General features: G+C 69.7%; 181 protein-coding genes and 2 pseudogenes (1 of these 183 running past the window's edge). 44 read left to right on the top strand and 139 right to left on the bottom strand.

Annotation, left to right across the window (positions count from 1 at the left end; all coding sequences use genetic code 11):
* The 15 genes in view from ABT369_RS39475 to ABT369_RS39405 are tightly spaced (at most 11 nt apart) and all read right to left on the bottom strand, a layout consistent with a single transcriptional unit that may run on beyond the window.
* Positions 1-166, bottom strand: the 5' portion of a protein-coding gene (locus tag ABT369_RS39475) for a hypothetical protein (RefSeq protein ID WP_350620310.1). It extends 29 nt beyond the left edge of the window; the window shows 166 of its 195 coding nt (coding positions 1-166); it begins with the start codon at positions 164-166; the stop codon falls past the left edge of the window.
* Positions 163-357 (bottom strand): hypothetical protein, encoded by a 195-nt coding sequence (locus ABT369_RS39470; RefSeq protein WP_350620308.1) that lies wholly within the window; start codon positions 355-357, stop codon positions 163-165. The genes ABT369_RS39475 and ABT369_RS39470 overlap by 4 nt, the downstream gene beginning before the upstream one ends.
* Entirely contained in the window at positions 350-721 is a 372-nt protein-coding gene (locus ABT369_RS39465; protein ID WP_350620306.1) for a hypothetical protein, read from the bottom strand. Before ABT369_RS39465 ends, ABT369_RS39470 begins: the two co-directional genes overlap by 8 nt.
* Complete coding sequence (locus tag ABT369_RS39460) at positions 721-1026, bottom strand: hypothetical protein (protein WP_350620304.1); 306 nt, start codon at positions 1024-1026, stop codon at positions 721-723. Before ABT369_RS39460 ends, ABT369_RS39465 begins: the two co-directional genes overlap by 1 nt.
* A complete protein-coding gene (locus ABT369_RS39455; RefSeq protein WP_350620302.1) occupies positions 1023-1274 on the bottom strand; it encodes a hypothetical protein in 252 nt (83 codons plus the stop codon). The genes ABT369_RS39460 and ABT369_RS39455 overlap by 4 nt, the downstream gene beginning before the upstream one ends.
* The gene (locus ABT369_RS39450; protein WP_350620300.1) at positions 1271-1444 is read right to left on the bottom strand and encodes a hypothetical protein; all 174 of its coding nucleotides are present in this window, start codon (positions 1442-1444) and stop codon (positions 1271-1273) included. Before ABT369_RS39450 ends, ABT369_RS39455 begins: the two co-directional genes overlap by 4 nt.
* Positions 1441-1689: a hypothetical protein gene (locus ABT369_RS39445; protein WP_350620298.1), complete on the bottom strand. Its 249-nt coding sequence runs from the start codon at positions 1687-1689 to the stop codon at positions 1441-1443. The genes ABT369_RS39450 and ABT369_RS39445 overlap by 4 nt, the downstream gene beginning before the upstream one ends.
* On the bottom strand, positions 1686-1952 hold the full coding sequence (locus tag ABT369_RS39440) for a hypothetical protein (protein WP_350620296.1): 267 nt from the start codon (positions 1950-1952) through the stop codon (positions 1686-1688). Before ABT369_RS39440 ends, ABT369_RS39445 begins: the two co-directional genes overlap by 4 nt.
* On the bottom strand, positions 1949-2131 hold the full coding sequence (locus tag ABT369_RS39435) for a hypothetical protein (RefSeq protein ID WP_350620295.1): 183 nt from the start codon (positions 2129-2131) through the stop codon (positions 1949-1951). Before ABT369_RS39435 ends, ABT369_RS39440 begins: the two co-directional genes overlap by 4 nt.
* 11 nt (positions 2132-2142) lie before the next feature.
* Positions 2143-2355, bottom strand: a complete 213-nt coding sequence (locus ABT369_RS39430) for a hypothetical protein (protein ID WP_350620293.1) — start codon at positions 2353-2355, stop codon at positions 2143-2145.
* Positions 2355-2954 carry a hypothetical protein gene (locus tag ABT369_RS39425; protein WP_350620292.1) on the bottom strand — a complete coding sequence of 200 codons (600 nt, stop codon included), beginning with the start codon at positions 2952-2954 and terminating at the stop codon, positions 2355-2357. The genes ABT369_RS39430 and ABT369_RS39425 overlap by 1 nt, the downstream gene beginning before the upstream one ends.
* On the bottom strand, positions 2951-3325 hold the full coding sequence (locus ABT369_RS39420; protein WP_350620290.1) for a hypothetical protein: 375 nt from the start codon (positions 3323-3325) through the stop codon (positions 2951-2953). Before ABT369_RS39420 ends, ABT369_RS39425 begins: the two co-directional genes overlap by 4 nt.
* The gene (locus tag ABT369_RS39415; protein WP_350620288.1) at positions 3322-3624 is read right to left on the bottom strand and encodes a hypothetical protein; all 303 of its coding nucleotides are present in this window, start codon (positions 3622-3624) and stop codon (positions 3322-3324) included. The genes ABT369_RS39420 and ABT369_RS39415 overlap by 4 nt, the downstream gene beginning before the upstream one ends.
* Complete coding sequence (locus ABT369_RS39410) at positions 3624-3872, bottom strand: hypothetical protein (RefSeq protein WP_350620286.1); 249 nt, start codon at positions 3870-3872, stop codon at positions 3624-3626. Before ABT369_RS39410 ends, ABT369_RS39415 begins: the two co-directional genes overlap by 1 nt.
* A 2-nt stretch (positions 3873-3874) precedes the next feature.
* Complete coding sequence (locus ABT369_RS39405) at positions 3875-4222, bottom strand: hypothetical protein (protein WP_350620284.1); 348 nt, start codon at positions 4220-4222, stop codon at positions 3875-3877.
* 127 nt (positions 4223-4349) lie between these two features.
* On the opposite strand from ABT369_RS39405, the gene ABT369_RS39400 reads away from it, so the two are divergent.
* The 3 genes from ABT369_RS39400 to ABT369_RS39390 are packed head-to-tail and all read left to right on the top strand — an operon-like array spanning position 4350 to position 5574.
* The gene (locus ABT369_RS39400; RefSeq protein ID WP_350620282.1) at positions 4350-4541 is read left to right on the top strand and encodes a helix-turn-helix domain-containing protein; all 192 of its coding nucleotides are present in this window, start codon (positions 4350-4352) and stop codon (positions 4539-4541) included.
* A complete protein-coding gene (locus tag ABT369_RS39395) occupies positions 4538-5080 on the top strand; it encodes a hypothetical protein (protein ID WP_350620280.1) in 543 nt (180 codons plus the stop codon). The genes ABT369_RS39400 and ABT369_RS39395 overlap by 4 nt, the downstream gene beginning before the upstream one ends.
* Positions 5077-5574, top strand: a complete 498-nt coding sequence (locus tag ABT369_RS39390; RefSeq protein WP_350620278.1) for a GIY-YIG nuclease family protein — start codon at positions 5077-5079, stop codon at positions 5572-5574. Before ABT369_RS39395 ends, ABT369_RS39390 begins: the two co-directional genes overlap by 4 nt.
* Here ABT369_RS39390 and ABT369_RS39385 read toward each other — a convergent pair.
* From ABT369_RS39385 to ABT369_RS39190, 40 genes are all read right to left on the bottom strand, one after another.
* The gene (locus ABT369_RS39385) at positions 5530-5823 is read right to left on the bottom strand and encodes a hypothetical protein (RefSeq protein WP_350620277.1); all 294 of its coding nucleotides are present in this window, start codon (positions 5821-5823) and stop codon (positions 5530-5532) included. The two genes, ABT369_RS39390 and ABT369_RS39385, sit on opposite strands and share 45 nt — an antisense overlap.
* Entirely contained in the window at positions 5820-6089 is a 270-nt protein-coding gene (locus ABT369_RS39380) for a hypothetical protein (protein ID WP_350620275.1), read from the bottom strand. The genes ABT369_RS39385 and ABT369_RS39380 overlap by 4 nt, the downstream gene beginning before the upstream one ends.
* Entirely contained in the window at positions 6086-6529 is a 444-nt protein-coding gene (locus ABT369_RS39375; protein ID WP_350620273.1) for an HD domain-containing protein, read from the bottom strand. Before ABT369_RS39375 ends, ABT369_RS39380 begins: the two co-directional genes overlap by 4 nt.
* Entirely contained in the window at positions 6526-6996 is a 471-nt protein-coding gene (locus ABT369_RS39370) for a hypothetical protein (RefSeq protein WP_350620271.1), read from the bottom strand. The genes ABT369_RS39375 and ABT369_RS39370 overlap by 4 nt, the downstream gene beginning before the upstream one ends.
* Positions 6993-7268, bottom strand: a complete 276-nt coding sequence (locus tag ABT369_RS39365) for a hypothetical protein (RefSeq protein ID WP_350620269.1) — start codon at positions 7266-7268, stop codon at positions 6993-6995. The genes ABT369_RS39370 and ABT369_RS39365 overlap by 4 nt, the downstream gene beginning before the upstream one ends.
* Positions 7265-7489, bottom strand: a complete 225-nt coding sequence (locus ABT369_RS39360; protein WP_350620267.1) for a hypothetical protein — start codon at positions 7487-7489, stop codon at positions 7265-7267. Before ABT369_RS39360 ends, ABT369_RS39365 begins: the two co-directional genes overlap by 4 nt.
* Complete coding sequence (locus tag ABT369_RS39355; RefSeq protein WP_350620265.1) at positions 7486-7950, bottom strand: hypothetical protein; 465 nt, start codon at positions 7948-7950, stop codon at positions 7486-7488. The genes ABT369_RS39360 and ABT369_RS39355 overlap by 4 nt, the downstream gene beginning before the upstream one ends.
* A gap of 18 nt (positions 7951-7968) precedes the next feature.
* Positions 7969-8160: a hypothetical protein gene (locus ABT369_RS39350; protein WP_350620263.1), complete on the bottom strand. Its 192-nt coding sequence runs from the start codon at positions 8158-8160 to the stop codon at positions 7969-7971.
* The gene (locus ABT369_RS39345) at positions 8157-8480 is read right to left on the bottom strand and encodes a hypothetical protein (RefSeq protein WP_350620261.1); all 324 of its coding nucleotides are present in this window, start codon (positions 8478-8480) and stop codon (positions 8157-8159) included. The genes ABT369_RS39350 and ABT369_RS39345 overlap by 4 nt, the downstream gene beginning before the upstream one ends.
* Entirely contained in the window at positions 8477-8671 is a 195-nt protein-coding gene (locus ABT369_RS39340; protein ID WP_350620259.1) for a hypothetical protein, read from the bottom strand. Before ABT369_RS39340 ends, ABT369_RS39345 begins: the two co-directional genes overlap by 4 nt.
* A complete protein-coding gene (locus tag ABT369_RS39335; protein WP_350620257.1) occupies positions 8668-9003 on the bottom strand; it encodes a hypothetical protein in 336 nt (111 codons plus the stop codon). Before ABT369_RS39335 ends, ABT369_RS39340 begins: the two co-directional genes overlap by 4 nt.
* Positions 9000-9281, bottom strand: a complete 282-nt coding sequence (locus tag ABT369_RS39330) for a hypothetical protein (RefSeq protein ID WP_350620255.1) — start codon at positions 9279-9281, stop codon at positions 9000-9002. The genes ABT369_RS39335 and ABT369_RS39330 overlap by 4 nt, the downstream gene beginning before the upstream one ends.
* The gene (locus ABT369_RS39325; RefSeq protein WP_350620253.1) at positions 9278-9478 is read right to left on the bottom strand and encodes a hypothetical protein; all 201 of its coding nucleotides are present in this window, start codon (positions 9476-9478) and stop codon (positions 9278-9280) included. Before ABT369_RS39325 ends, ABT369_RS39330 begins: the two co-directional genes overlap by 4 nt.
* Positions 9475-9762, bottom strand: a complete 288-nt coding sequence (locus ABT369_RS39320; protein WP_350620251.1) for a hypothetical protein — start codon at positions 9760-9762, stop codon at positions 9475-9477. The genes ABT369_RS39325 and ABT369_RS39320 overlap by 4 nt, the downstream gene beginning before the upstream one ends.
* Entirely contained in the window at positions 9759-10067 is a 309-nt protein-coding gene (locus ABT369_RS39315; protein ID WP_350620249.1) for a hypothetical protein, read from the bottom strand. The genes ABT369_RS39320 and ABT369_RS39315 overlap by 4 nt, the downstream gene beginning before the upstream one ends.
* The gene (locus ABT369_RS39310) at positions 10064-10516 is read right to left on the bottom strand and encodes a hypothetical protein (protein ID WP_350620247.1); all 453 of its coding nucleotides are present in this window, start codon (positions 10514-10516) and stop codon (positions 10064-10066) included. Before ABT369_RS39310 ends, ABT369_RS39315 begins: the two co-directional genes overlap by 4 nt.
* 3 nt (positions 10517-10519) lie before the next feature.
* Positions 10520-10909 carry a hypothetical protein gene (locus ABT369_RS39305; protein WP_350620245.1) on the bottom strand — a complete coding sequence of 130 codons (390 nt, stop codon included), beginning with the start codon at positions 10907-10909 and terminating at the stop codon, positions 10520-10522.
* A complete protein-coding gene (locus ABT369_RS39300; RefSeq protein WP_350620243.1) occupies positions 10888-11142 on the bottom strand; it encodes a hypothetical protein in 255 nt (84 codons plus the stop codon). The genes ABT369_RS39305 and ABT369_RS39300 overlap by 22 nt, the downstream gene beginning before the upstream one ends.
* Complete coding sequence (locus ABT369_RS39295) at positions 11139-11552, bottom strand: hypothetical protein (protein ID WP_350620241.1); 414 nt, start codon at positions 11550-11552, stop codon at positions 11139-11141. The genes ABT369_RS39300 and ABT369_RS39295 overlap by 4 nt, the downstream gene beginning before the upstream one ends.
* The gene (locus ABT369_RS39290; RefSeq protein ID WP_350620239.1) at positions 11549-11809 is read right to left on the bottom strand and encodes a hypothetical protein; all 261 of its coding nucleotides are present in this window, start codon (positions 11807-11809) and stop codon (positions 11549-11551) included. Before ABT369_RS39290 ends, ABT369_RS39295 begins: the two co-directional genes overlap by 4 nt.
* Positions 11809-12051, bottom strand: a complete 243-nt coding sequence (locus ABT369_RS39285; protein ID WP_350620237.1) for a hypothetical protein — start codon at positions 12049-12051, stop codon at positions 11809-11811. The genes ABT369_RS39290 and ABT369_RS39285 overlap by 1 nt, the downstream gene beginning before the upstream one ends.
* Entirely contained in the window at positions 12048-12470 is a 423-nt protein-coding gene (locus tag ABT369_RS39280) for an SAV_6107 family HEPN domain-containing protein (RefSeq protein ID WP_350620235.1), read from the bottom strand. The genes ABT369_RS39285 and ABT369_RS39280 overlap by 4 nt, the downstream gene beginning before the upstream one ends.
* Positions 12467-12979 carry a hypothetical protein gene (locus ABT369_RS39275; RefSeq protein ID WP_350620233.1) on the bottom strand — a complete coding sequence of 171 codons (513 nt, stop codon included), beginning with the start codon at positions 12977-12979 and terminating at the stop codon, positions 12467-12469. Before ABT369_RS39275 ends, ABT369_RS39280 begins: the two co-directional genes overlap by 4 nt.
* Positions 12976-13770: an RNA ligase family protein gene (locus ABT369_RS39270; protein ID WP_350620231.1), complete on the bottom strand. Its 795-nt coding sequence runs from the start codon at positions 13768-13770 to the stop codon at positions 12976-12978. The genes ABT369_RS39275 and ABT369_RS39270 overlap by 4 nt, the downstream gene beginning before the upstream one ends.
* On the bottom strand, positions 13767-14327 hold the full coding sequence (locus tag ABT369_RS39265) for a hypothetical protein (protein ID WP_350620229.1): 561 nt from the start codon (positions 14325-14327) through the stop codon (positions 13767-13769). The genes ABT369_RS39270 and ABT369_RS39265 overlap by 4 nt, the downstream gene beginning before the upstream one ends.
* Positions 14324-14809, bottom strand: a complete 486-nt coding sequence (locus tag ABT369_RS39260; RefSeq protein WP_350620227.1) for an AAA family ATPase — start codon at positions 14807-14809, stop codon at positions 14324-14326. The genes ABT369_RS39265 and ABT369_RS39260 overlap by 4 nt, the downstream gene beginning before the upstream one ends.
* Positions 14806-15156, bottom strand: coding sequence for a hypothetical protein (locus ABT369_RS39255; RefSeq protein WP_350620225.1), 351 nt, complete (start codon positions 15154-15156; stop codon positions 14806-14808). The genes ABT369_RS39260 and ABT369_RS39255 overlap by 4 nt, the downstream gene beginning before the upstream one ends.
* Positions 15153-15383: a hypothetical protein gene (locus ABT369_RS39250; RefSeq protein WP_350620223.1), complete on the bottom strand. Its 231-nt coding sequence runs from the start codon at positions 15381-15383 to the stop codon at positions 15153-15155. Before ABT369_RS39250 ends, ABT369_RS39255 begins: the two co-directional genes overlap by 4 nt.
* Positions 15380-15616 (bottom strand): hypothetical protein, encoded by a 237-nt coding sequence (locus ABT369_RS39245; protein WP_350620221.1) that lies wholly within the window; start codon positions 15614-15616, stop codon positions 15380-15382. Before ABT369_RS39245 ends, ABT369_RS39250 begins: the two co-directional genes overlap by 4 nt.
* A gap of 67 nt (positions 15617-15683) precedes the next feature.
* Positions 15684-16025 (bottom strand): hypothetical protein, encoded by a 342-nt coding sequence (locus ABT369_RS39240; RefSeq protein WP_350620219.1) that lies wholly within the window; start codon positions 16023-16025, stop codon positions 15684-15686.
* Positions 16026-16074: 49 nt separating this feature from the next.
* The gene (locus ABT369_RS39235) at positions 16075-16698 is read right to left on the bottom strand and encodes a hypothetical protein (RefSeq protein WP_350620217.1); all 624 of its coding nucleotides are present in this window, start codon (positions 16696-16698) and stop codon (positions 16075-16077) included.
* Entirely contained in the window at positions 16695-17093 is a 399-nt protein-coding gene (locus tag ABT369_RS39230; RefSeq protein WP_350620215.1) for a hypothetical protein, read from the bottom strand. The genes ABT369_RS39235 and ABT369_RS39230 overlap by 4 nt, the downstream gene beginning before the upstream one ends.
* Positions 17094-17119: 26 nt before the next feature.
* Positions 17120-17653, bottom strand: coding sequence for a hypothetical protein (locus ABT369_RS39225; protein ID WP_350620213.1), 534 nt, complete (start codon positions 17651-17653; stop codon positions 17120-17122).
* Between the two features lie 197 nt (positions 17654-17850).
* Complete coding sequence (locus tag ABT369_RS39220; protein ID WP_350620211.1) at positions 17851-19260, bottom strand: DUF5906 domain-containing protein; 1410 nt, start codon at positions 19258-19260, stop codon at positions 17851-17853.
* Between the two features lie 107 nt (positions 19261-19367).
* Positions 19368-19577 (bottom strand): hypothetical protein, encoded by a 210-nt coding sequence (locus ABT369_RS39215; protein WP_350620209.1) that lies wholly within the window; start codon positions 19575-19577, stop codon positions 19368-19370.
* Complete coding sequence (locus tag ABT369_RS39210) at positions 19574-19798, bottom strand: hypothetical protein (RefSeq protein ID WP_350620208.1); 225 nt, start codon at positions 19796-19798, stop codon at positions 19574-19576. Before ABT369_RS39210 ends, ABT369_RS39215 begins: the two co-directional genes overlap by 4 nt.
* Positions 19795-20580 (bottom strand): methyltransferase, encoded by a 786-nt coding sequence (locus tag ABT369_RS39205; RefSeq protein ID WP_350620206.1) that lies wholly within the window; start codon positions 20578-20580, stop codon positions 19795-19797. Before ABT369_RS39205 ends, ABT369_RS39210 begins: the two co-directional genes overlap by 4 nt.
* Positions 20577-20753, bottom strand: a complete 177-nt coding sequence (locus tag ABT369_RS39200; RefSeq protein WP_350620204.1) for a hypothetical protein — start codon at positions 20751-20753, stop codon at positions 20577-20579. Before ABT369_RS39200 ends, ABT369_RS39205 begins: the two co-directional genes overlap by 4 nt.
* 73 nt (positions 20754-20826) lie before the next feature.
* Positions 20827-21306 carry a GIY-YIG nuclease family protein gene (locus ABT369_RS39195; RefSeq protein WP_350620202.1) on the bottom strand — a complete coding sequence of 160 codons (480 nt, stop codon included), beginning with the start codon at positions 21304-21306 and terminating at the stop codon, positions 20827-20829.
* Positions 21307-21309: 3 nt separating this feature from the next.
* Positions 21310-21597, bottom strand: coding sequence for a hypothetical protein (locus tag ABT369_RS39190; protein ID WP_350620200.1), 288 nt, complete (start codon positions 21595-21597; stop codon positions 21310-21312).
* Positions 21598-21676: 79 nt separating this feature from the next.
* On the opposite strand from ABT369_RS39190, the gene ABT369_RS39185 reads away from it, so the two are divergent.
* From ABT369_RS39185 to ABT369_RS39145, 9 genes are all read left to right on the top strand, one after another.
* Positions 21677-22444: a helix-turn-helix domain-containing protein gene (locus ABT369_RS39185; protein ID WP_350620198.1), complete on the top strand. Its 768-nt coding sequence runs from the start codon at positions 21677-21679 to the stop codon at positions 22442-22444.
* 89 nt (positions 22445-22533) lie between these two features.
* On the top strand, positions 22534-22980 hold the full coding sequence (locus ABT369_RS39180) for a hypothetical protein (RefSeq protein ID WP_350620196.1): 447 nt from the start codon (positions 22534-22536) through the stop codon (positions 22978-22980).
* An 861-nt stretch (positions 22981-23841) separates the two neighbouring features.
* A complete protein-coding gene (locus ABT369_RS39175; protein ID WP_350620194.1) occupies positions 23842-25461 on the top strand; it encodes a TROVE domain-containing protein in 1620 nt (539 codons plus the stop codon).
* Between the two features lie 162 nt (positions 25462-25623).
* Positions 25624-25818 (top strand): hypothetical protein, encoded by a 195-nt coding sequence (locus ABT369_RS39170; RefSeq protein ID WP_350620192.1) that lies wholly within the window; start codon positions 25624-25626, stop codon positions 25816-25818.
* Between the two features lie 224 nt (positions 25819-26042).
* On the top strand, positions 26043-26528 hold the full coding sequence (locus tag ABT369_RS39165; RefSeq protein ID WP_350620190.1) for a type II toxin-antitoxin system Phd/YefM family antitoxin: 486 nt from the start codon (positions 26043-26045) through the stop codon (positions 26526-26528).
* Between the two features lie 5 nt (positions 26529-26533).
* Positions 26534-26917 carry a hypothetical protein gene (locus tag ABT369_RS39160; RefSeq protein WP_350620188.1) on the top strand — a complete coding sequence of 128 codons (384 nt, stop codon included), beginning with the start codon at positions 26534-26536 and terminating at the stop codon, positions 26915-26917.
* 75 nt (positions 26918-26992) lie between these two features.
* Positions 26993-27172, top strand: coding sequence for a hypothetical protein (locus ABT369_RS39155; RefSeq protein WP_350620186.1), 180 nt, complete (start codon positions 26993-26995; stop codon positions 27170-27172).
* 63 nt (positions 27173-27235) lie between these two features.
* On the top strand, positions 27236-27589 hold the full coding sequence (locus ABT369_RS39150; protein WP_350620185.1) for a PIN domain-containing protein: 354 nt from the start codon (positions 27236-27238) through the stop codon (positions 27587-27589).
* 54 nt (positions 27590-27643) lie between these two features.
* A complete protein-coding gene (locus tag ABT369_RS39145) occupies positions 27644-28636 on the top strand; it encodes an ATP-dependent DNA ligase (protein WP_350620183.1) in 993 nt (330 codons plus the stop codon).
* A gap of 322 nt (positions 28637-28958) precedes the next feature.
* Here the strand turns inward: ABT369_RS39145 and ABT369_RS39140 are convergent, their stop codons facing one another.
* The 4 genes from ABT369_RS39140 to ABT369_RS39125 form a co-directional block, all read right to left on the bottom strand.
* A complete protein-coding gene (locus tag ABT369_RS39140) occupies positions 28959-29342 on the bottom strand; it encodes a hypothetical protein (protein WP_350620181.1) in 384 nt (127 codons plus the stop codon).
* Positions 29339-29515 (bottom strand): hypothetical protein, encoded by a 177-nt coding sequence (locus tag ABT369_RS39135; RefSeq protein WP_350620179.1) that lies wholly within the window; start codon positions 29513-29515, stop codon positions 29339-29341. The genes ABT369_RS39140 and ABT369_RS39135 overlap by 4 nt, the downstream gene beginning before the upstream one ends.
* A gap of 40 nt (positions 29516-29555) precedes the next feature.
* On the bottom strand, positions 29556-29783 hold the full coding sequence (locus ABT369_RS39130) for a hypothetical protein (protein ID WP_350620177.1): 228 nt from the start codon (positions 29781-29783) through the stop codon (positions 29556-29558).
* A gap of 66 nt (positions 29784-29849) precedes the next feature.
* The gene (locus tag ABT369_RS39125; RefSeq protein ID WP_350620175.1) at positions 29850-30035 is read right to left on the bottom strand and encodes a hypothetical protein; all 186 of its coding nucleotides are present in this window, start codon (positions 30033-30035) and stop codon (positions 29850-29852) included.
* On the opposite strand from ABT369_RS39125, the gene ABT369_RS39120 reads away from it, so the two are divergent.
* Both ABT369_RS39120 and ABT369_RS39115 read left to right on the top strand, forming a co-directional pair.
* Positions 30036-32141, top strand: coding sequence for a DEAD/DEAH box helicase family protein (locus tag ABT369_RS39120; RefSeq protein ID WP_350620173.1), 2106 nt, complete (start codon positions 30036-30038; stop codon positions 32139-32141).
* On the top strand, positions 32138-32716 hold the full coding sequence (locus ABT369_RS39115) for a hypothetical protein (RefSeq protein WP_350620171.1): 579 nt from the start codon (positions 32138-32140) through the stop codon (positions 32714-32716). Before ABT369_RS39120 ends, ABT369_RS39115 begins: the two co-directional genes overlap by 4 nt.
* 51 nt (positions 32717-32767) lie before the next feature.
* Here the strand turns inward: ABT369_RS39115 and ABT369_RS39110 are convergent, their stop codons facing one another.
* Complete coding sequence (locus ABT369_RS39110; protein ID WP_350620169.1) at positions 32768-32935, bottom strand: hypothetical protein; 168 nt, start codon at positions 32933-32935, stop codon at positions 32768-32770.
* Between the two features lie 215 nt (positions 32936-33150).
* Here ABT369_RS39110 and ABT369_RS39105 point away from each other — a divergent pair, with 215 nt between their 5' ends.
* Positions 33151-34446, top strand: a complete 1296-nt coding sequence (locus ABT369_RS39105; RefSeq protein WP_350620167.1) for a GNAT family N-acetyltransferase — start codon at positions 33151-33153, stop codon at positions 34444-34446.
* A gap of 87 nt (positions 34447-34533) precedes the next feature.
* Here the strand turns inward: ABT369_RS39105 and ABT369_RS39100 are convergent, their stop codons facing one another.
* Genes ABT369_RS39100 through ABT369_RS39090 form a run of 3 tightly spaced genes read right to left on the bottom strand, consistent with a single transcriptional unit; the run spans position 34534 to position 36153 of the window.
* Positions 34534-35379 (bottom strand): helix-turn-helix domain-containing protein, encoded by an 846-nt coding sequence (locus ABT369_RS39100; RefSeq protein WP_350620165.1) that lies wholly within the window; start codon positions 35377-35379, stop codon positions 34534-34536.
* A gap of 13 nt (positions 35380-35392) precedes the next feature.
* Entirely contained in the window at positions 35393-35947 is a 555-nt protein-coding gene (locus ABT369_RS39095; RefSeq protein ID WP_350620163.1) for a DUF6879 family protein, read from the bottom strand.
* Positions 35948-35949: 2 nt separating this feature from the next.
* Complete coding sequence (locus tag ABT369_RS39090) at positions 35950-36153, bottom strand: lipid A biosynthesis lauroyl acyltransferase (protein WP_350620161.1); 204 nt, start codon at positions 36151-36153, stop codon at positions 35950-35952.
* Between the two features lie 259 nt (positions 36154-36412).
* On the opposite strand from ABT369_RS39090, the gene ABT369_RS39085 reads away from it, so the two are divergent.
* From ABT369_RS39085 to ABT369_RS39035, 11 genes are all read left to right on the top strand, one after another.
* Positions 36413-36727, top strand: coding sequence for a hypothetical protein (locus ABT369_RS39085; RefSeq protein ID WP_350620159.1), 315 nt, complete (start codon positions 36413-36415; stop codon positions 36725-36727).
* Positions 36724-37128, top strand: coding sequence for a hypothetical protein (locus ABT369_RS39080; RefSeq protein ID WP_350620157.1), 405 nt, complete (start codon positions 36724-36726; stop codon positions 37126-37128). The genes ABT369_RS39085 and ABT369_RS39080 overlap by 4 nt, the downstream gene beginning before the upstream one ends.
* A complete protein-coding gene (locus ABT369_RS39075) occupies positions 37125-37349 on the top strand; it encodes a hypothetical protein (RefSeq protein WP_350620155.1) in 225 nt (74 codons plus the stop codon). The genes ABT369_RS39080 and ABT369_RS39075 overlap by 4 nt, the downstream gene beginning before the upstream one ends.
* 121 nt (positions 37350-37470) lie before the next feature.
* On the top strand, positions 37471-38112 hold the full coding sequence (locus tag ABT369_RS39070; RefSeq protein WP_350620153.1) for a GIY-YIG nuclease family protein: 642 nt from the start codon (positions 37471-37473) through the stop codon (positions 38110-38112).
* Positions 38093-39532 (top strand): hypothetical protein, encoded by a 1440-nt coding sequence (locus tag ABT369_RS39065; protein WP_350620151.1) that lies wholly within the window; start codon positions 38093-38095, stop codon positions 39530-39532. The genes ABT369_RS39070 and ABT369_RS39065 overlap by 20 nt, the downstream gene beginning before the upstream one ends.
* The gene (locus ABT369_RS39060; protein ID WP_350620149.1) at positions 39532-39780 is read left to right on the top strand and encodes a hypothetical protein; all 249 of its coding nucleotides are present in this window, start codon (positions 39532-39534) and stop codon (positions 39778-39780) included. The genes ABT369_RS39065 and ABT369_RS39060 overlap by 1 nt, the downstream gene beginning before the upstream one ends.
* Positions 39777-40040, top strand: coding sequence for a hypothetical protein (locus ABT369_RS39055; RefSeq protein WP_350620147.1), 264 nt, complete (start codon positions 39777-39779; stop codon positions 40038-40040). Before ABT369_RS39060 ends, ABT369_RS39055 begins: the two co-directional genes overlap by 4 nt.
* Positions 40041-40165: 125 nt before the next feature.
* On the top strand, positions 40166-40483 hold the full coding sequence (locus ABT369_RS39050; protein ID WP_350620145.1) for a hypothetical protein: 318 nt from the start codon (positions 40166-40168) through the stop codon (positions 40481-40483).
* A 10-nt stretch (positions 40484-40493) separates the two neighbouring features.
* The gene (locus ABT369_RS39045) at positions 40494-40892 is read left to right on the top strand and encodes a hypothetical protein (RefSeq protein WP_350620143.1); all 399 of its coding nucleotides are present in this window, start codon (positions 40494-40496) and stop codon (positions 40890-40892) included.
* A gap of 6 nt (positions 40893-40898) precedes the next feature.
* Positions 40899-42212, top strand: coding sequence for a hypothetical protein (locus tag ABT369_RS39040; protein WP_350620141.1), 1314 nt, complete (start codon positions 40899-40901; stop codon positions 42210-42212).
* A gap of 104 nt (positions 42213-42316) precedes the next feature.
* The gene (locus ABT369_RS39035; RefSeq protein WP_350620138.1) at positions 42317-44680 is read left to right on the top strand and encodes an FtsK/SpoIIIE domain-containing protein; all 2364 of its coding nucleotides are present in this window, start codon (positions 42317-42319) and stop codon (positions 44678-44680) included.
* Between the two features lies 1 nt (position 44681).
* On the opposite strand, the gene ABT369_RS39030 is transcribed toward ABT369_RS39035, so the two are convergent.
* Positions 44682-44888, bottom strand: coding sequence for a hypothetical protein (locus tag ABT369_RS39030; protein WP_350620136.1), 207 nt, complete (start codon positions 44886-44888; stop codon positions 44682-44684).
* Positions 44889-44961: 73 nt separating this feature from the next.
* Here ABT369_RS39030 and ABT369_RS39025 point away from each other — a divergent pair, with 73 nt between their 5' ends.
* The 14 genes from ABT369_RS39025 (at position 44962) to ABT369_RS38960 (ending at position 49078) form a co-directional block, all read left to right on the top strand.
* A complete protein-coding gene (locus tag ABT369_RS39025; protein ID WP_350620134.1) occupies positions 44962-45228 on the top strand; it encodes a hypothetical protein in 267 nt (88 codons plus the stop codon).
* A gap of 72 nt (positions 45229-45300) precedes the next feature.
* A complete protein-coding gene (locus ABT369_RS39020) occupies positions 45301-45483 on the top strand; it encodes a hypothetical protein (protein ID WP_350620132.1) in 183 nt (60 codons plus the stop codon).
* An 83-nt stretch (positions 45484-45566) separates the two neighbouring features.
* Positions 45567-45974: a hypothetical protein gene (locus ABT369_RS39015; RefSeq protein WP_350620130.1), complete on the top strand. Its 408-nt coding sequence runs from the start codon at positions 45567-45569 to the stop codon at positions 45972-45974.
* Positions 45971-46165 carry a hypothetical protein gene (locus ABT369_RS39010; protein WP_350620128.1) on the top strand — a complete coding sequence of 65 codons (195 nt, stop codon included), beginning with the start codon at positions 45971-45973 and terminating at the stop codon, positions 46163-46165. The genes ABT369_RS39015 and ABT369_RS39010 overlap by 4 nt, the downstream gene beginning before the upstream one ends.
* Complete coding sequence (locus ABT369_RS39005) at positions 46162-46386, top strand: hypothetical protein (RefSeq protein WP_350620126.1); 225 nt, start codon at positions 46162-46164, stop codon at positions 46384-46386. The genes ABT369_RS39010 and ABT369_RS39005 overlap by 4 nt, the downstream gene beginning before the upstream one ends.
* Positions 46383-46562, top strand: a complete 180-nt coding sequence (locus ABT369_RS39000; protein ID WP_350620124.1) for a hypothetical protein — start codon at positions 46383-46385, stop codon at positions 46560-46562. The genes ABT369_RS39005 and ABT369_RS39000 overlap by 4 nt, the downstream gene beginning before the upstream one ends.
* Entirely contained in the window at positions 46559-46747 is a 189-nt protein-coding gene (locus ABT369_RS38995; protein ID WP_350620122.1) for a hypothetical protein, read from the top strand. Before ABT369_RS39000 ends, ABT369_RS38995 begins: the two co-directional genes overlap by 4 nt.
* Positions 46744-47037 (top strand): hypothetical protein, encoded by a 294-nt coding sequence (locus ABT369_RS38990; protein ID WP_350620120.1) that lies wholly within the window; start codon positions 46744-46746, stop codon positions 47035-47037. Before ABT369_RS38995 ends, ABT369_RS38990 begins: the two co-directional genes overlap by 4 nt.
* The gene (locus ABT369_RS38985; RefSeq protein ID WP_350620118.1) at positions 47034-47219 is read left to right on the top strand and encodes a hypothetical protein; all 186 of its coding nucleotides are present in this window, start codon (positions 47034-47036) and stop codon (positions 47217-47219) included. Before ABT369_RS38990 ends, ABT369_RS38985 begins: the two co-directional genes overlap by 4 nt.
* Entirely contained in the window at positions 47216-47473 is a 258-nt protein-coding gene (locus tag ABT369_RS38980) for a hypothetical protein (protein ID WP_350620116.1), read from the top strand. The genes ABT369_RS38985 and ABT369_RS38980 overlap by 4 nt, the downstream gene beginning before the upstream one ends.
* Positions 47470-47673, top strand: coding sequence for a hypothetical protein (locus ABT369_RS38975; protein WP_350620114.1), 204 nt, complete (start codon positions 47470-47472; stop codon positions 47671-47673). Before ABT369_RS38980 ends, ABT369_RS38975 begins: the two co-directional genes overlap by 4 nt.
* Positions 47670-47912, top strand: a complete 243-nt coding sequence (locus tag ABT369_RS38970; RefSeq protein ID WP_350620112.1) for a hypothetical protein — start codon at positions 47670-47672, stop codon at positions 47910-47912. The genes ABT369_RS38975 and ABT369_RS38970 overlap by 4 nt, the downstream gene beginning before the upstream one ends.
* Positions 47909-48631, top strand: a complete 723-nt coding sequence (locus ABT369_RS38965) for a GIY-YIG nuclease family protein (RefSeq protein WP_350620110.1) — start codon at positions 47909-47911, stop codon at positions 48629-48631. The genes ABT369_RS38970 and ABT369_RS38965 overlap by 4 nt, the downstream gene beginning before the upstream one ends.
* A gap of 24 nt (positions 48632-48655) precedes the next feature.
* A complete protein-coding gene (locus ABT369_RS38960) occupies positions 48656-49078 on the top strand; it encodes a hypothetical protein (protein WP_350620108.1) in 423 nt (140 codons plus the stop codon).
* A gap of 90 nt (positions 49079-49168) precedes the next feature.
* On the opposite strand, the gene ABT369_RS38955 is transcribed toward ABT369_RS38960, so the two are convergent.
* Positions 49169-49291 (bottom strand): hypothetical protein, encoded by a 123-nt coding sequence (locus tag ABT369_RS38955; RefSeq protein WP_350620106.1) that lies wholly within the window; start codon positions 49289-49291, stop codon positions 49169-49171.
* Entirely contained in the window at positions 49288-49530 is a 243-nt protein-coding gene (locus tag ABT369_RS38950; RefSeq protein WP_350620104.1) for a holin, read from the bottom strand. The genes ABT369_RS38955 and ABT369_RS38950 overlap by 4 nt, the downstream gene beginning before the upstream one ends.
* Positions 49531-49640: 110 nt before the next feature.
* Here ABT369_RS38950 and ABT369_RS38945 point away from each other — a divergent pair, with 110 nt between their 5' ends.
* Positions 49641-49931, top strand: a complete 291-nt coding sequence (locus tag ABT369_RS38945) for a hypothetical protein (RefSeq protein WP_350620102.1) — start codon at positions 49641-49643, stop codon at positions 49929-49931.
* Positions 49932-49945: 14 nt separating this feature from the next.
* Here ABT369_RS38945 and ABT369_RS38940 read toward each other — a convergent pair whose 3' ends face one another.
* From ABT369_RS38940 to ABT369_RS38920, 5 genes are all read right to left on the bottom strand, one after another.
* Positions 49946-50200 carry a hypothetical protein gene (locus ABT369_RS38940; RefSeq protein WP_350620100.1) on the bottom strand — a complete coding sequence of 85 codons (255 nt, stop codon included), beginning with the start codon at positions 50198-50200 and terminating at the stop codon, positions 49946-49948.
* Between the two features lie 4 nt (positions 50201-50204).
* On the bottom strand, positions 50205-50549 hold the full coding sequence (locus tag ABT369_RS38935) for a hypothetical protein (RefSeq protein WP_350620098.1): 345 nt from the start codon (positions 50547-50549) through the stop codon (positions 50205-50207).
* Between the two features lie 91 nt (positions 50550-50640).
* Positions 50641-50883: a hypothetical protein gene (locus ABT369_RS38930; RefSeq protein WP_350620096.1), complete on the bottom strand. Its 243-nt coding sequence runs from the start codon at positions 50881-50883 to the stop codon at positions 50641-50643.
* A gap of 40 nt (positions 50884-50923) precedes the next feature.
* Positions 50924-51697 carry a peptidoglycan-binding domain-containing protein gene (locus tag ABT369_RS38925; protein ID WP_350620094.1) on the bottom strand — a complete coding sequence of 258 codons (774 nt, stop codon included), beginning with the start codon at positions 51695-51697 and terminating at the stop codon, positions 50924-50926.
* Between the two features lie 42 nt (positions 51698-51739).
* The gene (locus ABT369_RS38920) at positions 51740-52846 is read right to left on the bottom strand and encodes a hypothetical protein (protein ID WP_350620092.1); all 1107 of its coding nucleotides are present in this window, start codon (positions 52844-52846) and stop codon (positions 51740-51742) included.
* Positions 52847-52907: 61 nt separating this feature from the next.
* Here ABT369_RS38920 and ABT369_RS38915 point away from each other — a divergent pair, with 61 nt between their 5' ends.
* Positions 52908-53078, top strand: coding sequence for a hypothetical protein (locus tag ABT369_RS38915; protein ID WP_350620090.1), 171 nt, complete (start codon positions 52908-52910; stop codon positions 53076-53078).
* On the opposite strand, the gene ABT369_RS38910 is transcribed toward ABT369_RS38915, so the two are convergent.
* From ABT369_RS38910 to ABT369_RS38900, 3 genes are read right to left on the bottom strand one after another with little or no spacing between them, the layout of a single operon-like run.
* Positions 53079-53735, bottom strand: a complete 657-nt coding sequence (locus ABT369_RS38910) for a hypothetical protein (RefSeq protein ID WP_350620088.1) — start codon at positions 53733-53735, stop codon at positions 53079-53081.
* Positions 53732-54817 (bottom strand): hypothetical protein, encoded by a 1086-nt coding sequence (locus ABT369_RS38905; protein WP_350620086.1) that lies wholly within the window; start codon positions 54815-54817, stop codon positions 53732-53734. Before ABT369_RS38905 ends, ABT369_RS38910 begins: the two co-directional genes overlap by 4 nt.
* Positions 54808-55656 carry a hypothetical protein gene (locus ABT369_RS38900; protein ID WP_350620085.1) on the bottom strand — a complete coding sequence of 283 codons (849 nt, stop codon included), beginning with the start codon at positions 55654-55656 and terminating at the stop codon, positions 54808-54810. Before ABT369_RS38900 ends, ABT369_RS38905 begins: the two co-directional genes overlap by 10 nt.
* Positions 55657-56121: 465 nt before the next feature.
* Between ABT369_RS38900 and ABT369_RS38895 the strand changes: the two genes are divergently transcribed.
* The gene (locus ABT369_RS38895) at positions 56122-56367 is read left to right on the top strand and encodes a hypothetical protein (protein ID WP_350620083.1); all 246 of its coding nucleotides are present in this window, start codon (positions 56122-56124) and stop codon (positions 56365-56367) included.
* A 12-nt stretch (positions 56368-56379) separates the two neighbouring features.
* Here ABT369_RS38895 and ABT369_RS38890 read toward each other — a convergent pair whose 3' ends face one another.
* The 11 genes from ABT369_RS38890 to ABT369_RS38840 all read right to left on the bottom strand — a co-directional run bounded on the left by ABT369_RS38890 (position 56380) and on the right by ABT369_RS38840 (position 66472).
* Positions 56380-60783 (bottom strand): hypothetical protein, encoded by a 4404-nt coding sequence (locus tag ABT369_RS38890; protein ID WP_350620081.1) that lies wholly within the window; start codon positions 60781-60783, stop codon positions 56380-56382.
* A gap of 18 nt (positions 60784-60801) precedes the next feature.
* Positions 60802-61188, bottom strand: coding sequence for a hypothetical protein (locus ABT369_RS38885; protein WP_350620079.1), 387 nt, complete (start codon positions 61186-61188; stop codon positions 60802-60804).
* 59 nt (positions 61189-61247) lie between these two features.
* A complete protein-coding gene (locus tag ABT369_RS38880) occupies positions 61248-61604 on the bottom strand; it encodes a hypothetical protein (RefSeq protein WP_350620077.1) in 357 nt (118 codons plus the stop codon).
* A gap of 10 nt (positions 61605-61614) precedes the next feature.
* Positions 61615-62193 (bottom strand): phage tail tube protein, encoded by a 579-nt coding sequence (locus tag ABT369_RS38875; protein ID WP_350620075.1) that lies wholly within the window; start codon positions 62191-62193, stop codon positions 61615-61617.
* A gap of 93 nt (positions 62194-62286) precedes the next feature.
* Complete coding sequence (locus tag ABT369_RS38870; protein ID WP_350620073.1) at positions 62287-62652, bottom strand: hypothetical protein; 366 nt, start codon at positions 62650-62652, stop codon at positions 62287-62289.
* Positions 62653-62686: 34 nt separating this feature from the next.
* Entirely contained in the window at positions 62687-63082 is a 396-nt protein-coding gene (locus ABT369_RS38865; RefSeq protein WP_350620071.1) for a phage tail termination protein, read from the bottom strand.
* A 25-nt stretch (positions 63083-63107) separates the two neighbouring features.
* Positions 63108-63374, bottom strand: coding sequence for a hypothetical protein (locus tag ABT369_RS38860; RefSeq protein ID WP_350620069.1), 267 nt, complete (start codon positions 63372-63374; stop codon positions 63108-63110).
* Positions 63375-63391: 17 nt separating this feature from the next.
* Entirely contained in the window at positions 63392-63766 is a 375-nt protein-coding gene (locus ABT369_RS38855) for a hypothetical protein (RefSeq protein WP_350620067.1), read from the bottom strand.
* A 4-nt stretch (positions 63767-63770) separates the two neighbouring features.
* Entirely contained in the window at positions 63771-64118 is a 348-nt protein-coding gene (locus tag ABT369_RS38850; protein WP_350620065.1) for a hypothetical protein, read from the bottom strand.
* A gap of 27 nt (positions 64119-64145) precedes the next feature.
* The gene (locus ABT369_RS38845; RefSeq protein WP_350620063.1) at positions 64146-64919 is read right to left on the bottom strand and encodes a hypothetical protein; all 774 of its coding nucleotides are present in this window, start codon (positions 64917-64919) and stop codon (positions 64146-64148) included.
* Complete coding sequence (locus ABT369_RS38840) at positions 64916-66472, bottom strand: hypothetical protein (RefSeq protein WP_350620061.1); 1557 nt, start codon at positions 66470-66472, stop codon at positions 64916-64918. Before ABT369_RS38840 ends, ABT369_RS38845 begins: the two co-directional genes overlap by 4 nt.
* On the opposite strand from ABT369_RS38840, the gene ABT369_RS38835 reads away from it, so the two are divergent.
* Positions 66456-66788, top strand: coding sequence for a hypothetical protein (locus ABT369_RS38835; RefSeq protein WP_350620059.1), 333 nt, complete (start codon positions 66456-66458; stop codon positions 66786-66788). The two genes, ABT369_RS38840 and ABT369_RS38835, sit on opposite strands and share 17 nt — an antisense overlap.
* On the opposite strand, the gene ABT369_RS38830 is transcribed toward ABT369_RS38835, so the two are convergent.
* The 54 genes and pseudogenes from ABT369_RS38830 to ABT369_RS38570 form a co-directional block, all read right to left on the bottom strand.
* Positions 66772-67104, bottom strand: coding sequence for a hypothetical protein (locus ABT369_RS38830; protein ID WP_350620057.1), 333 nt, complete (start codon positions 67102-67104; stop codon positions 66772-66774). The genes ABT369_RS38835 and ABT369_RS38830 overlap by 17 nt on opposite strands.
* 17 nt (positions 67105-67121) lie before the next feature.
* Positions 67122-67760, bottom strand: coding sequence for a hypothetical protein (locus tag ABT369_RS38825; protein ID WP_350620055.1), 639 nt, complete (start codon positions 67758-67760; stop codon positions 67122-67124).
* 30 nt (positions 67761-67790) lie between these two features.
* The gene (locus ABT369_RS38820) at positions 67791-68867 is read right to left on the bottom strand and encodes a collagen-like domain-containing protein (RefSeq protein ID WP_350620053.1); all 1077 of its coding nucleotides are present in this window, start codon (positions 68865-68867) and stop codon (positions 67791-67793) included.
* A 33-nt stretch (positions 68868-68900) separates the two neighbouring features.
* On the bottom strand, positions 68901-69371 hold the full coding sequence (locus ABT369_RS38815; RefSeq protein WP_350620051.1) for a hypothetical protein: 471 nt from the start codon (positions 69369-69371) through the stop codon (positions 68901-68903).
* Positions 69371-70306: a phage major capsid protein gene (locus tag ABT369_RS38810; RefSeq protein WP_350620049.1), complete on the bottom strand. Its 936-nt coding sequence runs from the start codon at positions 70304-70306 to the stop codon at positions 69371-69373. The genes ABT369_RS38815 and ABT369_RS38810 overlap by 1 nt, the downstream gene beginning before the upstream one ends.
* Positions 70307-70438: 132 nt before the next feature.
* The gene (locus ABT369_RS38805; protein ID WP_350620047.1) at positions 70439-70798 is read right to left on the bottom strand and encodes a hypothetical protein; all 360 of its coding nucleotides are present in this window, start codon (positions 70796-70798) and stop codon (positions 70439-70441) included.
* Between the two features lie 2 nt (positions 70799-70800).
* Positions 70801-72252 (bottom strand): head maturation protease, ClpP-related, encoded by a 1452-nt coding sequence (locus tag ABT369_RS38800; RefSeq protein ID WP_350620045.1) that lies wholly within the window; start codon positions 72250-72252, stop codon positions 70801-70803.
* On the bottom strand, positions 72249-73556 hold the full coding sequence (locus ABT369_RS38795; protein ID WP_350620043.1) for a phage portal protein family protein: 1308 nt from the start codon (positions 73554-73556) through the stop codon (positions 72249-72251). Before ABT369_RS38795 ends, ABT369_RS38800 begins: the two co-directional genes overlap by 4 nt.
* Before the next feature lie 61 nt (positions 73557-73617).
* The gene (locus ABT369_RS38790; protein ID WP_350620041.1) at positions 73618-75612 is read right to left on the bottom strand and encodes a hypothetical protein; all 1995 of its coding nucleotides are present in this window, start codon (positions 75610-75612) and stop codon (positions 73618-73620) included.
* A 67-nt stretch (positions 75613-75679) separates the two neighbouring features.
* Positions 75680-76000: a hypothetical protein gene (locus tag ABT369_RS38785; RefSeq protein ID WP_350620039.1), complete on the bottom strand. Its 321-nt coding sequence runs from the start codon at positions 75998-76000 to the stop codon at positions 75680-75682.
* Between the two features lie 326 nt (positions 76001-76326).
* Positions 76327-77352 (bottom strand): hypothetical protein, encoded by a 1026-nt coding sequence (locus ABT369_RS38780; RefSeq protein WP_350620037.1) that lies wholly within the window; start codon positions 77350-77352, stop codon positions 76327-76329.
* A gap of 117 nt (positions 77353-77469) precedes the next feature.
* On the bottom strand, positions 77470-78087 hold the full coding sequence (locus ABT369_RS38775; protein ID WP_350620035.1) for a hypothetical protein: 618 nt from the start codon (positions 78085-78087) through the stop codon (positions 77470-77472).
* Entirely contained in the window at positions 78074-78496 is a 423-nt protein-coding gene (locus ABT369_RS38770) for a hypothetical protein (RefSeq protein WP_350620033.1), read from the bottom strand. Before ABT369_RS38770 ends, ABT369_RS38775 begins: the two co-directional genes overlap by 14 nt.
* Entirely contained in the window at positions 78493-78663 is a 171-nt protein-coding gene (locus ABT369_RS38765; RefSeq protein WP_350620031.1) for a hypothetical protein, read from the bottom strand. The genes ABT369_RS38770 and ABT369_RS38765 overlap by 4 nt, the downstream gene beginning before the upstream one ends.
* 109 nt (positions 78664-78772) lie before the next feature.
* Positions 78773-79048 carry a hypothetical protein gene (locus ABT369_RS38760; protein WP_350620029.1) on the bottom strand — a complete coding sequence of 92 codons (276 nt, stop codon included), beginning with the start codon at positions 79046-79048 and terminating at the stop codon, positions 78773-78775.
* Complete coding sequence (locus ABT369_RS38755) at positions 79045-79278, bottom strand: hypothetical protein (RefSeq protein WP_350620027.1); 234 nt, start codon at positions 79276-79278, stop codon at positions 79045-79047. The genes ABT369_RS38760 and ABT369_RS38755 overlap by 4 nt, the downstream gene beginning before the upstream one ends.
* Positions 79275-79457 carry a hypothetical protein gene (locus ABT369_RS38750; RefSeq protein WP_350620025.1) on the bottom strand — a complete coding sequence of 61 codons (183 nt, stop codon included), beginning with the start codon at positions 79455-79457 and terminating at the stop codon, positions 79275-79277. Before ABT369_RS38750 ends, ABT369_RS38755 begins: the two co-directional genes overlap by 4 nt.
* Positions 79454-79639: a hypothetical protein gene (locus tag ABT369_RS38745; RefSeq protein WP_350620024.1), complete on the bottom strand. Its 186-nt coding sequence runs from the start codon at positions 79637-79639 to the stop codon at positions 79454-79456. The genes ABT369_RS38750 and ABT369_RS38745 overlap by 4 nt, the downstream gene beginning before the upstream one ends.
* Positions 79632-79925: a hypothetical protein gene (locus ABT369_RS38740; RefSeq protein WP_350620022.1), complete on the bottom strand. Its 294-nt coding sequence runs from the start codon at positions 79923-79925 to the stop codon at positions 79632-79634. Before ABT369_RS38740 ends, ABT369_RS38745 begins: the two co-directional genes overlap by 8 nt.
* A complete protein-coding gene (gene fxsA / locus ABT369_RS38735) occupies positions 79922-80113 on the bottom strand; it encodes an FxSxx-COOH cyclophane-containing RiPP peptide (protein ID WP_350620020.1) in 192 nt (63 codons plus the stop codon). The genes ABT369_RS38740 and fxsA overlap by 4 nt, the downstream gene beginning before the upstream one ends.
* A 2-nt stretch (positions 80114-80115) precedes the next feature.
* On the bottom strand, positions 80116-80334 hold the full coding sequence (locus ABT369_RS38730; RefSeq protein WP_350620018.1) for a hypothetical protein: 219 nt from the start codon (positions 80332-80334) through the stop codon (positions 80116-80118).
* A gap of 10 nt (positions 80335-80344) precedes the next feature.
* Complete coding sequence (locus ABT369_RS38725; protein ID WP_350620016.1) at positions 80345-80629, bottom strand: hypothetical protein; 285 nt, start codon at positions 80627-80629, stop codon at positions 80345-80347.
* A complete protein-coding gene (locus tag ABT369_RS38720) occupies positions 80616-81050 on the bottom strand; it encodes a helix-turn-helix domain-containing protein (RefSeq protein ID WP_350620014.1) in 435 nt (144 codons plus the stop codon). Before ABT369_RS38720 ends, ABT369_RS38725 begins: the two co-directional genes overlap by 14 nt.
* A complete protein-coding gene (locus tag ABT369_RS38715) occupies positions 81047-81298 on the bottom strand; it encodes a hypothetical protein (RefSeq protein ID WP_350620012.1) in 252 nt (83 codons plus the stop codon). The genes ABT369_RS38720 and ABT369_RS38715 overlap by 4 nt, the downstream gene beginning before the upstream one ends.
* Positions 81288-81530, bottom strand: coding sequence for a hypothetical protein (locus tag ABT369_RS38710; RefSeq protein WP_350620010.1), 243 nt, complete (start codon positions 81528-81530; stop codon positions 81288-81290). The genes ABT369_RS38715 and ABT369_RS38710 overlap by 11 nt, the downstream gene beginning before the upstream one ends.
* On the bottom strand, positions 81527-82408 hold the full coding sequence (locus ABT369_RS38705) for a hypothetical protein (protein ID WP_350620008.1): 882 nt from the start codon (positions 82406-82408) through the stop codon (positions 81527-81529). Before ABT369_RS38705 ends, ABT369_RS38710 begins: the two co-directional genes overlap by 4 nt.
* Positions 82401-82694 carry a hypothetical protein gene (locus ABT369_RS38700; protein WP_350620006.1) on the bottom strand — a complete coding sequence of 98 codons (294 nt, stop codon included), beginning with the start codon at positions 82692-82694 and terminating at the stop codon, positions 82401-82403. Before ABT369_RS38700 ends, ABT369_RS38705 begins: the two co-directional genes overlap by 8 nt.
* Entirely contained in the window at positions 82687-82971 is a 285-nt protein-coding gene (locus ABT369_RS38695) for a hypothetical protein (RefSeq protein ID WP_350620004.1), read from the bottom strand. Before ABT369_RS38695 ends, ABT369_RS38700 begins: the two co-directional genes overlap by 8 nt.
* Positions 82952-83413 (bottom strand): hypothetical protein, encoded by a 462-nt coding sequence (locus ABT369_RS38690; protein WP_350620002.1) that lies wholly within the window; start codon positions 83411-83413, stop codon positions 82952-82954. The genes ABT369_RS38695 and ABT369_RS38690 overlap by 20 nt, the downstream gene beginning before the upstream one ends.
* Positions 83403-83597: a hypothetical protein gene (locus ABT369_RS38685; RefSeq protein WP_350620000.1), complete on the bottom strand. Its 195-nt coding sequence runs from the start codon at positions 83595-83597 to the stop codon at positions 83403-83405. The genes ABT369_RS38690 and ABT369_RS38685 overlap by 11 nt, the downstream gene beginning before the upstream one ends.
* Positions 83594-84055, bottom strand: coding sequence for a hypothetical protein (locus ABT369_RS38680; RefSeq protein WP_350619998.1), 462 nt, complete (start codon positions 84053-84055; stop codon positions 83594-83596). The genes ABT369_RS38685 and ABT369_RS38680 overlap by 4 nt, the downstream gene beginning before the upstream one ends.
* Positions 84052-84252, bottom strand: coding sequence for a hypothetical protein (locus ABT369_RS38675; RefSeq protein ID WP_350619996.1), 201 nt, complete (start codon positions 84250-84252; stop codon positions 84052-84054). The genes ABT369_RS38680 and ABT369_RS38675 overlap by 4 nt, the downstream gene beginning before the upstream one ends.
* Complete coding sequence (locus ABT369_RS38670) at positions 84245-84484, bottom strand: hypothetical protein (RefSeq protein ID WP_350619994.1); 240 nt, start codon at positions 84482-84484, stop codon at positions 84245-84247. The genes ABT369_RS38675 and ABT369_RS38670 overlap by 8 nt, the downstream gene beginning before the upstream one ends.
* Positions 84481-84837 (bottom strand): hypothetical protein, encoded by a 357-nt coding sequence (locus ABT369_RS38665; protein ID WP_350619992.1) that lies wholly within the window; start codon positions 84835-84837, stop codon positions 84481-84483. Before ABT369_RS38665 ends, ABT369_RS38670 begins: the two co-directional genes overlap by 4 nt.
* The gene (locus ABT369_RS38660; protein ID WP_350619990.1) at positions 84830-85138 is read right to left on the bottom strand and encodes a hypothetical protein; all 309 of its coding nucleotides are present in this window, start codon (positions 85136-85138) and stop codon (positions 84830-84832) included. Before ABT369_RS38660 ends, ABT369_RS38665 begins: the two co-directional genes overlap by 8 nt.
* Positions 85135-85407, bottom strand: a complete 273-nt coding sequence (locus tag ABT369_RS38655; RefSeq protein WP_350619988.1) for a hypothetical protein — start codon at positions 85405-85407, stop codon at positions 85135-85137. Before ABT369_RS38655 ends, ABT369_RS38660 begins: the two co-directional genes overlap by 4 nt.
* A 161-nt stretch (positions 85408-85568) precedes the next feature.
* On the bottom strand, positions 85569-86045 hold the full coding sequence (locus ABT369_RS38650; protein WP_350619986.1) for a hypothetical protein: 477 nt from the start codon (positions 86043-86045) through the stop codon (positions 85569-85571).
* 226 nt (positions 86046-86271) lie between these two features.
* A complete protein-coding gene (locus ABT369_RS38645; RefSeq protein ID WP_350619983.1) occupies positions 86272-86460 on the bottom strand; it encodes a hypothetical protein in 189 nt (62 codons plus the stop codon).
* Complete coding sequence (locus ABT369_RS38640; protein ID WP_350619980.1) at positions 86453-86767, bottom strand: hypothetical protein; 315 nt, start codon at positions 86765-86767, stop codon at positions 86453-86455. Before ABT369_RS38640 ends, ABT369_RS38645 begins: the two co-directional genes overlap by 8 nt.
* Positions 86764-87162, bottom strand: coding sequence for a hypothetical protein (locus ABT369_RS38635; protein WP_350619977.1), 399 nt, complete (start codon positions 87160-87162; stop codon positions 86764-86766). The genes ABT369_RS38640 and ABT369_RS38635 overlap by 4 nt, the downstream gene beginning before the upstream one ends.
* Positions 87159-87494, bottom strand: coding sequence for a hypothetical protein (locus tag ABT369_RS38630; protein ID WP_350619975.1), 336 nt, complete (start codon positions 87492-87494; stop codon positions 87159-87161). The genes ABT369_RS38635 and ABT369_RS38630 overlap by 4 nt, the downstream gene beginning before the upstream one ends.
* An 18-nt stretch (positions 87495-87512) precedes the next feature.
* Entirely contained in the window at positions 87513-87764 is a 252-nt protein-coding gene (locus ABT369_RS38625; RefSeq protein WP_350619973.1) for a hypothetical protein, read from the bottom strand.
* A complete protein-coding gene (locus ABT369_RS38620; RefSeq protein WP_502891876.1) occupies positions 87761-88732 on the bottom strand; it encodes a replicative DNA helicase in 972 nt (323 codons plus the stop codon). The genes ABT369_RS38625 and ABT369_RS38620 overlap by 4 nt, the downstream gene beginning before the upstream one ends.
* 99 nt (positions 88733-88831) lie before the next feature.
* A pseudogene (locus ABT369_RS58050) lies at positions 88832-89158 on the bottom strand (DnaB-like helicase N-terminal domain-containing protein); the annotation flags it as partial.
* The gene (locus ABT369_RS38615; protein WP_350619967.1) at positions 89151-90311 is read right to left on the bottom strand and encodes a hypothetical protein; all 1161 of its coding nucleotides are present in this window, start codon (positions 90309-90311) and stop codon (positions 89151-89153) included. The gene ABT369_RS38615 and the pseudogene ABT369_RS58050, both read right to left, overlap by 8 nt.
* Positions 90308-90931 (bottom strand): hypothetical protein, encoded by a 624-nt coding sequence (locus ABT369_RS38610; RefSeq protein WP_350619965.1) that lies wholly within the window; start codon positions 90929-90931, stop codon positions 90308-90310. Before ABT369_RS38610 ends, ABT369_RS38615 begins: the two co-directional genes overlap by 4 nt.
* The gene (locus ABT369_RS38605; protein WP_350619962.1) at positions 90931-91278 is read right to left on the bottom strand and encodes a hypothetical protein; all 348 of its coding nucleotides are present in this window, start codon (positions 91276-91278) and stop codon (positions 90931-90933) included. Before ABT369_RS38605 ends, ABT369_RS38610 begins: the two co-directional genes overlap by 1 nt.
* Complete coding sequence (locus tag ABT369_RS38600) at positions 91275-92156, bottom strand: deazapurine DNA modification protein DpdA family protein (RefSeq protein WP_350619959.1); 882 nt, start codon at positions 92154-92156, stop codon at positions 91275-91277. Before ABT369_RS38600 ends, ABT369_RS38605 begins: the two co-directional genes overlap by 4 nt.
* On the bottom strand, positions 92153-92293 hold the full coding sequence (locus ABT369_RS38595) for a hypothetical protein (protein ID WP_350619956.1): 141 nt from the start codon (positions 92291-92293) through the stop codon (positions 92153-92155). The genes ABT369_RS38600 and ABT369_RS38595 overlap by 4 nt, the downstream gene beginning before the upstream one ends.
* Positions 92290-92973: a hypothetical protein gene (locus ABT369_RS38590; protein WP_350619953.1), complete on the bottom strand. Its 684-nt coding sequence runs from the start codon at positions 92971-92973 to the stop codon at positions 92290-92292. Before ABT369_RS38590 ends, ABT369_RS38595 begins: the two co-directional genes overlap by 4 nt.
* Positions 92974-93118: 145 nt before the next feature.
* On the bottom strand, positions 93119-93352 hold the full coding sequence (locus tag ABT369_RS38585; protein ID WP_350619951.1) for a hypothetical protein: 234 nt from the start codon (positions 93350-93352) through the stop codon (positions 93119-93121).
* A 540-nt stretch (positions 93353-93892) separates the two neighbouring features.
* A complete protein-coding gene (locus ABT369_RS38580) occupies positions 93893-94114 on the bottom strand; it encodes a RyR domain-containing protein (protein WP_350619948.1) in 222 nt (73 codons plus the stop codon).
* Positions 94111-94338 (bottom strand): hypothetical protein, encoded by a 228-nt coding sequence (locus ABT369_RS38575; protein ID WP_350619945.1) that lies wholly within the window; start codon positions 94336-94338, stop codon positions 94111-94113. Before ABT369_RS38575 ends, ABT369_RS38580 begins: the two co-directional genes overlap by 4 nt.
* Positions 94338-94535 (bottom strand): annotated as a pseudogene (locus ABT369_RS38570) (dCTP deaminase); the annotation flags it as partial. The gene ABT369_RS38575 and the pseudogene ABT369_RS38570, both read right to left, overlap by 1 nt.

Raw genomic sequence — 94535 nt, 5'->3', positions numbered from 1 at the left:
GCATGGTCAGCCACCACCACGTCTGCTCCTGCCGGTGGTAGCCGCCGTCCGACGGGTACCAGCCGGTCGGGGTGCGGCGCCAGTGGGACTGGTAGGCGTCCACCACGTCGGTCGCGTCGTCTGGCTCCTCGTCGCCGGGCAGCCACACGCGCGGCTCCGCGCTCACGCCGCCTCCTCGTTGATCTGCGCGGCCAACGCCAACAGCAGCTCCCGCGAGTCTTCGTCGAGTCTCGCGACGACGGCGCGGCGCATCGCCTCGGCCTGCCCGGGGCGGACCTTGCACAAGCTGACGAACCCGCCCGCGGTACTGGCCAGCTCGTTGGTCATCTGCTGCTCGATCCACGACAGATCAGCCACGCCGCACCTCGGTCTCGTCCTCAAACGGCTCCAGCAGGTCCCACACCTCGGCGTCACGGCCGGCGCACGCCAGCCGGGCGGCCCGGTAGAGGTCGCGGCGGTGCAGGATGCCGCGCTGCTCGTAGATCTGGATGTCGTCGTCCCAGTGCCCGTCACCCCACTGCGGGTAGGCGGACGAGCCGAGCCGGTCCGCACGTCGGAGGCGGGCCAGCGGTCGTTCCTGCTCGACGTGGCGAGCGCGGTCGGCGGCCAACCAGCGGGTCATGTAGCGGCGGCAGCCGTACGTGACGGGCGTCTCGGTGACCGTCGACCAGACGACGTACTCGTCCCGGTGCCGGGCTGGCTTGATCACGAGCTGCGGCATCAGACAGGCACCCGCTCAAAGTTGCTGATCTCCGGGTGTTCGCGGCCGAACAGGCGGGCAACATGGATGATCCCCTCGCCGCAGCCGGACGGAACCGTGTTGCCGTCGGCGTCGACCTGGCGGCGGATCACCCGTGCCTGCCATCCCGAGACAGTGTTGCCAAGGGAGGTGATCCGCACGATCTGCTGGTGGCCTTCGGGCAGCCAGGTCACGGCCCGGTCGATCCAGTCCTCGCCGACGTACGGCGGCGGGTCGAACCCGGCCGCGACCAGGGCGACGGCGATCTTCTCGGCGTCGGTCTTCACGGCGCCTCCACGTCCACGGCCGCCATCAGCGCGATCTGCGTGTGCCGCTGCCGGGCCCAGTCGAGCAGGCCGGCGAACGTGGCGGGCGGCTCCTCCCAGCTGTTGCCGCCGATCCGGTACCAGCGGCGCTCGTTGAAGCCGTCCGCTGCCGCGTCCTCGTCGCTGCGGATGTAGGCGGCCAGGTCACACGGGTTACTCAACGCCATGTGGCCGAGGACGACGACACGTCCGTTGTCAGGCTCGATCACCGTGCACCTGCCGCGTTCAGCCCGGCCGCCATCGCCTCGGCCTGCGCAAGGCGGCGCTCCATCGCGTCGGCGTCCTCGTCGAGGACTTCCGCACAGGTCGGGCAGGTGGATCGGAGCGAAGCCTGGCGGAGGCGTCGGACTTCCTTCGGGCTGTCGACCTGCTCGGTCATCGGGTCTCCTTCGTCTCGGGGCCATGTTCGGCGAGCCACGCCCGCCCCGAGGTCGTCAACGTCCAGTAGTCGTCGCGGAGCCGGGTCGGCGGGTAGTAGACGGTCGCGTAACTCGCGTCGACGAGCTTCCGCAGGGCGGGGTCGTCGGGGTATGCGGAGTCGTCCGGGCCCAGCGTCCACTCGCGGGTTGCAACCCGGCGGGCGCAGGCCAGGAGTTCGGGGGTCGGCTCCAGCGGCGCACTCACAGGTCGCTCTCCTTCGCCGCTTCGGCCCAACACTCTGCGGCGCGGGCATCCCACTGGGCGGCGTCCGCCCGGCAGCGTTCCGCCGTCCCGAACGACAGCGCGCGGGCCAGCAGTGAACCGTCGATGTTGTCCGCCTCGGCCCGCATCGCGGCGGCGATGTTCTCGGCCACGACGGCGCGGCTGGCGGCGTTCGGAGCGCGGTCAAACTTCGCGACCAGGTCCACGTGCCGTTCGTGGGCGCGGCGGACGTCGGCGAGGCTCACCGCTCGCCGTCCAGGATCGCCCGGGCGCGGTCGCCGAACTCTTCGATCAGCGCATCACGGCGGCGCAGCGCCTCCGTCCGCAGATTGACGACCGTGTCCGAGAACTCCTCGGCGTCACCGGCGCCGTCAGTGTTGGCCTCCAGGATCAGGGCCTCGATCAGGCTCGTGAACGTCATCATGGGGGTCTCCTTCAGCGGTTGGGGTCGTCGATGCGGGCATTGAGCAGGGTCCAGTCGACGTCGAGCGCGCGGAGGACTGCCTCGCCAACCGCGTACTTGATCTCCCGGTATCGGTCTTCGACGCTGAGCACGTCCCAGTCCTCGCGGGGCAGCTCCACCTCGCCGGACGAGTGGTTGAGGCTGCTCAGGTCGACCGTCCAGCGAACCTTGATGTCGTCGGACATCAGGAGTTCTCCTTCGGGGTCGCGTTGTCGATGAGGTCGGCCAGCCAGAGCGGCATGCCGACGACCCGGTCGGGGCTGAAGTGGCTGCCGAAGTTGTCGCCGTGCCGCATCGCGTAGATGACGATCTCGGCCCGCCACGCTTCGGCAGGGCCGAACCGGGTGAAGGTCAGAGTGATCGAGTACGGGCTATATGCACCGCCGTGGACCTTCGATCCGCGGGCGGGCGCGACGGTGATCGGAGGTGCCCCGGTCAGGTCGACGGACTTGCGGATCGTCTCGGTGAACGACCGGCGCTCATCGCCCCACGTCACGGTCATCGCGTCCGGCGTGCACAGGTTCGGCTCGGCGCCTGTCTCACGGTCGGCGACCACCTGGCGGTAGGCGGCGACATGCGCCTCGGCGTTGAATCGGCGGTCGTAGGGGCTCCGCCCACGCGACGCCTGGCTGCGGTCGTGCTCGCCAGCGTCGTCGGGCAGACCGGCAACCCGGTTGACCGCGGCGTAGAAGTCGGCCGGGTCGGCGTGCAGGCGGATGTGGTTCCACTCGCGTTCGGCGTTCTCGGCGGCGGTCAGGGACGTGCCGGGGACATAGGGGGTCACGCCTTGGCCCCGCAATCGCAGGGCCGGGGCGGGTACGCGTCGGGGGAGTGCCCCTGCGACCGCCACGTCCTCAGGAACGCCATCGAGTAGAGGGTGTCGCCGGTGCAGTCCTCGGTGTGGCCGGCGGCGAGGTGCCGCCGGCTGGCCTCGTTGAACGCGGCGGACGCCTTGCAGTGGTCGGCTTCCCAGTTGCCCTTGAACCGCTGGACGAGCGCCGACCCGTGAATCGCTGAGGCGGCCTCGGCGGTGAACTCGTCGTCGGACAGGCCGGGCAGCTTCTCGAGCCAGGCGGTCAGTTCGGGCTTGGCATGGTCGGCGGCGCTGACGAACTCTCGCTCGGCAACCGGTCCGAAGCGGGTGGCGGGGTTCACTGGGCCACCATCGCCTTGAACGCGGCGGCCGAGTCGGCCCAGGCGCCGAGCAGCGCCTGGCCGCCCTTGATACCGCTACCCCGGACCGCAACGGGGGCCCGCCCGCTGTCGATCAGCGGCCATTCGATCCGGCCGACGATCGGCGCATCGAGGTCGCTCTGAGCGCCGGCGCACAGGTAGGTGGTGGTGATAGCGAGGATGCGGGCGGTCGCCAGGAAGTGACCGCCGGGCGTGTCGTCGTCGACGCAGGCGTGGACGTCGGTCTCGGAGGCCTTGCGAATGTCGGCGAGGGTCGCCATCAGTCCTCCACCGCGGGTGGCAGTGCCTGGACGGCGGCGAGCTTCGCCTCCACCTCGGCGGTCGACAGGCCCTCCGCCGTGAATAGCCCGTCCTCGCCGTCGTATTCGACGTCGAACCGGAACGGGTAGACAGCGTGAGCCGGGGAGACGGTGGCCCCGCGGCCGTTCGGGAACCGGTACTGCCACCACAGGGACGACGTCCCAGCGAGGCAGTGGTCGGCGATGTAGTCGTTCACGGTCTCGGGCATGGTCAGTTCTCCTCGTCGGGGTTGCACCACGCGCACGTCGGCAGGGTGATCTCTTTCGCCCACACACCGTCGGCCAGGCGGTACAGGCACGAGCAGGGCATCGAGTAGCCGGTCTCGTCGGCGACGTAGTCCCAGCCGGGGGTGCGCTCGGTGGGGCAGCGCAGGATGACGGTGTCGTGGGGGTCGAGGTCGTCGACGTTGTCGTACCGGTCGAATCCCGCCCACGTGATCTGGATGCGGTCGCGGTGGTCGACCTGCGACACGAAACGGACCGTGCCACGGGCGGGAACCAGGCGGTCGCCGGGGCGGATGTCGCTGGCGGCGACGGGGATGTCGAGGAAGGTGGGCACGACTCAATTCTCCCCTCGCAGTAGACGATTGTCTACTGAATCTTGCAGGTGGAGACCCGAATAGCCCGTTCGTGTCTGCCGTGTACCCATGTAGACGACCGTCTACCGTGATCCGTACGATGGCGGTATGACCGAACCGCCCGAGGACAAGCACATCCCCGACCTCGTCTCCCTGCGCGAGGCCGCCGCCATCCTCGGCATCGGCCGCGCCATGACCCATCGGCTCGTCAAAGCGGGCCAACTCCGGGGCAAGCGGGTCGACAGCGTCTGGGTCTTCCGCAAGGTCGTCGTCGAGAAACTAAGGGACCAGCGGGCATGAACATTCGGAACGTCAGTCCCCGCGGGCGGATCACCTACTTCAACCGCGACCAGCCACACGCGGTGTACCGGATCTCGGATGGACTCCGCCGCGTGATCTACATAGGTTCCAGCTACAGTCCCGACGCCAGGATCGCCACCCAGTGCAGCGACCGAGGCTGGCACATCGGCGACCTCACCTGGACCGTCGAGTGGCACCCCGACTGGAGGACGGCCAACCGCGTGGAGCACGCCGCGATCTGGCGCGTGGACCCCGACTTCAACTTCGTCGGCACGGCACTCTCGGCAATCGTCAACCGGGCCAGGTTTGGTCCCGGCGGGCCCGCCGCCGCCGAAGGCTTGATCGCGCAGGCCCGGCGGCTCAGGAAGGCGAGAATCGCGGCGGAGAAGTCACGAGACTCGACAGGCGCCGCTGCCGCCCTCGCCGAGTTCCGTGAGCTCGCCGCGCACCTCGGCGTCCCAAGCAACCGCGTCCAGCAGATCGCCGAAGGTCGGTCGGCGGGCGGGCAAGGTGGCGGCAAGACCGAGGCAGCCGAGTGAACCGCCGCACCGGCCTATACCGCCTCCGCAAGTCCGACGGAACCCTCCTCTACATCGGCATCGGTTACGACCCCGCCGTTCGCATCACCAGTCACCGCCGAAAGTCCTGGGGTGGCGACATCGACATCACAAAGACGACGATCGAGTGGTTCGAGAATCGCGAGTCCGCAGAGACGGCCGAACTGGCGGCGATCCGGGACGAGCAGCCGATCCACAACATCGTCACCGGCGACGAGAACGGCTGCGCTCGGTTCCTGCCGCACTCCGGCAGAAGCTGGGGCCGTCCCGCATGGCGGGGGAGCCCGGCGCAGATGGCCGCGCTGGCAAATGCCCGCCGCCTCAGCCGGGAACTAGCGGCCATTAACACCGCGAGGTGGGATCTGATCGCTCACGGTCGCGCGCTCGGAATCCCCGACACCACGCTCTGCGAGGAGTCGGGGGAGTCGCGATCAACCCTGAACCGGCGCCTCGGCACCCGCAGCGGCAGCGCGTAGCTCGGCCAGCGCCTCGTTCGTGACCCAGATCGCCTCGACCCGCGCCGGCGTCTCATCCTCGCGGTAGCAGGACACCCGCCACCGGCGCGGCTCCACGTACAGCTTCCCGCCGAAGCCGAGCACCCCCTGGAAGCGGTACTCCTCGCAGCCGTGCGTCACGTGGTAGACGAACGCGTCCCGGTCGTCCTCCCGGGCTCCGGCATGTTCGACCAGCACGTTGTAGACGGCGTTCGCCTGGTCCTCGGTCACGCCCGCCACCCGAACCCGTCGAACCGCTCGTCCATCCACGGATACGTCGTCGGCCGCTCGTGCGCCTCCGCGAACCCGCGCAAGGCACGGCCCGTCATCTTCGACCAGTCCTCCCACAGATACCCGCGCGGCAACCCGGACACGTCCTCGTTGCCCTTGCCGCCGCTGTCGTCCGGGTTCGACAGCAGCAGCCACGCCTCGGCGATGAGGTCGACAACCCTCTCGTCGCTGACGTACCTGGTCAGAGCGTTCAGGTCGACGGTCATGCCACCTCCCCAGCCAGCAGCACCTCGCGCGCCCGCGCGTACTTCCGCCGCAGCCGCTCCGCCGTCGCCGAGTCGAGCAGTGCCAGCCGCTCCTCGTCGCTGTTTGTGGCGTTGTCGGCGAGCTTCACCAACCGGCCCAGCGGGTCTGCAGCGGCTCGGGCGATCAGGTCCATGTAGTCCTCGCCGTCCCGCCATGTCACCGCATCCACGGCCCGCACCACCTCGTCGGGGAAGCCCATTGCCCGCAGCTGGTCGAGGGTCACGTCGGTGTCCTCGACAATGTCGTGGAGGTAGCCGGCCATCACCGCCTCGTCGCCGTGCTCCTCCAAGCGGCGGGCAACCTCGGCGACGTGCTCGAAGTACGGCGCGCCGGCCTTGTCGACCTGACCCTCGTGCGCGGCGTAGGCCAGCTCGCGGGCGTCGTTCACGGTGCGGGTCATGAGCGCTCCTCTCGCATTTGTGCGTTCATCTCGTCGGTCCATCGCCACGCCGGCAGCCATCCGTACAGCGGACCCAGGTCACCCTCGACCACATCGGCGGCATGCCGGAGGGTGGACGCCTCCGTCTCCAGCACGTCGCGGTCCTTCTGATTCGGGCACCGCGCCAGGTACTCCAGCCGGCCGGCTGCGGCTTTCCGCAGCAACTCCGCCGCCTTGGCGATCTCCGTGCTGTGCCGTGGAGCGGCCGGGATCTCGATCGGCACCCGCAGCGCATCGCCCGCCTCCGGATACCACGTCGCCGTCGACTGGCCGTTCTCGTCGTACACGTTCAGGCCCAGCGGTGTCGCCACCCACTCCATGTCCACGCCGAGCTCGGCAACACGGCCGACCACCGTCATCGACTCTCCGGACGCCACCAGGTGGTGGTAGACATCCCGCCACGTCGCCGTGAACAGCTTCGGCGTCATGCCAGCACCTCCACCTGCCGGACCAGCAGCACCGGCTCGGCTGCTCGCTCCAGGTCGACGACGGCAACGAACGCCACCCGCGCCCCGACCGACAGCTTGCCGGCGGACCGGTACGGCACAGGCCACACCTCGAACCTGTCCTCGCCCGACGGGCTCTCGACCACGCCGGACGCCCACGGCAGGCCCTGGTGACTGACATGCTCGTCGAGGGCGACGATCCGGCCACGGCAGGCGACCGTCTCCCGGTGCGGCAGGGCGGCGAGGGCGGTCACGGCCCCTCCGGCGGGTCGTCGTCGCTCAGCTCGAGCCCGTGCGCCTCGATGTACTCCGACACCTCGTGCTCGACGGCCCGGAACGCCTCGTGCGCCGCCCAAAACCGCTCCACCAGCTTGCGGGGCAGCAGCATCCACCCGCCGTCGAGGTCCTCCGTGATCGCCGTCGACAGCGTCTCCGTGAACTCGGAGACGCACACCGGCATCAGGTTGGCGCTCACGACCCACCTCCGATCATCAGCGCAGGGTTGTCGTGCTCATCGGCGTCGACACGGCATCGCCCGCACATGCCCGGCACGTCTGGATCGGGGGTGAAACCGTGCGGTTTGATCACCTTGCAGTCGTCGCACCACGCGTTGCCCTGAACGTCGATGTGGAAGTCGAACTCGCGCGCCTCGAACGCCGCGTCCTCGAACCGGGCGTAGTGCATGACGTTGAACGAGTCCGAGTCGGTCGTACGACCGCACTCGTTGCAGGCGGCGGTGAAACACGGCGTGTCGACCTGCGCCGACGTCAACGCGCCGGGCGGATACATGTCCGGCCAGGTCTCGGCCCGGTCGCTGGCCTCGGCCGCAGCGTCCGCCTCGGTGGTGAAGTGCGGGGCACCGTCGTTGCCGCCGTCGAACACGCTGCCGTCGGGCCAACGCAACTCCCAGCAGCGATGAGGCAGGGTGGTGATCATGGCTCTCCTTCGGGTTGGTCAGGCGCCCGGCTCGGTCTGCAGCCGGGCCGGCGGTTCGTTCAGTGCCTGTCCGACGGCGGCCTTCAGGCGCTCCTCGGCGGCGACCAGATCGGCGGAGCGGCGCACACCATGCCCGACGGACAGTTCGCCGCGCAGTAGCGCCTCGGCCTGACGGCGGGTCAGCCTCACCGTCACCTCGACGCCGCTCACCGACCCTCACCGCCCTCGACCGGCCGGGGCGCGGCCACAATCGTCATGTCGGCGGCGGGTGGCACCCAGAACTGCTCCACTGGCTGCGGGCCGGTGTAGCGGACGCACGCGCAGTCGACCCACACGTCTTTGAAGTTGACCTTCTCAAGGTCCTGCGCCTCGCAGCACCCCTGCTGCGGATCGTGGGTGCCGTAGTGGTGCCCGCACATGCACACCGGCTTCGGCTGCCTCGGGGCGGCCTTCAGGCGGGCATGCCGGCCGAGAAGCCAGCCCGCGGACAGCAGACCGACCGCCACACCGGCGGAAATCGGGTCGATCACCGGCCCTCCTCCTTCCCGAGCGGCGGCACACGGTGCACTGCCCGCTCGTCGCCCGGCTGCACGTACGTGATCCCGTCTGCGGCCAGCGCCAGCTCGCCGCGCAGGTACCGCCGGAAGTCCTCCACGATCTGCCGGTCACCGTCAGGCAACTGGTCGAGCGGCACACCGAAACCGCACCGACGCGGGTTCACCGGGCCACCCTCGGCGACGCCAGCGCCTCGGCGTCAGCAGCCCGCAGGACCGCCTTCTCCCGCTCGGACAAGTTCGCCCACGTCGGGTCCTCCAACCCGTGCACGGCCATATGCCGGCGGAGGATCGCCCGATGGCGGCGGGAGTCGGCCGCCTCCTCGGCGCACCACTTGGCGCGGATCTGCGCATCGGCCTGCAGGCGGGTGAACTCGGCCCTGATCGCATCCCCGGCCGCCTCCCAACGGTCCTGCGCCGACCGGGTCTGCTCCGTGTGCAACGCGATCGAAGCGTCCTCGAACCGGGACAGAAGCCGGTCCAGGTCCTCGCCGGTCACCGGGCCGCCTCCGTCACCAGATGGAAGACGTGGGCGAACCCGTCGGCGTCCCATACAAACCAGCCGCCGGACTGCTTCACGATCCAGTCGCCGTGCACGCCGCTGTCGTTCCCGACGACGAGCACGGAAAAGATGCCGGTCGCCGGCGAGCCGTCCATGTGGACGTCGCCGCCGCACCAGTCGGCGACCTCGGCCCAGTTCGTGTCCGACTCGTGCAGCTGGACCGCCTCGACGACGTACGACGGGTCGGTCTTCATGACGTAGCGGGACGGGGTCATCCGGCCACCGCCTCAACGAGGGCGTGCAGCGCCCCGGACCGCGCCATCCGCCGGGCGGCGGTGACACCGCCACGGACCTGGACGGTTCGCCCGGTGGGCCGGTGGATGACGGTGACGAGGTAGCCGCAGATGCTGTCGTAGCGGTACGTCCACTGGCCGTCGCGGCTGTTGCTGGTGATCGTGCTGGCTGCGGTCATCGCGCCGCCTCCAGGTCCGCGACCCGGTTGATGTCGAACCCGGCCACCGCCGCGTGCAGCCGCCGCAGCCGCTCCACGTCGCCGGCCGTCCAGCCGAACCGGGCCGCGAGGAGCGCCAGCGCGTCGCCCTGGTCGACGTCGCCGCCCGTCGGATCGTCGTCCCAGCCGACGAGGACGCCGTACAGCCACGCAAAATCCCCGGCGGTCGACCAGTCCTGCGACGACAGGGCCATCGTCGTACGAGCCGACTCCAGCGCCGACACGAGATCCGTCAGATCGCTCACGCGGCACCACACTTCGGGCACAGGTCAGCCTCGTCGCTGATCCGCCAGCCGCAGTCGGCGGCCAGGTAGGCGCGGGCCGTCGCCAACCGCTCGTCGCGGGACGCGCCGATCACGTCACCCCGCCAGTCGACGCCGCAGCCGTCACAAAACACGACGCACGAGACCACATGGCCGGCGTCGAGCGCCTCCCGCACGTGCGCGGCGATCCCGGGCTCGGGCGACCGCTCGCCGGCGGCCAGCGCGTTCAGGCGGGCACGGACCTGGTCGCCGATCGGGCGGATGATCAGATCGCGGGGTGCCGTCATCGGACACCGCCCTGCGCCGCCACAACCGCGGCCGTCGCCTCGGTGACCCGAAGTCGCATCGCCTCGGACACGCCGGCCAGCTGCGTCGCCGTGAAGTGGTCCATCCCCGCCTCCGGTGCGAGAACCGCCACGATCGGTGGCGGGTTCTCGTGCGCGTCGCAGCGCGCCTCCGCGACCGCCTCAGCCCGGGTGTAGCGGCCCGCCTGCCACACGTCGGACGTGTAGCCGGAGCGGTTCGGCCCCCACCACGAGTTCCAGCGGTTCGACCACAGCAGGTGGGGCAGCCCGTCCAGCACGTCCACGTCGGGGTGGACCCGCCACGACGTGGCGCCGTGCTCGTCGCCGTCGCGGTGGAGATCGTCGTCGTGCGGCGGCAGGTTGCAGGTGTGCTCGCGCAGCGCGGACGTCATCGTCGCGCCGCAGATCGGGTTATGGGTGGTCGTGGTCATGGGTCAGCTCCTCGTCTCGTCAGGGGTTTGGTTGCCGGCCTGAAACCTCGTCCGGGCCTCCTTCGTGATCGCACGCAGCTCGTGCCTGTGGTCGGAGTGGAAACCGAACGCGGCGATCCGCTGCAGCGTGTCGAACGCCCACTCGGCCGGGCCGAGCTCGTCCAGCTCGGCGCGGTCGTCGGGGCCGGAGGGCGGCTCCTCGACCGGCACCAGCCGGTACACGTCGAACCGGTCCGGCCAGCGCTGCGCCTCGGCCCTGCGGCGCCGCTCCTGGACCCGCCGCTCAGCGACGGCGCGGTCCGTGTACACGACCGTGCCGAGGGTGTAGGGGATGCCGGACTCGTCGGTGTGGACGACCACGAACAGGTCGGTCATCGCGGCGTCCAGTCGCACGACAGCGCCACCGGGGCGCCCGCCGCCGCCTGCGGGTTGAACCAGGTGATGCAGGTGACCGTGCGGCCATTGACCTGCACCTCGGTCACCGTCCAGCCGTCCGGCAGCGTGTTTCCCGCACCGTGGCACGGGCTGGTGTTGGTGCCGCAGCCGTTGTCGGCCGGGGCCGCAGTACCGCACGCGGCCAGCACGAGCACCGCCAGCGCGGTGACGATCGCGATCCGTTTCATCATCGGGCCGCTTCCTCAACCAGGTCGATCGAGAACCACTCGCCGCCGTCCTCCCAGCGGTGCGTGAACCGGTACTCGCCCGGCGCCAGCCGCAAATCGCGGGCCTCGTCACGCCACGAGTCATACATCGGCAGGACGCAGCCAGGAACCTCCGTCGACCAGCCGTAGTTGCCGACGTAGCGGTGGATGACGCCGTGAACGACCGGCTCCTCATCACCGTCTTCCTCAGCTTTCTCCAGCGCCTCCGGGTCGCACTGCGACTCCAGGCACTCCTGCCACGCCCGGCACCAGTCGGTAACCTCCTCGCAGACGATCTCGTAGCGGTGACCGGAGTTGTCGGCTCGCGGGTGGTCCGGCTCGTGTGTGACGACCAGGGTGTGGGCGGGCGCGTACGTAGCCTCATCGGGGGTCACTTCGCCTCCTCGGGGTTCAGGCCGAGCTCGGCCGCGGCCAGCAGCAGCGGCGTGCACGGCGACTGCTTCCGACACGTCCGGCAGTACAGAAACGACGGGCGGTCCCGGTTGTCCTGGCCACGGACGTAGTGCTGCTCCGGCTCATGCGGGGCCAGCACGGCGCGCAGGGCGGCGCCGAGGTTCGCGGCGGCCGTCGTGTCACCGTGCTCCGCGTTGTCGTGGGCAGTCTCAATGACCCGCTCGAAAAGGGAGGCCATCAGGTGCCGTCCACCATGTGCTGCCGCCGGACGGCGAAGTCCGTGCACGCGGCCACGTACGCATCTGCGCTCTCGTAGCGGCCGGTCAGGTACTCCATCCGCTCCACGCCGGGCAGTGCGGCGGTCTCGACGATCTGCTCGTCGGTCAGTTCGCCGGCCAGCAGGTAGGCGGAGGCCATGCACTGGGCGTCGGGCTCGCCGTATTCGGCGGCGAGGGTGGCCAGCAGGTTGGGCTTGGTCACCGCGCACCGCCCAGCATTACCTCGACGACCGCCACGAACTGGCCCGCCGTCCGCACCATGCCGTCCGCCTCGGCCACGGTCACCGTGCGCGGGATGCCCGCCTCAGCCGCGGCCCGCTTGGTGGCGGTCGACGCGAAGTGCTGCGCCCACTCGGCCAGCTCCGGCGCGACCAGCGGCAACTGCTCCCACACCGGCGGAAGCTTGGCGTGCATGCTCGGCCGGCTCGCTCGCACCCGGACGGCCATGACCGCCGCAGCAGCACGCAACGCCGCCAGGTGCGCGGTCGCGAACCGCATCCCCGGCGTGTGAATGGTCGCCGCCTCGTCCAGGGTGGTGCGGGCCGACGTCAGCAGCTCAAGCGGCGTACGGTGCGGCAGGGCGTGCGCGGGAACCGGCAGCGTGACGCGGTCGGCGGTCATCGGTCCGCCTCCGCCCAAGGGTTGGCCGGTTCCGCGTCCAGCCACGGCCCAATCCACGCCGACCCGTCCGCAAACCGGCGGTGCGCCCGGTGATGCACTGTGAAACCGACGATGTTGTACAGGCCGACCCGGGTCGGGCCGAGCGCCTCCGCCGCCTCACGCGACGACAACTGCTGCGCGTCCGCGGCGATCCCGCCTCCGGCGGCCAGCCAACGCACCTCCCACTCGGTGCGCACCTCGGCCGGTTCGCCGTGCTCGTTGTGGACGCAGCAGTCGTGGAACATGGGCGCCGGCGGCTCGTTGAAGTCGATGGCGACACCGAGCCGCTCCCCGGCATGCCGGGCCATCTCGCCCAGCCCGTTCGCCAGATTCACGCACGTCTGTCGGTCGAAGTCCGGCAGATCCTGGTCGAACGCGCGAGTCCAGTCGGCGGCCTTCGACAGGCCACGGACGAAGCCGATCGACTCCGCGTCACGCGCGACAGCCTCGACAGACTTCGGGGTAGTCATCGGGCGCCGCCGCGACGCTTCAGGGTCCGCTCGTAGTCCTGGTAGCGGGCCTTCGCAATCACCTTCCGGTCCGGGGTGCGGAACACGATCCCCTCCGGCCGGCCACCGGCCTTGTCGTCGAGCCACACACGGGTCTCCGGCAGCACGTCCACGAGCATCGAATGCATGTCACCGACCGACCGGGGGAGGGCGTCGGCGTAGAACTCGTCGAGAAGCCGCGGCGCCACCGGCAGGCCCGCCTCGACGGCGAACTTCGCCAGCTCGTCCTCGCCGACGAACGACTGCCCGCCGCCGTCACGCCACGACGCGATCTGCTGCGACTGCCATTCGAGCTGCGCCGGCCACTGCGGGAACGTCGCCACGTCGAACAGCCGCCAGCCGAACGCGGCCGGGTCCGACGTGTACTGCTTCGCCTGGCCGCCGATCTTCCCGCCGTACAGCTCCAGGTAGGCGACGATGATCAGGTTGAAGTTCTCGACCGCGGTCATCGTCTTCGCGACCGGCTTCAACTGCTCCACGATCCCGAGGGCCGGGTTGCCGATGAGGTCGCCCTGCGCGTACAGCAGCTCCTCGCGGGAGCCGAGCAGGAACGTGCCGTCGGGCAGCAGGATGATCCGGGAGTTGGTGCCGTCGACCTTCTCCGTCGCGATCACAGTGCCGTCGCCGAAGTCGGTCGGCGCCTCCAGCAGGCCGCCGTTCTTCGGGTCCAGGGCGTGGTACGTCGGGATCGACGGGTACTTCGTCAGCGAGTTCAGGGCGCGCAGGTCGCGCTCGGTGATCAGGGCAGTCATCGGGTCTCCTTCGAGGTGTCGGGTTCGGTGAGCGGGTTCGCGGCCAGCAGGCGGGCGCCGATCTCCGGACTGGGAGTGGTCATTGGGCGATCAGCGTCACCGTCAGGGTCGGGGCACACGCAGTCGTCGGTCCCGGCCAGCAGGCACTCGTACGCGCCGTCGGCGCAGACGATCGGGCCGGACACGTCGGCGTCCAGATGGTCAGACCCGCACCCGGCGCACACGACAACGTCATCGCCGGAGACGGTCACCTTCAGGCAGTCCGTGCACACCCACACCGGAACACCCCGATGGGTGCGGTGCATGACGTGCCGGATCGGCTCGCCTGCCTGGTCGTAGTCGGTGTAGACCGTCCCGCCCGGGGCAAGCTCGTCGAAGGCGAGCCGGTCCGCCTTCAACCGGGCGATCGCGCCAAGGACATGCCCGGCGAACTCGGTACCCAACGCCTCCTGCACCGCGTCCTGAAACGCCATCAGGTCCTCGGCCATCGACTGCCAGTCCGCACACTGGAACAGGCCACGACGGACCGGAATGCCCACGTACATGTCGGAGGTCACCGGGACACCTCGTCCCCGGGCAGCGGCAGCGGCTGCGGGAAGTGCGCCGCCACATGCCGCTCGAACATGCCCCGGACCGCATCCTCCGGAATCCGGGCGCGACCCTCCCGCAGGCTGTTCCGCTGCAGGCACACCGCGAGCGGCACGTCCGCGAGGTCCCACACCTCGAACACAGCGTTCGCGTCGTCGGCCAGCCGGCGCAGATCCTCGACCGCCTTCACGGACAGGTTCGTCTCATCGCAGACGACGTCCACACCGGCGCTGAGCAGCGCCAGGATCGCGGCGTTCCGGGCGGCGACCACGATGCGCTCGGTTCCGCGATGCGCTTCCGAAGTGGGGAGGTAGACGCCGTCATGCAGCTGGGCGCGGAGGTCGTCGCGATTGATCCGCGCACGGCCCTGGACGTCCTGAGCAACCCAGGCACGGGCCTTCGTCGTCTTCCCGGAACCAGGGAGGCCGCGGGTGGCGATGAGCGTGGTCATCGGGCGCCCCCGATCACGTCGACGTGGTACTGGGCCAGCTGCGAGAACCGCCCCCGCGTGTCGGGCCGGTCCCACAGGGCGATCAGCTCCACGTCCGGTAGGCGCCACGACACCGACCACGACGAGTTCGGCTTCTCGGTGATCACCAAAACGATCCCGGTGCCGTTCGCGTACGCCGCCGACCACTGGTCGCCGCGGTGCCGGATCCGGGTACCCGGCCGCAGATCTCCGTGCGCCTCCACAGTCCGGTAGCCGCGCTCGTGCAGGGCCGCCAGCATGCCGGCCGCGGTCGCCGCATCCTCCGGCGACAGGACGGCGACCGCCGCGAACTCGTCGACGGCGCTCATGAGCACAGCTCCGCCTCGGACGCCGTCAGCACCTGCGCGAGGGTCGCCGCCGTCGTCTCGTTCCACACCTCGATGTGCGGGTGCGGGCAGCAGTCGAACACCCAGTCCGTTATCTGCCGGCCCGTGTCACCGCAGTGCGGACCAGACGGGTCGTCCTGCCGGTCACACACCGGCGCCACGCCGGTCAGGCTCTCGCTGTCCGTGATGATCGTGCGCCAGGCGGTCATCGGACACCGCTCGTCATGCCGCAGGCGTTGCAGGACTGCACCCCGGCGACCGCCGCGACGGCCTGCGAACCGCAGTGCGGGCATCGCGGGTTCTCCGGCATGTAGGCGCGGTCGTCAACGTGGAACTCGTCGGGACAGAGTCGGACCACCTCGCCGCCGCCGGACGAGGCCGGGTGCATCGACGGCTGCGGCAACTCGCAGGTGGGGCAGCGGGACGGACGGTTGTCGGACATGGGGGTCTCCTTCGGGTCGGGGGCTACAGGGCGTTCGTGGGCCGCGGCGGGCGCGGCGACGTGCGGGTCACCAGAAGAAGGCGTTCCGGCCGCCCGGCCACAGCACGACCTGGGCGATGCCGTACGGCTCCGGGTCGTCGAGGCCGAGAACCTCACCCCACGACGCCGAACCCTGCGGCTTGCCGTCCTGGTCGGGCCGGCCGACGTGGAACCAGCTGCCGGTGTCCTGGCCGGGCTCGCGGTCCTCGCGGCGCCACACCCGCTCGAAGTCCGGGCGGCCGTTATAGCCGCGGTAGAGGGCGAGGACGAGTGCGCCGTTGCCGGGTTCGCGGGCCGGGTCGACGTCGTCGCCCTTGCTGTAGCCGTCGTCGATGTCAGAGTCGTGGACGGTGATCGGGGTTGTGGTCATCGCGGGAGTCCTCTCGGTTCGTCGAAGTGGGAGCGGGGGAGCGTCGTCATCAGGAACCAGCCCGGTCGTAGACGGTGACGACGTCGTGGATGCCGAACCACTGCACCGGCACCCGATGCGCGACCTCGCGCCACCCCTTCGCCAGCAGCTCATGCAGTCGGTCGTCGCCGCAGCAGCCGCCGTCGCCCTCACCGACGTAGATGACCCGGTCGCCGCGGTAGGCGGCGAGGATGTCCGCACCGTCCGGCGTGTTGTACGGCGGCCACGCCAGGAACAGGGTCCGGTCGGCGTGCAGCGCGGCGGCCTCAATGCCCGGCATCGCGGCGACCGAACCGAAGCAGGGCCGGTCCTGGTGATAGTGGTTCGTGCCCGGCTCCGCGTCCGACGAGACGACGTCGACCCCGTGCTGGGCGAGGACCCAGCCCCAGTAGGCGGTGCCGGCCATCGGGTCAACGAGCCGCCCGCCGGAGTGTTCGGCAACGAACGCGGCCGTGTCCGGGTCGGTGATCGTCCACGAGTAGCGGGACACCATGTCGTGCCGCTGCGGTACCTCCGCCAGCCACTGCTTGATGTCCGGGCGGCCGAGCGGACTCCCAACCTCCGGCGTGCCCCACAGGGAGCCGGTCGGGTCGATGTGATCCTTGACCGCATCCCAGTACGGATTGTCGATCACCCGGCACCACCCGCGGTCAGCTCCAGCCGCTGCCGGCCCTCACAGTCCAGGCCGTACGACACGATCGACGGCAGGTCCGCGGCGACCCGCCACTCGACACCGTCCTGGCAGCCCCAGCCGGTGTAGTCCGCCCACGCCATGCACGCCGCCCACGTGCCGTCGGTCAGTTCGACGACGCACGCGAAGTTCCGGGAGCCGCCACCCTCCGGGCTGGACGCCTGCCAGCCGTGGATGCGTGCGATCCGGTCCGCGGTGATGTCCGGGGCGGGTCCGCCGAGCGGCGCCCAATGCGCGCCCGTGTAGGAGCTGCCGTAGTCGTCGGGGCCGGGCTTCAGGACCGCGGACCAGTCGTAGGCGGACCAGTCGTCATTCGTGGGCAAGTCGGCGATGAGCATCGGGGGAGTCCTCTCGGGAGTCGGGGTCAGGCGGGCAGAGCGTCGAGGCGGCACGAGTCGCACATACCGAACTGGAAGATCAGCGAGCCGAGCTGCACCACAGACGGGTAGATCGGATCGTCGGCGTCGACACCCGCGCACTCATGCCCGCACCCGTCGCAGGTCCGGTCCTGGACCGAGTTCCGGACCGGGGGCAGCAGGTGCGTGCACCGGCCGCACACGATCACGCCCGGCCGCCACGCCGCCGCCAGGACAGGCTGCGGGGAGCCGATGGCGGGCGAGTGCCGGCACGTGTCGGCGGTCCCGGAGCAGTGCCCGATCCACGCCTCGATGACGCCGAGACGCAGCCAGCCCGGGACAGCGTCGGGGCCGCCCTCGATGCGGGTGCTGTTCAGGTGATCGCCGATCGCGGATGCGAGCTCGCGGGTGTGCCGGTTCGCGGCGCCGTGCTGGTCGGCGGCATCGACCGGCAGGAGCTTGTGGACGTGCTCGGCGAGCTTCGGGAAGTCCGGGTGGAGGAACAGCTGCTCCATGGCCAGGGTGATGCGGGTGTCGAGCACATCGGCTCCTTCCAGGTTCGGGGTGTGTCAGGTCAAAGAGCGGCGAGGATGCCGCGGGGGAGAGGCTGGTCGGTGAGCTGCGGGGACCGTGGTGGGTGTGGTGGGTTTGACCCCGTTTTCGGGTTAGCACTTACATGCGTGGTGAAAGCCGACCCCGAAACGGGCCTGAACCCACCACACCCACCACACTTGACCGGTCAAGCTGCCCGGAGTGCACCGAACATCCCGGTTTCGTACTTCTCGTTGAGGGTCACGCCGACGTACCAGGTGCCCTTGCGGTCCGTCTCCTTCGGATAGCCGAGCCGCGGCAGTTCGCGGCCGAACTTCGTCTGCGTCATCGGCGACAGGACGTTGGCCGTCTTCGCCCACGCGAGATAACCCGCGAACAGGTCATTCGCCGCGCTCTTCGCCGCAGGGGCAGCGATCAGCGCCGCCTTGGCAAAGTCCGCGAGTGGCGACGCCTCGGCGGTGCCAAGCCGGGTCTGCTTGTCGATGACATCCGGCATGACCGGCTTGGCGACACCCGTCCACTGGTTGAGGATCGCGTTCAGAAACCCCGACGCCTCAGCCTTCAACGCCTCCTTGAAGTCCTCGCGTCCGCCGCCGGCAACAGACCCCTGGATCGAGAAGTTCCACGCGATCTCCACGTACCGGCGGGTCATGGCGTCGTCGGCGGGCCAGCCGGGCCGCTTGTTCGCCGCCATCTCGAACAGCCATTTCGCGGGAAACGTGACGCTGTCCTTGCCCATGGCGCGACCGTCGAGGTTCCCACCGCCGGTGATCTTCTTGAGGATGCCGAGGTCATACTGGGCTCCCTCGTCGGGCTCCTCACAGAACAGCAACCGGCAGCCGCGGAGCTTCGCCAACTCGGAGCGGTACACCTCCCTGGCGGCGCCGCGGGACTTGAGGATCACCTCGATCGGCAGTTCGGCCGCGTACTCGCCGCCGGCAGCGGCGACGCAGCCCCACATGGTGCCCTTGCCGTTGCCGCCGCCCTCGCCGATGTTCGCGATGAAGTTCTCAGCACCCATCCCGGACAAGCCGCGGCACCACATCTGCAACTGGTATCGGCGGACGTCCTCGTCGGGCTGGTAGAGCTTGAACGCTGCCGCGATGTTCGGTGCAGTGGCGTTCGGGTCATAGGCGCAGGCGGTACGGGTGTTGAGGTCGTCGGGCGTGGTAGTTCTGACCTTCTTCGTGCCGTCGGGGTGAAGCTCGATCGTGATGCCGTTGGCGCACGGCAGGGTCCACGGCTGGCCGAGCGCGACCGCGGGAAGTGCGTCGAACTCGGTGTAGTGGGTGCGGATGCCGGCCGCACCACGCAGGATCTTGATCGCGTGATTCTGTGTGGCTCCAGCGGAGAATCCGGCGAGTTCTCGGCAGTCGTCGCGGCTCAGCGGTCGCTTGGCGACGATGTCTGCGGTGTAGAGCCGGATGACCTCGACGACGGCCCGGAGCACCTCGGGCTCCGCGTCGGTAGCCCATTTGGCGCCGTTGTGGGCGAGCCAGCCGAGCTCGGGGCACCAGCGGAACCGGCCGCGCAGTGCAGGTTCGGCGAGGTCGGCGAGCTTGACAGCGCCGAACGTCTCAATATCGGGCGTCGTCACTTGGTCCCCCGTCGGCCGGCCGCCCGCAGGGTGTTGCCGCTGCGGGCGGCCGGCGTAGTGCGGTGCATGTGGTGGACCCCTTTCCGGGTCGGCGGATGAGGGGTCCGTCAGGTGGTGGCGGCGCAGGCCGGGCAGTGGTCGGGCGCCGATCGGGCGCCCTTGCCGACGAACGGGCGAACCTTCCAGCCCATCTCGCGCGCCTCGCGACGCGCGCCGTTCTCGGACCGCTGCGCGAACCGGCCGGTCGGCTCGAAGTAGGCGCCGCAGCCGTCGCAGTCCAGGGCGTAGATCGGCGACTGGACGCAGCGGGCGGTCACGCGGCACCGTCCTTCGCGCCGCACACGTTCACGCAGGTGCATCCGTCCCACACCGGGTTGTGCGCGGTGTCGGCGTCCATCCCCGTCGCCTTGCGGTCGTGTTCCTTGCCGCGCTGGCACGTCGCCATGTGCCCGGACCAGACCAGGACGCCGCCGACGATCACCTCCCGCAGCACGAAGCAGCGCATGCCGCAGAACTTGCAGTAGGCGCCGGCCATCACGCGTTCACCGGCCGATCGAGCCAGAGGACCATCGTGTGGACGCCCGTCCCCTGCGACGCGAACGCGCCCACCGGGAGCTCGGCCGATCCGCCGAACTCCGCGACGAGCGCCCGCATCTCCTCGTGCCGCCGGTCCTTACGGAACCCGAGCGACGCCGGGACGATCGCGGTCAGGCGCCCGCCGGGCGCGAGCAGATTCCAGGCGAGCCGCACGTGGTCGATCCAGAGTGTCGGCGACCCGGGAACGGCGAACGGCGGGTTCATGACGATCGCGTCGAACGGCGCGTGCCCGTCGTCGGTGAACCGCTCGAACGTCATCAGCCACAGCGTCATCAGCTCGTCGACGGAGATCGTGCGGGCTCGGGCCTCGTTCGGCTCGACCGCCGAGATCTTGACGCCTCGGTTTGCGGCCCGGACCGCGTTCACGAATGCCCCGGTTCCGGCGGACGGCTCCAGCACGTGCGACCCGGCGGACAGGTCGGCGATGCGGGTGTGATCCCGGACGATCTCGGCGGCGAGCGCGACGGGGGTGGCGACGAAGCCCTCTTCGGTGCGGGCCGGGCCGGGGACCTTGGCGCCGCCCAGGATGGCGGCGAGCGCGTCGGTCGGGTCGCTGGCGAAGACGTGTGCACCGGCCTTGCGGTTCCACTTTCCGCCGAGCCCCTCCAGGACCTTGTTGACGCGGGCGTACTCGGACCGGTCGAGCTGGCCGACGAGCCGTAGGCGGTTGCCGTCGATGACGGCGTCGGCCAGGACCGCCCGGGTGCTGTCGAGGATCGTCACCGGGCACCGGCCAGGAGTCGACGGATCGGGGTCTGCTCGGCGACGCGGAGCTGGTTGCGGGCGTTGTGCCGCTCGCGGCGCCGCTCGGCCCGGCGGATGCGGGAGGTGCGGGTCGTCGCGAGCTCGTCGCTGGCGCCGAGGGTGAGGGTGCTGTTACCGTCGTGCGAAGACATCGTGGACTCCTTGGGTCCTCGTGACCCCCGCAATCGGATGTGCCGTCCGGCGGGGGTCTTGTCGTTCTTGGGGTCAGGCCACGCAGGGAGTGCGTGGCTGGTGGGAGAAGAACCGTCCAGTCTGGCTCTGGTGCCAGCACAGGCCGTCGATGACCGTGATGGAAACCGCGGCGGGGGACTCGGCGGCCGGCGTGACGGCCCGCGAGGCTGGCCGTGACGTCTCGCGACGCCTCACCGGCTGGAGCAAGTCGAGGCGACCCTTCGAAGCCAGGTAGGCCCGGACGCGCCGCTCCTGTCCCGGCACTGCGTACGTGCAGTTGAAGATCGGGCGCATGGCGTGGATGAGCTCGCGTTCGCGCTCTTTCGCCTCCTCGCGGTGCATGCACCACACGAACGTGCCGTAGGACGCGAACTGTGGCCACGCGGCCTCGTAGGCGTGCTTCTTAGCCCGGCCGTGGACCCCCTCGGTGATGCCGACGTACAGCAGGACGTCGTCGGCGTCGTAGTGGAGGTAGACCGCGCATCGGCGCTCACGTGTGGATTGGGTGATCACGGATCAGGCCGCCATTGCGGCGGCGGGCTCGTTCTCGATCTCGCGGATCTCGAACAGGTCCTCGAAGGTCGGCTTCTTGCAGCCGTAGCGCTCGGCGAGTCGTGCGGCGCCGGTGAGCACCTCGGCGATCGTGGCGCTCGCAGCGGAGCCGTTGGCGTTGGTGAGGCGCCAGAACGCCTTGTAGTCCATGCCGAGCAGTGCGGCCTGTTGTCTGCGGTTGAGGCGCTGAACGCCCGTGATGGCGGTGAGCCGGTCTACGGCATCAGCGCGAAGCCGGAGCACTCGCGTCATGAGTGGAATCTAGCAGTTCCTGCGAAGGAATTCCACCCTCGCGCCGCGCCGTTTCCGCGGACGCCCCGAACGAGGGAAGATGGCCGCCGTGGGGGACACGGAAAAGACGACACCCGCCGGGCGGTACCTGACCCGGCGCATGAACGAGCTCGGCTTCAAGACCAAAGCCGACCTTGCGGACCGGGCCGGCGTATCCCGGTCAACCATCACCAGACTGTTCAGCAACGCCGACTACCGGCCCGACATCCACAACATGCGCCGCCTCGCTGGCGCGCTCGAGGTAGACCCGGAAGTGCTCGTTGCCGCCATCTACGGCGAAGCGGCCCCGGCCGAACCGGCGGCGATCCACCCACTTGCCGCCGAGCTCGGCCGGATGCTCGCCGAGGACTCACCCCTGTCCGTTTCGACAAGGGCGCTGCAGGAAGTCCTCGTCGATCAGGTGATGGAGGGTGGCCGTCGGGAGATGCGCGGCGGTCAACCTCCGCAAAGCCTGCGCGTCGGCGAAGCCGTCATCTCGAAGCTGGCCAGCGGGCGCGTCCAGGTCGAGCCCGCTGGGCCCTCAGGCGAAGAGCCGGGCCCGGACCCGGAGACGTTCCGCCTGTCGCGCGCCGCTGACCGTGTCGCCCGTCTCCTCGACCCCGACGGCCCGCTCGACGCGAAGACCCGCAAAACCCTGTCGGCGGCGATCTCCAACATCTGCGACCTGATCGAGAAACCGCCGTCGGCGGCGCAGAGACTCCGGGACGAGGAAGCGCTGGAGGTTTTCGCCGAGACCGTGGCTGCGCTCGAACAGCGGCGGGAAGATGCCGGGCGGGAGTCGGGCCCGCGGGCGCGGGGTGGCCGGTGAGCGACTCGCCGACGACGCGTAGCCGACCGCCCAGGTGAACCGTCCCTGCGGCTGACCGGTTCCGGCTGAGGCTCCGTCAGGATGCTCGGATGCGCCCCCGTCACCACGCCGCCGCGGCCGTCGCCCTGCTCTTCCTCGCCGGTTGCTCGTCGCACAGCGACCCGGCTCCCGTCGACTCTGCGGCAGCTGCGGCGGCTACATACTCGGCGAAGCCGTGGTCGCCGCCAGCCAAGGTGTACACGACGCCCGTGCCCGCCGATTTCGAGATCACCGTCAACGAGCTGGGCAGGAAATGCTTCGGCAGCGCCGGCTGCAACGTGACGTTCTCGGTCGAACTGAAGAACGTCGGCGGCCACGACTTCGACCCGGCGAAAACCTACAAGATCGTGTACGCGGTCAACGGGACCGAAGACCCGTACAGCAACGCCGTGACGATGACCGGCGACCAGTACAGCCGCGACAACGAAGAGTTCGTCCAGGTCAAGAACAAGTCGGCGAAGCTGACGGCGACCGTCACCTCGGTCGTGTCCGCGTAGGCCGGTTGGCCGGCGCGGCGACTGCCGTGCTGCGGAAGGCGGACCCCGGTTGGGTCGTGCCGCCGCGCCGACCGTCCATGTCTAGCGACTGCGGGCGATCCCTGAGGTGTAACGGGGGCAGGTCTGCGCATGGCGCACGCTCAGGCGGCGAACGGGGGAGTGATTCCGGGTGTGCGGTCGTCGATCCGGTCGTACGCTGACCGCGGTGCACGAGATCTCCGCGGAGGTGTGGGCGCCTGGCCAGCCCGTGGCCGCAGGTCCGACTGATGCGTGATAGGCGGACCGGACGCGAGATCGGGCCCCTGCGGGGAAACGGTGCTGGGCGTCAGTCACGACCGTGCACCACCTGCAGCTGCGGGGATCACCGGCAGTCGCGCGTGAGCGCGTCACCCGCCCAAGGGCGGCAGTTGTCGGCCCGAGCCGCCCGCCTTCCGGCGTCGCCACGTGCGGCGCCGGTCGTGCTTTCGGGGGAAACCGCGGGACATCACCACATGTCGCTGCTACCGTGGCCGGAGCATCTCCCGGTGCGCAGGCTCGACGGTTACTTCCCTGCATAGGAATCCGGTTCGAATCCGGGCAGCCGCCCCGCAAGGTCAGCGGCTCGCCAGCCACAAATGGCGTGTGGCACCACCGTCAGCCGACTTGATCTCGGGAGTCGCCACAACTTCAGATGGGGTGCCCGGTGCGCAGGCATCGGATACTTCTATTTGGGATAGCGAGGTCGCAGGTGCAAATCCTGCCGTCCCGGCCTATCGGGACGTAGCTCAGCAGCAGAGCGCGTAACAGTTCCCGGCGCCGACTTGATCTCGGGCACCCACATCTGAACGCGGGCTCCTCCCGGTGCGGAAGGAGCCCTTCTTCATGAAGTTCAACGTCAAGGACACCCGTGCAGCGTCCGGGGCCGGTCCGATCGTCACCGAGCAGCGCCCATCCGGTGTGACCCACGAAGGCGGCGCCGGCTACGCACGCGACGCCAAGTCGGAGCTGTTCCTGCTCGCCGTGACCAACATGGTCGGCGAGGCCACGTTCTATGAGTCGGTGTCCGGCCGGGACTCCCGCTACGTCGAGCTCGTCCACCAGGTGGCGGTTGAGGACCCGGCGTGGACGGCCCGATTCCTGGCGTGGCTGCGCGGCGACGGGAACATGCGCACCGCGTCACTCGTCGGCGCCGCCGAGTACGTCCGCAGCCGGCTCACCCTCGACGGCGGCGACCAGGCGCTAACGGACGCGGCGAAGAACCGTGCGGTCATCACCTCAGTGCTGCAGCGCGCCGACGAGCCCGGCGAGATGGTCGCCTACTGGACTTCCCGGTACGGCCGCGCGCTGCCGAAGCCGGTCAAGCGCGGCATCGCCGACGCGATCGGCCGGCTGTACACCGAGCGGAACCTGCTCAAGTACGACACCGCCAGCAAGGGTTTCCGGTTCGGTGACGTCCTCGATCTCGTTCACCCGACCCCGGTCGCGCCGTGGCAGGGCGACCTGTTCAAGGTGGCCCTCGATTGGCGGCACGGTCGCGACGACGTGACGCTGCCGGGCTCGCTGCCGATGCTGATCGCGAACCTGCAGCTGCGCCTCGACGCCGCCGCGGACCCAAGCGTGCTGCTCAACCCGCAGCGCCTCGCCGAGGCCGGCTGGACGTGGGAGAACGCCCTGTCGCTCGCGGGCGGGAAGGTCGACAAGGCGAAGCTGTGGGAGTCGCTGATCCCGTCGCTCGGCTATATGGCCGGGCTGCGCAACTTGCGGAACATCGACGAGGCGGGCGTGCCGGATGAGGCGGTGCAGGGTCTGATCGCGAAGCTTGCCGACCCGGCCGAGGTTGCCAAGTCGCGGCAGCTGCCGATGCGTTTCCTGTCGGCGTACCGGGCGGCGCCGTCACTGCGCTGGGCGTACCCGCTGGAGCAGGCGCTCGGCCACTGCCTGGGCAACATTCCGCAGCTGCCGGGCCGGACCCTCGTCCTGATCGACACGTCGAGCTCGATGAACGAGGCGTTCAGCAAGGACGGCACGCTGATGCGGTGGGACGCGGCTGTCATCTTCGGGGTGGCGCTCGCCCAGCGGTGCTCGGCGGCCGACGTGGTGTCGTTTTCGTCGATGCAGCGGTACTGGGGTGACCCGGCCGGCGCGAACACGAAGGTGTTCGACCTGCACCGCGGCGAGTCGCTGCTGCGGTCGATCGAGCGGTGGAAGTCCGGCGGGTTCTTCCTCGGCGGCGGCACCGACACGGCTGGGGCGCTGCGGAAGCACTACTCGGGCCATGACCGGGTTGTGATCGTCACCGACGAGCAGGCGGGCGCGAACGGTGCGGAGGTGTCGGCGTCGATGCCGGCGGACCGGCCGCTGTACACCTGGAACCTTGCCGGGTATGCACGCGGGCATGCGCCGTCGGGCCGGAACCGCTGGGCCTTCGGCGGGCTGACGGATGCCGGCTTCAAGATGATCCCGTTGATCGAGTCCGGGCACGACGGCGACTGGCCGTTCTGACGGTGACGCACGGAGGCCCGGCAGCCATGTGGTTGCCGGGCTTCGTCGTGTCGACGTGTGGAAAAGGGCAGTCCGAGCGGGTGACGTGGCAGCTGTCGTGCCGCAGTCCACGCCCGCTGTGCGCGCTTCGACGCAGTGCCCACCCGGCGGCACGATGGAGGCATGGACGAGTACCGGGAAATCGTCTCGGACATCCTCCGTACTGCTGGCGGGGGAGAGGCGTGGATCGAGATGAACCTGGCCGGGTACCTCACGGAGCGGTGCACCGGGTGCGGCGCCGACGAGCCGGTGGTTTCGAGGGCGGCGGGCCTGCAGTGGCTGGCCGAGCACGCGCCGGCCTGCCGGGTGCGGAGGTAGTCGGCGCGGCGGCTGCCGTGCTGCGAAGGGCGGTGCCCTCGGCGAGGGTCACCGTGCCGCCGCGCCTGGTCTCGTCCTACCGGCTGGGATTGTTCACGGGCGTGCGGTGGGTGCGGATTTGCGGATGGTGCACGGATCGCGTGGGGTCCGGCCGCGGTGTCAAACCTTCAGAACCTTAAGGTTCTGGATTGACGCCGAGGCTTCAGAACCTTACAGTTTTGAGCATGAGTCAGTTCGTTGGCCTCGAGACCGCCCGCAAAACCCTCGGCGACCTCGTCGACGAAGCCCAGCAGGGCACCGACACGATCCTCACCAAAAACGGCAAACCCGTCGCCCGGCTCACCGCCTACACCCCGGAGGACACCGTGACCGCCCTGGACCTCTCCCACACCGCCGCCGCCGTCATCTTCCGCGCCCGCAGCAACCGCGGCCTCACCGCCGCCGAATTCGACTACGACATCGCCACCCACTACGACACCAACCTCGACGGCGTCGGCGGCATCAACGGATGGCTCGGCTCCGCCACCTACGAGATCGCCAACGAAGGCCACACCGGCACCGCCGACGAGGGCGAAGCCCGCGCCCGGCAGCTCTGGGATCAGCTCCAGCCCGAACTACAGGCCTACGCCCGGCGCTGCAAGGACCGCAAGTACAGCGGCTGGTCGTCCGCCGCGAAGTCCCGCGGCCAGCGCATCGCCTACGCCGACTGACCGCCGTGCAGAAACTCGCCTTCATCAAGGAACTGCTCGCCGCCCGGCCCGGCATCGGCCACACCCTCGCCGGGAACTGGATGCGGCTCGCCGAAGCGCTCGAGACCACCGGGATCACCCTCACCGCCGCCGACGCGGCGAAGTGGGCCGCCCTCAACTACTGGCCGCAGGAGGCCGGGCCGCTCATCCTCGACGGCATCACGCCCGAGCAGGCCGACGAGCTCGAGGAGCACGCCGCCGAACAGGTCGGCGGGCATGAGGCGCTCGCCGCGATGCGGATGGCCGAGCTTCACGCCGGCGGCGTCCTCGATCCGGACGACGTCGCCGTAGTCCGGGATCCGTTCGACGGCTGGGAGATCATCGTGCCGCGGGACGAGCTCGACCGATGAGACCCACGAGTGAGGCCCACGTAACGCGCCCAAAAGAGGAACCCGCGTCAAGGAGACTTGACGTACCGTGGACCCATGACCCGCACTCCTGAACCCGCAGGCCCGCCGCAGTGGACGCCCGGCGCCGGCTGGGAGCGCGTCAACCGGGAGATCCCGCAGTACGTCCCGGAGCTCACCGACGAGGACATGCGCTGGGCCGCCGAAGTCCATGCAGCCGCCGAGCGTCAGGACGGCCGGGAGCAGCACGCCGCCTAACTTGGTTCGGACAAGCCGGAGTGCGGGCGGAGAAATGTCGTGGGTGCACGCTAGCTTCTAGCCGTGCTCGTTTTCGACGCCACTGCCCTCGCCGCCCTGTTTGACGCCTACCAGCCTGTGTGGGCGCTGTGGCGGACCGCCGACCAGGATCTCGGCCACGTCGGTTTCCCGGCTTTGGCGATCGTCGAGGCCGGTGGTGAGGTTGGTGCGCCCGCGTCGGCGTGGGATTCGATCCTGTGGTCGAAGTCGGTGACGGTCCTGCCGCTCAGCGAGCGGGCCGCGGTCGAGATCTCCGCCTGGTCGGGCACGTTCGGTGCCCGGCACGCCCTGTGGGAGGCGCTCGCCCTGGACTGTCCGTTAATCACCCGCCGGCCGGAACTGTACGCACCGGGGCATGTGGAGATCCGGGCCGTGTAGCCCCGGCCGCGAGGTAGCCTCGAAGGCTGTTGTCGCTGCTCATCGGGGGTGCACATGCGGCCACCGGTCGAGCCGATGCGTGCCGTCACCGCGGCCGAGCTGCCCGCCGGGTGGCTGTTCGAGCCGAAGTGGGACGGGTTCCGCGCCCTGGCCTGGATCGCCGAGGACCGGGTGCTGATCCACTCCCGCCAGTTGAGAGACCTCACCCCGTACTTCCCAGACGTCCGACGGCTGCTGCGCACTCTTCCGCCCGGCACGGTCCTCGACGGTGAGCTTGTCATCTGGGACCCGGACCGCGGCCGGACGGACTTCAACGCCCTGCAGGGCCGGATCGTTGCCGGGCGTCGCCTCCCACGCGAAGCCTGCGACCGGCCCGCGCACTACGTGGTCTTCGACGTCCTCCAGGCCGGCGGCGAGGACGTGACCGGGCTGCCGCTGATCGAGCGCCGGCATCTGCTCGAGCAGCTCCTCGCCAACACGCCGCCGCAACTCCAGCTCTGCCCGCAGACCGCCGACCTGGCGGAGGCGCGCGGCTGGATGGCCGACTGGTCACATGCCGGCGTCGAGGGCTGCGTTGCGAAGGACCCGCACGGCCGGTACGAGCCCGGCAAGCCCGGTTGGATCAAGGTGAAAACACGGTCAACAGTCGAAGCGATCGTTGGCGGTGTCACCGGACGACTCTCAGTGCCGGGGTCGCTGCTGCTGGGCCGGTTCGACCAGCGCGGCCGGCTCCGCTACGTGGGCGCCACCCACCCGGTCGGGCAGGCCGGTGGCGAGCTCGGCATGGCCCTGCAACGCTACGTGGCCCAGCAGCGCGGGGGAGCCGTCCCGCACCCGTGGCCTTCACCGCTGCCCGCCGCCTGGACGGGGCAGCTCGAGGACCGCCGTCCGCTCGCGTACGTGCCGGTCCAGCCGACGGTGGTGGTCGAGGTGTCCGCCGACATTGCCTACGACGAGCCGGTCGGCAGGTGGCGGCATCGGGTGCGGTTCGTGCGGGTCCGGGCTGACCTCAGCGTGTACGACGTGCGGCTGGCGGCCGGGTTTTGATCACCGCAGCGCACGAATCACCTCACCGACAGCGGCAACGAGCGCGGCAGCCGCACCGATGCACGCCGCGACGCCCTGAAGCAGGCCCAGGCGGTGATCCTTTCGACCACGTTTCACTGCGTCGACCCCTTCCATCCCAAAGCCGTGTCCCGCCAGACACTGCTCAGGGGATGTTCAGGGCCTGTGGTCAGGCGCAGCCCTCCGTTAAAGATCGCAATTGGGGCGCCGGAGTGGCATGTCTCGCAGTGTTTGCCCAGCTCGGCACCGTAGAGATGTGTCTGGCGGGACCGCCGTCGGTGTCAACCCCTGCCGCGGGGCAGTTTCAGTCTTCGATCCGGACCGTGTCGACGGCATCCCCGTACAGCTCCGGCTCACGGGTTGCCACATACCAGACCTCGCCGTGTGCCACGAGCAGCGCCGCAGCGCCCGCACCGGGACTGCCGAACAGTGCCGCCGCCGACGCGTGCGCCTTCCAGTCGGCCGCGTCCAGCCCGACGACCACGGCCGCCGGGTGCTGGGCCAGAACATCCAGCATCGGCCACGACGCCTCATCCAGCCGCACCCCGGCCTCGACCAGGCACAGGGCGGGGACGGCGAACCGGTGCTTCTCCTCCGTCACCTCACCGAGCAGCTCACCCAGGCCGGTCGACCCGGCAACGTAGGCGAGGACAGCGGACGTGTCGAGAACCAGCTGGGCGTCGATCACGCGGTGGTGATCCGGGCCAGCAGCGCCTGGCGACGCTCCTCGCGCTGCTCCGGCGTCCACCGGTTGGCGAGTTCCTCGAGCTTCTCCCGCATGCGGGCCCGGCCGGCGGCGGTGATGAGCACGCCACGCTCGTCGACGTAGTCACCGCGGGTGTCAGGCTGCTGGTCGGCCATGTGTTCGACTGTAACCGGTCGGGGTCACCGGGTCACGTGGTCACTCGCAGCCGTCGTCGTACTCGCTGAGCCGGTCCGGTGGCACCATCCGCAGGTCGCCGACATCCAGCCCGTGCGCACGCAGGAGTCGCTGCAGCCCGGCGACGGTGACGAAGTGACGCTCGCCGTACGGCTCGATCGCCTCGAACCAGGTCCGGGAGCCGGTGTCGTCGAAGTCGCCGACGGTCTCCTCGACCCGCCAGCCGTCCGCATGCAACACCACACCCACCCGACCATGATCGCTCGGCGTTTCCGCAGGTCAAGAGCGCTGAGCGAACTACAGTGATGGGATTCGTCAGCGGCGGCGCCACACGTACATCGCCGTCACCGCCGTCGAGCCGGCCAACGGAATCGGCGCCGCAGCAACCAGGTCCCAGCCGAGGTCCGCGACCGCAGACAGGATCGGCGTCGGATCGTCGGCCTTCGTCGGCAGGGTCCGGTTCGGCAACTGCGGCCCGATGTGTGGGGTCAGGACCAGCACGTGCTGGAACATGGAGCCCGTCGCGGCGCGGGCGGCGGCGACAGCGGGGTGATCGGCCATTCGCGGATCCTGCACCGGCGAGACAGCGACACGCCAGACGGGCTGCTGGCCGCGCCGAATTTTCTGCAAGATCCCGACGTTGCGCTGAAATGCGAAACCCTCAACACCCACTGGAGTGTCGCGCGCCTGAATCTGTCGTACCCCTGTGCCATCGTGGACGGCACGATGAATATGACGCCAGATGGTGATCAGCCATCAAGCCGAAGGCGCTTCGGCGTCCGCGAACGCGGCGCACTCTTCCTCGCTTCCAACGGAAGCTGCACTGATTGCGGTGCACCCCTTTCGCCCGGCTGGCATGCCGATCACATGCGTGCCTACGCCAGAGGCGGAGCAACCGACATCTCCAACGGGCAAGCCCTCTGCCCCACCTGTAACCTCCGGAAGGGAACTACGCCTGTGACCGAACTCCGCCAGTGGCAGCGGCGCGCGACTGACAAGTTCTATGGCAAGAACACCCGCGACTTCCTGGTTTCCGCCACGCCCGGCGCCGGCAAGACGCGCTTTGCGCTGGCCCTGGCGAACCGGCTCCTCGACGAGCGCACCGTCACCCGTGTCGTGGTGGTCGTCCCCACCGATGCCCTTCGTCAGCAGTGGGCCGACCAGGCTGCTGCGGCCGGGCTCTCCCTGATGCCAGTGACAGAGCCCGAGGACTACGACAAGGCTGGCTATCAGGGCTGCGTCGCGACGTATGCGCAGATCGCCCGTGGCGCTGGCGCCGACCTGCTGCGCAGGGCGACGCGGGTGCCGACCATCGCGATCCTCGACGAGATCCATCACGCTGGCGACAACAAGGCGTGGGGCGATGGGCTCACCAATGCGCTCGAGCAGGCGACTGTCCGGCTTGCGCTTACCGGCACGCCATGGCGCCGTGACCCGACCTCCCCGATCCCGTTCGTCGACTACGACGAGAACGGCACCGTCCAGGTCGACTACGCCTACGAGTACGGCACCGCGGTAGCCGACGGCGTGTGCCGGCGGATCGAGTTTCACGCTTACGACGGCGAGGCGAAGTGGATCGACTGTGGGAAGGTCGCTACTGCCGCACTCGGTGCGAACCTGGCCGACGACGACGTTTCCGCAGCACTCGATGCCATCTACGACCCGGCGTACAAGTGGATGCCCGTTCTTCTGCGGCAGGCGGTTGAGGCGCTCAACGAGCTCCGGCAGGAGATCCCGGACGCAGCCGGCCTTGTTGTTGCTGAACGCCAGTGGCAGGCGCAGGCGTACGCGAAGATCCTCAACGAGCTGACCGGCAAGCATCCGATTGTCGTCGTCAGCGACGACCCGGATGCCAAGGCTGCGATCGACCGGTTCCGCAGTAGCCACGACACGTGGATCGTCGCCGTGAAGATGGTCTCCGAGGGTGTCGACATTCCCCGGCTTGGCGTTGGGGTGTATGCGTCGAAGACCCGCACGCCGCTGTTCTTCCGGCAGGTCGTGGGCCGGTTCGTGCGGACCCGGCCGAACGAGGAGTTCAACGCGAAGCTGTTCATCCCGGCCGTGCCGGCGCTCACGGAGCACGCGCGGCAGATTGAGGAGGAACTGCGCCACCAGCTCGAGCTGGAGACGGAGCGGGCGAAACGCCAGGCGGCTGAGGGGGAGTTCGGCGGCGAGCAGGGTGCTCTGAATTTCCGGGAACCGCTGTCGGCGTCGGAGGCGGTGTTCGACCGGGCGATCCTCGGTGGGAAGGAGTCAACGCCTGAGGAGGTTGAGCGGGCGGCGGCGGAGTGTCGGCGCCTCGGCATCCCGACGCAGTACGCGATGAACCTCCTCACGTACATGCGGGAGAAGGCGCAGCCGGAGGCGAGCGGCGACGGTCGCCAGCGGGAAGAGATCGCAGAGCCGCGACACCGCCGTGAGCGGATGCTCCGTCAGGAGATCGACACGCTGGCCGGGAAGGTGTCGTATCGAACTGGGACCGACAAGAAGCAGGTGAACACCGAACTGTTGAAGGCGGGGTTCCCGCCGCGGGCGAAGGCCAGCGTCGAGCAGCTGGAGGCGATGCGGGACGAGCTCGCGCGCTGGCTGTCGGCGGCGCGGCCGTGACTGACCGGCTGAAGCTGAACGCGAACCTTGTCGAAGCGCTGGGGTCGGCGCTTCGGGAGGGTGACCATTCGCTGGGCACGGTCCCGGGCCTGGTGAAGCGGGTGCTGATCGAGGAGTCGTGGCGGGAGTTCGTGACGCAGCGCGGCGACCACGTGCGGCACGAGCGGTTCGCGGACTTCGTGGTGGCGCAGCCGCTGCGGGGGATCGGAGCCTCGGTGGATCTGGTGCGTCGGATCGTGGCGGATGACGTCGAGGCAGTTGATTTGCTAGACCGGGCGTTGCAGCAGCGTCACGGGGGGGACCGAAGCAAGGGTGATGTTATTACGCTTGCTGACCCCAATCGCCGGGGGACGAGTAAGGACTACGCCCTGCGGAAGCTCCGTAAGGACGCACCGGAACTACACGCCCAGGTGATTGCGGGTCGGCTGTCCGCACACGCCGCAATGGTGCGGGCCGGCTTTCGGCCAAAGACGTTCACGGTGCGTGCCGAGTCGGCCGAGGATGTCGTCGCAACGTTGCGCAGGCGACTCCCCTTGGAAATGCTCACCAAGGTCGTCGAAATCCTGGCCTCCTGAGACACCACGCGCCCCTACCGCCGGGTAAGGGCGCGTGGTGCTACGCGGCGATCAGGTGGCTTCGCCGCCGTCGTCCTCGACGTTGACGACCACGGCCGTAATGTTGTCCGGTCCACCGGACAGGATGGCAAAGACCACCAGCTGCTTGATCGCTTCGTCGGGATCGGCGATGGTCTTGAGCACGCCATGAATGAAGTCGTCAGCGATGACGGCCGTCACCCCGTCCGAGCACAGCAGAAAGCGGTCGCCGGCCTACAGTTCCCACAAGGTCAGGTCGGGGGAGCGGCGGTCCGCCCGGCCGTTCAGGAACCGAGTCAGGCGCCCCGACATGCGCGGCCGGGCTGCAGCATCGGCGACAACATTGCCGAATACGTGGTCCTCGGTGATCCGCCGCGTCTTGCTCACCCCAGCCACAGCGAACAGGAAGGCCCCCGATGATCGATCGCACCATCCATCTCGATCCGGCGCCATACGACTGGCAGACCAGGAAGATCACCGTCTCCAATGGCCACTTGTTCGCAACCGTCACCCTCGACCGCGACGGCTATGTCGAGACCCGCGAACACCCCGAGGACGGCGAGCTGTCCACCGCCTTCAAGGACGCCATCAAGCGCGTCACCGACAGCGCCATCGAACGCCTATGGATCGCCGGCCATCCGCATGACTTCAGCTACAGCAGTGGACCGCGCTACGTGACAACGTTCGCCGAGTACCAGAACCTCGACGAGACCATCGAGGCGCTACAGCTTGCGGAGATCGACGGCGATGTGACCAACCTGCACGCTCTTGCCGATCGGTTGGCCCTACCGTTCGACGAGTGGCTTGCCCCTGGCGAGCGTGAGCTCATTCGTGGCGTCGACTTCAACGGCAAGCCCTCGGCACTGCTCGAGATGCTCCGCAGTAAGGCGAAGGACCTCGAACTGCGGCTCAACGGCCGGGCAACGCCGAGTGGCGTCTGGATCAACCCGCGGCTCAGCGAGACCGGGCGGCTGCTGCGTAACGCGTTTCCGGAGCGGTTCGCCAGCCAGCCGGACCGTTGGACCGATGTCGAGGTGCCTGAGCCGGCGCGGTCGAGGCCGTACGTTGGCGGCCGGGACCGCAGCAATAGCGCCGGTTCAAAGCCCATCCGGTGGATCGACAGTGGTGCCAAGGTTGACGGCGATTGCCCTTGCGGGCTGTTCAGCCCGTGGGGGGAGTACCGCGAGGACGAGCACCGCCGGCATCACATGGCCTGGTCAATCGGCGTCAGGCAGCCGAAGAACATCGGCTGGTGGCGCGGCAACATTGCGGTCGTCACCACCGAGTCGGGGGTGGCGTGGCGGCGGCTTGCGCACCGGATGGCGCGGCTGCCGATGCGAGAGAACCACTACGACTTCGCATCATGGTCGGTGGGTGAACACCCTGAGCCGTCGGCGGACAACAAGCGCGCTTACCTGTTGCGTGCGAACGGCTACGTCATCGGCTACCTGACGGCGTCCGACACGGACCAGCACGTGCGCTGGGACCACGGCTCAACATTCGGCGAGGCGGACTCGACGCTCCGGCCGCGCGTCGACCTGATCTGGGTCGCGGCGATTCACCGCTCGAGGGGGCTTGGTGGGCGACTGGTGGAGGCGCTTGCCAAGGATTTCGGCTGCACCGTGGCCGACGTGTCGTGGTCAAGCCCGGTCAGCGCCGCTGGCCAACGCCTTGCGCAACGGATTTCTCCGGCTGGAGTCTGGGTCTCTTGACCGCGGACACTGTCAGTCTGACGCAACGAAGACGCCCCGTACCCCTCCGGATGAGAGAGGCGGGGCGTCCGTTTTTGCTGGCTCTCGCTACGACAGTGCGTCAGCAGCGGCGATGATCAGACGCCGCGCTGCGCCTCCGGTGACTGCCTCGTCCCACAGAAGGTCCATGAGCCGAATCCACCTGGCTGCTTCCTCGCCACGGTTCTCCTGCTCGGAGAAGGCATTCTCGACGACCGCCAGATCGTCGCCGTACAGCTGAAACGACGTGGACGGCGCCGTCGGCAACGTCGCCTCAAACGGGATGACACCGAACCGGATGTTCGGCTGGTCAACGACCGTCTGCAGCCGGTCGAGCTGGGCACGCATCCCCTCGGCGGGGATTAGCCTGTAGCGCAGCACTGCCTCCGTGATCAAAAACTCGAACCGCTTCGCCCCGTCGTACAGCATCTGCTGCCGCTGCATTCGCAGGGTCACCGCGGCGTCGACGTCGTCGATCGGCAGGTCGTTAATCCGCCGAATCTCCGTCAGGACGCGATGGGCGTACTCTCGGGTCTGCAGGAACCCGGTAACGAACGTGTTGTCGAAGTACCGGATCAGCGACGCGTTTGCGGTGTAGTCGCTGTGCGCCTTCTGCACCGCGACCTGCCCCGAGCCCATCTTGCGTCGCCAGTCCCGCTGTGCAGCGAGGCCCTCGTCGAGCAGGTGCAGCAGTTCCTTGCGCTGCTCAGCCGACGCGCTGGTGGCGTTGACCCACGCGTCAATGTCCTCGGCACTTGGGGTCTGGCGGCCGTTTTCGATCCGGCTCACCTTGGACGGCGCCCAGCCGGCGACGCTGGCCAGTTCTTTTCCTTGCAGGCTGGCGGCTTCGCGGAGCCTGGCAAGTTGGCTGGCCAATCCGTCTGGTCCGGTGAGCCAGTCGCGGGGCGGTTCCATCGCGGTCTTCTCCTTAGGCGGTGGTGGCGTCCTGCGGATCTGCCAGGACGCCGTGACGGACTGCCAAGTCCCGCCACTCGCACGCCTGCTGTACTCGCGCTGGATCGGTGATGAGTTCGTTGCTGATGCGCCGGCCGTCGGCGTCGAAGCGCATGACGATGACGGCCTCGTCGTCGAGCAGCCAGAAGTCGATGTTGTCGCCGACGGCTTTGAGGAGGCCGATCTCCTCGGCCTGGCTGCGGGTGAGGTAGTGGATCGTTTCGCCAGCGGCTTTGTTGTGCGGGTCGATCCAGCGTTCCCACCGTTGGCTGTCCGTCGGTGGTGTGTCGTGCACCCGGACGCGTCGCATGGTTCGACCGCGTTCGGTGAGGTCCCGGACGCGGTCGAACCAGAGGCGGAGGCCGGGAAGTTCTGTCGGGTCATGGGGGTCGCCGGCCGCGAAGCTGGCCACCGCTTCGTGTTCTTCCGGCTCGTGGTATTTCGGCTGGATCTCCAGCCGGAACGCTGAGCGCTGGAAGTTGAAGAGGCGGTCGTAGAACTCTGCTTCGTCGATGAGCTGAGCCGGCATGGTCAGGCGATTTCCCGGAGTCGATCAAGAACGTTCGCCGGGACGAAGACGCCGTCCTCGTCGTCGGCGAGCTGGCGTAGCTGGGCGCGTTCGGCGTCGGTGAGCTTGATGCCCTGGACGACGTAACCGCCGTCCACGGAGTAGAGCGCCGGGCAGCCGCCGCCACCTGAGCCACGGTCTTTCCACATGAACGTGAGTTTGCGCATGTCAAGCCCCTCTCATGCTGCCGCTTACGGTTCTTCGATGCTCGCAGTGGTGGCTGTTTGACGCAACCTACTGCGCAACCTATGCAATCGGCCCCGCTTGATCGCAAGCGGGGCCTTCGTTCGCAGCGCGCGGGACTTGGCTTGCCGATCATAGGCGCAATTGCTCGTAATTGCTTGACGCAAGTCGCAATTGCGAGGAGACTGGTTGTTGCGGGCGCAATCGCATCCGCACACCGCAACAACTTGGGGAAGGACTGCCGTGGACATACCTGACGCCATCCGTGACGCCCTCGTGGCGCTCCCGCCTGAGCAGCAGGCCGTCTACGCCGAGTTCCTCGCGATCAGCGACCCGCTCAAGCGATCCCGTGCCATCACCGACTGGGGGAGGCCGGCCGGAACAATCCGGCAGCCGTTCACCTGGCTCCGGCAGGTGTCGCTGCAGGAAGCGCGCGAGAAGGCCGAGCCTGAGGGCCGGAAGCTCTCGTGGCTCGCCCGCAAAGCCGGCCTATCCGTCACCCGCCTGTCGCGGATCACCCGCCGGGCCACCCCCGCCACCCAGGAGGCTGCCGCGTGAACGCCAACGAGTCCGAGCGCTTCGCCCGAAAGTCCGCCGTCAACATCACCGACGCGCTCAGTCGTGCCGGTCTGGCCGAGAAGTTCCGTGAGGCCGCCGCGATCTGCGCCGGCGCCCAGGACGGCCTGCGCATCGCCGCCGACGACCTCGGCGTCTGCGTCGACTCCGGCATCGAAGCGAACCTGAAGCTCGCCATGACGATCCTGGCCGAGGTGGCCGAGCAGATCGCCGCCGCGACGGTGTTCGTCACCTGCGCCGAACGCGACGAGATCGAGGAGGACCGGCTCACCCGCCACGCCGAGTACGAGCGGAACCCGATGTACGCCGTCACCCGAAACCAGCTCGACCAGTACGCCGCCCAGGCCATCGACTTCGCCCTCCGCGACGTGGTGACCGCGTGAGGACTCTCTACGACGTCGTGTTCGACATCGTCGACAGCCACGGATGCCAGGTCGGCGGCGGCAACTGCCAGGTCTGGGGACGCCCCGTGTCGACCACCACGTCCGGCGCCGAGGCGCTCAACGACCAGACCGCCGCGATCATCCGCGACAAGCTCGCCGCCCAGGGCCAGCAGGTCTACGGCGACATCGTCATCACCTCGCTCACCGAGGCGCGGCAGTGACCAACCCCAAGCCCCGGGCCGCCGTCACAGGGCGGCTCCCCGGCCTCAACGTCCGGCCGGGGAGCAGCGTCCCCCCGTCGCGCCCCCGGCCGGGCCTGATCAACCGAAGGAGGTGAACGCCGTGACCGAGGCTCCCGTTGAACTGCTCTGGACTGCTGGAGCAATGACTGCCGTGGCGATCGCCGCGGCAGTCGGCTACCTCTTCGGCCGAAACGGCAAGATGCCGGCCGACCTGCCTACCCCGGCCCTCGCGCAGCCGCAGCTACTCGTCATCGACCGCGCCGCAGGGCTTGAGGAGCAACTTCGGCGTGTCCAGGCGCAGGCCGACTTGGCGGCGCGAATCACTCATACAGCCCTGCATGAGGCGCGGGAAAAGCTTCGGGCGCGGGAAGGCCTTGTCGAATCCTGCGAGCTCGCGCTTGATCTGCCGCCATCTCTCGACGGCGAGGGCTACCTCTACGTCATCGAGTTCAGCACCGGCGTCATCAAGGTTGGTCAGACTGCTGATCCCCGCCGTCGCCTCCCCGAACATCGGCGCGACGCTGACGCGTTCAAGGTCGCGATCGTCAACTTCTGGATCTCTCCGGCGCATTGGAACTACCTCGATAACGAGATCGACCTAATCAACCGGTGCATGCAGGTCAGCTCCCGCGCGCGGCGCGAGTACTTCCGCGATCTTTCCTTCGTCACCGCCGTCGGCTTTGCGAATGAGCTCACCTTCTACACCCAAGAGGGGGTCAGCGATGAGCACGTCGAGCACTGACCGGCTCCGCTACATCCCGCCGATCGCAGCACTCGGCACCGCGTTCGTCCTGCAGGTCGTCGTCATCACCGACACCGTCGGGTCCGCCGCCGCGACCATGTACCCGCACGCCGGCGGCTGGGCGTATGCCCCCGCCGTCCTGCTCGGCATTGCTGTCGCCTCCTGCGCGGAAGGCGGCGCCGCCTACCTCATGGACCTGTACGACCGGCACCTCCTTGCCCGCGACAGTGTCTGGCTGCTCCGCATCGCCATGGCGGGCTACGTCGCCGCTTCCGGTCTCGCCATCCACTGGTGGACCGATCACCGCGGTCTGCCCACGATCATCTCGTGGCTGCTGTCCGGCATGTCCGCGTCGGCGCTGTTCCTGTGGGCGCGCGGTGCACGCTGGCGCAACCGGCAGCAGATGATTGCCGCCGGACAGATCGACCCGGCCATGCCTCGGCTGCCGATGTCCGCGAAGCTCCTGCACCCTGTCCGCTGGGCCGCGACCCTGTTTTTGATCTCGTGGAACCCGGTCGCGACGACCGACGAGGCACGTGCACGGTACGACGAATGGCAGGACCGCCGGACAGGCAGGACCGCCCGGACCGAGCTGTACGTGCAGTCGATGATTGCCGACGCCGAACAGCGTGCAGCGGTCGTCCTCGATGACGCGCTCGCCATCGCGGACATGATCGGACAGGCAGCCCGTGAGGAACTGTCCGCCTACTGGCAGGCAGCCACCGAACGTGCACTGACGATGCACGCCGACGCGGACAGTCAGGCAGCCGCCACGCTGTCCGCCGCGAAGGCTGACGCGGACAGTGTCCGGCTGTCCGCCCAGGACGAGGCCGACGCCATCCTGTCCGCTGCCCGCACGGAGGCGGACAGGATGCTCGCCGCGGCGAAGGCCGCCAAGGTGTCCGCCGAACAGGATGCCGCCACTGTCCGGTCGTCCGCGCAGGCGGACATGGACAGGTTGCTTGCCGAGGCGACCGCGGTCAGGCAGGCAGCGGAGCAGCTGTCCGCCGACGCGGCCCGCACCGCCGAGCAGGCAACGTCGGCCGGTGACCAGTCGAAGCGGACATCGGACACCCGCCGACCTGCCCGCACCGGGCGGACAGGGGGCACCCGCGCCGAGGTGTCCGTCGAGCAGTTGGCGGACACCCTCGACGAGCACTTCCCGGACAAGGTGCCTGGCCGCCCGTCAGCGCTGCCGCTCCTCAAGCAGGTGTACGGCTCCTGCTCGGGGGAGAGGGCGATCGCGGCGATCGAACTGCTCCGTGTTCGGCGGAACGGACACCGCGAGCAGGCGCCCGATGCGGAGCGCCTTCCGCTGACCGTGCCGAACACCGGACAGGGCGACGAGCAGACGGTCGACCGGGCCACCGGACACGTGAACGGACACCGCCCCAACCTTGAGCTGATCGGAGCCGCCTGATGACTGCGACCGTGCAGCCGTCCGAGCCGGACAGGCACCGGCGGTCAGCGAGCAGCGCGCTGTACGCCGCTGCGGTGTTCGCCGCCGTAGCGCTGCTCGTTGACCGGACCGGACACCAGACGGAGGGCGTCGCCGGGGTCGTGTTCGCCGCGGGCCTGTACGGCGCCGCCGTGCAGCACTCGGCGCTGTACGACCGGGCTGTCCGCCGCGTGCAGCGTGCAGCGGACAGTCAGGGGGCAGCGCGATGACGCGCAAGGGCACCCCGGAGGAGCGCCGGGCGGCGAAGGCGCTGCGCCGCGACGAGAACCAGATCGACTTCGTGCGCAGCCGCGCGAAACAGGTCGTGGCGAACGGTCGCGGCGGCCACCAGCTGGTCGTCGTGGCCTGCAACGCAGCCCTGGCCGCAAGTAAACGGATCAACGACGAGGCCCGGAAGCGGCTCGCGAACGCGATCGCCCAGCTCGTCGAGCAGCACGACACGGCAGATAACCGGAAGGAGCGGCCGTGACTATCAGTAGTGCATTTCCGGTGGATGCGGCGGCGGCAGACGTCGCGGCAGCCCCTGCAGCGCCCCCGGAGAGGGCGCGCGCGCATGCGCGCATGCGCGCGCGAGAGTACGGGTCACGCTCCGTCATGGTCAAGACCTTCGTGGGCTGGGGCCGGCAGACGTGGGCTGACCTTCGCGACGCCTGGTGGACCCCCGCCTCCCTGCCGACGTTCTCGACGGCGTGGGCGGAGCGGATGCCGGACCGCGACCGGGTCCCCGGCGGCAACGCGGCACTGTATGCCAGCTGGGTCGCCTACAACTGGTCGGTCGGCCTCGCCGTCCCCCTCGCCGCGCTCGCCGTCGTCGGCCTGCTCACGCCCATCCTGTGGATCGCCCGGCACCCCGCGCGGCTCCTGCTCGCCGCCGTCATCACGACGGCCCTCGTCGCACTCGTCTACGGCTAGGAGGCCGACCATGGACCAGATCACCCACATCCTGCAGATGCTCGGCGGCCTCGTGCTGTTCGGCGCCGCCTACTACATCCACCAGAAGGTCCGTCTCACCCGCACCGCCTGCGTGGTCGCGTTCGGCGCCGGTCTGCTCACCTACAACTCGGAGATCGGCGGCTGGGTCAACGGCGTCGCCGTCAAGGTCAGCATCGTGCTGTTCGCGGCCGTCCTGGTCGGCATCGCCGTCATCGTCGCCGACATCAAGGGCAAGAAGAAGGGCGCCGACCGGCCCGCGCTGTTCGCGTTCTACCTCGTTCCGATCTTCTTCGCGGCGTTCCTGGCGACCCTGCCGGGGGTGCTCAGTGGTGTCGGTGGCGGTGCGGGCAAGGTCGGCAACCACGTGCAGCGGCAGTCGGTGCGGTAAACGGCCGTGGAGATTCTTCTCGGTGCGATGGTGCTGGCGCTGCTCGGCGTGAAGACGTGGGGCACCGCCCGCACCGAACACGAGCTCGCGAAGCAGGGCACGGTCCCGCCGCGCATGGAAGCGAAGTACGGGGCGGCGGGTGCCCGGGCGAAGGTCGAGCAGTACGGATTCCTCGACTACCTCCGCGACGCCTACCACGACTACTGGGGTCGCCGCGGTGACGCGCTCGTCGCAGCCCGCACCGCAGAGCCGGCAGAGGGCAAGACGAAGGTCGGATTCTGGGACCGGATCGCCGCCGCCTCTGCCGTGATTACCGGCGGTGTGAAGCGGGTCGCGGAGAAGACGGCCCCGGCTGTTCGGAAGCTCATCGACCCGGTCGAGCCGAAGCCGGTAGAGCCGGCCTCCCCCGAGCCGAAGCCCGAGCCGAAGCTGGCCGTCGACACCGGCAACGTCGAGCCGGGCACCCGCCGTGTCGCCAACAACGGCGACTGGGAGGAGTACCGCGACGGCCGGTGGCAGCCCGTTCCGAAAAACCCCGACACGTTCGGCGGCGCCACCGCCGCAACCGCAACCCCAGCAGGAGGAACGATGACCGCACCGACCGGTGAGGCGACCAACTACGAGACCACCATCAACGAGCTCACCGCCCTTGCCGGTGAGCAGCGCCAGCACATCGACCAGTGCACGGCCGCCCTGCAGGCGGTCGAGGCGGCGAAGGCCCGCATCGGCGACATGCAGGAGTCGTATCGGGCGTCGGCTGCGGCGGCGCAGAACACCGCCGAGCATCTGGCGGCGCGAAACCTCGACGGGGTCACCCTCGCGAACGCCGGGACGACCGCGGATGCGATGCCGGCGGGGAAGGTCGACGAGATGTTCGACCAGCTGGAGGCGATGGAGTCCGAGGCGAAGGCCCGGCTCGCCGACGCTGAGACGGCGCTGGCCGCGACGGAGGCGAACCTGCAGCACATCCAGGCCACCTACGGCGACGCCCACGCGACGGTCGCCGGGAATCTCGGCGGCGACGCGTCGTTCCTCGACGGCGGAGGGTCTGCGGGTGGGGGCGGGGCTCGCGTTGCGCCGTCGGCCAGCCCGTGGGGTTCGCCCGTCGATGAGGCGAGCAACGGACATCCGATCGGCTCACTCGGGGACCAGCTCATCAACGGCGACGACCCCACAGAGATCGCCCTGCGTCAGGCTGCCGCCCAGTCGGGCGGCGGCGTCAGCTACTCCGCGCCACGCGCCCCGCTCGCGGTGCCTCCGGGCACACGAGAGGGGTCAGGTAGTACCGGACGCTCCGATGGGCGTTCCTGGACCGGCTGACCCAACCGCACTGCAACAGCGCCCTGACCGTTTCCGTCGGGCCGGACCAACTCCGGCCTGTGCGGTGACTGCCAGATCCCCGCTGAAACACGAAAGGAGCGCCCATGACTGTGACTGCCACCCCGCCCGCCGGGCAGATGCCGGGCCAGCCCGGCCGCCAGGGCGCCCCCGCCGGAACCGTGAACATGTCGTCGAGCTACTACGACGCGGCAGGCCGCCGCCGGCGGGCGTCGAAGCCGGTCCCCGTCAACGACCAGGGATACATCAACGGCGTCGAGTGGCAGTGCCGCAAAACGAAGGCGTCGAAGTGGCTGGCCCTGACGTACAAGGGCGCCCCGGCATGCGAGTGCTGCAACGTGCGCATGGCGAAGATGCCCGTGAAGGCGCCGCCGCTGCTGCCCTGGTCGGACCTGTGGTCGGCGATCAACCTGCCGCTGCGGCCCGTGTGGGCGCTCGTCACCGCAGGCGGGGCCGCCGTCGCCGTCGACGCGGCGGACGTTCCAGCGCTGGCCCTGGCCGGTACTGTCCCGCTGGCCGGTTTCGCGGCGAAGTGGGCCGCGGCCCGGGTGCTGGCGAAACCGCACTACAAGACGGGCCGTCTCGAGCACGAGGACCCGGACGGTGACAAGCGGTTGCGGTCGGCGATCGCCCGGTCGGCGCGCGGCGTCGGCTACACGACGGCGGGCGGGTTCGCGGCCCTGGCCGCGGTCGCCGCGCTCGGCGTAGACCCGTCGACGTGGGCGGGCCGGATCGCCATGGCCGCGGTCGGGCTGGCGTGGCTGCTGCCGGCGGCGTCGTGGTGGCGTGCCCGCCGCGACGAACGGAACCGGCCGGTTGAGGTTCAGGCCGAGGTTGAGGCGGAGGAGCGCCCGCAGCCGAAAATCGACGCGGTCGAGGCCGACGTCCAGCACCGCTGGCGGAACAAACTGTCGTACCGACAGGGCGACCAGATCATTGACGACACCGGCGCCCGGATCACCGCGCCGCGCGACGGCCGGCTTGCCGGGTGCCGTCTCGACGACTGGCACAAGCTGCCGGGCGGCTGGAGCGGCACGATTGTCGGTCCGATCGGGGTGTTCGAGTCAGAGAAGTTCGAGGCTGCTCGGGGTGCGATCGCGTCGGCGATGAGCATGAAGAAGTCGATGATCACGATCATGCCGGACTCGGAGGACGAGAACCTCGCCCAGGTCATGGCGCAGCGGACCAGCCCGATCACCGATACGGTTCGGTGGGCCGGCCCCGACTCGATCGACGTCGTGAAGGGCACCGCCCCGATCGTGCAGTACGCCGACGGCGAGTACGGCATGTACGAGATCTACCGGCCCGACTGGGGCGTTCCACAGGTCGCCGTGTTCGGGACGACCGGCTCCGGGAAGAGCGAGACCCTGAACATGCTCTTCACGATCGACCGATGGGCGCACTACGTCGACGAGCACGGCCAGAAGCATGGGATCGTCGCGAACTTCCTCATCGACCCGCAGCAGGGCCAGTCGTTCGCGCCGTTCCTCGACTCGCTTGCCGCGCCCGTCGCCACCACCATCGAAGAGGCGACGATGCTCGTCGAGGCGCTCACCGCGGAGATGCTGCGCCGCAACCGCTACCTGGCCCGTGTTGAGTATGTCGACGAGCGGGGCCGGAAGCGGCGCGGCCGGAAGTGGTGGAACCCGCTTGTTGACGGGCCGATCCTGTCGCTGACGATCGACGAGGCGCACGCGTTCCTCGCCGACCGGGCATTCTCGGCGCTTGTTACGGCGGCTGGCCGCATGTGGCGCAAGTGCGGCGGGCAGCTGCGGATCGCCACACACACGCCGCTGCTGACGGACCTCGGCGGCAGTATGGCGCTGCGGGACATGCTGACCGGCGGCTGGGTGTGGGTGGGCCGGACCGCGAACTCGCTGTCGGGGCCGACGGCGTTCAACGGCCGCCTGCCGGTCGATCCGCGGACGATTCCGCAGGCGCCGGGCATGGCGTATGTGCTGGCGGGTGCCGATCCGAAGCCGATGCTGTCCCGGGCGATGTGGGAGCCGGATTTCTACGACTGGGTGTTCGACGCCGACGACCAGCCGATCGGGTTCCCGGCGGTGCTGCCGCAGGTCACCCTGAACACGTTCGGCCCGGACTATGCGGCGTGGGTTTCCGCGACAACCGCGGAGGCGGGGTCATGGACGCCGGACGTGAAGGCGGCGCCGAAGAAGGCGGCGGTGAGCGCGAACGCGGTCGATGCCGTGCTCGCGGTGCTCTCTGTCGCGCAGGGTCCGCTGGACATGGATGAGCTCGACGCCGCTTTGAAGGGCGCCGGGACGCCGTATGCGACGCGGACGGTCCGGGATGCGTTGAAGGTGCTCCGCGACGAGCGGGCGCTGGTGGTGTCGTTCAAGGGCAGGCACGAGCTGGCGCCGCAGGGGCGCGAGGGGGATGCGGTGGCGGCCGAGCAGCAGTCGCTGTTCGACGCGGAGACCGTGGAGTGAGTTAGCGGCTGCGGATGGCGTCGGCGATGGAGCCGAGTCCGCGTTCGATGGCGCCGGCGACTTGCTTCCAGCCTTCGGCGTGGACTTTCGCGAGCTCGCGGTGGCGTCGTTCGGCGTCGCGGTCGCGCTGGTCCTGCTCATTGAGCCACTTATGGAGCTGGTCAACGTAGCTGAGGATCCAGTTTTCGTCGATTCGGCGTAGATCCATGCCGGTCAGGGTAGCGCCTGCCGGCTTTAGAAGCGGCCGGTGCGAAGCGTCGGCCCGTAGGAGAGGGGATCGGATGGAGAACTGGACGGACGAGCAGGTCGCCGAGTACGTGTTCGGGCCGCCGACGGCCTGCGAGCGGCGGGAGTTGGACGGTGACGCCCGGTTGCAGTATCTGCGGGCGTGCCGGGCTGAGGCTGACGCGGCGTGTGCCCGGGGTGACCGGGCGGCGCTCGCGGCTGTCGCGGGGCGGATGCGGACGGACGGGTTCACCGGTCTGGCGGCGCTGATGCTCGCCGACCTGACGGTGAGTGGGCATGCGGCCCTTGCCGAGGGGATCTGACAACGCCGCGTAGGGCGGCGCGAGAGAGGAGAGCGCTATGAGCGTGTACGACAACGACCCGCAGGTGTCGGCGTGACGCCGCAGGAACTGGCCGTCGCGGAGTTCTGTGTGCCGCGTGGCACCCTCGCTGACCGTCTCGGCCATCAGTCGGTGTGGAAGTCCGGCGACCCCGCCGACTACACGCACCACGTCACGTACTGCGCCGTCTGCCGTGACCTGGATGCGGGCGGCGACGGGCTCGGAAATCCCAGGTAGCTACGCCTCCGGGCCCGCCCAAGCCGGCAAGCACGCGGCGGGCCCGGAGCAACCACCAACCCATCAGGAAGGAGGGCGTCACCATGATGCCCGAGAACGAAACCAGGACTGTGCACCACGTCTACGTCATCGAGGTGCCGGACGGCGACCAGCCGCAGGGCACCTACAAGTCCGTCGGCTTCCAACACCTGCGCTTCGACCGCCGGTACACCGACGCCGACCTGCCCGACCTGCAGCAGAAAATCGCGGACAAGCACGGCTGGCCGGGATGCCGGCTGACGCTGCTGTTCGCGACCGGCGACGAGGTCCAGACCCAGGAGCGCGCGTTTGGCCGGTTCGTGTCGCCCGCGAACGTGGAGGCGCTGTACGGCGGGTCGATGGAGCGCGAGGTGCACCGGAACCTGCTGATCGCCGGCTATGACGGCCGTGACCACATCGTCGACATCGGCGAGGTGCTCTGGTTCGCCGCGGTGATGGCGGGTTCGCGATGAGCGGTCTTCCGGAGAACGAGCGGTTCGGCCTCCCCGACGGCTACGCAGAGAACAGCGAAAAGGCGCTCGACGTGCTGATCCGGCACGGCGAGGTCGAGGCCGCCCGGATTTTCGTCGCCGAGCGGCGGGACAAGTATCCGGCCTACGGCGCGCACCTCGCCGAGAAGTACGCGGCGGAGCTGGCCCGGTGAGCGCCGTGACGCCCGTCGCGGCGGCGGTGATCGAATACCGGGACGGCCGGGCTGTGCCGGTGACGGCGGTCGGTGCCGACGAGGTCGCGGCTCTGCGGCTGATCGCGCACGCGGAGGGCAAGGCCGGCAAGTCACGGATCGTCGCCACGGTCGGCGGGGTTCCGCAGTCGATCGCCATCGACCACGCGGAGCTGGCCGCGGTGCGGCTGGTGACGTCGTGAGCGTTGAGGAGGCCGTCCGGTTGGAGCGCGGCGTGTCCCGGGTCCGGCACTGCGACGGCCCGGAGGGCACCTACGTCGGGTCGTGGCTGTCGGGCGACATGCTTGTGCTCGTCGTCCAGGACGGCGAGCAGTACCGCCGCGACTGGTGGGCCGACGACTGCGAGGTAGTCCGGTGACGACACTGCGTCCCGACTGGGATTTGCACGGCCGGCACCTGCCGCAGGGCGGTGCGCGGGAGTTCTGGGACGGTGTCGGCGGCTGCGTCCAGCGGGTCGCCGTCGCGGACGCGGAACGGTATTTGGCCGCACCCGACTGGTGCCCAGTCCATCACCTGCGCATGGACGTGGAGGTGGCCCGGTGACCACGGTTGGCGTCAACTTCAACCCGCCGGGCCACGACGGCGTCTCGTGTGCCTGTCTGACGCGCGACGAGTTCACGGTCGCGGTCTATGACCAGTGGGGGCAGCGGATCGCGGCGGTGAACGCCAAGACGTGCGGCGACGATGACAGCGTCACCAACCCGCAGCTCGTCGCCGAGGCCCAGCAGCATCTGTGGCCCGGCAAAACGGTCTGCGTCTGGCGGGGTGTGCAGCCGGCACCGGATCGGCTGGCCGACGCCAGCCCGGATGCCGTGGTGGGAGGCGCCTTGTGACCCGCTATGCGCTGACGATCCACCCCGACGACCGCGACCTGTGGCTGCGGATGACCGACCGGGACGAGACCCGCCCGTACGAGTGCCCGCGGCTGGAGTCCACCTCCTACATGGAGGAGTCCGCAGCGCGCGAGGGTGTCCGCATTCTCGAGGTTCGCGAGATTCCGGAGGAGCCGTCGTGAAAGAACCCCCAAACCACACCGGCCAGGTCGACCAGTGCGGCGACTGCTGGGTGCGGGACGACGACGTGCCCGGCCGGTACGGCAACTGGTGGCAGGTCCTCGACGGGCCAGGCTGGGATGAGCAGGTCCGTGGCGGTCTCGGCACGCCGCGGCGGTGGTTCGAGGTCGAGGAGGACTTCGGCCCGCTCGTCGAGGCCAGTCCGGAGCGGACCGCGGCGGCGCTCGAGCTGGTCCGTGCGGCGGTGGTGTCGTGATCCAGCCGACGTGGGACAACGTGTGCACGGTGATCCGTGACGGCGACGACGACCTGTATGCGATCGCTGACGCGCTCGGCCAGCACCCCGGCGACCTCGACGAAAAGCTCGCCGAGATGGTCGACAAGGGGCTGCTGTACCGGTGGCCGGACAACGGCGTCACCCGGTACGGCATCTGCCGGGAGCGGAGGGTCGCATGAGTCAGCACCTCAGCGACCCGCGAGTCCGGCAGGTCGGCGGACACTTCTTCGTGGTTACCGGTCGGCTCGACGAGTACGAGGTGTTCGCAGCCAGAGGTGAGTGGCTGGCGTCTCCGATGGTCGGCCGGCCCGTGAGAAGCGACGAGCGTGAGGCATGGGTCGAACGGCACACGACTCGGCACAACACGATTGATGACGCGCTCGCGCACGCGCTGAGCAGGGTGGGTCCCGAAACGTGACTCAGACCTACTGGTTGATTCCGGGGCGGCGTGCCGACGTGCGCCGCCCCGGGGCCGTCTACCTGCACATCACGCGGCGCGTCGACCGTTACGGCATGCCGGTCGACGGGGTCGAGGACGGCTACGTGGGCCGGGCCCGGGATGTCGCCCGACGGACCGCGCAGCACGCCGGCCTGATCCCGCAGCGCAGCGGGGAGATCGTCGAGTCCGCCTGGTTCGACCTGAAGGAAGGCGAGACGGTGGTGCTCGAGTCGGGCCTGTTCACCGATGCTGAGCTCGACGAGCGGGAACGGGCGTGGATCGGAAAGCTCCGGCCGCGATACAACGACCGCGACAATCCGCGGCCGGACCGGATCCGCAAGTTCGAGGCCCGGCGGCACCGTGACACCCGGGACGCCGCCCGCGGTTTGGTGCCGCGCCAGTGGGAGCCGTCCCAGATCGGTGTGAAGCCTGCGAAGTCTCGTGCCATGTCTGCGAAGTGGCGCCGCCGCCGGAACGTGGCCCTGGCCTACGTCGGCGCCTGGGCCGGGCTGACCGTCCTGCTGTGGCTGCTCACCGCCGCGGCCTGCGCCGACCTACCGTGGCGAACGTTTCCGATCGCGGCGACCGGAGCGGTTGGCGCCTTCCCGATGCTGCGCCGCTCCAAGAAGCAGGAACGCCTGTTCATCGTGGTGGTCGTCACCGTGGCGTGCGTCCTGCTGTGGGCTGCGACCGACTAGGGTCGACGGCCGGGGGTGGGGATCGTGCAGTTGGTGACGTTCGAGCAGGAGCTGGTCGGCCGGCTCAACCGGAGCGGTCAGGCACAGGCAAAGAGCTACCACGAGCTCAACGCACGATGGCTGTTCGGCACGGTGGTCCGGACCGGCGACGCCGAGGTCGCCTACCGAATCACCAAAGGATCCGGGACCGGCGACCCGAAACCCACCGAGGACGAGCAGGCGCTTCACGCCGAATATGTGACCCGGGCCGCGTCGGGCAAGGCAGACCCGTCGTCTCGAGGTGCGTCCGCCGCCGCGGAGAAGATCTCCGCGCTGATCCGGGACGTGCTCGCCGCCGAGCCGCTGCCGGGTGCGGTCGGAGTCGTCGGGCCCGGCGACTCGGATAAGCCGGGCGTGAAGGTGGTCTTCAACACCGACGCCGAGATCTACGTCCGCCCAGTTCTCTGACACGACGAAAAGAGCCGCCCCGGTCCGAAGACCAGGGCGGCTCTCACGTTGGACGCTCGCGCCACGGCCGGTGCGAGCGCAGCACCGATGCTACCGCTTGGTGTCGATGCGCACCCAGTCGAAGTGCGTGTTGCCGGTCGTCGTGGACGTCCACGTGACCGGCTCGTTCCGCCGCGGCGGGGGCTCCGGGCAGGCGACCGCAGTACGTGTCACAGCGCGTCCGTCGCCTTCTCGTCCTCGACGACCGACGGCGAGCCGACCGGGCCGAACGGCGCCGATACGAGCGACGTCAGCAGCGACGCGACCGCGGCCAGCAGGCCGACGGAGCCGACCTTGCCCCAGTCGATGTCGAGGACGCCGATCCCGTCGCCGACGAGCAGCGCGAGCGCGGCCTGCGCGAACGTCTTCGCCGCCCGCTCGGCGGCGGCCTTCCAGAAGGTGGAGCTGAACATGGTGGAGCTCCTCTCGTTTGGGGATTCGGGTGCGCGATGTGCCACGAGCTGGTCTTTCAGGTTGTGCAATCCTTGACGGTGAAGCGAACATATGTGCGAAACTGCTGGTTATGGGGTATCGGCCGGGAGATCTACGGCCCGTCAACGGCGGGCCCTTCGTCGCCGTGGTCGCCCCACGCCACTGCCGCAACGGACACCCGCTCACCCCGTACCGGGTCCACGTCGGCTACACCCTCTGCGACTGCGGACAGGGCGGCACCCGCGGACACCACACCTGGAACTGCCGGGAATGCGGCGACACGACCGTCGGCGACGGCTGCACCCGCGAACATGAGTTCCCGCCCGCCTGGCCTGTCCAACGCGACGAGATCAGGGCCTACGAGCGGCAGCAGAACCGCTAGCCGGCACACGTCGCTCAGGCGGTCGGCCAGTACGCGACCGACAGGCTGTCGCCGTCCTCGAACCCGTCCACGTACTCGTCGAGCGCATCCCGGTCTGCGAACAGCTTGACCGAGGTCACGGCGATCGGCTCCATGGCGTCCGGGAACGCCACGACGTTGATCATGTCGTCGGGCCAGACGCTGGTGATCAGCGCCGGACACTCCCCGACGCCGTTCGACTGCGCGTACCTGCCGCGCAACGTCACGAACCGGCCAGCGGTAGGGATCACGGGGTCAGCCGCACTTCAGCGACGGCGGCGGAGGTGGCGGATTCTGTTGCCGCTTCCGGTCCGCCTCACCCCGGGCCGTGTTGTACGCGCGCAACGCCACGACCGCGTTCTGCGGGTCATTCGCGATCGCCTCGAACAGGGCGTCCTGCGCCTTCCGGTCCTGCTCGGCCGCCGCGGCCCGCTCGGCGTTCACCTGCGCGTTCGCATCCTGGTAGTCCTGCAGGCACGACGCCAGCGAGTACTGCTTCACGCCGACCGTGATCGCCAGCAGCAGCGACAGCACCGCCACCACCTGGACGACCCTGGTCACCGCCGGCGAGTCCAGGAAGCGTTTCACATGGTTCGTCAACGTCGTCTCCTGTCGCGGTTGACCAAAGGCCGGACGGCCAGCCCGAGCGCCCCGAGGACGACGATCCAGATCAGCGCCTGCAGCCAGTAGGTCACGAGTCGTCCTCGTCGTCGGTGCGCTTGCCGCGGCGCCGGATCGTCGGCGGGGACATCGCCAGGTAGACGGCCCCCGGAATGCCGAGCAGCGGCGCGTCCGGGAGCTTCCCCTGGGCGAGGTATCCGGCGACGACCGCGGCCCAGCCCGTCAACGTCGTGATCATCACGAGGTTGCGCAGCCACGGCGCGAGCCCCGGCGGCGGTGGTGGTTTGCGGCGTGCCCGACGCTCGACGGTCATCGCCGCCCCTCCCCGTGGATGTGGATGTTGCGGCTGATCGTCAGCCCTGCGAAATCGTCAGCACGGCGCCCGGCGGGAGCACGGCGGCGTCGCCCGGCTTGCCCTGCGGGCCGGGGATGCCCTGCGGGCCCGGGTCGCCCTTTTCGCCCTTGCCGCCGCCCGCCGAGACGACGCGCTTCATGAACGCGGCGAACTCCCAGTAGCCGAAGTTTTTCCCGTCGCCGTCCCGGATCGCGGCGGCCAGCGCGGCGGCGGTCTTGTCGCCGTACCCGCCATCCACGTCACCCGGGCTGAACCCGTAGGCCAGGAGCGTCGCCTGGAGGACGAACACCGCGAAGCCCTTGTCGCCGTACTTGCATGCACTGAGCATGGTGTAGAAGTCCCCTCCGGTCGCCAGCTGCGAGCCGATCGTCTGCCAGGGTTGAGTGCCGTCCGCCCGCGCGTCGCCGACCACGGAGAGGTGGCCGTGCGTGAAGTGCCGGTCGCCGTTCTTGGGGTTGTAGGGCCGCCACGTCCACGGCCCGTAGCCGGCCACGGCGTAGGACGAGAACATCTGCCCGTTGGAGATGCCGTACTTCACCCGGCCGTCGCGCGAGCGCCGGATGTCGTCGAGCACCCGGTGGGCGTCGAGCCCGAGGTCGGGCCGGTTGGGGAAGTCCGCCGCGGTGACGATCTGGTTTCCCCAGCTGGGAAAGTTGTGCGGCGAGTGGTCGGACGTCGGATCATGGGCCGCGTCGCCGATCAGCCCCCACTCGTCGGCCCCGGTCCCGGGCGGCCGCGCGCGAGGCGCCCCGGCTTGCAACTGTTGGTGCAAGACCAGCAGGGAACGCGCTGCTCTCCACGCCATGCCGCACTCCTAGGTGACGAGGTCGACGACGAAACCGGTCCCGCTCGCGACCGGGGTGATGTCCTCGACGGTGAACTGAAACGGATGCGTTGGCTCCGCATAGACGTCGGCCGGGTTAGCCCCTGCCGTGCGCCGGCAGGTCACGTTGAACGTGACAGTGGTATCGGAGCCTTTCGACACCAGGCACTCCTCGGCCAGACGGATCTTGCCATCCACGCCGGCGTTGTTGAGACGTCCGGCGGCGCCCTCAAGGATCGTCGTGCTGCCGTCCTTGATCCGCAGCGCCCAGTCCGTACCGCCACCGGCGCCGGAAATCACGTAGCAGAACGTCTTGATCCGGTACAGGCGGTTCGCCTTCAGGTCGACGTTCCGCGTGAAGATCGTCGTCTCGGCGGAGAAGTTGCTGGCCAGACGACCAGCGACCGTCGCGCGCCTGCCGACGTAGATGAAGCCGAGACCGGCAACGCCCGCGTTGATTCCCAGAAACGCGGTCCCGTTCCACATGTCCACCCGGACCGGGGTCGTGTCCGTCCGCGCCACCAACTGACCCGGATACACGGACAGCGCGTCACGGGCCGCCTGCGACGCCACAGGCACGATCCCGCCCGCCGCCACCGTCCACAGACCCGACGGCGTGAACGCGGGACTGCCACTGCCGACCTTCGGCACGTCGATGACGCCGATCAGGAGGCTCCGCGCCGGCGTGCTCGGTGCCGTCGGTGATGCCGCCGCGGTGCCTGCCAGGTAGAGAATCTGCGGTGTTCGCGACCCCGACGCGTCCTCGTCCGTGTCGCTGATCTGCAGGTAGAGGATGTCCTTGCGGGGGTTGGTGGCGTCGGCGGCGGTGACAGAGCCGGTGGCGTTCGCGTCGGAGGCGACCAGGTAGGGGGCTTGGATGCTGGACACGGCGGCGTCTACGACCGCGGACAGCGGGCCGACCGTCCACGTCGACGCGGTCACCGACACGGTCGGTGCCCCGCCCGGCCGGAACCCGGACCGGGTCCGCAGCGGGCCGACGCCGGGCATCATCAGCGCCGAGAACGCCTGCCGGGTCTGCCGGGCGCTGTAGGAGGGGCTACCCCCGGAGGCGTTGATCGGCAGTGCGGTGATCGCCATGCGACCCCCTCCTGGTCGTTACGGTGGGTGGGGCAAGTGGGCCGCGAAGGGAAGAGGAACCGTGGACGAAACCGCCAACATGCAAGCCGAGAGCACCGACCCGGTAGAGCCGCCGCCGTACGTGTACGACGGGTCCAGCGACTACCCGGACGTGCCGCCGCCGCCCCTACCCGTGGCCCGGCGGTGTGTCAGCCCGGCCGGGTATGAGGTGCAGTGCGAGCCGCAAGGCTGATCACAGCCAGGCGGAGTCCAACCCGAGGAGCGACAGCAGCCGCACCCCGACCGTGCCGGTTCCGGCGGTCCGGCGGGCCTGCACAGCGATCCGCAGGATCGACGAGTAGGTGGGGCCGAGCGCAGAACTGACAGCGGCGGGCCCGATCGTCGCCTCCGCGAACGCGCCGAGGCCGACGGTCAACGTCGCCCCGACCTGGACGCCGTTGACGACCAGCCGCACCTCGCCGCCCGTCGTGCCGTCGCTAGCCCGGACGAGCAGGTGGGCGTACAGGCCGGCATGTTGCAGGATCGCCGACCCGGCAACCACGTCCGCGAACGTCGCCGACGTGGTGGTCGAGTCCGGTACGGACAGGGCGCCGGCGTGTAGCGGAATGTACGGCCGGGCAAGGCCTCGGTGGGCGGCCTCGTCGTCGGAGACGACGAAGTTGGCGCTGCGGTCGTAGAGGACTGCACCGCGGTGGCCGTTGCCGAGGTCGCCGAGCTGGGCGAGGATGCCGCCGCCGGTGTCCCGGACGATGACGGCACCGGAGTCGATGGACGCGGATTCGAGCCGGCGGGCGGCCCGCAACTCGCGTAGGTCCGATTCGAGTTTCCTGACCCGATCGGTCAGCGCCGCATACGGGTCGAGTTGCGCCTGGGCGGCCCTCGATGTCACGAGTCCTCCAGGAGGATCGGCTTGAGGCGGTCGCCGGTGACGTCGAACTCCCAGCCCCACGCCCGTGCCGTCACGAATAGCCCGTCGGGGTGGCGTGGAGAGCGGATGACGTGCAGCCCGACGGTGTCGCCGAGGGTCCAGTCGATGCCGAGCCGGGGCGCGTAGGAGGCGACCGCCTCGACCGTCCACACGCTGGCACCTTCGCGCATGACAGCGAGGGCGGCGGTGGCGTGTCCGTCGAGCACCGTCTGGCTGGTGATCGACGTGGACGGTGTGAAGCGATATTCGTAGCGCGGAAACCCGGCGGCGAGAAGATCGGCGGCGATCATGTCGGTCGACGAATAGCGGGTGTCGCCTTCGCCTTCGCCGCGGGCCCGGATCGCGTTGGCGCCCTTCCCCGACTCGTACGATTCGGCCAGTTGGTACGAGACGACATCGCCGGGATGCGTGAAGATCGCGCCCGGTTGGCTCGACTGGGTGCCGATCCGATGCCGGACCCGGGCGACGAGCTGGACGGACGACGCGCCGGACCATTGGACGTCGATCGTCCACTCCGGTCCGCCGTCGACGGCCATCAGCTCCTGCAGGCGGCTGTACACGGTGGCGTCGTCGGCGTCGAGGTATGCCCGGTCGCGGAGTGTGCCCGTGGCGGGGGCGTCGACGGCGAGGCCGATGCCGTTGGTGGTGGTGTCGCCGAGGAGCCCGGTGGCGATGACGGCGGCCTCGTCCTGCTGGGTCCACGTGTGGTCGGCGGTGTAGCGGCGGTCGAGGTACGCCTCTGGTGTGGCCGTGCCGAGATCCACGGTCGCCGCGGACCCGCCGGTGCGGGTGAGGACGAGACCAGCCCACACCGGCGTGTCATCAGCAACGGCGACGATCATCGTCCGGCCAGGGATTGTCGCCGCCTCCCAGCCTTGCGGCGCCCCCGCCAGGGTGAGCGTGAACCCGGCCGTGGTGTGTTTGCCGAGCATGCGGGAGATCGGCCCCGACGGGGCGAGTGCGGGCAGCTCTTCGACGATCTGCCCGGTTTGCAGGTCGCAGCCGAGCCACTGCACCCTGTACGGCTCGCCGGTCACTGCCACGCCGACCGGTAGGTGACGGTCAGGAGCGCCGCCGGGTCGTACACGTCAGCCGTGAACTGGATCTCCTGCGCGCCGGTGATTTCGAACCAGCCCCGCGACGTCATCATCCCGGACCTGGACACCTGGCCGTTGAGGAGGCTGGTGTGCCGGTCCGTGTCGACATCCAGCCACTGCCCGACGTCGAGGGTCAAATCCCAGGCGAGCACCTGACCCGTGCCGACCAGCGCGACGCGTGGCCGCTGGCAAGGTCCGTCGATGCGCAGCACTGGCCTACTGCCGATATCGCCGGCGTTGACGACGGACAGGACGCCGGTCGTGACCGTCGCCGCCCACACCACGGGCCACGTAACGGGCCAGGTGAGACCACCGGTCGACGACGGCAGGCCTGTCACTGCCGCCGACCACGCCGTGTACTTCCGCGGGTCCGGGGCGACGACCTGCGCCGACCACTCGTACTCGCGCGCTGAGACGGCGGATGCGAGAACGTCGTCCTGCCGGCGGACCATGCAGGTGCGGGCCAGTCCAGCCTCGGTGACCGTCAACGGTGACAGGGCGAGCGATACCGCCTGGTTGAGCCGGGACAGGGCGTCCTGCGCTGCCGCCGCGGTCGGCGCGGCCAGCATCCCCTTGAGGCTGACGATCCGCGGTTTGAGGAAGGCGTCGCCGTCCCAGCCGCCGTGGTCCCCGGACCGCTGTACCACCTCAAGCGTCGAACCGGGTGACCCCCAGCCTTCGAACTCCTCGCACAGCCAGGCGACGCCAGCACTGTCGAGGCCGTCGCTGTTGCAGATGATGTCGCCGATCTGCACCAGGGGGCCGAGCTCGTTGCCGTCGGCCATCAGCCGACCGCCACGGCTGCAAGTCTGCGCGCGGACATAGTTGCCACCGCCCGTTCGTCGAAATCAGCGAGCGCCGACCATCCGGAATCGGCCAACTGGACCGGTCGCTTTCCCCCACCGTCTGGACCAGGTGCCTCGGCTGTAGGTGCCGAACCAGGTATTGAGGCCTGACGTTCGGTGGCGACGATGTGACATCCTCAGCCATCACAGCGAACTCGGAGGCCCACCGTGCGCCGCACATTTCTGCTCGTCGCAGCCCTGCTTCTCGCCCTCGGTGGATGCTCGAGCAAACCCGCCCCGGACACCGCGACGGCCGGGCCGGCCGGGAGTACGCAGGCGGCGGCAAGTGCGGCTCCGTCGCCGACGCCAAGTCGCTGCCCGAACGGGCGGCTCCCCAACGGATACTGCGTCGGCGGCATGCAGGAACCCCCATCGCCTGCAGCGCCGGACCCGGTGGGTGCAATCGTGTGCCCGAAGATCGCAAAGGCGATGGGAACCCAGGCGATCTACGACGACACGGCCTCGATGCTGGCAATCGGCGAGCAGGCGGCAACGTCAGCTGACAGCCTCATCGCGCTGAAGGGTCAAGCGCTTGCGGACAAGGCCAAGGCAGCCAAAGCGAAGAGCGATGACGTAACCGCGAGTATCGAGATGGGCACCGCGGCCACGAACCTCGCGACCGTGTGTGCCCAGTCCGGGTTCAAGAACTAGCCGATTTGACCATCAGCTGACCGCCGCGAGTGCCAGCCTGCGCGCAGCCATCGTCGCCACCGCCCGCTCATCAAGGTCCGCCGCCGGGTAGACGTTGATGACCGGCGCCGGACGGCCGCCGGACGCTCGTTCAAGCCGGTCGGCGGGGATGACTGGTTCAGGCCGGCCGGTGCCGTTGTAGGCGAGGCTCAGCCCTTCCGGCAGGTAGCCGCCGACGTCGTAGGCGCCGAGCGGGACGCGGCGACCGTCGACGGTGATCCCGGATGGGTCGCCGCCGATGTCGAGGCCGAGCTCGTCGAGGAGCGCTGCCGACACGAGACCGCCCGAGGCCAGGTGGAACTGCTTCTGGAAGGTCGACGGTTTCCGAGCCGACGTGCCGATCTTGATGCCGGAGCGGGTGGATGCGGCCTCGAACCCGAGCCCGCCGTAGTTGCCGGCCATGTGTGTCTGCGGGTTCACGCCCAGCGTCAGGACCCCGCCAGCGCCCGGCTTCAGGCCCGTCCCCGGCGGCGGGCCGTCCGCGAAGTCGTAGGTGGTGAAGTATCGCTGGCCTCGCCCGCCGCCCCGGCCGGTGACCAGGCCGAACACAGCTGATGCCAGACCGGAACAGTCGTAGCCGAACGGGCCCGCCGCTGCCCAGATATACGGCAGGACGTCCGTGGACCGGATGAACGCTTTGATGTCTTCCCGGCCGCCGCTGCTGGGGCCTTCGGTGACGATCCGGGCGACCTCGGCACGGGACGGGATGCGGGTCATCGACGTTGTCGTCGGGTACGGGTAGTGGTCGGTGAGCACGTCGCCGACGAGGCCACCGGTGGCGTATCCGGTGAGCGCCTGGCGGGGGATGCGCTGCTCGTTGATGGCGCGCATGACGCCCTGGCCGTAGTAGTTGACGGCCGCCGTGCGGTGTACCCATTCGCCGTTGGACAGCCAGAACGGGGCGCCCGTCGACCGCTCCATGGCCGGCACATCATCGGAGGTGCCGGTGCCGGGCCCGATGACCGGGCCGCCGGTGGCGAGGTTCCCGCCTCGGGCGTTACCCCGTCCACCGCCGGTATGGATCAGCGGGTCGAGTTTGTCCCGGGCTTCGCCGATTGTGATGCCGTTGCGGAGGGCGTACTGGTAGGTCAGAAGCTCGTTCAGCTGGGCCTTCGTCGCGTCGAGGCCGGTGACGTTCACATCGGTCGTTGCAGACGGCGGCACCTTGCCGTAGGTGTCGATGAGGTGCTGGACGGCGTCCTTGTTGAGGTTGTGCTGGTCGGCATTCTTCTTCAGCGCGGCGACTTCTTCGTCGTGCTTCTTCGTCGCCTCGGCGACACTCATACCGTTTGCGACGTTCGCACGATATGCGTTGTCGATCGCGATCAGCTGCTCGCGGAGGCTATCCCGGACGCGGGCGCCGGCCTCGGTGTTCAGGTCGAGTTTCCGGGCGCCGTCCTCATTCAGCAGCTTCTGGTCGTCGAGCGCCTTGTTGGTGTTCCGGATTGCTTTCGCCTGGTCGGCGGCGGCCTGGTCCTGATCGCGGGCAGCACCGAACAGAGCGTCCGATGCCTGCTTCAATGCGTTTGACTTGTCCGCTGCGGTCGACGCCTCGTCGGCAAGGGACCGGTATGCGCCGGCGAGGGTCCTCACCGTCGGGCTCGCGGTGTCGAAGACGTCGTTGGCGCGTTGCTGCTCGCTCGCGAGCTGCCCGGTCAGCCTGGCCGCCTCCGCCGCGTTCGCGGACGAGTCGAGGAACGCACCTTTCATCGCCTCCAAGCGGTGCAACTGGTCAAGGTCGGCTTTGCGGGCGTCGCCGGACTCATAGGCGGCCTTGACAGCAAGGGCGCCGATGCTGTCGTCAATGGCGTCGACAACCTTCTGCCGGGCCTCGGCTTCGCCGTTGAGCCCGGCAACAACCTCGGAGGCGGTGATGCCGTGCCGCTGGGTGACCTCGACCAGGCCACGGAGCGCGACGTTGTTCGCGAGGATTGACTTCGCCGAATCGAGGGCGGCGGGGGTCACGCCGTCCTTGAAGGTGCGGGCGTATTCCTCGAGCGCCGATCGGTAACCTTCGGTGCTGGCTTTGGCCTCGTTCTGCCTGGCGGCGAGGATGCCGATGACGGTGACGGCGGCGGTGACGGCGAGCAGGAACGGACCGCCGATGAACGCACTAGTGGCGCCGAGCGCCCGTTGCATGCCGGTGGTCGTGACCTCGGCACTCTCGACCACGGTCTTGTAGGTGACCATCCGGGCAATGCCGGTGAGCAGCCCGGAGTTCAGCAGCGTCTGTGCGCCAGAGGTGAGGAGCGCCGCCGTCTTGTAAGCGGTAATCGCCGTGGCAAGGGCGGTGATCACCGGCACGGGGATGGCGTTGATGATCTGGCCCAGGACGCGCAGCTCGGTGACGACGACCGACCCGATCGGCGCGTACGCCTGGACGATCCGCAGGCCGGCGCCCGCCAGCTCGCCGATCGTGGCGACGACCCGCGGCCCTTCGGTCTGGGCGTAGCGCAGGAAGTTCTGGAAGCCCTGGTTGTGGTCGAGGTTCTGCGAGAACTCCACGAAGCGTCGGGTGACGTTGACGAGGCCGCCGCCGACCTGCCGTTCGAACGGCGCGAACTGCTGGATGATCCGCGCGCCGCCCTCGGCGACGTTGACGCTTGCCTCGTACAGCCCCTCCAGGGTGGGGGTGGCTTGGGAGGAGATGAAGCCGAAGAACTGCCGCCAGAAGGGGCTCGTGAACGTCGCGGCGCCGCGGCGGGCGAGACTGCCGAGCTCCGTGGACACGCCGGCGATCGCGGTGCGGGTGTCGCCGACGTACGGCAGCAGGATCTGTATACCCTCCTGCACGCCGGGCAGGAGCCCGTCCGAGGCGGCCGTCTGCAGGCCAAGCAGTTCCGGTTTGAGGCCGAACAGGAACCGGGCGAACACCTGCCCCGACACGGGCAGGCTGTCCATGGCGTCGGCGAGCTTGTCGACGGCCGCACCGGCGGTGGCCGAGGCGGCGACCGTCGCCGCGCCCGCGGCCCGCTGCGCGGTGACAACCGCCTGCTGGGCTTGTGCGATCGCGAACGCGGACTGGCGGGCCTGCGCCGCGGCCTGCTGCCGGGCCTCGGTGACGCCACGCTCGGCGTCGACAACCCGCTGCTGCGACTGGGCGATCGCATCCTGCGCCGCGACGACCCGCTTCGAACCGTCGACACCGGTCTGCGCGTTGCGCTGCTGCTCAGCGACGAGTCGGTCACCGGCGACCCGCAGCTCCTCCTGCCGGAGCAGCGCTTCCTCGAGCGCGTCACGGGTCTGCTGGGTGCTTTTGGTCTTGACGGCGGCGGTGGCCGCCTCGACCTCAGCAGCGGCACGCCGCTGGTCGATGGCGTTCTGCCGCAGCGCGAACGCCGTGTCCTGCTGGCTGCGCCGCTCCGCCTCACGGGCGTCGGTGAGCGCCTCCTGGGCGCGTTGCGCGTCCCGCTGCGCCGCACCAACCTGCCGCTCGGCGTCCGCGATCTGCTGCAGCGAACGCCGCTGAGCGTCGGCGGCGCCCGCGCGGGTGTTCGCCAGCGACGCTTCAGCGGCCCGGACCTGGTCAGCGCCGGACGCCAACGACCGCTGCTGCTGCACAACCGTGTTGCCGGTCTTCGCCGCGTCCTTCTGCGCGCCGTCCAACGCTTTGATGGCGTCGGCGACACCGTGAAACGCGAGCGCGACCACACCAACCGCGGGCGCCGCGGACAGGGCTGCCGCGCCGAGACCCACGATGCCGGCCGCCCCAGCGGCTGCGCCGGGCACGATCGCCGGGCCGAGCGCCAGCCCGGCGGCGACCAGGGTGTTCATTTCGCTGGTCGCGCCGAGCGCGTTGGTGTTGACGGAGACGGTCGCGTTCGCGCGGCGCCCGTCGAGACGGGACAGCTCCCGGTCGACGGCGAGGAGTTCAATCGCGGCGTTCGCAGTGTCGACCCGCACCTGCGCCGAAGGCGACGACCCGGCCAGCCGATCGAGCTCGACCTTCAGCCGGCGGACTTCCTCGAGCGCCTCGGTGGCGCCGATGTCGACACCGATCCGCTTCGACGCGAGCGTCGACAGTTCGCCGCGCAGATCCTTGAGTTTCTGCTCGGCCTCGGTGGTCGCGACACCGATCTGCGGTGTCGGCAGCGACCGCAGCGCGGCCTCGATGCGCCGCCGCGCCGTGTCGGCGAACGTGCCGCCGTACTCGTTGCCGAGCTTCGTACCCTGGGCGCGAACCGCGCCGCTGTCGAGTCCGTCACGGACGCCCCGCGCGATCCGGGTGGCGATGGCTTTGCCGATCCGGTCGCCGAGCTCGTCGCCGGCTTTCGCCGCCTCGGTCTGATTCTCGGCGACGAACTTGGCCCAGAAGCCGCGGCTGCGGGGCTCCACCGTCACGTAGACGGAGCCGGCGGAGATCCCCTCGTCAGCCATCGCCAGCCCCCTCAGCGGTTAGGTGGGCGGGTCGTCGATGGCGTAGCCGTGCAGTTCCGCGTGTTCGCGGGCGATGGCTTCGATCTGGGCTTTGATCGCCGGGTTGGATCGGCCGCGCCGCCGGCGGACGATTCCGGGCCGGTGGTACGGCTCAGGCGGCGTCTCGTAGGCGTGCAGTGCCCACGCGACGACGCCGAGCCGGTCGATGATGTCGGCGAGGAGCAGGTCGGTGTGAGACCAGCGGCCGTGGCCTGTCGGCGGCTCCGACGCCAGGTCTGCCAGGTCGTCGTCGGAGAGCGAGTTCCGGACGGCGGTCTTGTAGAGGCTGTCGCCGGGCAGGGCGTCGAGGAGCACGTCCAGTCGCCGCGGCGTGAGCCGCGACTGGCCGCCGCCCACGCGGAGCATGTCCCGCAGGTCGACACCTTTGAACGCCAGGTCGCCTTCGATCTGGCGGGTGTAGGCGGCTATCTGGTCGGCGAGACGAGCCGCGACGCGAAAGGGAGCCCGGTCACCTGCTCCAGGTCGGTGAGGAACGCGATGACCTGACGGTTCGTCGGGTCGGCGTTCGCCCACACGGTGGTGAAGTCGTCACCGGCGAGGACTTTGCCGGCCCAGGCGGTGATCCGCCCGGCCTGGAGGTCGTCGTCGGCGCTGGCCGGCCAGTCGAGGAAGTGTTTGACGCGGACGGACGTGTCGCCGATCGCGACGACGTACGGTTCGTCGGCGCTGTCGGGTTCGGCGGCGACCTCGGCGCGGAGGGCGTCGAGGTCACCGTTGCCGGTGGCTTTCGCCGGTGTTTTCTTGCGTGCTGCGGGGGGCATCGGGGTTCCTTTAGCCGAGGGCCGGCTGGAGGCCGAACGGGTAGACGTAGTTGCCGCTGGTGTCGGGGTAGGCGGTGAGGGTGACGCCCCATTCGAGCGTCTCCGAGTTGGAGATCTTGATGTCGCCCTGGCCGGTGACCTCCACCGAGGGGAAGTACAGCCGGAACCGGTTCGATCCGTCGACCATGTCGGTGACGAGCGCGTACAGCTGCCGGGAGTAGTTGCCACCGGTCGTCGCCCATGCGCCGGTCCCGACCGTCGGGGTGATCGACAGGAGGGCCTTGCGCCAGAAGACCTCCATGACACGCGCGTTCGTCTCTCCGAACGCGACCTCGATCGTCGTCTCCTGGTCGGTGACGAGGACCCGCTGCACGTTCGGGGAGCCGTAGAACTTCTTCTTCGTCGTGCTGGTCGACTGCTTGACGGAGATGCCGGCCTCGGTGATGCCGCCCATGTTCTTCCAGGCGGCGGCGAGCGCGGTCGTGGCGTCGGTGGGGGCGGTCGACCCGGAGGCCGCCATCCAGACGAGGCCGGTGCCGTCGGCGCCGGTGGCGCTGATACCGGCGAGCATGTTCCTGTTGTCGCTCACGGCGCGGAAGTCCTTTCAGGGCGCACGAAAAGACCCCGGCCGTGTCGGTCCGGGGTTGCTGGTGATGCAGGTCTGAGGCGGAAAGGGCGGCGGCTATTTGACGGTGAGCGTCGCGCCGCCCCGGGCGAACGCGGCTCTGGCGTCGTCGGTGAGTGGTACGCGCAGCGGAACGGTGCGGACTTCGATGACCGGATCGCCGAGCTTCAACCGGCCTTTTGCGATGATCTGTTTGGCGCGCTCGGCGCTGATGCTGTCGCCGACCAGAAGCCAGCGCGCGTTGAAGCCACGCTCCGCGTCGTCGTTCCAGACGTATGCCGTGTACCGAATCGTTCCGTTGCTGATGTCGATGCGGGGGCGCTCGGGCAGCCATTCGGTGACGCCGTTGGCGGCCAGCCAGTGATACGCCGGACGGATCGCACCGTCCATGACGGTCGGCAGGTCCGATCGATCTTCGGGCACGTTGCGTCACCTCGAGTTCGAAGCGGGTCCGGGTTCAGCCGATGCCGGTGTACTGGTGGATGACCAGCTCGTAGCGGGCGGTGGCTTTGAAAACGCCGCTGGCCGAGTACGGCACAAGCTGCGGCGCCATGATCGTGCCGACGCGGCCGACGACGGCGCCACCGAACGTGTACTTGGGCAGCTTGGTGCGCATCGCGGTCCGGAGCTGCCCGGCGAGCTCCTCGGCGCGGTCATCGGTGGACGCGTACACGTCGACCTGGACACGGGGCCGGTCAAGCGTCTCCGTGGTGTCGACGCCGCCGAACCGGGCGACAGTCACGAGCGGGATCGCGTGCGACAGGTTCGCCGGAACCCCCCGGCACACCTTCGCGAAACCGACGCCGGGAAGGAAATCGGCGAGGAGCGCGTACGCGGTGACGAAATCGCCCACCACTGCCTCCCTGCGGCTGGTGAGGCTAAACGGCGTCGGGGATGCCCGCGGCCGGCACGGCGGTCTTCTTCACGGCGGTGCGGGCCGGCACGGCAGGGCCCGGCTCCTGCTCGTCGCGAGTGTCGCGACTGTCGTGGTAGGCGGCGAGCTCCGCCTCGGACGGCTGACGGGCGGTGCCGACCTCGAGCATCTTCAGCGCGACCTCGGTGGGGAGATCCTCGACCTGCTCGAGCCGGTCCACGTCGAGGCCGGTGTTGTCGGCGTTGGGGACGGCGACGATCGTGACCAGCATCGGCCACCTCTCTCAGTTCAGATGTGGGTGGACAGGGCGTCGAGGGCGCGGCCGAGCGTGTGACGGGCTTGAACCCGCTCGTTGCCGAATTCCTGGGCGACCCCATACGGGTAGCCCTCGGGCCAATGCTCCGACGGGGCAGAGCGGACGTCGTTCGACACGACGACGCTGGCCACCCCGTCACGGATCGCGGCGTCGACGTTGAAGCCGCCGCCGGTCACGCCCGGCTTGTGGTTCGTCCCGAACGCATACGCGCCGGTGTCGACGGCTGCGGTCGCTTCGGCGTCGATCCGGACGATGTCGCCCAGATGCTCCATCGCGGCGAGCATCCCCGCCGTGCGGAGCATCGCTGCAACCCCGGCGCGGTTCTCGCGGAACTCGACATCCGCCACGGGCTCAGCCGACGACCATCACCGTGATGCCGGTGACCGACGAGAAGTTCACGCCGACCTTGTTCGACACGGGGTCGATGTACCCCTGCAGCTGCGTCTTGCCCCAGCAGCGCGACGTGTTCGCCGCGACCGTCTGCGGTGTGACCGTCCCGGCTGCGGTACCGGCCGGGGTCTTGCCCGGGTCGACGAACGTCACGTTGGTCGGGGTGCCGCCGGCGGTGACGATGAACACGGCGTCATTGATGATGTCGGAGCCGTCGATCGTGTCGCCCGTCAGCGACGCGGCGACGGGCGTGCACAGCTGGTTGGCGGCGAAGTTCTTCGGGAAGACGCCGACGTAGTTGGTGGCCATGGGTTCCTCCGGGCTGGGCGGGCACTACTACAGGAGCTGGTCGCCCCAGCTGGGGGCGGGCGGGAAGCTGTAGACGGGCATGGGCGCGACGGCCGGGTCGGGGGTGTCGCCGTCGGCGCCGGTGAGGGCGGCGTTGCGGGCCGCGAGCCGGGCCAGCATCTGCTCGGCCTGCTTCAACAGCCGGTCCGAGGTGGTGTTCGCCGTCGACTTCATCGGGTCGCTGCGCTCGGGATACCCGAGTTCCACGAACCCGGCGGCCCGGATCGCTGCGCAGGCGGTCGCAGACTCGTAGAGGCGCTCGTCGAGGACGCCCGTTTCGTCGGTGACCCAGTTGACGGCGTCGGCGATGAGCTGGTCGACTTGGCCACCGGTCGGCCGCGTGGTCGAGTCGAACGCCATAAGATCAACGTTTGAGCCGTCAGCGGCGGGCACCAGCGGCCGGGACGGCACGTAGGATGCGACGCGCGACCTGGTCGGGGTCCACAGCGGGCCGCCCGCAAGGGGGCTCGGCGCGACGAAGAACGTCTCTTTGGGTTCGATCGCGCCGGGGCCGGTGACCTTCCATTCCCGGACCCACCAGCCGGCCGCTGTGTATCGGACGTTCGAGATGGTCGTGAACCGCAGCACCTGCCGGCCGTCGACGGTCGTTTCGACGCCGGTGTCGACAGGGATGGCGGTGCCGGTCGGGTCCGGGTCGGCGGGGGAGTGCAGGGTGAGCGTGGCCGCGGTCGTGCCGACCTGGTAGGGGGCGACGTCGACCCAGGGCTGCTCGGAGTCGCCGACGGTCAGGTCCGGGATCACGAGGCCTCCCGTCCCGTTCCGGTTCCTGCGTAGGGGCGCCCCGCGCTCGTCCGGGCGTAGGGGCGGGTTGCCCCCGCGCGTGCGTAGCGGGCGGGGTAGGTCGGGCCGCCGGGGGTGACGATGACAACGGTCAGCGTCTCCGCGGCGCTGGCGTCGTCGGCGATCGCGACGACGTTGGCCACCGTGACCGTGTCAGCGGAAGAGCCGCCGTCGGCGAGGGTGGTAGTGACCCCGGCGATGATCCCGTCGGCCGCGGACCCCGTGTCGGTGGCACCGGCACTCACGCTCACTGCGAGCGCGTCGCCTGCTGACGCCGTGTCGCCCAGTGCGGTCGCCGCGGTGATGGCAATCGAGTCGCCGGTAGTGCTGGCGTCGGCGAGCGGTGTCGTGACGGTCGTGGTGAGCGACTGTGTTCCGGCGCCGCCGTCGCCGACTGGGATGGTGATCCCGGCCGTCAGCGCGTCGGTGGCTGCGCCGTTGTCGCTGAGCGCGACGGCGACGTTCACCGCCGTGGTGTCGGCTGCCGTGCCGGCGTCGGTGAGTTGAGCAGTGGCGTTCGCAGTCAGCGCATCTGCCGCCGAGCCATTGTCGCCGAGTGGTGCGGAGGCCGCCGCGGTCAGTGTCTGCGCAGCGGTGCTCGAGTCGCCGAGCGGGATGGCGATGCCCGCGACAAGCGTCGCGGTGCCGGATCCGCTGTCGCCGACCTGGCTGTCGACGACGGCGGTAAGCGTCTCCGCAGACGTACCACTGTCGGTGACCTGGATGGTCCGCGATACGGCCAGCGACTCTGTGGCGCTGCCGCTCTCGCCGAGGGCCGCGGTCGCGGACACAGTGGGCGTGTCCCCGGCCGTACCGCCGTCGGAGAGGCTGACCGCGATCGCAGATGCAAGGGCATCGGCGGCACTGCCGGCGTCCGCGAGCGGTGCCGTCGCCGCCGCGGCGAGGGTGTCCGTGCCGGTGGCGACGTCGCCGAGTGGGCTGGCTGCAGCGGCGCCAAGCGTTTCTCCGACAGCTGCGGCATCGGCGAGCGGGGAGCTCGCGGTGACGGTCAGCGCGTCCGAAGACGATGCCGTGTCGGCGGCGGCTGCGCTGGCCGACGTGGTGAGGGCGTCGAAGGCTGAGCCGGTTTCCGACACGCTGATCGGCGTGGAACCGCCGCTGGCGGGCAGGATCTCGATGTACGACCAGCTCAGGTTCGTCGACGCAGATGGCAGCGTGACGTTAAGCGAGGTGCTTACGCCGGTCGAGCCGTCCGGGTTGGTGCGCCGAAAGAACCCGTACGTGAAGTCGGACAGCACGTTCGCGGAGCCGTCGCGGGTCATACCCGAGCCGGCCGTCTGGGCGCCCTTCAAGTCCCAGTCGCAGGTGCAGATGAGGCCGAGCGAGCCGCTGGCCGTGCCGGTGTACGTCTGCGCGATCGAGGAGGCGCTGGTCGAACCACCGATGCCGCTCGCCCCGATCGGCGTGGTCAGGTCGACGCCGGTCAGTACGGTGACGCGCAGGGCGGCTTCCCGGGCGCCGGAGCCGGTGCCGGTCGTGACTGTGACCGTCATCGCGGCCGAGGTGGTGACCGCCGCCCGCCAGATCGCCGTCTGCCCGTCGACTGCCGTGCCGACGCTGCGGTGTTTCCAGGTCGGCGACCCGTACGACAGGTGGGTGCCGAGGTTGTCGGTGACCGACGGCGCGGCCGGGTCCGACGCGGTGCCCGTGTTCCCGGACCATTCGACGACGACGAGCGAGTTCGCGGGCGGCGTGAAGCTCGCGGTCGTGACCGTCGCGGTTGTCGTGCTGGTCTGGGTGACGATGGCCGGGGAGGATGCGTCGACCGCGACGGGCATCGCCGATCAGCCCCCTAAGGTGCTGCGGTGATCTGGTACCCGCTGATGTCGGCAACGGTCACAAGGCCGGCGGCGTTGAGCTGCGCCTTGCTGAACGACCGGGTCCCGTTGAGGTTGGCGACGTTGATCGTCTTCGCGGTGCCGGACGGCTGACCGTCCTCGTCGAGCTCGCCGACGATGATCTTGGTGTAGACGCAGCCGGTATCCCGGGTGACGCTGCCCCCGGTGAGCACCTGGTCGGCGCCGAACGTGACGCTCGCGACGATGCTGCGGCCCTGGTAGTCGCCGCCGCTGTCGTAGAACTGCCACGGCGACGTCGGGCCGCCGCCCTGCTTCTGAGCGACCATATTCTTCTCCTGTTGATCTACGAGAACGTAAGCGTCGCCGTCGCGGTCCACGTCTGGCCGGAAACCTTGCTGCCCTGGGCGATGCCGACCTTGTGGTTGAGCAGCGGCGCCGTGACGGTGTTGCCGCTGGCGGTGCCGAAGTCGATGCCGAACTCGTTCCAGCTGAAATTGCCGTCGGACGTGCCGAACGTTGCCGAAAACGTCAGCGTCCGGGTGCCGAGCGTGCCCGCGCTGGAGACGAGCTGGAACCAGCGGTTCGACGAGCCGGCCGACGCAGCGAGGTCGGTGTCGGCGTACGCCTCCGCCGGGGTGGTGCCGTTGCCGACGCCGACCCGCGCGTGCGTCGCGTCGAGCGCCTGCGTCGCGCCCTGGTTGGTCAGCAGGTTCATCAACCTGGTCCAACCCGCGTTGGTGATCAGGTTGCCGACCACCTCGGTCGCCAGGTACGGGGCGACCCGCAACGCGCGGAAGTCGGCGCCGACGAGTTGACGCGCACCAGGGGCGACCAGGCCGAGACGGCGGGCCGCCCACCCGGTCTGCTCCTGATCCCAGCGCTCGACCTGCCACCGGGTGGTGCCCGCGGCGGACTCGCCCGGCATCGGCACCGACGCGCCGACGGCGACGGCATCGGCCACACGGGCAGCGTCGATGGACATGTGCACTCCTTGCGTGCGGAAGGGGATGGATCAGAGAGCCGCGTCGGCGTAGAACGCCGCACCGACGGCGAGCGCCACGACCGCGGTCACGGTGACCACGCAGTTGGTGGTCGTCTTCGACTTGAGGGTCAGGGTGGCGTTGCCGACCATGCCCGGTCCGGGTACGAGCCGGACGTTGTAGCCGGTCGACGGGAACGTCACGTTCCAGGTGACGGTGACGTCCGTAGAGCCGCCGAGCGCGAGGATCGCGGTCAGCCTGCCGTAGGACAGGTCGGTGACCGTTGCGGCAGCGTTCGACCCCGCAGGGCCAGTCGCTCCCGTCGGCCCCACGGGGCCCGTCGCGCCGACGTCGCCCTTTGGGCCTTGGATGCCAGATGCCCCGGTCTGCCCGGTGTCACCCTTCGGGCCCTGCGCGCCCGTCGCGCCGGCGGCGCCAACCGCACCGGCGGGACCTCGAGCTCCGACCAAGGCCGCCAGGAACTGCGCGGCCGTACCGCTGTTGCCCGCGTCGAGCCACACCTGGTAGGCGGACCTACCATCCGCGCCCGCAGGTCCAGCATCACCCTTCGAGCCCTGCGGACCGGTGGCACCGGTAGGACCCTGAGGGCCAACCGCGCCGGCGGGCCCCGGGTCGCCTTTGACGCCCTGATCCCCGGCAGGTCCCGGCGTGAGCTGGACGCCGGCAAACGCCTGCTGCAGCGCGGCGAGCGCCGAGTCCTGCGTGGCGTCAGCCTGCTCCCGCTGCGCCATCCGCGCGTTCAACTGCGCCCGGTCCGCGAGCGACGCCGCCAAAGCCGGACTGATCTGTGCCTGCGCCGCCGCCACATCGGCCGCCGCCGACTGGGCTGTCGTCTGCGCGGCAACAGCCGCCTGACGTGCATCCATCGCCGCGGCCATCGCCGACGACGCGGTCGCATCCGGAGGCACCACCGCCTGAGGCGGAAGCTCCTGTGCCTCGTCGGCCATTCGGTTCGCCAGCAGAAACGCCAAACTCTCGGCGGCGATGTCATCCGGCAGACGCTGCCCGGCGTAGCCGATCTGGATGCTGTCGCCGTGCTCCGTGCGCCTGACGTACCAGACACACGGAGCCGACACCTCGTAGAACACGACGGAACCCCCGAATGCCCGCCAGGCTGTGCGTCAGGACTTGAACAGGGCCTTCAGGTCGTCCTTCGTTGCCTTCTGCGCCTCGGCGCGGTCGATGCCCTGCTTGACGGCGTATTCGACCCACACGTCGCGGCCCGCGTTCGGGTGCGGCGCGGAACCGTCGGCAGGTAGCTTCGCCCTCGCCGCCTCACGGGCAGTCTCGGCCTCGTCCGTCACCGAGGGGCTGCCGCCCATCGGGCCGGCAGCCGGGTCCGGCGACACGACCGATCCCGCCGCACCCTCGACGCTCTCGGCGGCGCCGACACCACCGAGGGCGTTGATGCCGGTCTCGTCGCCGTCGCCGATCTTCGCGATCAACCCCTGCGCGACGAGATGCTCGATCTCCTTCGCGTCGCCCGGGATCACGGCACCCTTCAGCAGCAGCTGCCGGGTCATGCCGTACTGCGAGTCGACCGTCGCGTACACGCACTCGGCGGTCACCTGATACATCTGCTGGTCCGTCATCAGCCCAGCGACCCCGTACCGGTGATCTTGACGCCCGCCGCGGGTTCCTCGACCGCCGGGGCAGTGATACGCCGCGCCCAGATGTCCCACGCGTCGCGCTCGCTGACACGCTTCACCTGGTACTGCAGACCGTTGTCGATCCGGGCGTAGCCGGGGTCGACCTCGACCTCGTCGATCATCGTGCCGAGTTCGTTCGAGTCGAACACCCACACGTCGTCCGACGGCAGGTTGCTGACGGCGGTCGTGATGACCTCGTATTTTCCGAGGTACTCGATGTCACCGCCGTAGATCGGGTTGTCCGACGTCTCCCGGCGGCGCATCTGCGCGATCGCCGGGTCCGTGACGAGGATCGCGTACTTCGTCGTCGACATCAGGACCGCGTTGGGCTTGAAGCCCTGGTTCTGGTCGACGATCTTCGCGCCGGCCTTCTCCACATCCCGGTACAGCAGCGCCGACGCCGAGTCCCACTGCGCCGCCGCGGCGACGGTGTTCGTGACCGCCGACGCAACCGCTGACGTCGCCAGCCGGTCGATCTTCGTGATGACGGTGTTCGCGGTCTTCGTCAGAGCCCGGTCGACCTCCCGGCCCATGTATACGGACCGCTTCAGCTTCTCGTCGGTCAGCGAAACCGCCTGGCCCCACTTCGACACCGGCACCAGAACCGCAGTGCCCTCCGGGGTCACGTCCCGCGGATACTCGGCGCCCGGCGACACCGCCTCGACGGCCCGCGGGTTCACGATCGGCTCCGACTGCTGGATCAGCGCGGCACCGCCGGAAGAACGGCCACGGCCGGTCAGGAGACGGTCGGCGATGAACCGAAGGTCGACAATCGTCCGAAGGCGCCGCTCCAGACGCAGCGGGTCCTGCAGGAGGCGGTGGATGGTGAGCAGGTCGCCGGACAGCGTAGGCGCAGCCGGCGGGTAAGCACCCGGCATGGGCGTTCCCTTCCAAAGAGCCCGGCCGTCCGGGCACGACGAAAAGGCCCACACGCGATGCGCGGGGCCTCGGAAGATGCGGTTCGGATGAAACGGATGGCGGTGGGTGTCGACCGACCCGCGGGTGGAGGGCTAGATTTCCATCCACTCCACGGCAGCGGTGTCCGCGGCCGTGGTCAGGGCGATGCCGATGTTGCCGACACCCGCCGCAGCGGAGGCCACGGTTCCGGAGGCGCCGGCGTTGACACGGGCTGCGGCGGTGATCGCACCCGACGCCGTCGACACGTGAACCTTCCCGCGCGGGAAGTAGGCGCCGCGGCCGTTGATGGCGACGTCCTGCGCGGCGACACCGACGACCGCGTTTGAGTCCGCAGCGGCGGGACCGAGAGTGCCGTTGCTGGACACGGCGACGACCTGACCGCCGGTGACCGCGGCAGAGAATGTCGCCGAGACGGCGTCGTGGTACAGGTACTTCGGCTCGTAGGCGCCCATGGTCAGTTCTTCCCCTTCGTGGAGACGGGGCCGTCGAGGCGCGCCAGCTCGGCGTCCCATGCAGCCCAGTCCGTGGTGTCGGTCGGCTCGGCGGCCCCGGTCTCGCCCGCGGCGGTCACCGGCACGGCCGTACCGGCGGCGATCCGGTCGAGCATCCGGGCGACCGCGGCCGGCGCCTCGTCGTAGTCGGCCTCCCACTGGGCGCGCTCGGCGGGCGTGAACTTGCCCTTGGCCTGCGCGTCGTCGAGGATCGACTTCTTGGTGTTGGCGGCCTTCTCGGCCTTCGTCGCGGCGAGTTCCGTCGACATGGCCTCGACCTTGTTCGACAGCACGTCGACGGTCTTGCGCAGTTCGGCGTTCTCGTCGGCCTGCGCCTTCACGGCGGCCTCGGCGGCCGGGTCGGGCTGCGGCGGGGGCGGGTTGTCGGCCTTGGCCTTGAGCTCGTCGAGGGCGGCCAGGACCGCAGTCTCGTCGGCGTCGTCGGTCAGGCCGAGCCGCGAGCTGATCTCGCTCAGGTCGGACACAGGGTCCTCCTCCGGTTCGGTTGTGGGCTCCGGCTCGGCGCCGGACATCTCGGGTTTCGCCTGCTCGGCGGTGGGCGTCTCGGTGGCGGTCTCCGAGACGGCCGGGTCGGCGTTGCGGGGTACGTCGGCGTGGGCGGCTGGCATCCGTGGCGGGGTGGAGCGGTCACGGGCCTGGAACCCGAAGAACTGCTGCGCGAACGCGTTCATCGCCAGTACGTCGTCGTCTTCGTCTTCGTCGTCGCCCTCGGTGCCGACGACAACAGCCGGGTCGTCGGCGGAGTCGTCGCCGGTCTTCTCGGCGTCTTCCTGCACTTCGTGCATCAGGCCTGCCTCTACGGCCTCCTCGCCGTAGTACCAGGTCTCGTCGGTCATTACGGCCAACCAGTCGTCGGCGGACGCGCTTGTGGTGCCGCGGTTGGCGTAGAGGCGCGCGTAGTTCTTCGACAGGCGGCCGATCTCGTCGGCCTCCTTGTGCAGCTCCAGGTCGTGGCCGATTGCCAGGGTCCACGCGCGGTGGACCATGATGGACGCGTACGGCGCGACGATCCGGTGGTCGCCGGCCATGGCGATGACGGAGGCGGCGGAGGCGGCGATCCCGTCGACGTAGGTGACGATCCGGGCGGAGTGGTTCCGCAGCGCCTGAAAAATGGTCAGGCCGTCGTAGGCGGAGCCGCCGTAGCTGTTGATGTGTACGTTCAGCTGCTTGGTTTTGATGGCGTTGATTGCGGCGACGAACGACTTCGCATCGACGCCGGACCACCAGCCGCCGATGACGCCGTAGATGAAGACCGTCACTTCGTCGGCGACGATCTCACCGCCCGCATCGGTGCCAGCGGCGGCGGCGCGGATGCGGAACCACTGCCGCGGCTCACCTGCCTTCGCCGACGCGAGAGGGTTCGGGAGACGGTTCAACCACTGGTCGGTGTTCACTGGTCCTCCTCGCCGCCGAGCGGCAGGCTCAGTTGCCCCTCGGCGGGGGTGGGCTGTTTGCGGGTGCGCCGGTTCGCGGCGGTGACCGTGTCGCCTTTTACGGACGGCGCCGGCTGGGCCATGCCTTCACGCTCGGGAAGCCGGTATTCGCGCCGGACCCATGCCTCGAGCGCCGGGTCGGACTGCAGGGCGCCCGAGCCGAGGAGCAGGTTGAGGGACTCGGCGGTCACTTCGCGCCGCGAACCGATCCCGGCGACCCGGACCTGCGGGACGGGCGCGTCGGGGCCGTCGTTCCATTCGACAATCCGGGCCGCGACCTGCCTGGTGGTCGTGTCAGCGTTCGACTCGCCGAGGGTTTCCAGCGACAGATGCCACGAGTCGATGAACGCCTCACCGAGAGCGCGTGCACCGCCGGACGTGCCCTGGCCGAGCTCGAGATGGGACATGAGGCTCGAGCGGGTAATCTGCCGGTCCAGCCATTCCATGAAGCCCTGCGTGTCCGGCAGCGCGCCGGACAGGCCGAGGATCTTCAGTGTGAAGTCGGGCGGGGATGCTGCGCCGGCCTGCTCGCCGCCGCGAGCCGCCGACGCCATTTTCTGCGCCTCGGCCATCTCGGCCGGCCCCGGGTTTGTGCCCGGCCGGGCCTCCATGACGGGCACGCCGGCGGCCCACCGGCGGTGGGCGGTCGAGTTGACGCGGATCATCTCGCGTTTGATCAGCCACGGCAGCCACGCCGACCGGTACATGGAGACGCCGGCCCAGTTCGCGCCTTCGCGGTCCAGGCAGTACCAGACCATGTGCCGGGCCGGGATCTCCGGGGTGTCGTCGCGGCGGATGCCGGCCTGGGTGACGCCGAGGAACGCCCCGGTGACGCGGTCGACGTGGATGCGGTCGATCGTCCACGGGGGCCGTTCGGCGAGTACGTTGAGGCGGGCCTTGCCGTTGACGAGGTCCGCGCCGAGGGCGAAGCCGGAGTGCCCGAACGTCAGAGACTGGGCGAGCGAGACCCGGAGGTGCTCCGACCAGGACACGCCGCGGGTTCGGGCGGCACCGTGGCTGTCGGTGCCGAGAACGGGAAGGCCGAGGTCGTCGGCGACGAGTTGGGTCGTGGCCGGGTTCACGCCGTGACCGTCGAGCTGCCACTGGGCACGCCGCAGCTGCAGCGTGTACCCCTGCTGGATGGCGTTGATCGACGAGTCGCGGCGCATCGCCGCATAGGTTTGGATGTTGAGCGGCCATATCAGGTCCGCGGGCGTGTCCGCGAACCACTCGTCCATGAGCAGCTCGTATTCAGCCTCGGACACTCGGCCGCGAGGTGCTGACGGCACCCGGATGGCGGAGGTGGCCATGTTCGCCTCCGCGCTCTCAGATCCGCATCGTCATGTAGTCGAGCTCGTGGAGGTCGGGCACCCGGGCGGGAGCCGGGGTCGGCATCCAGCGAGTGGCGGCGGACTTCGCGGCCAAGGCGACCGCCTCGACGTGGCCGGTCGTCCGTGAGGCGGGGAACGCCGAATGTTCCGCGACGAGTTCACGGACCCATGCCGGGCCGGACGGCAGCCACACCTTCCCAGCGCCGACTTTCTCCGCCGCGGCGACCGCCCTGGCCAGCCGGTCGGAGTCGACGTCGACCGGGGAGAGGTGCAGGCGGGCTTTCTGGGCGGCCATCCGGACGAGGTCGGGTGCCTGCCGCTTCGCGATGTAGGCGGTGCCGAGCTGGTGGTTACGCATCAGCGGTCTGAGCAGCGACCCGATGTCGGCGCCGAGCGCGGGGGCGGCAGCCCGGTCGAGCAGGATGATGTCGCCGTCGATGGTGTACGCCCACGCCAGGGCGACGGCCCGTTCGCCGTCGCCGTCCTCTCCCTGCGGCAGGTACAGGGTGGCGAAGCGGTTGGCCTGCTCAATCGGCCAGGACCGCGATGCGCACTGTGCCCGGTTGCCGGGGAGGGGGGTCCAGTACCGCCAGCGCAGTGGCGGGAACAAGTCGGCCGAGGTGGCGCCCTCAAGGTTCGTCAGGAGGTACCGGCCCGCATCGGCGAGGTGGTCGGGGGCGCGCGGGTCGGCGTCCTCGGGGTCGCCGGTGATCGCGTGGGGAAGGTCCCGGAGTTCCTTGAACGTGTCGACGCACGTCGAGAACATGTGCAGGCGGGGGCAGGAGTCCCAGCCGAGCGCTCGGTGATGGGGGCAGGCTGGCGCTTCGGCAAGGTAGGTGTGCCAGCGCTGCCAGCCGTGGACCCTCGACCCGGCACCCTTGCCGGCCTTCGTCAGGTGAACGCCGTTGTCGGCATAGACGTCGGCGATCGGTTTCGCATCGCCGCGGGTGGACCACATGGCGTCGTCGGCGAACCGGGCCGACACCCGCTCGCCGTTGGCCTCCGCGGCAAGGATCTGCTGGGCTTGGTCCGCTTCGCCGACCTGCTTGCGGTAGATCTCCCGGTAGATCCAAACGCGTCCGTCCTCGTCGACGGCGGCCCACAGGACAGCCCATGGCGCGGTGAAGCCCCAGTCGACGCCGCAATAGCGGCGCCACGACGACGGCAGTGGGATCGGGTCGATGACGTGCCGGTCCCGGTTGAGTTCGGGGAACATGGCGCCGGCGAATGCATCCCAGTTCCCGTCGAGGAACGCGGCCCGCATCGCGTCGGGCAGGGCCATGAGGTCCATGGCGTACTCGGCGTTGACATGCGGGTTGTCGGACAGCTTCGACGGGATGAACCGGACGGTCCGGCCGCGGACGTCGGTGACGACATGCTTGCCGTACTCGGTGGGGTCGATGTACCGGTCGCGGGACGCCCCGTGCCCGACACCGCCGGGGTTGGTGCCGGAGCGGATGCCGAGGACGGGTATGTCTTTCCGGCCGGACCGCAGCCGCGACTCCAGGAACGTGATGACCTCGGGGGAGGTGAGGTTCCGTTCGTCGAACGTCAGCTTCTGGTATTGGCCGCCCTGGCGTCTCGTGGCGTCGGCGACGGACTCGGCGTACCGGTACATGATCAGTGAGCCGTTGGGGAACCGCAGCTCGTACTCGGTGCCGTTCCAGCGGGCGCCGAGCGCTGCGGCGAACCCGAACTGAGCGAGTTCGGCGAGCAGGGATTCCTTCAACTCGCCGTAGGTGCGGCGGAACGCGCCGATGCGGATGCCGGGGTATCGGATCGCGTCGCGGAGGTCGTCGGCGACGAGCGCCTTCGTCTTCCCGCCGCCGGCCGCCCCGCCGAAGAGGACGTCGAATTCGGTGGCGTCGTGGAAGATCTGCTGCCGGGGTGTCGGCTCGTACTCGAGCTGGCCAAAGACGTTGACTTCGGGCTGTGGCTGGAACTGCTGGAGGAGCTTGGCGTACACCATCTGGTCGAAGGCGAGCGTCACGGCTCACCTCGTCTTTCGGGTCCGGGTTCGGGCGCCGCCCGTGGGGGTGGGCGGCGCCCGTCCGGGGTCAGACGGCCGGCTGCTCCGGCTCAGCCGGCGTCTCGGGCTCGGTGGCAGGGGTGTCGGAGCCGTCGACGTCGCCGATCTGGGCCTGCTTGTCAGCGACGAGCTGCTTCAGCGAGTCGAAGGTGGCCTGCGCCTCGGGGTTGAAGTCGTCGGTCTGGGCGTTGAGCTGGTCGAGCTTCGCGTCGACGTCGGCGAACACGGCGGCGAGGTCGTTGCGGAGGGCGGTGAGCTTGTCGTTCTGGGCGGTCATGAGGCGCTCCATTCGGTAAGCGATCCAGCAGACGCCGACGGCGGCGAACGCGGTGAGGACGGTGCGGAGCATCGGGGCGGCTCCTTCTGGGGTTGGCGAACCCGGCCCGACTCGCACGGGCTGCACTCGCGGGGTATCTCCGGCTGCTCCCTGGCGGCCGGGCCTGACCCGAGGTTTGGCGGGCTCCCGTTTTGGTGGCGCGGCCCCGGCCACCCCTCGAGGCCTGGGGCCGCGCCGTCCGGGCGCAACTGGGCACGCGCGTCCCGAACCCCCGAGCGGGCGGCGGCGGGCGCACCGGAGCTTGGAAATGCGAAAGCCTCGACCCACAGGGGAGGTCGAGGCTTCAGGCGATCCAGCCAGTGCGGTGGATCATTAGTCGCGGACCTTACCCTCGGCGTCTAGCCCTGTCCAGCGCAACCGGCGAGAGTTGCGGCAACGTCATCCCTGCGATACCTCACCCCGCCGTCGGGGTGCCGGTAGCGGCCCCACCCTTTGGTCGATGCGAGCTTGTAGATGTACGCCTTGGTGATGCTGTAGGTGCGCATGATCTCTTCGACGGTTGAGTAGCCGTATCCGGGGTCTTCGGGCTTGGCGCCGGTGGCCTCGGTGACGTGTTTGATCATGCGTTTGCCCAGCTTGATCCACTGCGAGGCTGGCCACTGGTGCTCATCGTCGTGATTGCACATGATCTGCGCCGGGAGCCTGTCGCCATCCCGCCGCATGATCGTCCACAGATTCCCCGGGCACGGCTTCGTCTCGCCATCGCGATCCTCGTCCGGGATCTGATTTGGGCACGCCAGGTACCGTTCCCCGTCGAGTCCCGGCAGCTCGAACGCTCTCGTCCCGGTCGGGTACGCGGTCCGGAACGCCTGCCGGGCGAGCTCGGCAAGCTGGGTGGCGTGTTCGGCGGCGCGACTGTCGGCGGCGAGCCAGTCGGCGGAGCGGGCGACGAGCCGGGCGAGCGGCGCCACGCGGAACGTGTGCCGCGCGACGAGCCGGGCGGGCATAGGGCCGATGAACCCGTACGGCCGTTCGGTGACGACGGTCGCGGTGTCGGTGGGCCAGGCGAATCCGCGCTGGCTGGTGATGAGCCGGGCGAGCCGGGTCAGTAGCTGTTCGATGTCGCGACGGATGGCGGCAGCGCGCAGGTTGAGGTTGACGTTCGGGTTCCTGTCGCCGCCGGTGGTGCGTTCTCCGCCGGGCTGGCCGGTGCCGGCGAGGACGAGGGCGAGCTGCCGGTGGCGGGCGGCGAGGGTGAGGGCGTCGCGGCCGATGCGGCGGGCGTGGTGGGTGCAGAGGAGGAGCCCGTCGGCGGCGAGGCCGGGGAGGCAGCCCTTGCAGGTGTCGCGCTGCTCACAGGAGTCAAGGTGCCGGTTGGGGATGGTGCAGGGGTCGACGGCGCACAGTGGGCGGGGGTTGGGCATTATCGGCTCCGTTCGCGCAGCTCAAGGCTATGATCGTCTGCTTGGGAGCACGGGCGGGGCGGGAATCCAGCCGGTGTCGACGGCCCTCGATTTAGCGGATCGGGGGCCGTCGTTGTCTTAGGTCAGCGAGATGCTCTTCGACGCGTCCCACATGTCGCAGACCTGCTGATAGGCGGCGGGGTCGCGCTGGCCGGTTGGGATGGCGGTGAGGATGCGGTACTGGGCGGCCTGCAGCTCGGTGCGCCCGTACGCGAGGTAGTTGCCGCAGGCCAGGCAGTGGCCATAGCCGTGATGATCGGTAAGCGGGTCGAAACACAGGCAGGTGGCGTGCGCGCGGTGGATCATCGCGCAGTCCTGGTGGAACAGGCCGGGCTCACCCTGCCACCATCGCCCACGCGGACCGTCCCACTGGTTGCTGTGGCTGACGTGGTCGCCCTTACGGTCTCGGTCGCCGCACCAGGCACAGCGGGTAAGAACCTTGCGGCGGAGGTTCTGGAGCGGGTGGACCTGTAGGCGCCAATGGTGCAGGTGCCACTTCCAACCGTGGAGGATCTTCGTCTGCCATTTCCCGTCGGCGTCCTGCGTCCGCTTGTCGTGCCTGCACACCTCGCCGGAGTCGGCGCCGCCGGGCTCGCGATGCCAAACGGTGACGAGGGATGGCCAGTAGAGGCCGGTGCTGGTGCGCTGCGGCCAGGGCCTGCGGATGTCGAACGCGACAACATCAGGGTCGTGCATGGGTTCCTCCAATTCGGTGTGCCCAGGGCGGCTTGATCTCGGTCGCCGCGCGGAGCACTGCACCGTCGATGATGATCATCTCGCCGGGCCACGGCGCCGGGACGATGCGCTTCACGACCACGTCGCGAGCCCGGATCTCCCAGCAGCCGGGCGGCAGGGTCTCGTCCACGACGATCCGCAGGCCGATGAGGTCCGTAACGATCGGCGCCGAGTGCTGGATCGTCAGCAGCAGTTGCACGTCCGGGGCGACCACGAGGCGGTCCGGTATCGGGGGCCTGGCTGCGAACTCCTCGGCGATCCGGCGCATCTCCGCCCAGGTCATCGGCGGAGTCGGCTCAACCGGCCGGGTGACGATGCCCGTGATGTGGTCGCCGGCGACGGCGGCGAGCGCTTCGGCGAAGTCGGTCACGTCGCTCCTCCTCGGTCGTCCTCGGACTGGTCATCGCGCGGCAGGGTCTCGACCCGGGTCCGGGCGCACAGGGCGTCCCGGCGGTGGTTGCCGGGCTTGCAGCCGTCGTCCTCGTCACGGCGCTGCAGGCCGGTCGCCGGGTCGGTCCGCCAGACCTGGGCGGTCACTGCCGCCCCCGGCGGCCGTCGCTAGCAGCACGGACGACCATCCAGGCCAGCGCCCAGCTGACGCCGACGATGACCGCACCGGCGGTGACGACGATGATCGCGATAGTGCTCACGCGGTCACCGGCTCGAACTCGGCGACGTACTCGTCGTCGGTGTACCGCCGGGCGCCTCCCGGGACGAGCACGATGTGGTCACCGTCGTACATGAAGACCCGGCGGCCGTGCGAGAAATCCCATAACTCGCCGGTCGCATCCGGGTCGTCGCCGCGGTCCTCGACGTCGATGGCGTGGAAGTCGGGGCACAGCTCTCGAACCTCGGCCTCGTTGCTACCGGTCCACCTGACGGCGCGTGTGTCGAACTGGCGCCGGCGAACGGTCACGATCATCGGGTCCTCCTGGGGTCGGGTTCGGTGCGGGGTTGGGCGGCTTCGTAGCCGACGGCCCAGCCGCGTAGGTGCATGGCTGCGGCGGCGGAGATGCCGAGTGTCGGCAGGGTGATCCACCGCCAGGCGTTGAGGTCTTCGGCGGCGAGGATCAGGTCGGCGGGGATGCAGGCGAGGGCGACGGTCATGAGGGCGAGCGCCGCGTGGTGCCGGCACCGGGCGCGGCGGGTCACGTTGGTCGCCTGCGGTGCGGCGCCCAGAAGTAGGCGAGCCCAGCGGCAACGGTGACGGCCATGACCGTCCAGCAGATGTGCCGGCCGACGCCTGGCGCGGTCATGGTGTTGATGACCAGGATGCCGACGGTGAGCTTCGCCAGCACAAGCACAGTGAAGGCGATCTTGAACGTGGTCACGCCGGCTCCTGATGCATGGCGGCGGCGACGATCCGGGCGGTGAGCAGCGGCAGCCGCTCGACGTCGGGGTGGGCGCGGCCAGGCTCGGGCTGCCACAGGCGGTCGTTGCGGTCGAGCATGTCGAGGAGGCGGCCGGTGTCGCGGTGCATCTCGTACAGGAGGTGGGCGAGGCTGTCAGCCATCGGTGCCACCTCCGGTGCAGCAGCCGTCGCAGCCGTGGATCGCCTCGTACCGTGCGAACTGGTCGCCGCGGGTCCGCCACTTGAAGGCGATGTCGTCGGGGTCTGGGTGCCCGATGCCATGGGGGCAGATCCGTTCCATGAGCTGCCGGTCGGAGCGCCAGTGCTGCGGGAACCCGAGCATCAGGTGGTTCGACGGTGCGTGGATGCAGCACGTTTGCCCCGCACACCTGGCGGGGTCGTGGACTTCGAGGATGGCGCCGTTGTGCAGCGCGATGACGTCGCTCACAGCGCCGACTGGAACGCAGAGACGGTGACGGTATTCCGCTTACGAGGGTCGAACAGCCGGCGCATCACGGTGTCGAGCACGGTCTCCTCGTCCCCGGCGCGTAGTGCGTTGAGGCGGGTGTGGGCGAGGTCGAGCAGCGGCGACTCCATCACGGGTCCCGTGGGTTCGGGCAAGGTCAGGTCGGGCACGGTCATCTCCTTCGGTTGACGGTCCAGCCGCGCCGTTCCAGCTCGGCGCAGATCTCTCGGGCGTTCCAGGCGTGGCCGCGGCGGTCGTCGGCGGCGGACGCCGGGTTGTCGTCTACGTCGCCGCACGACTGCTCGTGCAGCACCTGGGCGATGAGGTGTTCGACGTCGGCGCGCGGCACTTCGGCCGGGTCCCGGTCGCTCGGGTCGCGCGGCTTCGGCACAGGTCCGCAGTCAGGCACGGCCGGCCTCCCGTGGTGCGCCGAGAGCGGCGGCCAGCTCGGCGAGCTTCCCGGCGCCAGCCTCCGTCAGCCGGACCGCGTAGTACCCCTCGGGTCTTGCCAGGCCGGACTCGATCAGCCGGTCGACGTCGGGCAGCCGGTATCCCTGCGGGGTGGTGTCGTCGTAGATGTACCAGTAGTCGTCGCCGATCGACGAGATCTCGCCCTCGCCGATCAGGCGGAGCAGGGTGTGGACGTGGCCTCGCTGGGCTGCCTTGCGGTCCTCAACGGTCGCCAAGGGTTTCTCCTTCGACGCTGACGCCGAGCTGGTCGGCGGGCGTGTCCGCGAAATGGGCCCGGACGAGGTTCGACCAGCCGTCGGGCTTCAGGTCCGGCGTGGAGGTGCCGCGCACGTACCGCGACACCGACTGTTGCGACACGCCGAGCATCTCGGACATGGCCTGCTGAACATCGGCGCCACCGGTCCGGCCGCCAGCCTGGTAGCCCGTCCGCCCGCCCGCGAACGCGTCGGCCAGGCGGCGGTAGACGCTCCGGACGACGTCGGCGGGGTCGCCGAGGTGGTCGAGCCGGACGATGCGCGACTCGACGCCGACCGCGATGTACGGCGGCGACACGGTGCCGACCATGCCGGTGAGCAGTAGCCAGCGGCCATCCGAAGTGCCGTAGAGAGTGCGCCAGGTCTCGTCAGGAGTCGTCATGGAGTGGATCCTTCACGATCGAGGCCGAGCTGGTCGGCGATGGTACGGAGCAGGTGACGGCCGATGTCGGCCCGTTCGGTGTGCTGCGGGGTGTCGCCCCAGTCGTCCGGCGGTGCAAGCAGTGACCAGACGTGGGCCTGCTCGACGACGGCGCGGAGGGCGGCGTGTACCTCGGGACCGATCGAGACGTGTGTGGACTCGCGTGCATCCAGGTCGGCGAGGATGTTGGTGTGCAGGTCAGCCGCCATGGCGCTCCTCCACCTCCGCGCGCTCCAGCGCCTGGGCGACGGTGCCGAGCAGCACCTGCTCGCCGGTACGCCAGCCGTCCCGGACACGCCAGACGGGCGTCTGCGGCAGCAGGGTGTCGTCGGCGAGCCGGCGGGTGATCCAGGACATGAGCTCGTGCTTGACGGTGAACGCGGCGAGCGGGATCTGGGTCGTGGGGTGCTGGACGATGTAGACGTAGTTCGAGCGGCTCACTGGGTGCCGCCCTCGGGCCGCTCGGCGTCGCGCTCGCAGTCCTCGCAGCGGCAGCCCCGCAGGTGTCCGCGGGCGTTCAGGGCGGCGTGCGGCCGGTGGAGGTCCTCGTCGCGTGCGAGCCGCCAGCCGACCCCCGGCATCACGCAGTCGGGTGTGGCCTCCTCGGTGGTCAGCGGGCCGGACGCCGGCGGGGTGCCACCACGAGCAGGCTCGGCGATGATCCGGTCGTCGTCCTCGCCCCAAAGCTCGCGGTGGTGGTGGTTGGCGTGCATCCCGCTGCGCGGCTCGCTGTGCTCGACGGTGCAGGCGAGCACGACGCCGGACTCGTGCGCGATCTTCGGGCACGGGGGCGCGGGCTCGGGCTGCTCGGCGGGCGCGTGCTCGGCGGCCTTCGCGCGGGCATGGGTCTCGTTTCTGGTGACCGTGACGCTGCCGCAGCTGCAACCGACCACCCAGTTGCCGCTGGAGATCTGGCGAAGTTCGACCTCGCCGCACGGGCGCTCCTCAGTGGGCTGCTCGGCGGGCTCCCACGGGCCGACGAGCGGCACGGCGCCCAGCGCCTCGTAGAGCATGCGGCGCACCTCTTCGGCAGGCAGGTCGCCGTCGACCCAATAGCCGTCGGTGTCGTGCGTGAGGTCGTGGATGGCACGCGCCACGGGCTGCCAGCCCTCGGTGGCCTGGCGGAGGCCCTCGGCGATGCCCCGCTCGCGGGCAGCGTCGACCTCGCGGCGCAGGGTGCCGACTGCGAACCGTGCGATCTCAAGGCAGTCGTCGAAGATCAGCACGTCACCGGCCAGCGGCCGGAACTGCTCGTGCAGACGAACGGCGAGACGCTCGACGGCAGCGAGTTCCTCGGCGATGCGGGGCTGCTCAGGCATCGGAACCTCCGGTCTTGGCGATAACGTGCCGCTGGATCTCTCGGGCGATCTCCTCGCAGTTACCGCAGACCTCGTCCTCGGCCATCGCCTGGTGCGCTGGGTCGTCGCGGACGGCGCAGACGACTGCGGTCAGGAATTCGACGCCGACGAGCCGCTCGGCGATGCCTTCGGCCTTGCCGCGCTCCACCGCGATGCGCTCGCGGCGGGCGAGGTACTCGCGGATCTTCCCGATCTGCTCGGGCGGCATCGGGTACAGCTGCCACGGCTCAATGTCCAGGTCAGGCATGGGTCAGCTCTCCACAGTCGTGCTCGCTACGGTGCTGCTCGCAGGTGACGTGCCCGCAGGCATGCCGCCAGTCGGTCAGCGAGCGGGGGCAGCCGCAGCTGAGCAAGTCGGCGACCATGCGATGCAGCTCGACGGCGAAGTCCTCATGCGGGCGGCAGCCTGCCGCGTATCCGCCTTCCGGCGTGTCGGGCGGACAGGTGCAGCCGCGGACGCGACGATTGTTAATCCGCCGCCGCTCGCGGACCTCGCGCAAGATCTCAACGGCCCTGCTCGTCACGGCCTGCCCCTTCGGTGAGTTCGAGCTCGCGGGCAATGGTCCGGATCGGTGAGCAGGGCCACTCGGGATGGTCGGCGTCGTAGCCGTCGAGGTCGCAGGCAAAGCACAGCGGGAAACGACCCACTGACGTCGTCGTGCCGGGGTAGGTCGTTTCGGGCTTGTGTTCGTCGATGACGGCGCGTAGGGCGGCGAGGGCTTGGAGGGCTGCGACAGCGTGCGGCCCGGACCGGTGCCTGTCGTAGACGTGCTCGTACGCGGCCTCATCGCATGGGTTCTCGAGGCCGGTGGTCGTCCAGTCGCATTCGTGGTGGGCCCGGCAGTAGGCGCGGTGCCAGCCGTCGCGGACGGACTCTTCGGGGTAGACGCTGTAGCGGTCACCGATGGCGGCTCGTTCGGCGTTGTTGATCCAGATCTTGAGCCGGGTGTGCAGGTCAGCGGACATCGGCAGGCTCCTCGGCACAGTCGTGCGGGTCCGAACGGTGCTGCTCGCAGACGGTCCGGCCGCAGCCGCACAGGTAGCGCTGGGCGACGTCGGGGCAGCCGCAGTTGAGTCGGGTCGGCTCAGGTTCGACGAGGTCGAAGAACTCGCCGAGCAGGCGCAGGACGCGGCACAGAACGGCGATCATGCCGAGCACCCCCGGTCGCATTCCTCGCCAAGCAGCCACGAGCACGTCGAAACGTGCACGGGCGTCGCGGGCGACGCCGTGGGGCAGTGCTCGCCGGGCGCGTGGCCGCCCCGTCTCAGAAAGATCGCCGTCCGGACCGGGCTGAGGCCGTCGCGCCGGGCGTGATCTTCGAGGTTGGCGCCGAGGCGCGCCAGGAGCTTCGAGAAGTCCGCACCCTGGCACTCCTGCGGCTCAGCCGGGATGACGGCACAGTGCACGCACCGCTGCTCGGGCATACCCTCGGTGGCGGCTGAGCACTCGCAGCACCACCAGCCGACCATGCCGTCCGGATGCCAGCAGTGCCCGATCGTCTTGCGGCAGGCGCGTTCGGCCCGCCACTGGGTCCAGCCGGTACCACGCAGCGGCCGGGCAACCTCGGTCACACCGGAAACGCGGCGCAGGGTGGCGTGGTGGGTCACCGGCTCCTCCGGGGGTCGATGCGGCGCGGGGCGCGCAGCGGTCGCGGCGGACCGGACTGGCCCCTGACCGGCGCGGGCTTCGGGTTGGCCTCGGCGAAGTGGTCGACCGGGCACACCTCGCCCGCCTCCGCGGCCAGCTGCCCGCAGCAGGCGAAGCCGTGCGAGGTTCGGCCGCAATGACCGCAGCGCTCAGTCACCGTCCCACCACCGCTCCTCATCAAGGGCGGCCATCTCCTCGTCGAGGGCGACGAACACGTCACCGCAGCGCCGGCACCGCCACGTCGTCTCACCGTCGCGGTAGTCCGGATGGTCGAGGCCAGTCCGGTCGTAACTCGACGCGGTCTTGCGGTAGTCGTGGCGGCCGTCGCCCTCCGGGTACGGGGAGCAGTCGAAGTCGTCACGGTCGGCTGGGCGGAGGCGCGCGGTCATGCGGGCTCCCGCAGTTCGACCCGGCCCGGCCCCGCGCACGGGGCGACACCGCGCGGGCTTGCGCAGCCGTGGTGGGCGACGAACCGGCAGCAGACCTTGCACGTCGTGTGGCCGGGCAGCAGCTCGGCGCCCGGCTCCTCCGGCTGGTGGCTCGGGTGGACGACGGGTTTCGGCGGACAGCCGTCGATTACGGCTGCCGCATGGCGCAGGGCGGCCTCCATGGCGTCGTCGGGGTCCGTGCACGAGCCGGAGAGCCAGCCGCCGGTGGCGTCGTCAGCGACGTTGACGCACTCGTCGTCGAGTGGATGCGGGGTCTGGCCGTACTGGCAGCGGACCATCCGGGGCTCAGGCACGGTCGCCCCCGCTCGGCGGCCAGTGGCCCCAGATCTCGTACATGCGCTCGTCGCCGATGGTGCAGCAGAGCTTCCCGACGCGCTGCATCTCGGCGTTGAGCCCTTCGGGTGAGCGGGCCGACGCAACCTCGTTGATGAACACCGACATGACCTCGGTCGCGGCGCCGAAGCCGTTTGCGCCGAGCAGCGGGCACGGAGCCCAGTGCCGGGCACACCACTGGTCGTTGCCCTTGACGCCAACCAGGGCGACCGCGAACTGATCGAACCAGGACTTCGGGCCGATGGCCTCATCGGTGGTCATGAGGTTTCCTCTCGAACGTGGTCACGCCACAGGTCGGCTGCGGCGCCGAGCGTCGGCGGATTCTCGTGGCGCCAGCCGCAGCCGCAGACCACATCTGTGCCGGTGTCGGTGCGCTCCAGCCGCGGCAGGTGGGTCGCGTCCCGGTGCGCGGGGCCGAGGTAGCCGACGACATTGGACCGGCGCCAGCCCGGCTGGACGTTGGCGCCGGTGAAGATGTGCCCGTAGGCGTCGAACCGCTCCGGGCAGTCGGGCCAACCACAGGGGCGCATCCCGGCCTCGGCGAGCGCCTCGTCGGACAGATCTGCAGCCCGCTCAGACGGCCCAGGAGCCGTTGGGGGGTTTCCCGCACCCTCGGTAACGCCCGTACGCCTGCCTGGCGAGCCCTCGGGGCGGTTTCCGGCGCCATTGCAACCGATCCCGGCACCGCCGTTCACGCCGCCACCATCCCGGTGACGTCCATCGTCAGCTCACCGCGCACCGCGGCGAGCGCCTGGGGGATACGCGCCGACTGCTCGTCCGTCAAGCCGAGCTGCGCCACGAACACCTTGATCCGCGAAGCAAGAACGGTCGCCACCTGATCGGCCAGCGCCAGCTTCGCCTGCTCGATCTTCAACGTCTCGATGACCTTGACGTAGTCGAGGAACAGGCGGTGCTGCTCCAGGTACAGCTTCAGCCACACGTTCGGCAGCGCCTGGAACTTTGTGTCGATGCCCGGGAACTCCCCGGCGAGCTTGTGATCCTCGGTCGTCTTGCCCCACACGAGGGCGTCGGGTTCGATCTCCTGGACCTTCTCCCGCAGCCACGCCAAATGGCCCATGATCCATGCGAACTCGTCAAGGATGGCCACCGACGCCGGCACGTCCCGGATCGGCAGCCCGAAGCTGCGTGCCGCCTGCTCGATCTTCACCTTCTGTGCCGCCTTCCGCTGGTTCGGCGTGCTCCCACCGTGGTTGTTGCACTCGCCGATCCCCAGGTGATCAGTTCCGTGACCTGCGGTTTTCGTGCAGAACTCGCCGTCGCCCTGCTTCCTGCGAGCCCCGCACAACGGCCTACCCTCGGGCCACTGGCGGGACTTCGCGCCGACGTACCGGGGTCCATGCCGTTCGCCGTACGGGCTCGGTTGCATAGCGTGGCTACCTATCGCCGAGGTCCAGCTGCCCGGCAGCCTCGGCCAGTCGCGCCTGCCGCTCACGGTGCTGCCGAAGAATGCGCTCCTCGAACGTCTCCTGCGGCAGCGTCTTGCGCAGGTCGGCGGCGATCTCACGGCGCCGCTGCACGTCGGCCAGCACCCGCTCACGTGCCTCCGGGGTCAGGTCAGCCACGAGACACCGCCTCACGCCGCCCCCGGTTCGCCCGGCAGTACTTCGCACCCTCGGCCGCGGCGTCCTCCTCGCGGGTCCGCTGCCGGGCCGCACGATGCTCGGGCGCCTCCGTCACCGACGGACCCGCGAACTCCCCACGCAGCCCGCCGGGCGTCCACCCGCACGGCAGCGCCTCAGGCTCACCGGGCACCAGCAGGCCGCGGTCGCGGAGCAGCTGCCGGTACCGGTCGCGGTCGAAGCCGCGGGTGCCGCCGCCGGCCTCCAACCACAGCGCGACAGCCGACGGGACGACGGGTTGGGTGCTCATCGGTACGCCCTCTCGTCGGCGGTGAACGCGGAGGCGAACACCGCGTCGGTGACGGCGGCGAACGCCATCCCGGCCCATGTGCGCCGATTCCCGGCAATCCAATCCCCGGGCTTGACGACGAGGTCGGCCTGCCCGTTGCTGCGGCGGATGGCGAGCGTGGTGGTGGCGCCCAGGCCGTCGGGGTGGTGGAAGTCGGCGCCAGCGGACATGAGCCAGCCGATCATCGCGCCGCAGGCGAGCGGGTCCGCGGGGTTCCAGCGGACGGCTTCGACGGGCTCGCCGAACGGGTCGAGGTAGCGGTCGGGTCGGGACATCGGGTCTCCTTGACGTTGCTGGTGCTGCAGGTGGGCGAGCAGGTTGAGGGCGAGGTCTTCGAAGATCTCGGGCGGGCTCATGCGGCAGCCCGCTCCGTGACCTGCTTCGCTGCTGGTGCCATGCATGCGCTGAGGGTGAGGTTGAGCCGCGGCTGGTCGTTCCAGACGGTGAGCGTGGCCATCCCCGTCACGGCAACGTTGTCGCCCTTGCTGAACGCGGCCAGAGCGCGGGCGGCGTCCTCGAACGCGATCGCCGAGGCGACGACGGAGTCGCCCTCCTCCCACTTGCCGTCGACCTTGCGCCAGCCGGTGAACTTGAGCAGCGCAGTCGCCATCGGCTTGTTCGTCTTGGTGAGTGCCTTCTTCGGGTCGGTGAGGAGCTGGGCGGTGCCGGAGATCGTGGGCAAGCTCATGGGGGTCCGTTCTCGCGGTCAGAGAGCATCGGGGGTGGGGTACGCCTTGCACGGCCGGCAGGCGAGCGCTTCGGCGCGGGACTTGGGTCCGAGGTCGCCGAGGATGCGCTCCCAGACGGCGTCGTCGACGAACGCGGCGACCTCGGCCCAGGTGGTGATCGGTTTGACGGTCTGGCCGCGGGCGATGCCGCGGTCGATGACGTCGGCGTTGTTCTCGATCCACCAGCGGGTTTGCTCGTCGAAGGTGCCGTCGATCGGGAAGTGCCTCATCGCGCCGCCCCCGAGGGGGTCCAGTCGTCGGCCATGGAGACGAACCGGGTGAGGTGCAGCTGGGCGGCGACGGTGACGGTGTCGGTAACGCCGCCGCGCTGCTTGGCAACGATGAAGTCGGCTTCGCCGGCCCGCGGAGACTCCTTGTCGTAGTAGTCCTCGCGGTAGATGAGCACGACGATGTCGGAGCTGTTCTCGATCTCGCCGGATTCGCGCAGGTCGGCGAGGGTCGGGCGCTTGTCGGTGCGCTGCGCGGGCGCCCGGTTGATCTGGGCAGCGGTGACGACGAGGACGTCCTCTTTGAGGGCGAGTTGCTTGAGGCGCTGCATGGTGGCGGACACCTCGAGCTGCCGGTTTTCCTTGCGTCCTTCGGTGGGGACGATCTGGACGTAGTCGACGACGACGGTGTGGACGCTGCCGTAGCGGTGTTTGTGCTGCCGGACGGCGTTGGCGATCTGGGTGACCGTGCGGGGTTCGGCGACGATCCACAGCGGCGAGTCCTGGAAGCGTCTGCGGGCTTCGTCGACGCGGACGAGCTGGTCTGGGGTGAGGTCGCGGTTCTTGATCGCCTTCTCCGGGATGCCGGTGAGGCCAGCAAGGATGCGGCAGAGCACCTGGTCGGCGGTCATCTCCATGGTGAAGATCAGCGTCGGTTGCTGGAGCTCGACGCCGGTGTGCCGGGCGATGTCGGTGATGGCGACGGACTTGCCCATGCCGGAGGCACCGCCGAAGGTGACGACCTGGCCGCGCTCGAAGCCTTCGGTGGTGAGCAGCTGGTTGAGGTCGGGCCAGGGGGTTGCGGCGCCTTTGGCTTTGCCCCAGTCGAGGTAGCCGTCGATGTAGGCGGCGGCGAGGTCCGCGATGTGTTCGCCGTCGTTGCCGGTGGTGCCGCGGCCAGCGGCGACGGTGACGAGGTGTTCGGCGAGGTGGGCGACTTGGTCGAGTCCGGCGCCGGGAGTGTCGAGCATCCGTTTGATCTTGTGGGTGCCGGCGTTGACGCGGTCCCAGGTGTGCCGTTCGGCGAGGAGCCGCGCCCAGTGTCCGCCTTGGCCGGGGAGTGCCTGCTGGTAGAGGTCGAACAGGTAGGCGTTGTGGGGCAGTTTGCGGATGTGTCCGCCGCGGATGAGGTGCTCGGTGACGGCGGTGGGGTGGACGGGTTCGCCGCCGTCGTGGCAGGTGCTGATGGCTTCCCAGATGTGGCCGTGGACGGGGTCGGCGAAGCTGCCGGGCTGGATGTGGATGCGCATGGCGGGGATGTCGCCGGGACTGTCCATGGCGGTGCCGAGGACGTGCCGTTCGATGCGCGCCCGGTTGGCGTCGCGGTCTTCGGCGCGTTCCTGTTCGGGGAGGTCGGGAACCGCGGCGAGCCGGCGGGCGTTGGCGTTGTCAGGCACTGGCTCGCTCCTTCTGCTGACGGAGTTCGGTGATGAGGTCGTGGCCGTTGATGGCGGCGGAGGCGGCTACGGCGTCGAGTTGCCTGGGGGTGGCGCCGCGTTTGGCGAGTTCGTGGTGTTGCTGGCCGACGGCGGCCATGAGGTCGAGGCCGGGTTTGCGTTCGTGGGTGGTGGTGTAGAGCCGCCGGTAGGTTTCGACGGGCTTGGGCTGGTCGGGGTCGGGTGCTGGTGTCCCGGTGCGGCAGAGGGGGCAGAGCGGTTCGCCGGTGCGGGGGTGGGGCTGATCGCCGCCGGGCTGGCCGTGGGGGCAGGGGGCACTGCGGCCCAGTTCGGCGATCTTCGCGATGTTCGCGGCTTTGGCGTCGGCGCGGATGCCGGCGAGTGCGGTGCGCCAGGGGATGCCGCCTTCGCCTGCGACGAGGTGGAAGAGGCGGGTGCCTTGCGGTTTACGTTCGGTGATGAACCGGCTGTGGACGGCGCGGGCCTCAACTTCGGTGATGTCGGCGTCGGCGAGGGTGTCGACGATGAGCTGAAGACTCTCGGGGAGCGGTGTACGGATGCTGCTGCCGTCGGCGCGGTTTTGGGTGTGCGAAGTGGCGTGAGCGGCGTTTTCGGGGCGCCCAATACTTGGCTTGCTTGCTTGGTTAGTTGGTAGGGGAGGGCGCTGGCGCCCGCCTTTCTGACCACCAGCGTCCGCCTTTCTCGGATTAAGGGGGGCGCTGCTATCCGCCTTACCCTCGGAAAGGGGGGCGCTGGTGCCCGCCTTCGCGTCCGCCTTTCGCGCACTGGAAGGCGGACGCTGCCGTCCGCCTTTGTGGCATGTGGGGCAGCCGCATTCGTCCGGCTTCGGGAACCACGGCACCCGAAACTGGCCGACGCTGCCGCGGTGGGCGTAGACCGGGTCGCCGTTCTTGTCCTTACTCAGCGCAACCCTGATCTCGATGCCGCCGTCGGCGAGCCGGGCCAGGGCGCGGCGCACGTTGCGGTGGTCGACGTTCGCGGCGGCGACGAGATCGTCCTGGCCCATGCTGACGGTGCGCTCCGGGTCGGTGCCGGCGAGCTTCGCGGCGACCGCGATGAGGACGAGCTTCGCGGCGGGGTCGATCCAGGCGGGGGCGTGGTAGAGGACGTTCTCGACGCGCTGGTAGCTCATGACGCGTTCCCCGGCCAGCCGCAGCGGCAGACCGCCTGCCCTTTGCGTTCCACAAGCTGCGACCAGGCATGGAACGGGCAGGGATTGGCCAGATCCTCACCGGGCGCGTGTTTGATCAGGCCGTACCCGTAGGCGTTGTAGCCCCGACCGAGGGCGTGGACACGTTCGATGGCTCCACACACGAGACACTGCCCGACGGTGATCCTCTGGTTGAGCGCAACCATGAGGTCCTGCTTGTTCGAGCCGGGGCACACGGTTGGCGGGCTTTGCCAGCGGGGACTGAACAGCAGCGGCGGAAGTCCAGCCGGGGTGTCGTCTTGGCCGGCGCCGAGGGCACGTCCGACGCAGGTACCGCAGACGGGTTCGCCGGGCGGCAGGTCGTCGACGAGCCACAGTGGTCCGGCCTTGCCGCTACTGCCGCCGGAGGGGCCGCACCAGTAGTGGTAGATGGTGACATCGGCGGCGCGAACGTGGCCGGCGGGGTAGATGACGGCGGAGCGGACGCGATGCCACCGGCTGTTGCCCCGGCCGCGGATGTAGCGCGGCGCCTCTGTGAGCGGGGTCTGGCCGGACCAGGCGCCTCCGCTGTTGGTGGTCGGGGGGAGGAGCGCAACGGGCATCAGGCACCGACCAATGTCAGGTGCCTGATGGGCTTGGACTGCTCAGTGAGGATGCCTCCGCACCACGCGACGCCGTCGAGGTCGAGCCGTGCGGTAATGCGCCCGCAGCGCACGCACATGCGGACCCGGTAGTCGCCGCTGTCGGGGAACTGTGGCTGGGCGCGCTCGGCGCAGGGCGGAGCGTCGAGTCCCTGCCCGTGCCCCGGCGGGCGGAGTGGTTCGGCGGGGCTGGGCTGGCCTGCGCTGCAAACGGGGCCGCCGGGCGTGAGTCGGGCCTCCCCGCCGCAGTCGGCGCAGCGGAGGATCGTGCGCGGGTTGCGCAGCTGGACGGTGGTGGTGCGCGTCATGCGGCCACCCCAGAGAACAGGTCGAGACTGAGCTGCTCGTCTCGCTCGCCGCCGATGTCGCCGAGCCGCTCGTACCAGTCGAGGGCGAAGGTGAGGCAGTTCGCCTCGTTGATGTGCGTGGTAGACCCGCAGCGGGTCGGCGTGCGGCGTCCGTCGTAGGACCAGGCCATAGAGTCGGCGGTGGCGAGGTGATGCCCGTACCGGGCGAGCCCGGACGTTTTGACCCCGAAGCCGTGTAGTTGCAGGTCAAACTCGGACAGGGCGTCGAAGATGGCCTCGATTTCCGAGGTGGCCTGCCGCCGGCAGACGGAGCCGACGCCGACAACCGGGTGGTCCCACAGGTGGACGCCCGCGGCCTCGTACATGTCGACGCAGCGCAGGTAGTCGTCGAGGTGCCAGCCCTGCAGGACGGGCATGAACGGGCAGAACTCCGGGTCGCGGGCGTGGCGAGCGTCGGGCCGGCCCCAGTCGCGCTGCAGGTCGGCGTCTTCGGCGTCCCACCACATGTCGCGCAGGAGGTTGAAGTTGGCGACGGTGCGCTGCTGGTGCTCGGCGACCGTCAGCCCGGTCTTGGCGAGCATGATCGGCTCGCACATCCAGTCCATGGGGGCGGCCCAGGACAGCATGCCGATCTCCCGGTCGTATCGGCGGACCGCGGCCACGTATTCCTCGGGCGTGGTGCGCCATTCGCCGTACAGGGAGAGCTCGGAGAAGCCGCCAGAGTCCAGGGCCCAACTGGTGCGTGCACGCGGCAGGGTGGTGCGTCCGGCGAGTCGTCGGTGGGAGACGAACAGGGGGATGGGGTCGCCATTGTGGTCGCGTGGCGGCAGGGCGAGCCAGTGCGGCTGGTGGGTGCCCAGGTAGAAGGTGCCGGTCATGCGGCGACCGCCCGCGGCTTGGGCGCGCACGCCAGGCATCGCCAGCCGCAGGCATAGAGCCGGGCGGGCTGGCCGTCGTACGGGCAGACGCCGATGGTGCGCGGGTTGCGCAGCGGGACGGTCGCGGCGCGGGTCATCCGCGTTCCTCGGTCCACACGCCTGTGCCGAGCATTTCGGTCAGGGTGATGGATCGCCCACCAAGCCCGAGCTGGACTTCGTCGAGGGTGCGCCAGAGTTCGCGGTCGGCTGGTTCTGGCGTCAGGCCGGCTTCGACGGCCGACAGCCGGTGCTGGTGGATGGCGAGCGTCAGGAGGCGGACGATGTCCCGGGCCTCACGGGCGTTGCGCTCCATGAGGCTGACATGGTCGGCTAGCCGGTCGTCCCGAGGCGGGTTGGGCACTGTCGCCTCTGCGGATGCTGCCGTCCCGCTCTTGGCAAGATTGAGCTTCCTGCGGATTTCCTTCGCCTCAGTGCCGCGCGAGATCAGCCTGGATCGGAACAGCAGGAGCCCGCTGCGCACCTTTCGGGTGGCGGTGAGCTCGCGGCGGTCGAGGTGTAGGTCGAGCTTGGAGTTGACCTCGCTGAGTTGCCCCTGGACACGGACGCTCAGCAGGCCCATTACGCGACTGGTGCGATTGATCACTTCGGGCGCGAGGAGGCATTGCCAGTCTGGCTCCTGGGAGGTGGGCCCGTTGGCTTGCATGAGCGCTTCGGTGAGGACGTCCTCGAACTCTTCGTCGGAGATGTCGAGGAGTGCTTCGATGTCCTCGGTGGGCGGGGTCTGGTCGTTTGTCGGGGTGTTCAACGTGGTCGTCATGGCTGCTCCCGCGGTCTGCGGCAGCTCGATCCATCTATCATGATCGCTGTAATCGCGGTATCATGTGGGTGTCGTGCTGCCGGTGAGGGTGAATCGACTTCAGGGATCGGCTGTCGGGCCGGTCCCTTTCCCTTTGCGGGAGGGCTCAGGCGGCTACGCGCTGCTCGAGCTCGGCGACCTGGGCGCGCAGCGAGTCGACCTCGGCCGTGAACCGGGCTTCGAGTTCGGCGATCTTCTGCGCGGCGCTCTTGCGGGCCGCGGTGGCGGCGGCGGTGCGGGCGCGGCGCTGTTCGGGGGTTTCGTGCCTGGCGAGGGCGGCACGGCGGGCGCGCTCGGAGAGGAAGCTCTTCACGGCGGGCTCGAGCTCAATGTCGGGCATTCGTGGTCCTTTCGGTCAGGACCGAGCCGAGCGACACGGGAGCCGGGTCTTCAGCGTGGCTGCCGAGGGGGTGCTTGATTCACCCATTGGCGCCATGAAACGCTTGGACCTGCCGGCGGCTGGTGAGACAGCTGCCGCGGCGTCTGTGGTCTTCGACTCGGACGTCAGTGAGGCGGCGGGCGGGGATTCATGGCCTGGTAACCACCCCGCCCGACCGTCCGGCTTTCGCCGAAGTCTGCTCGCTACGATACGTGTTCGGATTCGTCCTGTCGACCTAGCCGCGCGTTTCGATTGGTGGATTTCTCCGGAGCAACAGATTTAGTGGTACGCCTTTACCTGCAAAGGGATCCACTACTTGTGGCGTTCCCCGGAAACACGTTCGCTTAGCCCCTGGGGGTGCCCAGGATGCGGTTACTCTACGTATAGATTTCACGAGTCTGCGAGTCATTGGCACCGGGTCGATATGTCCGTTTGATGTCTCCAAAGTGTCTCGGTGCAACTCGGCGACACTCGAACCCCCGGACAGGCCCTACCGTGCCATCACCCACAGCCACCAGCGGTCATCTCCTCGAGCGCGGCGAGCACCGTCCTGACGGTGCCCCGATCCAGGTCTTTCGCCGGCTCCGGCAGGTCCGCGTACGGCACCATCAGCTCCTCACCGGTCTCCGACAGCCGCGACGTGCAGCCCTGCGCCGCCTTCGTGGCCAGCCACCTGTCGTGGACCCGCCCCGCGACGGACTCGAGGATGTCCGGGTCGATCACGACGGCTCCTCCCGGATCGGCTCCCACGGGCACAACAGCTCGTGCCCGGACGGCAGCAGCCACGCCTCGGACCGCTCCGCCCGGCCCCCGTGTTCGGCGACCGCGTTCAGCGCGTCCGTCAGCGAGACGCCCTTCACCGTCCCGTGCGGCAAAACCGCCCGATAGCGCGTGAACACGTCGGCGTGCTCGTGAAGGTCGGCGAGTGCTTGCATCAGCGGGTCCATCACGCCTCCATCGGGGCCGTCGTGGGCCAGGTGCGCCAGTTCTGCCACGACCTGCTCGCGGTCGGTCCGCGCTGGCCCTGGTACCGCGAGCCGTACACCGCGGAGCCGTAGGGGTGCTCGGACGGCGAGGACAGCCGGAAGATGCACAGCTGCCCGATCTTCATGCCCGGCCAGAGGCGGATCGGCAGGTTCGCGAC

It is taken from the genome of Dactylosporangium sp. NPDC000244, assembly GCF_040300725.1.
GTDB lineage: Bacteria > Actinomycetota > Actinomycetes > Mycobacteriales > Micromonosporaceae > Dactylosporangium.
This window is presented reverse-complemented; position numbering and strand designations above follow the sequence as displayed.

Bases quoted from the DNA above. Each gene is read 5' to 3' on its own strand.
- ABT369_RS38690 (WP_350620002.1), bottom strand. From the start codon at position 83,413: ATGTCCGCTGACCTGCACACCCGGCTCAAGATCTGGATCAACAACGCC.
- ABT369_RS39300 (WP_350620243.1), bottom strand. From the start codon at position 11,142: ATGATGAAACGGATCGCGATCGTCACCGCGCTGGCGGTGCTCGTGCTG.
- ABT369_RS39260 (WP_350620227.1), bottom strand. From the start codon at position 14,809: ATGACCACGCTCATCGCCACCCGCGGCCTCCCTGGTTCCGGGAAGACG.
- ABT369_RS38625 (WP_350619973.1), bottom strand. From the start codon at position 87,764: ATGAGGCACTTCCCGATCGACGGCACCTTCGACGAGCAAACCCGCTGG.
- ABT369_RS38880 (WP_350620077.1), bottom strand. From the start codon at position 61,604: ATGCCCCCCGCAGCACGCAAGAAAACACCGGCGAAAGCCACCGGCAAC.
- ABT369_RS39025 (WP_350620134.1), top strand. From the start codon at position 44,962: ATGGAGAACTGGACGGACGAGCAGGTCGCCGAGTACGTGTTCGGGCCG.
- ABT369_RS38890 (WP_350620081.1), bottom strand. From the start codon at position 60,783: ATGGCTGACGAGGGGATCTCCGCCGGCTCCGTCTACGTGACGGTGGAG.
- ABT369_RS38640 (WP_350619980.1), bottom strand. From the start codon at position 86,767: ATGAGCACCCAACCCGTCGTCCCGTCGGCTGTCGCGCTGTGGTTGGAG.
- ABT369_RS39230 (WP_350620215.1), bottom strand. From the start codon at position 17,093: ATGCTCATCGCCGACTTGCCCACGAATGACGACTGGTCCGCCTACGAC.
- ABT369_RS38840 (WP_350620061.1), bottom strand. From the start codon at position 66,472: ATGACGGTCACAGTCACGACCGGCACCGGCTCCGGCGCCCGGGAAGCC.
- ABT369_RS39170 (WP_350620192.1), top strand. From the start codon at position 25,624: ATGGACGAGTACCGGGAAATCGTCTCGGACATCCTCCGTACTGCTGGC.
- ABT369_RS39450 (WP_350620300.1), bottom strand. From the start codon at position 1,444: ATGACCGAGCAGGTCGACAGCCCGAAGGAAGTCCGACGCCTCCGCCAG.
- ABT369_RS39015 (WP_350620130.1), top strand. From the start codon at position 45,567: ATGATGCCCGAGAACGAAACCAGGACTGTGCACCACGTCTACGTCATC.
- ABT369_RS39410 (WP_350620286.1), bottom strand. From the start codon at position 3,872: ATGCCCGAGACCGTGAACGACTACATCGCCGACCACTGCCTCGCTGGG.
- ABT369_RS39135 (WP_350620179.1), bottom strand. From the start codon at position 29,515: ATGGCCGACCAGCAGCCTGACACCCGCGGTGACTACGTCGACGAGCGT.
- ABT369_RS39190 (WP_350620200.1), bottom strand. From the start codon at position 21,597: ATGACGCGAGTGCTCCGGCTTCGCGCTGATGCCGTAGACCGGCTCACC.
- ABT369_RS38950 (WP_350620104.1), bottom strand. From the start codon at position 49,530: ATGTTCAGCTCCACCTTCTGGAAGGCCGCCGCCGAGCGGGCGGCGAAG.
- ABT369_RS38655 (WP_350619988.1), bottom strand. From the start codon at position 85,407: ATGCGCCCCTGTGGTTGGCCCGACTGCCCGGAGCGGTTCGACGCCTAC.
- ABT369_RS38720 (WP_350620014.1), bottom strand. From the start codon at position 81,050: ATGACGACTCCTGACGAGACCTGGCGCACTCTCTACGGCACTTCGGAT.
- ABT369_RS38815 (WP_350620051.1), bottom strand. From the start codon at position 69,371: ATGACGGACCAGCAGATGTATCAGGTGACCGCCGAGTGCGTGTACGCG.
- ABT369_RS39010 (WP_350620128.1), top strand. From the start codon at position 45,971: ATGAGCGGTCTTCCGGAGAACGAGCGGTTCGGCCTCCCCGACGGCTAC.
- ABT369_RS39330 (WP_350620255.1), bottom strand. From the start codon at position 9,281: ATGACCCCGTCCCGCTACGTCATGAAGACCGACCCGTCGTACGTCGTC.
- ABT369_RS39095 (WP_350620163.1), bottom strand. From the start codon at position 35,947: ATGCCGGCTCAGCTCATCGACGAAGCAGAGTTCTACGACCGCCTCTTC.
- ABT369_RS38700 (WP_350620006.1), bottom strand. From the start codon at position 82,694: ATGCCTGACCTGGACATTGAGCCGTGGCAGCTGTACCCGATGCCGCCC.
- ABT369_RS38900 (WP_350620085.1), bottom strand. From the start codon at position 55,656: ATGGCCGACGGCAACGAGCTCGGCCCCCTGGTGCAGATCGGCGACATC.
- ABT369_RS39030 (WP_350620136.1), bottom strand. From the start codon at position 44,888: ATGGATCTACGCCGAATCGACGAAAACTGGATCCTCAGCTACGTTGAC.
- ABT369_RS39465 (WP_350620306.1), bottom strand. From the start codon at position 721: ATGCCGCAGCTCGTGATCAAGCCAGCCCGGCACCGGGACGAGTACGTC.
- ABT369_RS39155 (WP_350620186.1), top strand. From the start codon at position 26,993: ATGACCCGCACTCCTGAACCCGCAGGCCCGCCGCAGTGGACGCCCGGC.
- ABT369_RS38670 (WP_350619994.1), bottom strand. From the start codon at position 84,484: ATGACCGCGCGCCTCCGCCCAGCCGACCGTGACGACTTCGACTGCTCC.
- ABT369_RS38705 (WP_350620008.1), bottom strand. From the start codon at position 82,408: ATGCCTGAGCAGCCCCGCATCGCCGAGGAACTCGCTGCCGTCGAGCGT.
- ABT369_RS39145 (WP_350620183.1), top strand. From the start codon at position 27,644: ATGCGGCCACCGGTCGAGCCGATGCGTGCCGTCACCGCGGCCGAGCTG.
- ABT369_RS38635 (WP_350619977.1), bottom strand. From the start codon at position 87,162: ATGAGCCCGCCCGAGATCTTCGAAGACCTCGCCCTCAACCTGCTCGCC.
- ABT369_RS39400 (WP_350620282.1), top strand. From the start codon at position 4,350: ATGACCGAACCGCCCGAGGACAAGCACATCCCCGACCTCGTCTCCCTG.
- ABT369_RS39245 (WP_350620221.1), bottom strand. From the start codon at position 15,616: ATGTCCGACAACCGTCCGTCCCGCTGCCCCACCTGCGAGTTGCCGCAG.
- ABT369_RS39240 (WP_350620219.1), bottom strand. From the start codon at position 16,025: ATGACCACAACCCCGATCACCGTCCACGACTCTGACATCGACGACGGC.
- ABT369_RS38585 (WP_350619951.1), bottom strand. From the start codon at position 93,352: ATGCCCGACATTGAGCTCGAGCCCGCCGTGAAGAGCTTCCTCTCCGAG.
- ABT369_RS39090 (WP_350620161.1), bottom strand. From the start codon at position 36,153: ATGCGCAAACTCACGTTCATGTGGAAAGACCGTGGCTCAGGTGGCGGC.
- ABT369_RS39325 (WP_350620253.1), bottom strand. From the start codon at position 9,478: ATGACCGCAGCCAGCACGATCACCAGCAACAGCCGCGACGGCCAGTGG.
- ABT369_RS38760 (WP_350620029.1), bottom strand. From the start codon at position 79,048: ATGATCGTGACCGTTCGCCGGCGCCAGTTCGACACACGCGCCGTCAGG.
- ABT369_RS39250 (WP_350620223.1), bottom strand. From the start codon at position 15,383: ATGACCGCCTGGCGCACGATCATCACGGACAGCGAGAGCCTGACCGGC.
- ABT369_RS39395 (WP_350620280.1), top strand. From the start codon at position 4,538: ATGAACATTCGGAACGTCAGTCCCCGCGGGCGGATCACCTACTTCAAC.
- ABT369_RS39100 (WP_350620165.1), bottom strand. From the start codon at position 35,379: ATGGAACCGCCCCGCGACTGGCTCACCGGACCAGACGGATTGGCCAGC.
- ABT369_RS38775 (WP_350620035.1), bottom strand. From the start codon at position 78,087: ATGCACGACCCTGATGTTGTCGCGTTCGACATCCGCAGGCCCTGGCCG.
- ABT369_RS39315 (WP_350620249.1), bottom strand. From the start codon at position 10,067: ATGACGGCACCCCGCGATCTGATCATCCGCCCGATCGGCGACCAGGTC.
- ABT369_RS38605 (WP_350619962.1), bottom strand. From the start codon at position 91,278: ATGACGCGCACCACCACCGTCCAGCTGCGCAACCCGCGCACGATCCTC.
- ABT369_RS39310 (WP_350620247.1), bottom strand. From the start codon at position 10,516: ATGACCACGACCACCCATAACCCGATCTGCGGCGCGACGATGACGTCC.
- ABT369_RS38575 (WP_350619945.1), bottom strand. From the start codon at position 94,338: ATGGACCCGCTGATGCAAGCACTCGCCGACCTTCACGAGCACGCCGAC.
- ABT369_RS39280 (WP_350620235.1), bottom strand. From the start codon at position 12,470: ATGACCGCCGACCGCGTCACGCTGCCGGTTCCCGCGCACGCCCTGCCG.
- ABT369_RS39060 (WP_350620149.1), top strand. From the start codon at position 39,532: ATGACTGCGACCGTGCAGCCGTCCGAGCCGGACAGGCACCGGCGGTCA.
- ABT369_RS39370 (WP_350620271.1), bottom strand. From the start codon at position 6,996: ATGACGCCGAAGCTGTTCACGGCGACGTGGCGGGATGTCTACCACCAC.
- ABT369_RS38590 (WP_350619953.1), bottom strand. From the start codon at position 92,973: ATGACGACCACGTTGAACACCCCGACAAACGACCAGACCCCGCCCACC.
- ABT369_RS39380 (WP_350620275.1), bottom strand. From the start codon at position 6,089: ATGACCGTCGACCTGAACGCTCTGACCAGGTACGTCAGCGACGAGAGG.
- ABT369_RS38780 (WP_350620037.1), bottom strand. From the start codon at position 77,352: ATGCCCAACCCCCGCCCACTGTGCGCCGTCGACCCCTGCACCATCCCC.
- ABT369_RS39055 (WP_350620147.1), top strand. From the start codon at position 39,777: ATGACGCGCAAGGGCACCCCGGAGGAGCGCCGGGCGGCGAAGGCGCTG.
- ABT369_RS38615 (WP_350619967.1), bottom strand. From the start codon at position 90,311: ATGAGCTACCAGCGCGTCGAGAACGTCCTCTACCACGCCCCCGCCTGG.
- ABT369_RS38850 (WP_350620065.1), bottom strand. From the start codon at position 64,118: ATGGCCACCAACTACGTCGGCGTCTTCCCGAAGAACTTCGCCGCCAAC.
- ABT369_RS38860 (WP_350620069.1), bottom strand. From the start codon at position 63,374: ATGCTGGTCACGATCGTCGCCGTCCCCAACGCCGACAACACCGGCCTC.
- ABT369_RS39430 (WP_350620293.1), bottom strand. From the start codon at position 2,355: ATGTCCGACGACATCAAGGTTCGCTGGACGGTCGACCTGAGCAGCCTC.
- ABT369_RS39415 (WP_350620288.1), bottom strand. From the start codon at position 3,624: ATGGCGACCCTCGCCGACATTCGCAAGGCCTCCGAGACCGACGTCCAC.
- ABT369_RS38715 (WP_350620012.1), bottom strand. From the start codon at position 81,298: ATGGCGGCTGACCTGCACACCAACATCCTCGCCGACCTGGATGCACGC.
- ABT369_RS38745 (WP_350620024.1), bottom strand. From the start codon at position 79,639: ATGGCTGACAGCCTCGCCCACCTCCTGTACGAGATGCACCGCGACACC.
- ABT369_RS39065 (WP_350620151.1), top strand. From the start codon at position 38,093: ATGAGCACGTCGAGCACTGACCGGCTCCGCTACATCCCGCCGATCGCA.
- ABT369_RS38660 (WP_350619990.1), bottom strand. From the start codon at position 85,138: ATGACCACCGATGAGGCCATCGGCCCGAAGTCCTGGTTCGATCAGTTC.
- ABT369_RS38830 (WP_350620057.1), bottom strand. From the start codon at position 67,104: ATGGTCGCTCAGAAGCAGGGCGGCGGCCCGACGTCGCCGTGGCAGTTC.
- ABT369_RS39105 (WP_350620167.1), top strand. From the start codon at position 33,151: ATGATCGATCGCACCATCCATCTCGATCCGGCGCCATACGACTGGCAG.
- ABT369_RS39035 (WP_350620138.1), top strand. From the start codon at position 42,317: ATGACTGTGACTGCCACCCCGCCCGCCGGGCAGATGCCGGGCCAGCCC.
- ABT369_RS39375 (WP_350620273.1), bottom strand. From the start codon at position 6,529: ATGACCCGCACCGTGAACGACGCCCGCGAGCTGGCCTACGCCGCGCAC.
- ABT369_RS39165 (WP_350620190.1), top strand. From the start codon at position 26,043: ATGAGTCAGTTCGTTGGCCTCGAGACCGCCCGCAAAACCCTCGGCGAC.
- ABT369_RS38610 (WP_350619965.1), bottom strand. From the start codon at position 90,931: ATGCCCGTTGCGCTCCTCCCCCCGACCACCAACAGCGGAGGCGCCTGG.
- ABT369_RS38945 (WP_350620102.1), top strand. From the start codon at position 49,641: ATGGGGTATCGGCCGGGAGATCTACGGCCCGTCAACGGCGGGCCCTTC.
- ABT369_RS38600 (WP_350619959.1), bottom strand. From the start codon at position 92,156: ATGACCGGCACCTTCTACCTGGGCACCCACCAGCCGCACTGGCTCGCC.
- ABT369_RS39355 (WP_350620265.1), bottom strand. From the start codon at position 7,950: ATGATCACCACCCTGCCTCATCGCTGCTGGGAGTTGCGTTGGCCCGAC.
- ABT369_RS38630 (WP_350619975.1), bottom strand. From the start codon at position 87,494: ATGAGCTTGCCCACGATCTCCGGCACCGCCCAGCTCCTCACCGACCCG.
- ABT369_RS38595 (WP_350619956.1), bottom strand. From the start codon at position 92,293: ATGACCCGCGCCGCGACCGTCCCGCTGCGCAACCCGCGCACCATCGGC.
- ABT369_RS39200 (WP_350620204.1), bottom strand. From the start codon at position 20,753: ATGTCTTCGCACGACGGTAACAGCACCCTCACCCTCGGCGCCAGCGAC.
- ABT369_RS39185 (WP_350620198.1), top strand. From the start codon at position 21,677: ATGGCCGCCGTGGGGGACACGGAAAAGACGACACCCGCCGGGCGGTAC.
- ABT369_RS38810 (WP_350620049.1), bottom strand. From the start codon at position 70,306: ATGCCGGGTGCTTACCCGCCGGCTGCGCCTACGCTGTCCGGCGACCTG.
- ABT369_RS39270 (WP_350620231.1), bottom strand. From the start codon at position 13,770: ATGACTGCCCTGATCACCGAGCGCGACCTGCGCGCCCTGAACTCGCTG.
- ABT369_RS39050 (WP_350620145.1), top strand. From the start codon at position 40,166: ATGGTCAAGACCTTCGTGGGCTGGGGCCGGCAGACGTGGGCTGACCTT.
- ABT369_RS39175 (WP_350620194.1), top strand. From the start codon at position 23,842: ATGAAGTTCAACGTCAAGGACACCCGTGCAGCGTCCGGGGCCGGTCCG.
- ABT369_RS39275 (WP_350620233.1), bottom strand. From the start codon at position 12,979: ATGACTACCCCGAAGTCTGTCGAGGCTGTCGCGCGTGACGCGGAGTCG.
- ABT369_RS39435 (WP_350620295.1), bottom strand. From the start codon at position 2,131: ATGATGACGTTCACGAGCCTGATCGAGGCCCTGATCCTGGAGGCCAAC.
- ABT369_RS39290 (WP_350620239.1), bottom strand. From the start codon at position 11,809: ATGGCCTCCCTTTTCGAGCGGGTCATTGAGACTGCCCACGACAACGCG.
- ABT369_RS38930 (WP_350620096.1), bottom strand. From the start codon at position 50,883: ATGACCGTCGAGCGTCGGGCACGCCGCAAACCACCACCGCCGCCGGGG.
- ABT369_RS38920 (WP_350620092.1), bottom strand. From the start codon at position 52,846: ATGGCGATCACCGCACTGCCGATCAACGCCTCCGGGGGTAGCCCCTCC.
- ABT369_RS38685 (WP_350620000.1), bottom strand. From the start codon at position 83,597: ATGATCGCCGTTCTGTGCCGCGTCCTGCGCCTGCTCGGCGAGTTCTTC.
- ABT369_RS38970 (WP_350620112.1), top strand. From the start codon at position 47,670: ATGAGTCAGCACCTCAGCGACCCGCGAGTCCGGCAGGTCGGCGGACAC.
- ABT369_RS38885 (WP_350620079.1), bottom strand. From the start codon at position 61,188: ATGCTCCGCGTGGGCGGCGGCCAGTCGCGGCTCACGCCGCGGCGACTG.
- ABT369_RS38825 (WP_350620055.1), bottom strand. From the start codon at position 67,760: ATGTCCATCGACGCTGCCCGTGTGGCCGATGCCGTCGCCGTCGGCGCG.
- ABT369_RS38620 (WP_502891876.1), bottom strand. From the start codon at position 88,732: ATGCTCGACACTCCCGGCGCCGGACTCGACCAAGTCGCCCACCTCGCC.
- ABT369_RS39255 (WP_350620225.1), bottom strand. From the start codon at position 15,156: ATGAGCGCCGTCGACGAGTTCGCGGCGGTCGCCGTCCTGTCGCCGGAG.
- ABT369_RS39045 (WP_350620143.1), top strand. From the start codon at position 40,494: ATGGACCAGATCACCCACATCCTGCAGATGCTCGGCGGCCTCGTGCTG.
- ABT369_RS38785 (WP_350620039.1), bottom strand. From the start codon at position 76,000: ATGCTCCGCACCGTCCTCACCGCGTTCGCCGCCGTCGGCGTCTGCTGG.
- ABT369_RS38805 (WP_350620047.1), bottom strand. From the start codon at position 70,798: ATGGGCGCCTACGAGCCGAAGTACCTGTACCACGACGCCGTCTCGGCG.
- ABT369_RS39180 (WP_350620196.1), top strand. From the start codon at position 22,534: ATGCGCCCCCGTCACCACGCCGCCGCGGCCGTCGCCCTGCTCTTCCTC.